We start from the raw sequence: 112,214 nt of genomic DNA on the forward strand, positions 1-112,214 counted from the left end.
GCCACGATCCGTTTCTCGCCCCGTTCCACTGCCGCTTTGCTGGCGCTGTGGGCGACGAGGCGCGAGAAGGATCGATCGTACGCATCGGCCAGCCCGATGACTGGGGCTTACTCCCCATTCTGCGCGCAGTGCTTGAGCCGCTCGATCATCCAGCGGCCGGCCGGGCCCGGCGGTTCGGCTGTCCTGTAGACCGCTGACATGGTGAGCGTCGCTCCGCCGGGCGGGACGTTCTGGATGGACAATTCCGTCAGGCGTCCGTCCTCAAGTTCCTGCTTCACTATGTGATAAGGCATGCCGCCCCAGCCGAGGCCGCGCAGCAGGAAGGCGTGCTTGGTCGCCAGATCGGCAAGCCGCCATGTCGAATCTGCCATCACCCCAAACTGCTGTCCGTCTGAAAGGTGCGAACGGTCGGTCAGGACAAGCTGGGTATGTCGCACCAGCTCCTCAGCCGGGATGACACCCCTGTATTGGCTGAGCGGGTGGTTGGCCGCCGCCACCATCAGCACCTTCACCTCCGCTACGCGTTCGGCGGTCAGTCCTGGCGGCAGCACCGGCAGCGACCCGACAATGCCGAACCCCGCCCGACCTTCCAGCACGGGCTGCACCGCCGAACCGAGCGCCTCGACATAAAGGCGCAGCGGGGTGGAGGGAAACGCGGTGCCGAATTGCTCAGCCACATCGGCGACCAAGTCGATCGGCACGAACACATCGACGACAGCGATCAGTTCCGGCTCCAACCCGCCCGAAATGCCCTTGGCTCGAGCGCGCAATTCATCGAGCGCCGTTACCACCTTGCGGGCGTCGGCGATCAGGACAGCGCCTTCTGGCGTGAGCCGGGGATAGCGATTGGTCCGGTCGAACAGCACCACCGACAATTGCGCTTCGAGATTGGCGATGGATTCGCTGACCGCCGGCTGCGTACGCCGCAGTGCCCGCGCGGCTGACGAAAAGCTGCCTTCGTCCACCACGGCGATGAACGCGCGCAATTGTCCGAGTGATACTGCGTCGATCGACAAAGCCCCTCCCATCGGGAAATGCGATGGATGCGATCGGATAATAGAGGCTTTGCCTGTCACCGCAAGCGTGGCATTTCCTCTCCACCAGGTCGGGACGGTCCCGGGGCGAAGCCCGAACAGACCGCATCATCGCCCCTAAGTGTCAGCGTGATTGCTACACACCATTGAAGGATTGCCGCCGTGCCCACCAGTTCCCGCTTTGTCGTTACCGTTCACGCCCTTGCCGCAATGGCTGTGAGCGACGGCACGCCGATGCGCTCGGCTGACCTTGCAGGGTCAGCCAGCACGAGCGCGGTCGTTATCCGCGGCTTGCTGTCCCGTTTGCACCAGGCCGGGCTGACGACATCGCAATTGGGCGCTGGCGGCGGTGCCTTGCTGGCAAAGCCTGCCGCCCGCATCCGGCTGCTCGACGTTTACAAGGCGGTCGAAGACACCAGATTGTTCACGCTGCATCGCCTGCAACCGATGGATCGGTGCGCGGTTGGCAGCAACATACAGGACGCGCTGCGGCCCGTTCTGGATCGGGCCATGGCGGCGATGGAGGCAGAGCTTGCCCAAGTAACCATCGCCGACGTGGCGGCAGAGGTCGCTCGTCTGGGCAAGTTCACGATCCCGCTCAAGTGGGCCTGATTTGCCTATAAATGTAGGCACCTCACTTACACATTCACTCTTCAGTTTCGGTCCGGTTAGCCCATGGGGCGCTGCCGACTGGCGTCTCCTTGCCCCACATTCAAAGGAAATATGACATGACTATCGGTATCATCGGATCGGGCGCTCTCGGCTCCAACGTCGCCCGCGCGCTTGCCAAGGTCGGCATGACGGCCATCATCGCCAACAAGCGCGGACCGGCCTCGCTCGCCGCGCTGGTCGAGGAACTGGGCGAGACCATCACCGCCGGCACTGTCGCCGAGGCGGCGAGCGCCGACATGGTCCTGCTGGCAATGCCCTGGGTCGCGCTCGAAGATGTGCTGGGCGATCTTCCCGCCTGGGACAACCGCATTGTGATCGACGGCACGAACCCCGTTCTGTTCCTCGAATCGGGCTCGCCGGAAGCCAGCGATCCGACCAATCCCCTCGCCGCCTATGGCATCAAGGCCGTTGATCTGGGTGGTACCCATTCCAGCGCGGTGGTTGCCGGACTCGTGCCGGGCGCCCGTGTGGTGAAGGCGTTCAACCATCTCGACGTCAACGTGCTGCCCGAGCCGAAGACCGCAGGCGGCCAACGCGTCCTGTTCTACTCGGGCGACAATACCGACGCCAAGGCGCAGGTCCGCGCGATCCTTGAAGCCATCGGCTTCGTAGCGATCGATCTCGGCACGCTCGACGTTGGCGGGCCGCTCGCATCGCTCCCCTTCGGTGCGCTCGCCATGCACAATTTCGTGCGCATCTGACGTGCCGGCCCGCCGCTCCATACGGATCGGCGGGCCAGCAACCGTCTCAAAGAGATCAATCTGGCGGCACGGATCGGAAATCCAGCGAAGGAAGCCGCCATTCAGGAAACCACCCAACATCCGCCATGTGCACAGCCCTGTCTCGCGCTCGCAAGCGGATCGGCATTTCCTACACGCGCCCGGTCGACTAAGCGGCCAATTCGCTCTTTCCCATCGTGACATCGCTCCACCGCGCAGATGGCGCACAGGCGCTGTTCTCGCGCTTGCCCCGGCAGTGTCCGCCAGCCACACCGGCGTCTATCAAATTGACGTTACATGATAAATGCCCGTCCGGCGAAGGTGACACCGTGTCACCTTTGTCACCCGGTGCCGCGTCCTGGCTGGGCCTTGCTGATCAGGAGTAGGGCGCGTCCCAGTCCTTGCTCCGCGCCCAGTCGATCAGGCTGGTCGGCTCCACCCCCAACAGATCGCGCGCGGCCTGCGGGTCGACCAACAGCGGCGAGGTGGCCTGCGCGTTGTACCAGGCGTAGAACTTCGCCATGCCGTTGTAGACGCTGCCTTCGGGCACTTCAGGCGATCCGGTCACCAGCACGCTCATCCGGCTGGCGAATTCCTCCGGCTTGAGGCTCTCGAACCGGATCGGCCGGGCAAGAGCTTCGCTCAGCCGCTCCGCAACCTCGTCGCCTACCAGCGCTTCGGGCCCGCCCAGCGGTACGTGCTGCCCGTCAGCGCGATCAGTCTGCAATGCACGGGTCATCGCCTGCGCCACGTCCTCCAGGCAGACCCAGCTGATCGTCAGCCCCGGCCCGGCCGGATAGGCGAACACCCCCTCGCGCATGATCAGCGGGCGGGTCCAGGCGCGGTACATATTGTCCATGAACACCACCGGCTCGATGAACACGCACGGGATGCCGGTTGCTTCCAGCGCCGCCTCGATGTCGCGCCGCCCGTCATGGGCAGACAGTGCGAGGTCGTGATTCGCCACGAAACAGGCGGTGTTGAACACGATCTTCTTCAGCCCCGCCCGGCTGGCACCCTCGGCGATAGCTCCGCCAAAACTGGCGGCACGGTCCCGGTCGAACTCGAACGGCAGGTGGAATGCCGCCGCATCCTGCCCGGCAAAGGCGACCGCCATGGCGTCGGCGTCGGTAATGTCGGCATGGACGGTCGGCAGGTCGGGGAACGGCGTGCCTGCCATGGCGCCCGCGCGCCGCACCCCGGCGGTGACCGAAAACCCGGCCCGCAGCAGCGCCGCGACGAGCGGTTGGCCCTGGTCGGCCGGTGCGCCCAGGACGCAGACTTTCTCTATTGTCATCGGCGTGTCCCGCTCAGGCTTCCGCGGCGATTTCCGCGCTGTCGAAATAGTGGATGCGGTGTTCCCGCAGCAGCCCGTCCTCGAACTTGCCGACTTCGCTCAGCGTCTGGGTGAAGGTCCGCCCGGTCTTCTTCGACGTCATGGTCAAGCTGAGGATCACCGCAGCGTAGGTTTCACCGCCGATGATCTCGTGGATCTCCACCTTGGCGTCAGCCCAGGTGCCGTACATAGCGGCAGACAGGCGCTGGAGCGCGTCCCGGCCCTTCCACTCGCCGGCGAACGGCAGCGATTCTGCCTCGTAGATCACGATCTCGGGATGCAGCCGCTCGGCGACCGCATCCCAGTCCCGCTGGCCGGCGAGCCGGTAGATATCGGCCAGAAGTTCGGCCGGTTTGCGTCCTAGTTGTCCTACGGTTTCACTACTTGAGGACGACATCATTCGATAACGCCGATCAGGTCACCCACCTTGTAGACATGGCCTTCCTCACCCGTCGGGCGCAGCGTGCCGCTGGCCTGGGCCTGCACCTCCACGGTCGTCTTGTCAGTTTCCACAGTGTAGAGCACCTCGCCCGCACTGACCTGTTCGCCATCGCCGAACATCCATTCGACCAGCGTCATTTCCTGCGCGCTCATGCCCAGCTTGGGGATGCGGATTTCCTCGGCCATCGCTCAGTCTTTCCCCACACTCGCCTTGATCTGGGCGACGATATCCGCCTTGTTCGGGATCCAGGCCTGCTCCAGATGGCTGGCGAAGGGCACGGCGGAAAAGGTGCCGCCGATCCGCCGGACCGGGCCCTTGAGGCTGTCCCAGCACTTTTCCTGGATATTGGCGGCGAGTTCGGCCCCGGTGCCGAACGGGCGAACCGCTTCATGCAGAGTGAGCGCACGGCCGGTCTTGCGGACCGAGGCCAGCACCGTCGCCTCGTCGTAAGGCGCGATGGTGCGCAGGTCGATCACCTCGACGCTGATACCTTCCTTCTCGAGGTCGGCGGCCACGCTGAGCGCATCGAGCACGGTGCGGCCATAGGTGATGATCGAAATGTCGCTGCCCTCGCGCGCAACCGCCGCCTTGCCCAGCGGCACGCGGTAGCCCGGGCCCGGGTCTTCGGACTTGAGGCCGTAGCACAGGATGTTCTCGATGAAGATCACCGGATCGTTGGCATCGATGCTGGCGCGCATCAACCCGCGCGCGTCCGCCGCATTGCTCGGCGTGACCACGTGGATGCCCGCGACGTGGGCGAACCACGCCTCCAGCATGTCCGAATGCTGCCCGCCGAAGCCGACCCCGACCCCGGTGGTGGTGCGGATCACGATCGGGCACGGGGTCTGCCCGCCGCTCATGAAGCGCAGCTTGGCCGCGTGGTTGACGATCTGGTCCATGCACACACCGACGAAGTTCATCAGCATGATCTCGGCAATCGGGCGCTGCCCGGCGAGCGCAGCGCCAACCGCCGCGCCAATGATCGCGGTTTCCGAAATCGGGGTCGCGCGGATGCGATTTTCGCCATATTTCTCGCTGAGGCCCGAGGTAATCTTGAACACCCCGCCGCCCTGCTTGGCGGCGACATCTTCACCGAGGCAGAACACGCCCGGATCGTCGGCCATGGCCTCGTCGATGGCGAGGTTGAGGGCCTGAGTCATGGTAATTTCGGCCATCAGTTCACCTCCTCCAGCACGTCTTTGTAGATCTCGCTCACATCCGGCAGCGGCGCGGCCAGCGCATGCTCCACCGCCGCGTCAATCTCGGCGTTGATGCCATCGACGATGCTGTCGAGCTCTTCTTCGGTGAACTGGTGCTCCAGCATGACCTTGCGCAGCTTGGGCAGCGGGTCTTCCGCCGCCATCTCGGCCAGATGCTCGGGTGGCATGTAGGAGAAGTCCGAGCCGAAGAAGTGGCCCATCATGCGGTAGCACATAGCTTCGACAAGGCTGGGCCCTTCACCCCGGCGGGCGCGGTCAACCGCTTCCTTCACCGCTGGGTAGACTTCGTGGACATTGTTCCCGTCCACCGTCACCCCCGGCATCCCGTACCCGGCGGCGCGGCTGGCGATGTTGGGGCTGTCGGTGTGATCGGCATAGGCGGTATGCTCGCCGTAGCGGTTGTTCTGGCACAGGAACACCACCGGCAGCTTGTACAGCTGGGCCATGTTCATCGCTTCGTGGAAGCCGCCGATATTGGCCGCGCCGTCGCCGAAGCTGACCAGCGTTACGCGCCCGTCACCGTTGTTCTGGCTCGCCATGGCCAGGCCGTTGGCGATTGGGAGACCGGAGCCGACCACTCCGGTCGTCACCATGATCCCGGTTTCCGGATCGGTGATGTGCATGGTCCCGCCCTTGCCCTTGCAGGTGCCGGTCGCCTTGCCGAGGCATTCGCCCCACCACTTCTCGATCGGGATGCCCTTGGCGGTCTGCTCGCCCTGCCCGCGATAGGTGCACACGACGTAGTCGTCCTTCTCAAGCGCGGCCATCGCCGCGGCGGAGACCAGTTCCTGCCCGCGTACGCAGTAATACATCACCGCGACCTTGCCCTGCATCAGCAGGGCACGGAATTTTTCGTCCGTCCGGTTCACTTTCATCGTGCGGGTGTAGATGTCGAGCAGCTTGTCGCGGTCGATCTCTTTGGCATTTGCGGCCATGGGGAGTTTCCTGCCTTGTTGGGTTGGATCAGAACTGCACGCGCTGGGTGAACCCGCCATCGACCACCACGTTGGAGCCGGTCATGTAGGGCACTGCCGGGCTGGCGACGAAGACGATCGCTTTCGCCACTTCCTCGTCATTGCCGAAGCGGCCCATCGGCATCTTGGCCAGGGTCGCGTCAAACAGCGGCTTCATGTGCTCCTCGATCACTTCCCAGTTGCCGCCCTTGTAGTAGATGGCGCCGGGGCTGACCGTGTTCACGCGGATGCCCTTGCCGGCATAGGCCTGGGAAAGCTGCGAGGCATAAGTGATCAGCGCCGCCTTCATGGCGTTGAACGGGTTGGGGCCGATAAAGGTCTCAAGCGCCGCTGTGGACGACATCATCACGATCGAGCCTGTGTCGGATTTCTCCAGATGCGGGGTCAGTGCCTCCACGCCCAGCGCCGCGCCGAGAATGTCCATGTCAAGGCAGGCCTGCCAGTCACCGGTGCCGCCTGTGCCCGAGGACGATGCGGTGTGGATGAAGATATCGCACCCGCCCAGTTCCTGCGCCGCCTTTTCCAGCCACGCCTTGTAGGCATCGCCGCCCGAAGCCATGTCGAACACTTCGGCAAACACCTTGCCCTGCCCGGCGGCATCGATCGCGGCCTTGGCCGCCTCGATCTTGTCTTCCTTGCGGCTGAAGAAGGCGACATCGGCACCCTCGGCGGCAAACAGCTTGAGCGAAGCCAGACCCAGCCCGTGCGCCCCGCCGTTCATGATGACTTTCTTGCCCTTGAGCCCCAGATCCATGGCGCAATTCTCCCTTATGCGTGAAAGGGTAGCACTATCGGAGCGGCGGCCTGCCGGTAATGGTCAAAAATGTGGGGATGGACGTTGCGTTTCGCTCACGCGGAGGGGTTTCGACCGAAATGCATCCATTGGATGGCTTTCGCGTGGCCGAAACTGGTGCTGCTGGGGAGGATTGAACTCCCGACCTCACCCTTACCAAGGGTGCGCTCTACCACTGAGCTACAGCAGCCCGCTCGCGAAGTGGCGCGCCTATCGTTGTGCAGGGGCGCAATGTCAAGCCGCGCATGCGCAGGAGAGCCTCTTTGCAGTGCTGCCGCTTCGCGACTTGAGCGCGGATGCGATTATCGGCAAGGCATTCGGGATGGGTGACCCGACCAGCAAGAAGCTCTCGCGTGAGGACCGACTCGCCGCCAAGCTGCGCGAAAACCTGCGGCGCCGAAAGGCTCAGGCCCGGGGCCTCGCGCCCGCCATCGATTCCGAATCGGGCGAAAGCGGGCTTCCCAAACCCGGCGACGCGGGCTAACCCGCCGTGCTCCCGACCCAACCGGAGCTGCCCCACGTGCCTACCCTGATCCTCGTCCGCCATGGCCAGAGCCAGTGGAACCTCGAAAACCGCTTCACCGGCTGGTGGGATGTCGACCTGACCGAGAAAGGCGTGGCCGAGGCCATCGCAGCGGGTGAGCTGCTGGCGCACAAGGGCATTCTCCCGACCCGTGCCTTCACCTCGCTCCAGACCCGCGCGATCAAGACCCTCAACCTGGCGCTGGAAGCCTGCGGGCGGCTGTGGATCCCGGTCACCAAGGACTGGCGCCTGAACGAGCGGCATTATGGCGGCCTGACCGGGCTCGACAAGCAGGAGACGCGCGAGCAGCACGGCGAGGAGCAGGTCCACGTCTGGCGCCGCAGTTTCGATGTGCCGCCCCCAGCGATGGAGCCGGGCAGCACCTTCGATCTCGCCGCCGATCCGCGCTACGCCGGCATTGACGTGCCGCAGACCGAAAGCCTGAAACTCACCATCGAGCGGGTACTGCCTTACTGGGAAGCGGACATCCTGCCGGTGCTGGCCAGCGGTGAGACCGTGATCATTTCCGCCCATGGCAACAGCCTGCGCGCACTGGTCAAGCACCTCTCCGGCATTTCCGATGAAGACATCACCGATCTGGAGATCCCGACCGGACAGCCGATTGTCTACGAGTTCGATGCCAAGATGCAGCCGGGCGAACGGCGCTACCTGAAGGACCTGTAAGATGAGCCAGGGGGGGGCAAAGGTCGCCGCGAAAGTCGCCATCGTGATGGGCAGCCAGTCCGACTGGCCGACCATGCGCTGTGCGGCCCAGGCACTTGACGAGCTGGGCGTGGCCTATGACGCACAGATCGTCTCGGCCCACCGCACGCCGGACCGGATGTTCCAGTTTGCCCGCAGCGCCGAATCAGAAGGTTTCCGGATCATCATCGCCGGGGCGGGGGGCGCAGCGCACCTGCCCGGGATGATTGCCGCGCTCACCCACCTGCCGGTGCTGGGTGTACCCGTGCAGTCAAAGGCATTGTCAGGGCAGGACAGCCTGCTGTCGATCGTGCAGATGCCCGCAGGGGTGCCCACCGCGACTTTTGCCATCGGCGAGCCGGGCGCAACCAATGCCGGCCTGTTCGCCGCCGCGATCCTCGCCCTGGAAGACGAAAGCCTGTCACAGCGGCTGCAGGCCTGGCGCAATGCCCGGCGTGATGCAGTAACCGAGCGGCCGCAGGACTGATGCGAGCGAAGAATGCTTAAGCCCGGGAGCACCATCGGCATCCTCGGCGGCGGCCAGCTCGGCCGGATGCTGGCGATGGCCGCCGCGCAGCTGGGCTACCGCTGCATTGCCTATGCGCCGGAAAAAGACCCGGTTGCGGGCGATGTCTGCGCCGACCTGTTCACCAATGACTGGCACGATGCCAAGGCGATGGCCGCCTTCGCCCAGAAGTGCGACGTCATCACCTGGGAGTTCGAGAATGTCCCGGTCGAACCGCTCGCCCCGCTGACCCAGCGCCTGGCACCGCACCCGCGCGCGCTGGAAACCGCGCAGGACCGGGTGCTGGAGAAGCGTTTCGTCGAGAACCTCGGCGGGCGGCCTGCACCGTGGAAAGCGGTCGACGATCGGGGTGACCTGATGGAAGCGATCGAGCGGATCGGCACCCCCGGCATCCTCAAGACCCGGCGCGACGGCTACGACGGCAAGGGCCAGTGGCGCATGGCCTCGGCCCGCGATGCGGAGGGCTTCAACCGCACGGGCACCCCGCTGGTCTATGAAGGGCTGGTTGCGTTCGAGGCGGAATTCTCGGTCATCCTGGTGCGCGGCAAGGACGGTGCGGTGCGATACTGGGACAGCCCGCACAATGTCCACGAGAGCGGCATCCTGGCCCGCTCCAGCTTGCCCGCTCCGGCGGTGGTGACCGAGCAGGTCGAATCCGCCCGCGCATTGGCGAAGCAGGTTGCCGATGCGCTCGACTATGTCGGGGTTCTGACGTGCGAGTTCTTCGCCACGAGACAGGGCCCGGTGTTCAACGAAATGGCCCCGCGGGTGCACAATTCGGGCCACTGGACCATTGAAGGTGCGGCCACCAGCCAGTTCGAGAACCACATCCGCGCGATCTGCGGCCTGCCGCTGGGCGACACTGCGACCACCGGCAGCGCCGTCGCGATGGAGAACATTATCGGCAAGGCGGCGGCCAAGGCGCACGCGTTCCTGGCCGACCCGGACGCGCACCTGCACCTATACGGCAAGGCCACCGCGCGCGAAGGGCGCAAGATGGGCCATGTGACGCGGGTCACCCACGGCTGATGACGGCTGCAGTCCGCCCCGGCCTGTTCCTGATCATGGCCCGCGCCGCCAACGGGGTGATTGGGGCGGGCGGCGCGATGCCCTGGCATCTGCCGGCCGACCTGAAGCGGTTCAAGGCCCTCACCATCGGCAAACCCATGATCATGGGCCGCAAGACTTTCGACAGTCTTCCGGGCCTGCTTCCGGGCCGCCGCCATATAGTGCTGACCCGGCAGCAGGGATGGCAGGCCGAGGGGGCGGAGGTTGCCCGCAGTGCCGATGACGCTCTCGCGCTCACCGGACCGGGCGAGATCGCGGTGATCGGCGGGGCGGAGGTCTATCGCCTGTTCCTGCCGCTGGCCGAACGGATCGAGCTGACCCAGCTTGACGCAGAACATGCAGGCGATGCCATGATCGACCCGCCGGGCGCCGACTGGACCGAAGCGGCGCGCGAGGAACACGAGGGCTTCGCATTCCTGACGTATCTCCGCGCGGGCGCCGCCACATGAGGTTCCTCGACCACCGCGAGCCGCTGCCCGAACCCCTGCGCGGGGCGATTGTCGCGCTCGGCAATTTTGACGGGTTCCACCTCGGCCACCAGGCGGTGGCGGGGGAGGCGATTGCCTGGGCGCGGGCCGAGGGCCGCCCGGCCATCGTCGCCACCTTCGATCCCCATCCGGTACGCTTCTTCCGCCCGGAGATCGCGCCGTTCCGCCTGACCACGCTGGAGCAGCGGCAGGAGCTTTACCTCGCCGCCGGGGCCACCGCGATGCTGGTATTCCACTTCGACGCCGCGCTCGCTGGGACCACAGCGGAACAATTCGTGCGCGGCATCCTCGGTGAGCATCTCGGCGCGGCGGGGGTCGTGACCGGCGAGGATTTCACCTTCGGCAAGGGGCGCGGCGGCAGTGTGAGCGTGCTGCGCGAAATCGGCGCGGAAATCGGCATGGCCACCCGCACGGTCGGCCCGGTCATGGACGCGGGCGTGCCGGTGTCCTCCAGCCGGGTGCGCGATGCCCTGCGCGCCGGAGATCCGCAGGAAGCGGCGCGGCTGCTCACCCGCCCTTTCGCCATTCGCGGCGTGGTGGAGCATGGCGACAAGCGCGGCCGCACTATCGGCTATCCCACCGCCAACCTCGCGATCGAGAACTACCTGCGCCCGCGTTACGGCATCTACGCGGTGACAGGCCGGGTGCTGGCGAGCGGCGAAGTGCTGCAAGGCGCGGCCAATATCGGCGTACGCCCGCAGTTCTCACCGCCCAAGGAACTGCTCGAACCGCACTTCTTCGATTTTGCGGGTGACCTCTACGGGCAGGAAATCGAGATCGCCTTCCATCACTTCCTGCGCCCTGAGGCGAAGTTCGACAGCCTCGAGGCGCTGATCGCGCAGATGGACAAGGATTGCGCGGAGGCGCGGCGGCTTCTAAGCGCGCCGGAGCCATGACCGAACAAACCAAGCGCGATTACCGCGACACCGTCTTCCTGCCGAAGACCGAGTTTCCGATGAAGGCCGGCCTTCCGCAGAAGGAGCCGGGCATGGCCGCGCGCTGGGAGGCCGAAGGGCTCTACCGCCAGCTGCGCGAGAGCCGCGCCGGGCGCGAGAGCTTCATCCTCCACGATGGCCCGCCCTACGCCAATGGCGACATGCACATCGGCCACGCGCTCAACCACGTGCTGAAGGACATGGTCTGCCGCACGCAGAACCTGCTGGGCAAGGACGCGCCTTACGTACCCGGATGGGATTGCCACGGGCTCCCCATCGAATGGAAGGTCGAGGAAGCCTACCGCAAGGCGAAGAAGGCCAAACCCGTGCTCAGCGGCGCAGGCCGCGACGAGGCGGAGGTCAAGGCGTTCCGCGACGAATGCCGCGCCTATGCGCAGGGCTGGGTCGACACCCAGCGCGAACAATTGAAGCGGCTAGGCATCATGGGCGACTGGGACAATCCCTACCTCACCATGCAGAAGGACAGCGAGGCGATCATCGTCGCCGAACTGCTCAAGCTGGCCGAAGCGGGCACGCTCTATCGCGGGGCCAAGCCGGTGATGTGGAGCCCGGTCGAAGAAACCGCGCTGGCCGAGGCGGAGGTTGAGTACGAGGACATCACCTCCACCCAGATCGACGTGGCGTTCGAGATTGTTGAGTCGCCGATCCCCGAGCTGGTCGGCGCGCACGCGGTGATCTGGACGACGACGCCGTGGACGATCCCGGTGAACCAGGCTTTGGCCTATGGGCCGGAGGTCGAGTACAGGCTGATCCAATGGCAGGGGCGCAACCTCCTAGTTGCCGACAAGCTCGTCGCAGATGTTTGGCAAAGGTTAAGGGGGTGGCGAACTTTTAGCACCGTGTCCGACGAAAATGGGCCGATCCTCGAAGTCATCGAGTATAATGATTCACCACCATTGGCCATGGGCCCAAAGATCAAAGGCGCCGACCTCGCCGGCACCCTCGCCCGCCACCCGATGCACCACCTCGGCGGGTTCTACGCCACCCCTCGTCCGCTGCTCCCCGGCGATTTCGTCACCACCGACAGCGGCACCGGCCTTGTCCACATGGCGCCCGATCACGGCGAGGACGACTTCGAGCTGTGCAAGGCACACGGCATCGAACCGGTGTTCGCGGTCCGCAACGACGGGCGTTACCGCGATGACTGGGCCTGGCTCGGCGGAGCCGACGAACGGCGCATGTCGGTCATCAACCCCAAGTTCAACGCGCCCGACGGCCCGATCTGTTCGGACCTGCGCGAGGCCGGCGCGCTGCTTGCGGCGAGCGCGGATTATCAGCACTCCTACCCGCATTCGTGGCGCTCCAAGGCCAAGGTGATCTTCCGCTGCACTCCGCAGTGGTTCGTGCCGATGGACCGCCCGCTCACCCACCTGCCTGCCAAGACCCCGGCGGAAAAGGCATGGGAAGGCGAAGGCGGCCGGGTCGACCCGGCGGATGAAACCCCGTGCGCCTCCCCCACCTTGCGCGAAGCGGCGCTGGCCGAAATCGAGCGGGTCCGCTTCTTCCCGGAAAAGGGCCGCAACCGGATCGGCTCCATGGTCGCCGGGCGGCCGGACTGGGTGCTGAGCCGCCAGCGCGCCTGGGGTGTGCCGATCACCTTGTTCGTGCGGCCTGACGGCACCTATCTCAACGATCCGGCAGTCAACGCCCGCATTGTCGCGGCGGTGCGGGACGAGGGCATGGACGCCTGGAACAGCGCCAACAAGGGCCCGTTCCTCGGACCCGACCACAACCCCGACCAGTTCGAGATGGTAACCGACATTCTCGACGTGTGGTTCGATTCGGGCACCACCCATGCCTTCGTGCTGGAAAGCGGCCGCTGGCCCGCGCTGCGCTGGCCGGCCGACCTCTACCTCGAAGGCAGCGACCAGCATCGTGGCTGGTTCCAGTCGAGCCTGCTGGAATCCTGCGCCACCCGCGGCCGCGCGCCCTATGACCAGGTGCTGACCCACGGCTTCACCATGGCCAGCGACGGGCGCAAGATGTCCAAGAGCCTCGGCAACACCATCGACCCGATCAAGGTGATGGAGAACTACGGCGCGGACATTATCCGGCTGTGGGCGCTGTCGGTCGACTTCACCGAGGATCACCGGATCGGCGATGAAATCCTCAAAGGGGTGGGCGACCAGTATCGCAAGCTGCGCAACACGTTCCGCTACCTGCTCGGCGCGCTCGACGGGTTCAGCGAAGCGGAGCGGGTGGCGGTGGAGGCCATGCCGGAGCTGGAGTGGTACGTGCTCCACATGCTAAAGATCGTCGATGGCCACCTCCGCGTCGCCGCTACTGAATACGACTTCAACACCTATGTCCGCACGCTGAGCGACTTCTGCAACGAGGACCTCTCCGCGTTCTTCTTCGATATCCGCAAGGACTGCCTCTATTGCGACGCGGCGGATGATCCCAAGCGGATGGCCTACCGCACCGTGCTCGATACGCTGTTCCACGCGCTGGTGCGCTACGCCGCGCCGGTGCTGGTGTTCACGGCGGAGGAAGTGTGGGGCACGCGCTATCCCGACGGCGGGAGCGTGCACCTGCTGGAATGGCCCGACCTGCCTGAAGTAGGTACCAATTCCAAATTGATGAAAGCATGGCAGGCCCTGCGCAACTTGCGCCAACAAGTGACCGAGGCAATCGAGCCCTATCGCCGTGACAAGACGATCCGTTCGGGCCTTGAGGCGCTTGTGACTGTGCCGGGTGACGCGGTGCCCGGAGGGATAAACGACGCCGCGCTGGCCGAACTGTTCATCACCGCGACAGTCGCGCGCGGGCAAGGATCCGTGGTGATCGTCACCCCCACCACCGACCCCAAATGCGGCCGCTGCTGGCGTCATCTTCCCGAAGTGGCGGAAGACGGAGCTTTGTGCCATCGTTGCGACACGGTGGTTTCCGGCACGGGAGAGACGGCATGAGCGTTATCTGGCGCAACCGGGTAATCGGGCTGCTGTTCGCGGTTGCGCTCTACGTGGTCGACCAGCTGCTCAAGAGCCATGTGGTCGATACGCTGGGCATGAAGCTGGGCGATAGCCGGGAAATCGTCTCGTTCTTCAATTTCACCCTGACGCACAATTACGGCATCTCACTGGGCATGTTCCAGGCGACGTCGATGGAGATGCGCTGGATCCTGGTGGCGGTGACCGGGCTGATTGCCCTGGTCGTGCTGGTGTGGATGCTGCGGGAGCAGGTGCTGGGCGATATCCTGGGCCTGTCGCTGATCCTCGGCGGGGCGCTCGGCAACATCCATGACCGCTATAATCTGGGCTATGTGGTCGACTATGCCGACCTCCACTTCGGCGACTTCCGGCCCTTCCTGATCTTCAACGTGGCGGACGCGGCAATCACCATCGGCGTGGTGATTATCCTTGCCCGTTCCTTCCTTGTGCGCGAAAAAGCGCCCAATCCTGACGAACAACCGGCCGGAAAGGCCGCGGAGAATGGTACCCATGCGTAAGATCAGTACCCTCATCCTTCTCGCCGGCGGCAGCGCCATGCTGGCTGCCTGTGGCAGCAGCGGCGGCATTCTCGGCCGTGACCGGCCCGATGAATTCGCCGTGCAGCGCCAGGCCCCGCTGGTGGTCCCGCCTGATTTCAACCTCGTTCCCCCCGCCCCCGGCGCCCCGCGCCCGGCCGAAGGCACGGCAGCCGAGCAGACGCTCGATGCCCTGTTCGGCGGCCCGGCCCCGCGCAGCGCGATCGAAACCAGCGCGCTCGACCGTGCCGGTGCCCCGGAAGCCGGCATCCGCACCACGGTGGGCGATCCCGGCACCAACACGGTTGCCAAGGGCTCGATCACCCGCGACATCGTCGCTGCACCTGAAGGCGACGGCCAGTTCGCACAGGCCGTGATCCCTGGCTGATGTGAGGCAGGCGCATCCGCGCCTGTGCCTCCCCTCTGGTCCGGCCCCGCAGTCCAGTCGCAGAAGATTTCGCGGCAGGGCGCGCAGGCCGGATCACATGCTCGGACGAAATCAGCCCGCTTCGCTGGAGACGAGCAATTTATCGATCTTGCGCCCGTCCATGTCGACCACCTCGAAACGCCAGCCCTGGTCGATGAAGTACTCGCCTTCTTCAGGCAGATTGCGCAGCACCGCCAGGACATAGCCGGCCACGGTGCCGAATTCGCGGCCTTCGCCGTAATCGAGCCCCAGCCGGTCAGCCAGCGCATCGGCGCTCATCGCACCCGAAACCAGCAGCGATCCATCCTCGCGCTCGACAATCTCCGGCTCATCACCCGGGTCCTGGTCGCTGGCAAACTGGCCGACAATCGCCGTCATCAGGTCGACCGGCGTGACCAGCCCGTCAAGGTGGCCATATTCGTCATGAACCATGGCCATGGCAATCTCGGACTGCTGCAGCACGCGCAGGGCATCCATCGCGTCAAGCTGGTCAGGGACAACTTCCGCCCTGCGCATGAGTGCGGCCAGCTCGATCGGGCGACCGGCCAGCAATTGCACCAGCACTTCGCGTACCCTGACAACGCCCAGAACCTTGTCAGGCGAACCGTCGGCGACGGGGAGCAGCGAATGGGGGCTCTGCGCAATGGCGGCACGGATCGCCGCTTCGTCAGCTCCGATGTCGAGCCAGTCAATCTCGCGCCGCGGGGTCATCAGCTCGCGCACCGGGCGCTCGGCCAGTCTGACCACGCCGGTCAGGATCTGGCTCTGCTCCTTCTCGATCACGCCGGAGCGGGTCGCATCGGCAAAGATCATCTGCAGCTCTTCCGCCGTCACGCTCGATTCGCCTGCCGCACGGATCCGCATCAGCCGCATGAGCAGGCTGGACGAGGTGTCGAGCAGCCAGACGAGCGGAGCCGCAATGCGGGCCAGCCAAGCCATCGGCAGGGCCATCACTGTCGCGATCGGCACCGCGTTGCGCAGCGCAATCTGCTTGGGAACGAGTTCGCCTACCACCAGGCTGGCGTAAGTCGTCAGGGCAATCACCAGGGCAAAGCCTGCCTCGGCCGACCATTTCAGCGGCACCCCCAGCGCAGCGAGCCGCTCGCCCACCGGACCGCCCAGGCTTGCCCCGGAATAAGCCCCCGCAATGATGCCGACGAGAGTGATCCCGATCTGGACAGTTGAAAGGAACTTGCCCGGATCATTGGCCAGGGACAGAGCGGTGGTCGCCGCTCGGCTACCGCGCGCGGCCTTGCCTTGCAGCTGGGCGGTCTTGGCGGAAACGATCGCGAGCTCGGACATGGCGAACACGCCATTGGTCACGATCAGGCCCGCGATGATCAGCAGGTCGGTCCATGGAAAGGGTGTCACCTTCTCACCCCTAGCATATATTTCGTTCCGCACCAGTGTGCTGGGAACAAGCAGCGAGCCGGAGGATTGTTTCGAACAGCTGGCGTTAATGTGGTGCGGACGATATCGCCACGGGGTTTGCCGGGTCTCACGGTAGCCACTCCGTCAAAAAAGAAAATTGAGGAAGGGACTGAATTATGAACACATCCAAGAGTTTTGTTGCCGGATTGGCAGCGATTTCACTGGTCACCGTTTCAGGCTGCGTGACCGATCCGAACACGGGCGAACAGAAGATCTCCCGCACCGCGATCGGCGGGGTCGGCGGTGCTGCCGCAGGCGCTCTTCTGGGCGGTCTGATTGGCGGGAAGACCGGCCGGATCATCGGCGCGGTGGGTGGCGGCGCAGTGGGCGGCGTCGTCGGATACCGGATGGACCAGCAGATCAGGGAACTGCGCGAACAGACCGCCGGCTCGGGCGTAGATGTGTCGGAAGTCGATGGCGCAATCCTGGTCAACCTGCCTGACGGCGTCACTTTCGCCACCGGCAGCTCGGCCATTACCCCGGGCTTCCAGCGGCTGCTCGACAATGTCGCCGCAAGCCTGGTGCAGTATCCGAACAGCCTGGTCGATGTGTACGGCCACACTGACACGGTCGGCTCGACCAGCTCGAACCAGACATTGTCGGAAAGGCGCGCACAGGCCGTGTCGAACTATCTCGTCTCGCGCGGGGTCAACTCGGCCCGGATCCGCTGGGCCGGATTCGGCGAAACACAGCTCAAGGTTCCGACTGGCGACAACGTCAATGAGCCGATGAACCGCCGGGTCGAAGTCAAGATCATCCCTCTGACTCAGGCAGAGATTGACGCGGCGCGCTGATCAGCGCCGTTCAGCAAGCTCCCAGCGAGCGGAAGAGGGGTCGGTCGCGCCAGCGGTCGGCCCCTCCTCTTTTTTTGGTACCCGGCCCGGTCAGATTGTTCGCGGTGCGAGGACCGTCGCGCGCTCTGCCAGATGCGCCACCGCATCCCCGTGGATAGCGGGCGCGCTGACCAGCAGCCCGAAAGCGCGGGGATCACGCTTGTTGTAATTGAGAGGCGCGCCAAACGCGTCGGTTACCGCCGCGCCAGCTTCGCGCGCGATCAGGGCCGCAGCGGCAATGTCCCACTCGTATCCCCAGCGCAGCGTGGCGACGAGGTCGGCCCGGTCATCGGCCACCATGGCAATCCGCAGTGCAATCGAATTGGGTTTATCGACCAGGGTCAGCACCCGGTCCACTTTGGCGAGCGAATCGGCCGGGACCCGTGCTCCTGCGAACCCGGGACGGCGTGAGGCGGACAGCGCCGAGCCATTCAGCCAGGCGCCCTGTCCGGCTATGCCGAGCCAGCTTTCGCTGCGGGCTGGCGCTTCGAGCATGCCGATCAACGGACGTCCGGCGCTGATGAGGGCAACCGAGACAGCCCAGCCGCTCTTGCCCTTCAGGAAATCGCGGGTGCCGTCGATCGGATCGACCAGCCAGATCAGGCCCCGCTCCAGCCGTTCCGGCGCGTCCACGGTCTCCTCAGAAAGCCAGCCGGCAGAGGGCAGCAGGCGGCCCAGTTCGCGTTTGAGGAAGGCGTCAACTGCCAGGTCGGCTGCGCAAACCGGGCTGCCGGGCTCTTTTTCCCAGCTCTCTACCGTATTGCCCGCACCCGGCCAGGCGTCATAGGCGATCCGGCCCGCTTCGCGGACAATCTGGCCGAGCTGCTGGTGATCAATCATGCCTTCATGCAATTGCTAGCCAAAGGCACACTTTTCAAGCGGGGCAATCCATGCTTATGCCGCGCCGCAACACTTGTCCCCACCCACGAAGCGGAAATTGCCTCTCATGAACATCCACGAATACCAGGCCAAGGAACTGCTCGCGAAATACGGCATCGCCATCCCGGCCGGCCACGCTGCGCTGAGCGTTGAGGAAGCCGTCGCAGGGGCGAAGCAACTTCCCGGACCGCTCTATGTGGTCAAGGCGCAGATTCATGCCGGCGGACGCGGCAAGGGCAAGTTCAAGGAACTGGGCGCGGATGCCAAGGGCGGTGTGCGCCTGGCCAAGAGCCTCGAGGAAGTCGAAGCCAACGCGAAAGAAATGCTCGGCAATACGCTCGTCACCATTCAGACGGGCGATGCCGGCAAACAGGTCAACCGCCTCTACGTGACCGACGGGGTCGACATCGCGAAGGAATACTACCTTTCGCTACTGGTTGATCGCGCCACCGGCCGGGTCGCTTTCGTCGTCTCGACCGAAGGCGGGATGGACATCGAAGCAGTCGCGCACGACACGCCGGAGAAGATCACCACCTTCACCGTCGATCCGGCGCAGGGCTTCCAGCCGCATCATGGCCGCGCGGTCGCATTCGCCCTCAAGCTCAAGGGCGATCTCAACAAGCAGGCTCAGGTCCTGGCGCGGCAGCTCTATGATGCATTTATCGCCACCGACTGCTCGATGCTCGAAATCAACCCGCTGGTGGAAAGCGACGACGGCAGGCTGCTGGTGCTGGACGCCAAGATGAGCTTCGATTCGAACGCCCTCTACCGCCACAAGGACATCGAAGCGCTGCGCGACGAGACCGAGGAAGACCCGGCGGAAGTCGAAGCGAGCGAATACGATCTCGCCTACATCAAGCTCGACGGAAATATCGGCTGCATGGTCAACGGCGCAGGCCTGGCCATGGCGACGATGGACATCATCAAGCTGAATGGCGCGTTCCCGGCGAACTTCCTCGACGTGGGCGGCGGTGCCACCACCGAAAAGGTGACCGCAGCGTTCAAGATCATTCTGAAAGATCCCGCGGTCGAGGGCATCCTGGTCAACATCTTCGGCGGGATCATGAAGTGCGACGTCATCGCAAACGGCATCGTGCAGGCGGCTAAGGACGTGAACCTGCAGGTTCCGCTGGTGGTCCGACTTGAGGGCACCAACGTCAACGAAGGCAAGGCCATTCTCGACAATTCGGGCCTCGCCATCGTCAGCGCCGACGATCTGGGCGATGCCGCCCGCAAGATCGTGGCCGAAGTGAAGAAGGCGGCCTGAGCCACAGGCCGCCATGGAAACCCCGGTGGATGTGTTGACGTTTACGGAAACGTCAGCTAGTCCAGCAAGATTGAATTTCTCGAGAGGAAGGACATTCCCATGAAAATCCTCGTCCCCGTCAAGCGGGTGATCGATTACAACGTCAAGCCGCGCGTCAAGGCGGATGGCACGGGTGTTGACCTGGCCAACGTCAAGATGAGCATGAACCCGTTCGACGAGATCGCCGTCGAAGAAGCGATCCGCCTGAAGGAAAAGGGCGCAGCGACCGAGATCGTGGTGGTCAGCATCGGCCCGGCCAAGGCGCAGGAAACACTCCGCACTGCGCTCGCCATGGGCGCGGACCGGGCGATCCTTGTCGAGAGCGAGGACGAGGTCGAGCCGCTCGCCGTGGCCAAGATCCTCAAGGCCATCGCCGATGAGGAAGCGCCGGGCCTCATCATCCTTGGCAAGCAGTCGATCAGCGACGATTCGAACCAGACCGGGCAGATGCTCGCCGCGCTGATGGGTCGCCCGCAGGGCACCTTTGCCAACACGGTCGAAGTCGATGGCGATCACGTGACTGTGAAGCGCGAGATCGACGGCGGCCTGGAGACGGTCAAGCTGGCCATGCCCGCGATCGTCACCACCGACCTGCGCCTGAACGAGCCGCGCTATGCCTCGCTGCCGAACATCATGAAAGCCAAGCAGAAGCCGCTCGCGAACAAGACCCCGGCTGATTACGGCGTCGACACCGCGCCGCGGCTCAAGACGCTGACCGTCACCGAACCTCCGGTCCGCAGCGCCGGGATCAAGGTCGCTGACGTCGATGAACTGGTCGCCAAGATCAAGGCGCTCGGCATCGCCTGAGCCACGCAGATACAAAGGACACAGACATGAAGACTCTCGTTCTGGTCGAACATGACAATGCGTCGGTGAAGGACGCGACCCTGGCTGCGGTTACCGCCGCGGGAAAGCTGGGCGAAGTGCACCTGCTTGTCGCTGGCTCTGGCTGCGCCGGGGTGGCCGATCAGGCCGCGAAGATCGCAGGCGTGCGCAAGGTTCATCTGGCCGATGACGCTGCCTACGAACACCAGCTGGCCGAGAACGTCGCGCCGCTCGTCGCTGAACTGATGGGCCACCACGACGCGTTCGTTGCGCCTGCCACCACCAGTGGCAAGAACATCGCTCCGCGCGTCGCCGCTCTGCTCGACGTGATGCAGGTATCGGAAATCCTGTCGGTTGAAGGCCCGAAGACCTTCACCCGCCCGATCTATGCCGGCAACGCCATTGCCACGGTCGAATCGACCGACGCGAAGGTCGTGCTGACCGTGCGCGGCACTGCGTTCGAGAAGGCCGCCACCGAAGGCGGCAGCGCCACGATCGAGGCAGTATCCGGCGCAGGCGATGCCGGGCTCTCCAGCTTCGTCGGCTCGGAAATCGCCAAGAGCGAGCGCCCCGAACTGACCAGCGCCAAGGTGATCGTCTCCGGCGGCCGCGCGCTGAAGGATGCCGCGACGTTCGAGGAAGTGATCATCCCGCTGGCCGACAAGCTCGGTGCCGGTGTCGGCGCCAGCCGCGCGGCAGTCGACGCGGGCTATGTGCCGAACGATTACCAGGTCGGCCAGACCGGGAAGATCGTCGCCCCGGAAGTCTACATCGCGGTCGGGATCTCCGGTGCGATCCAGCATCTTGCGGGCATGAAGGACTCCAAGACCATCATCGCCATCAACAAGGACGAGGATGCCCCGATCTTCCAGGTGGCCGACATCGGCCTGGTCGGTGACCTGTTCAAGATCGTCCCGGAACTGACCGGCAAGCTTTGACCAGCTGAGCCCCTTCGAATAAGGCCGCGCGCTTTTCCAAAGTGCGCGGCCTTTGGCTGTCATGGACGGCGCTCGAACAACCTTATCGGTTCGCCGCCGTACTCCGTGTTGCGCAATGGTTCGAAGCCCAGCTTGTCGGCCAGGCGGATCGATGGCGCGTTGGCCGGATCGATCATGCACACTGTGCGACAGCGGCCATGGGCGCCATCGAACCAAGCGTAGATCGCGCGCATCGCCTCCTCGGCATAGCCATGCCCTCCCGCTTCGACTGACAGGATCCAACCGGCTTCAGGCTGGTCGTCAAAATCTGCGCCCAGGCCCCGGAAGGAGTGGAAGATCCCGCAATTGCCAAGCAGGCTGTCGTCGCCGCCCCGGCGGCGCAGCATGAGAATGCCATAACCATAGAGCTGCCAGCTGCCGGCATTGCGGGCAAAGCGCATGAAATGGTCCACCATGGTCGGCGCCGGGCCGAGATAGCGGTTCGTTTGCGGGTGCGAGACGATTTCGAACATCGGCGCAAGATCGTCAGCGGTTGGCAGCCATAGCTCCAGCCGCTCGGTGACGAGGAACGGCGCAGTCGTCACAATACGCTGTCGAGCGCGTGGATCGTCAGACCCACCAGACCGCCCACCAGGGTGCCGTTGATGCGGATGAACTGCAGGTCGCGCCCCACAGCGTTTTCGATCCGGCTGGTGATGGTCACTGCATCCCACCGGCGCACGGTTTCGCTGACCAGGCGGACGATCTGATCGCCATAGCGGGTCGCCACCCCCACTGCCGTGCGGCGCGCAAAGCGGTTGATCTGGTTCTGCAGCACAGGATCATCCCGCAAGGCCTTGCCCAGCTCGGCCAGGTTGCTGCCGACCCAGCCGTCGAGCGTCTTGTCAGGATTGCGGGCCATGGCGATGAGCGACTGACGAAGACGCTCCCACACGCCCTCCCACCAGGCCGCTACCGCCGGATTGTCGAGCAACTCGCGCTTGATCCGCTCCACCCGTTCCTGCGTGTCGGGATCATGGACCAGATCGTGTGCGACTTTCTCCAGCCCTTCCTCGATCTTGTTGCGCAGAGGGTGCTCGGGATCGACCAGCACTTCGGCCAGTAACTTGTAGAGCCCGTCCAGCACCGAATTGGCGAGACGCTCGTCAAGCCCGGTGAAACGCAGCAGCGCGTTGGCCCGGTCATGGATCATGGAACGGACCATCTGCTCGTTGTCTTCCAGCGTCAGCCCGGCCCAGCGGATCATCGAATCCATCAGCGGCAGGTGTCGCTTGTCGGCAATTGCCGCCGTCAGCATCTGGCCAAGGAGCGGGGCAACCTCGAGCCGTTCCAGCTGATGCTTGAGCCCTGCCTTGACCTGCCCGCCGAGCCGATCCGGATCGAGTGATTCGAGCACGCCCGCGAGCAGCTCTGCTGCGCCCGTGCCGATCCGGCTCTGCGCGCCGCCGCCTGGCTGGAGCAGGAAATCGCCCGCCGCCCCGGCCATGTTCATGCTCTGCATCCGCCGCGCGACCACGGCGGGGGTTAGGAAGTACTCGCGCAGGAACTGCGCCATGGTGTCAGCGATCCGGTCCTTGTTTTCCGGAATGATCGCCGTGTGGGGAATCGGAATGCCGAGCGGGTGGCGGAACAGCGCGGTGACCGCGAACCAGTCTGCCAGACCGCCCACCATGGCCGCCTCGGCGAAAGCGTTGAGATAGCCCCAGGCCGGGTGGAGATTGAGGAATTGCTTCGACAGCAGGAAAAGGCCCGCCATCGCCACCAGCATCAGGGTCGCGGTTATCCGCATTCGGCGGGCGCGATCAGGCGGCAGGGGTATCCGGCGCAGCCGACCCGGCCGGCGGTCTGCCAGCGGGGAGGGGATAGTTCTGGTCGGTGCCGGTTGCGTCACTCTGCCGGCAACGCTTCGCCATCCGTCCGGTTCTCGTCACCGGGACGATAGGTGAGGAAACGATTGCGCAGCATCGGGCCCACCCGCTTCTCGAACCCATCTGCCAGGCTGAACCCGGCCGGCACGATCAGCAGGGTCAGCAGGGTGGACAGGATCAGCCCGCCAATCACCACCGTGCCCATCGGCGCACGCCATGCCCCGTCGCCCGTGAGGGAAATCGCTGTCGGCACCATACCGGCAGTCATCGCGACGGTGGTCATGACGATAGGCTGCGCACGCTTGCGCCCGGCCTCGACGATCGCCGCGAACTTCTCCGTCCCGCGCTGCATTTCCTCGATCGCGAAATCGATCAGCAGGATCGAGTTCTTCGAGACGATCCCGAACAGCATCAGCGTGCCAATCAGCACCGGCATCGAGATGGGCTGCCCAATCATCCACAAGGCGATCAGTCCGCCAAGCGGGGCCAGGAACAGCGAGGCCATGTTGACCAGCGGCGAAACGAAGCGGTGGTACAGCAGCACCAGCACCGCGAACACCAGCAGCACCCCGGCAACCAGGGCAATCTGGAAGTTTGCCGCCATTTCCTGCTGCCACTGATCCGCCCCGAACGGTGCGTTGGTCACGCCCGATGGCAGGTCCTGCATGATCGGCAGCTTCTGCACCGCCTGGTCCACGTCACCCTTGGCTGCGCCGGGGGCAAGGTCAGCCCCGACGAAGATGCGGCGGTTCTGGTTGTAGCGCTGGATCTGGGTCGGGCCGGAACCGAAGTCGATCTCCGCCACCCGTTCCAGCGGCACAGAGCCCCCGCCCCCAGTCGGAACCGGCAAGTTGCGGATGGTCGAAAGATCCTGCCTTGCCGATTCGGGCAGCCTCACCCGGATCGGGATCTGCCGGTCGGACAGGGAGAACTTGGCGGCGTTCTGGTCAATGTCGCCCAGGGTCGCGATGCGGATAGTCTGGCTGAGCGCAGCCGTGGTCACGCCGAGACTGGCAGCGAGGTCGAGCCGGGGAGTAATCACGACCTCGGGGCGGCGCTGGTCCGCCTCGACGCGGGGCGCGACCACGCCTTTGATGGACTTCATCTGCTCCGCCAGCGTGGTCGCCGTGCTGTTGAGCAGTTCCGGATCGGAACCGGACAGCATGACCGAGACCGGACGCCCCGTCCCGCCGCCGCCACCGCCCTGGAAACTGAAGAACGAAACCCGCGCATCGGCAATGTTCTGGAAGGCAGGCGTCAGTTCGCGCTCGAATTCCTGCTGGGTGATGTCACGATCGCGCTTGAGCGTGATGAACACGCGCCCGTTGCCTTCGTTGACCCGCTGCAGGGCGGCCTCGACCTCGGGACGCTGGTTGACAATCGCGGCCACCTGGTCCGCTACCGCTTCCGTTTGCCGCAGCGTGGTGCCCGGCACCATTTCGATCCGCACCTGGGTATAGTCACCGTTGATGTCGGGGAAGAACTGTGCCGGCAGCGAGGCGCCAATCATGACTGTCAGCGCCAGCGAGCCAAGCCCGATACCCATCATCCAGCTGCGGTGGTCATGCATCCGGGCGCGGAACCGACCCAGGCGGTACGCAAACCACTGCGAAAAATGGCGTCCGAGAACCGGCGCAATAAGCCGCAGCAGGAACGCGACGAGACGGGTGGCGAACCATGCTGCAACAGTGGCAACGCCAAGGGCTGCCAGCATCAGGCCGAAAGCCAGTATGAAGCCGATGATCTGGCCCAGGAACCCGGGCAGGAACGTGAGCATGCCCTTCCAGGTGGCGATATCCACGGCCGGACCGGCGACGCTGGCAAGGCCAGTCAGCACGGCGAACACTGTGCCGAAAAACACCGCGCCCAGCAGCAGGAAGAGCACTGTCCCGATCAGCACGTGCCACCAGCGACCCCGCACGGGCTCCAGTTGCGCCCGCATGGCATCGGCCGTTCCGGTGTTGAGCGTCCAGCGCAACAGCCGCTCGTAGCGGTCCATCATCGGCCCTTCGCCGTGGCTGGCATGGCCCTTGGCCTTGAGGAAATAGGCCGCGACCATGGGCGTGATCATGCGCGCGACGAGCAGGCTCATCAGCACGGAGGCAACCACCGTAAGCCCGAAATTCTTGAAGAACTGGCCGGAAACACCCGGCATCAGGCCGACCGGGAGGAACACCGCCACGATCGAGAAGGTGGTCGCGACCACCGGCAGGCCGATTTCGTCAGCTGCGTCGATCGAGGCCTGATAGGCACTCTTTCCCATTCGCATGTGTCTGACGATGTTTTCGATTTCCACGATGGCATCATCGACCAGCACCCCGGCGACCAGCCCCAGCGCGAGCAGCGAGAGCGTGTTGAGCGTGAACCCGAGCAGGTCCATGAACCAGAATGTGGGGATCGCCGAGAGAGGTATGGCGAGCGCCGCGATGATGGTCGCGCGCCAGTCCCGCAGGAAGAAAAAGACCACCACGACAGCAAGGATGGCCCCTTCCACCATGGCTGCCATCGAACTGGAATATTGCGCCTTGGTATAATCGACCGAAGTGAACAGAGGCGTGAAGGTCACACCCGGGTTCTCTTCTGCCATCGCGTCCATTTCCGCGACAGCCGAATCATAGACCGAAACGTCAGACGCGCCGCGGGCGCGGCTGATGCCGAAGGTGACGACCTGTTTGCCGTTGATCTTGCCCATCGAGCGTATTTCGCCGTAGCTGTCGCGCACGTCGGCGATATCGGCCAGTTTGATCGTCCGACCCCCGCCCAGCGAGATCCGGGTCTGCGACAGGGCAAAGGCGGTGTCGGCGTTGCCGAGCACCCGCACCGACTGGCGCGATCCGGCGATTTCGGCAACCCCGCCGGCGGCATCGACATTGACCTGGCGCAGAGCGGCGTTGATCTGGCTGGCGGTCGCCCCGAACGACTGCATCCGGGCCGGATCGAGCGTCACGAGGATCTCGCGGCTGACCCCGCCGCCGCGCGATACGTCCGCCATGCCTTCAATGGTCAGCAGGCGCTTGGCCACCGAATCGTCGATGAACCAGCTGAGCTGTTCGATGGTCATGTCCGGCGCGGTGACGGCGAAATAACCGATCGGGTCGGACGAGGTCTGCACCCGTGAGACCTGCGGCTCAAGGATCCCTTCAGGAAGCTCGCCCCGGGTCTGATCAATCGCGGCTTTCACCTCGTTGACCGCCTGCCCGATGTCGCTGCCGATTTCGAATTCAACAAAGGTACTCGACGAGCCTTCACGGGCCGTCGAATTGATGTTCTTCACCCCTTCGACCCCGCGGATCGCCGATTCGACCCGCTGGGTGATCTGGTTCTCGATTTCCGACGGCGCGGCCCCCGGCTGGGCAATATTGACCGAGACGGCGGGGAATTCGATGTCGGGGTCGTTCTGGACCTCCATGTCCGCAAAACTCAGGATCCCTGCCAGCGTCAGCGCGAGGAACAGGATGATTGGAACGATCGGGTTGCGGATCGACCAGGCTGAGATGTTACGGAAGTTCATGGGAAATCAGCTCCCCGCCTTGGCAAGTACGGGCCGGATCGTCTCGCCCGGCGAGAGGAACCCGCCGGCCCGCAGGACGACCTTCTCGGTTCCGGCGAGCCCCTTGACCACGGCAATGCCGTTGGCGCTGACCAGACCTGTTTCCACCCGGCGCCGCTCGACCTTGTTTTCCTTGCCGACGATGTAGACGAAGCTGCCTTCATCATCCGACAGGATCGCGCTTTCCGGCAGAACCGGCGCTACGACAGTACCGCTCGAAATCGTGGCCGTGGCAAATCCGCCGGGCCGCAGTTCAGGGGCATAGGGCAGCGCGATACGCGCCGTACCCTGGCGCCGCTGCGCGTCGATAACCGGAGCCAACTGCCAGACCTGGCCGGTGAAATCCTTGTCCGTGCCCACCGGCCGGATCGTTGCCGCAACTCCGGTCGAGAGCTGCGCCAGTTCGACTTCGCCGACTTCGGCCAGCAATTCCATCTCACCGCCACGGGCGATCGTAAACAGGGCCGGCGTGCCAGCACCGACAGTCTGCCCCGGCTCGACAGCGCGGGTCAGCAGGAGCCCGGCAGCCGGGGCAACGATGTTGAGGCGGGCATTGCGGGCGAGGAGTTCGCGGTATTGCGCTTCGGCCACCTTCACCCGCGCGGCAGCGGCATCGCGCGTCGCGGTCAGGCGATCAACGTCTGCCTTGGAGATGAACCCGCGCTCGACCAGCTGCAGCGCGCGGTCGAGATTGGCCTGGGCGAGCCGCGCATCCGAACGCGCGACTTCGATCTGGGCCGAGGAACTCTGCGCCTGCTGGACCTGAACCGACCGGTCAATCACGGCCAGCACCTGCCCCTGGCTGACCCACTGGCCAGCCTCGACGGGGACAGATACCACGCGCCCGCCTTCACCCACCACGCCAACCGGCATTTCACGGCGCGCAGCGAGCGTTCCGGTGGCGGTGATCATGCCGGCAATCGTGGTCTGCCCCGGTGCTATGACGGTAATCGCAGGCCGCTGGCTCGCATCGTCGCCGGCTCCAACTGCGCCGTTCTCACCGCCAGCCACCAGGAAATACATCGCAAGTGCCCCGGCGAACAGGATGGCAATCCCGATGGCAATCCACTTCTTGCGGCTTGCGGCAGGGGCATCATCGAACTGGCTGATATCGGGCCGGTATGCTTCGGCAGCTTCGGACCGGATCGTGGTTTCGTAGTTCATCGCGCAGCACAGCCCTGTGGTTACCGGAAGTGTATTATCGGTATATATCACCGCGTGCAAGGCCTAGCCTTGCCAGTGCCATAGCGCAATTGCAGGCTCGACCGATGACATTTCTGCCCGACGAAAGCCAAATGCAAAACGGCGGGGCGCTCCTGATGGAGCACCCCGCCGCATGAGGCAACATGATCTTCCGGACTTACCGGACGCGACCACGCTGAATGAGGTTGACGATCGCCAGCAGGATAATCGCGCCCAGAATGGCGATTACGAACGAGCCGAGATCGAAGGTCTGGATGCTTCCGCCGAAGCCAAGCAGCGGCGCCAGCAGGGCGTTACCGATCAGCGCGCCGACGATGCCGACGATAATATTGGCGATGATTCCCATCGAACCGTCGCGGTTCATGACCAGGCTCGCAAGCCAGCCGGCAACCCCGCCGACGATAATAGCAATAATCCAACCCATGGTAGCGTCCTCCTGTTATTCCGTGTTGTCGATTGCCCTGTGAAACGGCGGTACGACGGAACGGTTCCCCGCTACTTTGCGGACGAAGGCGGGAGGAGGCTTACTTTCTTTCTGGCTGGTCGGAGTAGGACCGGGACACTCAGTACTTGAGCTGGCGCTCGTAGAGATCGCGGTAGTGCTGGATACGGGTCACCCGGAGGCCCTGCATTCCGGAGCGGTCAACCGCGCGCTGCCACGAGGCAAACTCCTCGAGGGTCAGGTTGTAGCGCTCCAGCACTTCGTCGATGGTGAGCAGCCCGCCATTCACGGCAGCGACGACCTCGGCCTTGCGACGCACGACCCAACGGCGGGTGTTCGGCGGCGGCAGGTCAGCCACCGTCAGCGGCTCCCCGAGCGGGCCGATTACCTGGGCCGGGCGGATTTTCTGGTTCTCGATCATCGCATCTCTCGGTCGGCCGGCGCACTGCCAGCGCTTGATGCCGCAACATTGCGCCCGGCGCCTTTGCCATCGGCTAAACCGGTTGGGTTAACAGAAGGCCCGTTTGCGTTAAGGGGTTCACGCTCGACCGACACAAACCGGCCAAAGCTCCCGCCATCACATCCGCGCTCAGGCTGCAGCGTGCCGCGCAGGTCACGCGCAGCGGCGAGTCGAGCCGCAAGGTCAGACCAGGCTGGCACGCGCAGCCCGCCCTCGCGGGCGCCCTCTTCTCGGGCGAAAATCGGCGGAAGGGATTCCATCATGGAACATGCCTTAGGCCCCTGCAGGTCAAGATCGGGTAAAGCGCCGGTTTACTCCGGGTTAGGAATGCCTAACGCCATACAAGGACGGCGAGCATAGGCCTGTTGCGGTGGCGGGTGGCGGGAACCGGCCGGGCCGTGTATGGGCCGCCCCGCCATGAATGCCCCAGACCATTCCTTCGCAGCCAGCCTCGACCCTGCCGCACTGTTCGATCTGCCGCGCCCTGCATCCCAATGCCGGATTGTCGTCGCCATGTCGGGCGGGGTCGACTCGTCCGTCGTCGCGGCTCTGGCCGCCGCCAGCGGGGCGGAGGTGATCGGCGTCACTCTGCAGCTTTACGACTATGGCGCTGCGACCGGGCGCAAAGGGGCGTGCTGCGCCGGAGACGACATAGCCGACGCCCGTTCCGTGGCAGACCGGCTCGGGATCGCGCATTATGTCTTCGACCATGAAAGCGCCTTCCGCGAGGACGTGGTCGAACAGTTCGCGGATGAATATCTCGCGGGTCGCACACCAGTCCCCTGCATCCGCTGCAACATGGGGCCGAAGTTCACCGACCTGTTCCGCATGGCGCGCGAGCTGGGCGCAGATTGTCTCGCCACGGGCCACTATGTCCAGCGGGTCCGCGATCCGGCCGGAGCGGAACTTCATCGAGCACTCGATCCTGCGCGCGATCAGTCCTATTTCCTGTACGGCACGACCGAAGACCAGCTGGAATACCTCCGCTTCCCCCTGGGCGGCCTACCCAAATCCGAAGTCCGCCAGCTGGCAGAAGGCGCCGGGCTGCGCAACGCGGCCAAGCCGGATAGTCAGGACATCTGCTTTGTCCCCGATGGCGACTACGCCCGGATCGTCACCCGCCTGCGGCCCGAAGGGGCAAGGGCGGGCTCAATTGTGCATGCCGCAACCGGGGCCGTGCTGGGCGAGCACAAGGGCATTGTCCATTTCACCGTGGGCCAGCGCAAGGGGCTGGAAATCGGCGGCCAGCCGGAACCACTCTACGTGGTCGGCATCGATGCGGAGCGAGCGGAAGTACAGGTCGGCCCCAGGCGCCTGCTGGCCGTCAGCGCGGCGCGGCTGACGGAAACCAACCGCATAGGTCCGCTGCCCGATGCGGGCCTCACGGCCAAGGTCCGCAGCCTCGCCAAGCCGGTGCCGATAAAGCTTGATGGCCCACTGGGCGATGGACAAGCCACCCGGATCGTTTTCGCCGAGCCGGAATTCGGCGTATCGCCCGGGCAAGCTGCAGTGATCTATTCCGGCGAACGCGTGGTCGGGGGCGGCTGGATCGACTCGACCGATCCGTGACGGTTCTTCGCCCAACATTCAGGACGGGTGATCATGTGCCTGGCGTCTTGCACCAGGGCGGTTGGCAAGGCCGCGCGAGCCGGTTAGACCGCAACAGCATCTGACCGGATGCCGAGTGTACAAGAAAGAAGCCGAAAAAATGAAGGACTCCAGCACCAGCCGCGTGCCGGCCTGGCTCCTCCTGGCGCTGCTGGCGCTTGTCGTTCTCGGTCTCGGCGGAAGCTCGCGACCTGATGCCATCCAGAACGTTGCCCTGCGCCCGCTGGTGGCCCTGTTCCTCGTTCCGGCCATATACTACCTGCGGATCGAAGCAGTACGCGAGGCCAGGATGCTGGTCGGGCTGCTCGCGCTTCTCCTGCTGTGGATGGCGCTCCAGCTCGTCCCGTTGCCGCCATCTGTCTGGCAAGCGTTGCCCGGCCGTGCGTCGGTTGCCGAGCTTGATGGGCTGACCGGGCTTGACGGCGCGTGGCGTCCGATCTCCCTGGCGCCTGACAGGGGCTGGAATGCATGGGTGAGCCTGGTCGTGCCGATGACGGCGCTTTTGCTGGCCATTGCGCTTCGCGCAAAGACTACCCTGCTGCTCGCCATGGTGGCCGGAATGGGCGTGGTAAATGCCCTCATGGGCCTGATCCAGGTAACCGGCCTGGGCAACGAAGCTTTCTATTTCTATCGCCACACCACGATCGGAATGCCTGCCGGCCTGTTTGCCAACGAGAACCATGCCGCCGCGCTTTCTGCCATCGCTCTCCTCGCCATTGCGCGGCTGCATTCCGGACCACACGACATGCCCTTGCCCATGTGGTTCAGGGCTTTGCTGGCCCCATCCTTCATCGTTGTCGTGCTCACAGTGCTGGTCGGGGGATCGAGGGCGGGAATCGCACTGACGGGATTGGCGATCCTGCTGGCATTGGTGATCGTCTGGGTCGGCTCGAACCAGCGGAGGGCCGCATCCGGCAGAGCGCGGCGACAGCCCTGGATAGCCCGCCACCCGCGCCTTCTGCTGGCCGGCTTTGCCCTGGGGATGCTCGGCCTCGTGTTCCTCTTTCTGGGCCTAGAGCGCGCTATGGGCCTCGAAGGCCTGCTGGAGGCCAATGCATTCGAGGACCTGCGCTGGGAGCTTTCCCCCATCCTGCTGCGCATGGCCGCAGAGCACTGGTTGTTCGGAATAGGGTTCGGCGGCTTCGAGGAGGTCTATCATGTTTACGAACCCGACGCCCTTCTCATGCCGCAGTACGTCAACCAGGCGCACAACGATTGGGCCCAACTCGTAATTGAGGGCGGCCTGCCGGGCGTCGCCCTTCTGCTCGCCTTGCTCGGGTGGATGGGCCGGGTGCTGTGGCGCATCCGCACAAGCGGCAGGTTGGCCTTTAGCGAACTTGCATTCTGGTGCGGGACGATCCTGATCATGGCGGTCAGTTCAGTCGTCGACTACCCTTTGCGGACGCCGCTTTTCCAGCTGGCCGCGGTGTGGTTGCTGGTCGCCTTCACCACCGAAAGCCGACGGTCGGGAGAGGCCGATGTGCGCCCGGCTGACCGTGGTGCGGGGTGAAACCACTTGGCCTGCGACCAAAATTGTTTAAGGCGCAGGATAACAATTCGAAAGGGCACCATGGCTCGCGAACTACGCGGTATTCTGGCGCTGGCAGCAGTACTCCTGTCAGCTGGTTGCGCAACGGACCGGACGTTCGGTACCGCCAGCTCGGTTGAGGTCACCACCCTTGACGAACTGCCTGCACCGGTCGGTGAGGGCGGTTATGTCATTGGTCCTGAGCAGGTGATCGAGATCGCGGTGTCCGAAGCGCCAACCTTGACCGGCTCTTATCTCACGGACGCAAACGGCAACGTCCAGTTTCCTCTGCTCGGCACGGTTGCGGTCGGCGGCCTTTCGCCCTCCGCCGCATCGCAGCTGATCGCCGACCGGCTGCGCGGCCGCTTCGTGCTTGACCCGCAGGTCAGGGTGATACCGAAGGATTATGCCTCCCCCACGATTTCGGTCGGTGGCCAGGTGACGAAGCCGGGTTCCTATCCCGCCGTCGGCGTGACCACGCTGCTTCGTGCGGTCAACGAGGCAGGCGGGATGACGCGGTATGCGCAGCTGGACGACGTGCTGGTGATGCGGACGGTCCAGGGGCAGAAATATATCGGCGTTTACAACCTCGGCGCGATCGAGCGTGGAAACTATCCCGATCCCCGCCTCTACGCCAATGACATCGTGATGGTCGGCGATTCCCCGGGCCGTCGCCGCATCGAGATGCTGCTGCAGTTCCTTCCTCTCCTGTCTACGTCGGCCATTCTGATCGACCGCGTCGGCAACTGAATCGAGACACCCCTGTGACCCAGCACTCTACAGATCTGACCGTCGACACGACCGGAGCCGGCCTGCTCGGCAAGGAAGAGCGGGACCAGTTGAACGTCGTGCTCGAGCGTTACTGGATCGAGGCGAAGCAGCTCAAATACTGGCTGGTCGGAATCATGGGCCTGGCGCTGTTGATCGGGCTTCTCGTCACGCTGCTTTCAACCAACCTGTACCGCGCGACCGCCAAGGTGGAGATTTCACAGGTAACGGCCAACGTAACGGCGATCGATCCGCTCGAAACCGAAGGGGTGGTGTCGGAACTCCAGTACCTCAACACCCAGTATGAACTCATGGAATCCGAGTTCATGGCGAAGAGGGTCATTGAAGCGGGGAATCTTCTGCGCGACGAGCGGTTTCTGACTGCCTTCAAGCTCCACACCGAGGTTCAGCCGTCGGCCCGAGCAATCGAACGCATCCTGCTCGAAAACATCGTGATCGAACCGCTGCGTCAGTCCGCTCTGGTCGATATGCGCTTCTCCAGCCCTTCTCCGGTGGTTTCGCGCGACATAACCAACCTTTGGGCGCAGGAATTCATTGCCGCCAACTACGAGAAGCGGTTCGGCGCCAACATCGAAGCGCGCCAGTTCCTGGAGCGCCAGATCGCAGAGTTGCGGGATCGACTCGCAGTCTCCGAACGCGAACTGGTCACCTATGCCAATGCGAACGAGATTCTGGTGCTTGAGACCCGCACCAATGATTCGCCCAGCGCGGGCGCTACGGCCAGCCAGACCTTGATCGCAACCGACCTGACCAGCCTGAATTCCTCCCTGGCCCAGGCGACCGCTGAACGGATCACCGCCGAAGCGGCAGTGCAGGCACAGGCCATACCGGAGCAGGACGGGCGGGGCACATTGCGTAACCGGCTGGCCGAAGCCGAGGCCGAGCTCGCGCGCCTGCAAACCAATTTCGGGCCGGGCTATCCCCAGCTGAGGGAAAAGCAGGCCGAAGTGGCCTCGCTCCGCTCCGCGCTGGCAGACGGGCGCAGTCTTGGAGCGCGAGATCTGTCATCGGTCATGCAGGCGGCCCGCCAGAAGGAAGCGCAACTGCGCCAGGCGGTCCAGCAAGCCAAGAACCGGTTCCTTGGTCAGCAGCAGCAGAGCATCCAGTACGGCATCCTCAAGCGCGAGGTCGACACCAATCGCGAACTCTACGACGCGCTGTTGCAGCGCTACAAAGAACTCGAAGCCGCCGGCGCCGGCCAGAACAATATCAAGCTGATCGACGAGGCCAGCCTGCCGCCCAGCCCTTATGCCCCATCGCTTCCGCTCAATCTGCTGGTGGCTTTGCTTGGCGGGGCACTGGTTGCCGCCGGGATGGTGTTTATCCGCAGCACGCTCAGCCAGACGCTCCGGGATCCGCACGATGTCGAACGCAGGCTGAGCCTGCCACTGCTCGGCCTGATTCCGGACATCGGCACTGACGAGCCGGAAAAGGAACTGACCATACGCTGGTCGGAACTGAACGAAGCCTACCGCACCGCCCGAACGAACCTGTCGTTCCTGACTCCACAGGGCGCGCCGCGTTCGCTGATGATCACCTCTTCGGTACCCGCCGAAGGGAAGAGCATCACCTCTATCGCGCTGGCCACAAGTTTTGCGCAACTCGGCAAACGAACGCTGCTGATCGACGCCGACTTACGTAATTCACGGCTCGCGGCCCGCCTCGATCTGGAGCAGGGCAAGTCTGATCGGGGTACGGGTCTCTCCGCACTCCTGACTGGTAACGGCGAGCTCAGTACTTCGACCCTGCCGGTTGCCACCCTCGGGTTCGACGTACTCCTGTCTGGCCACAAACCACCCAACCCCGCCGAGTTGCTCGCAAGCGAGAGCATGCCTGCAATCATCCGTGCTGCCCTCGAAGTCTATGACCAGATTATCGTCGACGGCCCACCGATGCTTTCACTGGCTGACGCACCTGAACTTGGCAGATCTGTCGCCGGGGTTGTGTTCGTGATCGAAGCGAAGCGGGTCAAACTCCGGGCCATCGAGACAGCGATCCGCCGCCTTCAGCGGTCCGGTGCCAAGGTGTTCGGCGCCCTGGTCACGAAGCTTGACGAAAGCAGCTCGGATTACGGCTACGGTTACGGCTATGGTTATGGCTACGGTTACGGTCAGCCAGCCAAGAGCGACGGCGAGCCCTAATGCGCGTTGCTCGGCCCGGGCGACTGGGGGCTGCCGTTGTCATCAGCCTGCTTGTCTCGGCAATTGTTGGAGCGATCACAACAGGTTCAGTCGCCTCACGGTCGAACCCGGTCCTTGCCCAGGCCGTATCTCCTTTCAGCTGCGAAGCGAAGGACTTGCTGGCTTTTGCCACGTTTCAGGCCAGCATTTCCCAACCGACTGAACTGACTACGCCGACGAGACGGGCTGCGCCTTTGGCAAAAGTTGCACTGCGTTGCGCACCGCTGATGCCGCGGTCCCGCGCCATACTCGCCATGGCCGCCGCAGAGGGGCCTGCAAGGGCGCAGATCCTGCTCAAGGCGGAGCAAATGAACCGCCGGGAAATTTTGCTGCAGGGGCTGGTATTGCAGGAGCATCTCGCCAATCGTGACGTCGGAGCGACGACGGCGACGCTGGATCGGATCCTTCGTGTTCACCCGGCACACGAGGCAGATTTTTTTCCTATTCTCGTCAACGCCTTGGCCGATTTCGACGGCGTCGATGAGCTGGCCGAAGTGCTTGATGGCAGCGCGCCCTGGCATCAGCGCTTTCTCGACCATGCAGTTAATCAACCAAATGCCCTATTGGGATTAGCAGCACTCTATCCCAAAATCGAGAATACCACTGAGAGGTTCGATATTATTCTTGTTGGAAGTCTTGCGAGGGCTGGCTCATTGGATGAGGCTTGGTCTGTTTATCGTCGGGCACACAGCAGTAGGAGAGAACAACCGATAGATCATACGGCCCGCCGGTGGAACCAACAAATGCCTCCTTTCGATTGGCGCTACGCCGATTCAACTGGCATTCGTGTGCAACCGAGCATTTCCTTGATGGACCTCCAAATTTCCATCCTCCCAGGGTACGGCGGAATTTTAGCACAGCGAACATTCCACTCGAATGGTAAATCACTGTCTTTACAAGTCTCTCATAATATCGCTCCAAGTTCGCAACTACGCAACTTTCGTGTGTCCGCCGAATGCGCCCAGAACGGAGATTTGCTAATAAATGAAACACTTGAAGCAAGAACTATAAATTGGAACCTCCCATCGCGCGCGAAAGAGTGTAGGTTTATAGTACTCAAAATCACGGGGCGAGTTTTCTCATTTGAATCTCCCGTCCATGGCGAAATATCGGTTTTTGATATTAAACCTGTTTCGATTTAAAATTCGTTTCGGATCCGCAATTCGAATGGGATTTAATTGATGAATTCGATGTTCGCCCAGCTTTTGGCAAGCTTGCGCTCATCCGAGGTATTTTTTACTTTAAAACAGCCTCGCCATAAAATTCGCTTCCTTGAATGCGACTCTCGAACGACACAATGAACAAATCCGCAATTAACGTCTTTGCGCAGGAATGGAGTTAGCTCAATGATCGACCGCAGTATAAAACGAGTTTTGATAACCGGCGGCACAGGATCCTTTGGGAAGACGATGGTTCGTGAACTTCTAGCAGGCGAAATTGAGGAGGTCCGTATATTCAGCAGAGACGAAGAGAAGCAAGATACGTTGAGAAGTGAATTGAGCGACCCAAGGGCGAAATTTTTCATCGGAGATGTAAGAGACCGCGAAAGCATTGACCGTGCAACGCGCGGCGTAGATGCGATTTTTCATGCAGCGGCATTGAAGCAGGTGCCAAGCTGCGAGTTTTTCCCCTTGGAGGCAGTCCGCACCAACATCGTTGGTTCAGAAAATGTCATTCGTACAGCGATTGAAAACGGAGTTCAAAGTCTCGTATGCCTCTCGACTGATAAGGCTGTCCACCCAATTAATGCCATGGGCGTGTCGAAGGCGATGATGGAGAAGCTGGCGCAAGCTGCGGCCCGGGAAATAGGACCCGATGGGGCGACGACCATCAGCTGCGTGAGATACGGCAATGTCATGTGTTCGCGCGGGTCGGTCATTCCTCTGTTCATCAGACAAATCAAGGCAAGCCAGCCAATTACCATTACTGAACCCACTATGTCGCGGTTCTTAATGCCGCTGCGTGACAGCGTCGCACTGGTGCGTTTCGCGTTCTCGAATGCCGAGCAAGGCGATCTCTTCATCAAGAAGGCATCGGCCTCAACGGTTGCCGATCTGGCGACAGCGATGGTACAACTTTTCCGAGTACCCGATCATCCGATCAAACTGATCGGTTGGCGCCACGCTGAAAAACTCTATGAAACGCTCGCCAGCGCCCAAGAGTTGGCACAAAGCGATGATCTTGGAGATTACTTTCGCATACGCATGGACCGTCGTGATTTAAATTATGCTGCATACATTAGTGAAGGTACCGAATATACAGCCCGATTTGAGGACTATCATTCACATAATACAAATCAACTTGACGTTTCCGGTGTAAAGGATTTGCTCATGTCATTAGAGGAAGTCAGATCTGAGCTTGCCTCTTGGAAGGATTTTAATTGATGAAGGTCGTCATTACAGGTGCGAGCGGGCTTCTTGGGCACCATGCCGCTGTGCGCCTGCATGCTGCAAATTGCGCCGCACGATTTAACAAGCTACCCGAGCCATACGTATTGATCCCACTAGATCGCGCGCAGTTCCAAAACGATGCGCATCTCACGTCAGCCTTGGCGAGCGCCGATGCCGTGCTCCATTTTGCCGGAGTTAATCGTGCGAGCGAAGCTGAGGTGGCTAATGCCAATCCCGCGATGGCAACACGCCTTATAGAGACTTGCGAACAGGTCGGAGTGAGACCGCACATTGTGTATGCGAATTCCACTCACGCCGCCAACGACACCGTATATGGCAATTCAAAGCGAATTGCCGGCGCGATTCTAGCCCGCGGCGGCGGACCGTTCACGGATCTTGTGCTCCCCCATATCTTCGGAGAAGGGGCGCGGCCGGACTACAACACTGTCACAGCGACATTCATTTCTCGGGCAATCGCCGGGGACCCTCCAGCAATCAATTCGGACGGCCAGGTCGATTTGATGCACGCTGGTGCGGCGGCCCAGATGGCCATTGATGCGATCGCTGAGCAAAAGACAGGCCGGCTTGTGCCAACCGGCCGTCCAATGTCCGTATCTCAACTCTGGTCCCGCATTTTGAAATTTCACAATAGCTATTCAGGCGGGCTCTTTCCCGATCTGGACGATCCCTTCGATCTGGCTCTCTTTAACAGTTACCGTGCAGCGCTCTTTCCGAGCTGTTACCCAATGCAGCTGAAGCTGAACAGCGACACGCGGGGTACATTGTTCGAAGCAGCCAAGGGAGGGGGTGGTGGGCAAACCTTTCTAAGTTGGACCTATCCAGGCATCACGCGAGGCAATCACTTCCATCTGGACAAGGTCGAACGATTCCTTGTTGTAGAGGGTGATGCGATAATTCGCATCCGCCCCGTTCTTGGAGATTGCGTGTGGCAATGCCGGGTTAGCGGTCAACTGCCCGTAGCGATAGACATGCCAACGCTGCACACCCACAGCATCGAAAACGTCGGCGACAAAGAGCTCTTGACGCTTTTTTGGACGAATGCGGTATTTGATCCCGAATTGCCAGACACGTACGCTGACCCAGTCCTCGGAGCAATTTGATGGCTCGTCTTAAGATCATGACCATTCTAGGCACTCGGCCCGAGATTATCAGGCTTTCCCGAGTGATGGCGCGTCTGGATGTCTTTACTGACCATGTCATCGTTCATACCGGCCAGAATTGGGATTTCGAGCTGAACGAGTTGTTTTTCGATGATCTCGGCGTTCGCCAGCCTGACCATTTTTTGGGTACCGGTGGTGGTACACTAGGTGAAACGCTCGGAAAGATCCTGACCGAATGTGAAAAAGTTCTCGCTATCGAAAAGCCAGATGCGGTGCTGGTTCTTGGCGATACCAACTCAGCCATTTCGGCGATCATGGCACGTCGCATGAAAGTGCCAGTCTATCACATGGAGGCTGGGAATCGTTCATTTGATCGCAACGTCCCGGAGGAAACGAATCGGAAACTGGTCGATCACATCGCCGATTTCAATCTGGTTTATACCGAACATGCACGCCGCCACCTGTTATCAGAAGGCGTGCCGCACCGCCGCATCTACCTCACAGGATCCCCAATCCGCGAGGTACTCGATTACTATAAAGACCAAATTGCAGCTTCTGACGTCCTGCAACGTTTGGGCTTATCAGCCCGTGAATATTTTATCGTCTCGCTACATCGTGAGGAAAATGTCGATCATGAATGGCGATTGCGCGAGCTGCTCGACGCCCTCAACAGACTTGCGGCGACGCATGATATGCCCGTGATTGTGTCGACTCATCCTCGCACACGCAAGCGACTTGAGGCACTGCACGCCACCACGATTGATCCGCGAGTCCAGTACATGATCCCCTTTGGGTTTCACGACTACAACGCTCTCCAGCAGAATTGTTTTTGCGCGGTTTCGGACAGCGGGACCATAGCCGAGGAAAGCTCGATGCTTGGCTTCCCCGCGATTTCTCCGCGCGACGCCATTGAACGGCCGGAAGGACTCGATGTTGGATGCCTAATCATCACTGGAGTTGATTCGAATACAATCCTGTCAGCCGTTGACGCAGTTACCAGCATGTTCGCCGAACGTCTCGCTTACGGTAGGCCCCACCCCGTTCCGGCCGACTATACAATCACCAACACGTCCGAAAGGGTGGTAAGTTTGATACTGGGCACAGCTCGTCTTTCAAACAGTTGGGACGGGATACGGGCGAATGACATGGCGAGATCATCTTGATCGTGCGCTGTATATACGGATCCCACGAGCTATTATTTAGTTATTGAGAGCGGAATCGGGTGAGTCCACTGTAGTTGGAGAAAAGCGGGGTTGGACTGTTTGCGACGGGATTGGCACGTGAGGACAATTATCTACGTCGGTGGGTTCGAGCTGCCGGATCGCAACGCGGCTGCGCAACGCGTAGCGAACAACGCCAAAATTCTGCAGTCTCTCGGTTACCGTGTGGTCTTAATAGGAGTGAGCCGCCAGCGCCCCTATGATCGCCGGCTCTATCCAGCGCATTGCACCGTCGCCGGAGTTGATGCGTGGGAAATCGGCTATCCGCTTGCTCAGAGAGAGTGGTTTGATGCCATTTCTGCGGTCTGGCCGTTAACCCGTGCCGTGGAGCAAGGCGTCGCCGCTCCTGACAATGTGGCCGCGGTGATTTGCTACAACCATCCGGCGGTAGCGCAGGCGAGAATTGCTCGACTAGCGCGCGGTTGGGGCGCGGCCGCTTTGGCCGATTGCACGGAATGGTATGCCCGCCGACCCTGGACCAGCCCTGCCAACGCTGTGAAGAATATAGACGTCGGCTTACGGATGCACGCCGTCAACCGGCGGATGGATGGCCTGATCACCACGGCACCTTTCATCAGCCGGCACTATGCTGGCGCTGGCCAGCCGATCATCGAGATCCCCACCCTGATCGAACCGCCGCCAGATGGATCTCCTGCTCCCCTTCCGCCCGGAGGACCGCTACCACTGGCCGCAATTGCATCTGGCTTCGGTGCCGCGAAGCGTCCGTCTGATATTCATGACCGGATCGACTGGATTATTGACCTGCTTGATGCGGTAGCCGCGCGGGGTGTAGACTTTCGTTTGCGTATCATCGGGGTTGATCGTGACGCTTACCTGCTTCTCTTCCCGCACCATGTAGCGGTGCTGGACCGGTTGGGCCCGCGCGTGGAGATGATGGGCCGACTACCCCGATCAGATGTGCTGGAGCTGCTTGCCGCATCAGCATTCTCGTTCGTGCTGCGGCATGAAAGCCGCGTGACATTGGCAGGCTTTCCAACGAAGTACTCCGAATCAATTACTTATGGAACGCCGTGTATCATCAATGCTCTGCCCAGTGTCAGAGCCTATCATGTCGAGGGCCAGACAGGCTTCTCCATCGACCCGCGCAATGGAGCCGAGGCAGTCGAGGCATTGCGACGCGTGCTGACGATGGATCGGGTTGCGATCGACGCGATGAAGCAGTATTGCCGCACGAGTGCGGTGTTCCAGGCGTCCACATTCGAGCCCGCCATGCAGACCTTCCTTCAATCAATCGGGGTAGCGCCGAGAACATGACCCCGTATCGGTTAAAGAACGCCCTGCTTGCGCCGTATCGTATGCTGCACGCCAAGCTCGATCCGGTAGGGTATGCGCAGTCCATCGGTGTGCGTATGCTGGGCCACGTTACGATATACGGGAGCAGCTATGATATGTTCAGCACAGAGCCTTATCTTGTGACCCTGCACGACAACGTGTTCATCAGCATCGGTGCCCGATTTATCTGTCATGATGGCGGCGTATTGCCTTTCCGCCGGGTCGAGCCCACCCTTGACCTTGCTGCTCCGATTACCGTCGAGGCCAACTGTTTCATCGGGACAGGCGCATTGATCATGCGTGGGGTAACAATCGGTAATAACTGCATTGTGGCCGCAAACGCCGTTGTCACCAAAGACGTGCCGGAAGGCACGATTGTGGGTGGGAACCCCGCCCGCGCCATCAGATCGACCGCTGAATACCTGGCAGCAGCGAGGACTCGGTCACTGGGTATTGGTCACATGGACGGAGACCGGAAACACCGGGAGTACAAGCGCATCTTTGGCATTGGCGACGATCAGTGACGAGGCCTCCGGCTCAATTGGCGACGTTTGGCACCTACACCCCTCTCAAGATCACAATCGCATATTTAGCAGCTACCTTCGCCTTGGTTGTGTTCGGGCCGGTGGACTATCTCGACATGCCGATCGGACTGACTGCGACATTCCTGCTAGCGGTCAGTGCGGCGATCGTGATTGGATATTCGATAGGTTCCCATGGCGGGCCAGTGCCGCGCGGCGACCCCCGCCGCACATCGTCAATCGTCCGCAAGCTTTTCGATCTGTCGCTGGCCATCGCACTGATTGCGATCATAGTCTCCATCATCGAGGCGCTTCTATCAGGTGCTGCCAACCTGAGCTTTTCCGGATTGGGGGAGGCTTATACAGCTGGATATGAGGGCTATGAACGTAATACAGGAAACTACTCAGCTTATTTCATTATTTACTCGTTGACATTACCTTTCACTTTCATTTCGTCCATTTGGGGGATTTATTATTTCAGAACGCTCGGCTGGAAAAGGGCCGGGTTGGTTGTTTTGCTTATTTTCTCGAATCTATTATTTCATGTACTTTTTTCGGGAAAGCAAAAGCAAGTGGGAGATCTGCTGATATATCTCAGTGCGGTCTTGATGATAAAATACGCTATCCGGGCGCGCCGGATAGACTTCAAGATGATCTTTGCCTCGATTTTTGCGGGGCTGCTCGCAGTGATGCTATTCGTCATCGTCCTTGGGCAGCGGTACGCGGCGCTGGGGGTGGATGCCGGCAACATCAACCAGCGCATTCTATACCGTGTAGCGTTCGATCAGGATCATCTTGTCTTCAAGTTGTTCGGCCCGGATCATGGGCTGAGCCTCGCTCTGTTCAGCACCTATCTGTCGCAGGGATATTACGGGCTGGGGCTGGCGATGCAGACGGACTGGGTCTGGACCCGGTTCAGCGGTTTTTCCTATTCGCTGTCGGTCCTTGTCAGCCGATTTTTGGGCTTTGAATGGCAATGGCCCAATACGCTGCTGCACCGCACCGGGCTGGAAACCGGCTGGGACGAAACTAAGTGGCACACGGTGTTTACCCATTTCGCCACGGATTTTACGTGGCCCGGGACGGTGGTCCTATTCGGAATCTTCGCGTTTGCCTATGCCCGTTGCTGGCTGACAGCAGTGCGTTTTCAGAATCCCTTCGCGATTTTGCTCTTTGCGCTGTTAACCATGGGCATGTTCTTTATGCCAGCCAACAACCAGTTGCTGCATTCACCTGGTCAGCTATTTACATTGTTAATGGTAGTATTTCTCTATCTAGCGAACGCTGGCCGCAGTTTTTTGCCCAACCCTATCGGCCGATCCAATCGTCCCTTTCAGACCAATAGGCATGCCACGGCAACGTGATAACAGCGTCATGATCTCGATCTGGATCCTGCTGTTGACCATTGCCGCTAAGCTGACGGCCGTGATCAAGGACGTCATCTTTGCCGGAGCATTTGGCGCAGGTGTAGACTCCGACGCATATTTTATCGCTAACCAGCTGCCCGGCATCGTTTGGTTATCTATTTACGGCACGATCGTCGCAGTATTCTTGCCACAATATGTGCAGGCGATGGCTAACCCGGCCGCTGCTGCTCGATTGGCCAACCAGACGGTCCGCTTTTATGCCTATGCTGCCGTGGTTCTCGCCGCGATGTGCTGGCTGGCAGCAGAATGGCTGGTTCTGCTGATCGCGCCAGCGGCTGACCAGCCGACCCGCGATCTGGCGACCCAGCTTACCCGGATCATGGTGCTCGGATTTGTATTGACCGGGTACGTGGGCGTTCAGAGCGCCATTCAGCAGGCCCACCGCAGCTTCTTGCCACCACTCGCCGTGCCGGTCATCAACAATGCCATCGCCACTGGCGCAGTCGTGCTCGCGTGGCTGTGGAGCGACGTAACCATCGCAGTGATAGGTGCGGTGAGCGCATATCTGGTGCAAGCAGTGATCCAACGCACTCAGACGCGGCGGTTCTATCGCACCGAGTGGAGTTGGCGCGTATCAGCCGATGTTTGGAAGCGACTTTCGCTCTTGTCCGGACCGGTACTGCTAGCGGTAGTGCTCGATCAGGTTAACCTCCTGGTGGCGAACGCCCTGGCATCCGGTTTTGGAACCGGCGCTATATCGCAGCTGAATTATGCCAGTCGGCTGACATTGCTCGTGGCAGGGGTGTTCTCATTTCTGGTTTCCTATCTCTTTTTTCCGGCACTTGCCTCTCATGCTAGCAAAGGCGAAGATGCGGCAAATGCACGGCTTCTGGCACGCGCGCTGGGTATGATCCTTACGGTTACCGCGCCTGTCGCGGCAGCGGCCATGGCCATGCGCAGCGACATCATCTCCCTCATTTATGCGCGGGGGGCTTTCAGCACCGACAACGTGACAGTGACGGCCGGTTTATTCGGCCTGCTAGGTTTGGGGATAATATTTATCTCGATGCGCGAGCTTTTAAATAGACTATTCTTCTCCTATCAGAAAACCTCTTATCCATTAATAATCGGATTGTCCGCTGTTTCGGTAAATATCGGCAGCAGTATATTTCTCTCGCGTCAGTTCGGCATATTTGGGATTGCAGCCGGTTCTTCAATTTCGGCTGCCTTCTTTTTCGCAGGGCAAATCATATTGATCCTGCTCTGGAAACCTCACCTTCTTAGTCGCGATATCGCAACCTACTTTATATCGGCGTGTGGAGCCGCAGCTGGCGCCTTTATGGTCGGGTCTGCGCTGGCCGAGGCTCTGGCATATTTGGCACTGCCGATCCGGCTGATCGCCGGGAGTATGGCGATTATGGCCATTTATGCCCTGCTGTTGATCCTGTTGTTACTCATTTGCGGAATGTCACCGCCGCGGTTCGTGCAGAAAATGCGGGGCACAGCGCCGAATGCCTCGAATATGTAGCATTACAGCCCCATGTGCTCCATCAATGCCGCGTTTACTGAGTCAACCGCGAATTTCTCCCGCGCCAGCGCGAGCGAGGCCGCCCCGTAACGGCTGCGAAGGCCGCCATCACTGCCGAGCCGCTCCATCGCTGCCTCCAGCGCTTTGGCATCCCGCACAGGCACAAGCAGCCCGTTATGGTCCTGCACCACAGTCTCGCGGCAGCCCGGAGCGTTGGTGGTGATGACGGGCCGGCCCATGGCCATGGCTTCAAGCACGCTACGCGGCGTCCCTTCACGGTACGAAGGCAGGACATAGGCGCTGGCTTGCCGCATGGCCGGGCGGATATCGTCCAGCTCGCCAAGAAACTCGATGCCGCCCTCCTGACAGCGGGCCAGTTCGGCTGCCGAAACGCCATCGGGACCCTGGTCGAGAAAACCCACCAGCAGGAAGCGCCAGTTGGGGTAGCGCCGCTTCAATGACAGCGCGGCGGCGGCATATTCCCGCACCCCCTTGGCCACCAACAGGCGGGCAATCATCAGGAAGACCGGAGCATCGGGCAGCGGCGCAGAGGAATAATGGGCAAGGTCGACCCCCGATCCGTTGACCATCCGGGCCTTGCCCGGATCGGCCAAACATCCGGCTGCAACCATGTCGGCCACGTCGTCGCCGTTCTGGAAGATCACCTGCTCGTTCGCATCCGTCGCCAGCCGATAGAGCAGCCGCGATAGCCGCATCGCCTGCTTCTGCACGAAAGTGCCGCTGTCGTAGAAGGCAAAGCCGAGACCGGTCACCATCGAGACGCTGCGGATGCCGAGCGAGCGCGCGGCGAGCGAGCCGAAGACATTGGGTTTGATGGTGTAGCCGATCACCAGGTCGGGCCGGACGCGCTGCATCAGCCGCCTGAGCGCGAGGAAATAGGCCGCCTGTCCACCGAGCCCGAGCCCGGTGCGCGAGAGTGGCAACTCATGGACCGTCGCACCCCACTGCGATAGCTGCCCCGCCACGGCGGGCGGCACATCGGGTGCGGTGCAATGGACACTGTGACCGCGCGCAATCATCGCCTGGATGAATGGGCCCCGGAACCTGATCAGCGAGGGGGCATAGGAGCCATTGAGGAGGACGATCATCGTTTTAACGGACGCGCCGGATTGCCGACCCAGGTTTCGCCTGCTGGCACATCCTTCGTCACCACTGCTCCCATGCCGATGATCGCGCCTGCGCCGATGGTCAGTGGCTTGTCGGGTGCTCCCTGACGCAGAATTGCGCCGGTTCCAATGTAGGCATGGTCATGCACATACACATTGCCGTTGCAATGCACACCGGGCGCAAAGGTCACATAGTCGCCAATCACGCAATCATGGGCTACATAGGAATAGATGTTGGCGTGGAAATGCCGGCCAATGCTGGCATTAGACGTGACCTGAACGTAACCGCAGAGGATTGCCCCTTCAGCTATCTGGTTACCATCGCCGACCAGTACCGAAGGGTCGATCAGGCTCGGCGTCGGAATTCCGGACTCAGCGCAGCGACGGTCGAGCTTCTGCCGCGTATGCGAATTAGCGATAGCGATAGCTACCGACTTCTCACCGTCCAGCGTCAGGAAGTCGTCCCAACCGAACACCGCCTCGCCGTTCGCCAAGGTCCCGCGGGCCATATCGTCGATAAAGACCATGCGAGTACCCGGTGAGGCCATCCGTCGAGCAAGCGGCAGGACTTCCCGTCCAAAACCGCTGGCCCCGTAAATTCCTATGATCATCTGTTCTCTCCCTTGGTGCCCTCGAACCGGGGCATGGTGGCCTCACCGGCCGCGCTGATCCCGTCGCGCTGCAACACCTTGAGCGCGGTCATTGCGAGTATTTTCAGGTCGAGCGCCATTGAGCGCCGCTCGACATAGTCGATGTCAAAGGCAAACTTCTGTTCCCAGCTGATCGCATTGCGGCCGTTAACCTGCGCCCAGCCGGTTACCCCCGGCCGCACCTCGTGGCGGCGGGCCTGCTCCGGGGCATAGAGCGGCAGGTATTCCATCAGGAGCGGGCGCGGGCCGACGAAGCTCATCTCGCCGCGCAGGATGTTGATCAGCTCGGGCAGTTCATCGAGACTGCTGGCACGCAGGAACCGGCCGAACCGGGTCAGCCGCTCCGCATCGGGCAGCAGCGATCCGTCAGGCCCACGCGCATCCGTCATCGTGCGAAATTTGAGGATCTCGAAGGGCTTGCCGTGCATTCCCGGCCGTTGCTGGCGGAACAGCACGGGCGATCCAAGCTTGACCCGGACGAGCACCGCCGTCCCCAGCAAAACCGGAGCGAGCACCACAAGCAGTACGCCGGCCAGCACGAGATCGAAGAGGCGTTTCACAATGCTGCCCCACCCGTCGCGTACCAGGCCCGATTGAGCAAACGCCTTCGCAGCCGTGCCCAAGGCGTGGGCCGGTGGGGACTTGTTGGCGGCGTTGATGCCAAGTGGCAAACTCCCTCGCTGTAGGCGTAGCCCTCTATGGGCTCCAGCCCGCGCGGGCAAGCGCGTTACCGGGCTCGGAGAACCTGCTAACGCTTGATTTGTGCCCGGCATTCGGGCAACCGACACGCCCGGAACGCGGACCAACCGGTCAGCGAACGGACAGGACATCCCATGCTCGGCACATCGGTGGCTCCCTGGCCATCCTACAGCCAGGACGAAGCGGATCGGGTGGCGGCAATCTTGCTGTCAGGCCGGGTAAACCAATGGACCGGCGAGGAAGTGCGCGCGTTCGAACGCGAGTTCGCGCAATTTGCCGGGACCGCGCATGCGATCGCGCTCGCCAACGGGACACTGGCACTGGACCTTGCCCTGAAGGGCCTGGGGATAGGCCCAGGCGACGAAGTCATCGTTACCCCGCGCACTTTCATCGCCTCTGTTTCCTGCGTGGTCAACGCGGGCGCGACACCCGTGTTTGCCGATGTCGATCGTGACAGCGGCAATATCTCGCCCGCCACTATTGCCCCTTGCCTCACCGAGCGCACGAAGGCGATCATCCCGGTTCATCTGGCCGGCTGGCCGTGCGACATGTCCGGGATCATGGCCCTGGCCGAATCGCGCGGGCTCTATGTGATTGAGGACTGCGCCCAGGCGCATGGGGCAATGGTAGACGGGCGTCCGGTGGGCAGCATCGGCCACGCCGGAGCATGGTCGTTCTGCCAGGACAAGATCATGACGACCGGCGGCGAGGGCGGGATGGTAACCTGCAATGATGCCGACCTGTGGGCGCGCATGTGGTCATTCAAGGACCACGGAAAATCCTACGAGGCCGTGTTCCATCGCGAACATCCGCCGGGCTTCCGCTGGCTGCACGAGTCCATCGGGACGAACTGGCGCATGCTTGAAATGCAGGCGGCGATCGGCCGTATCCAGCTCGGCCGGATGCTGGAATGGAGTGCGCGACGCAAAGCCATCGCAGCCCGTTATGCCGAGATGCTCGAGCCGTTTGCCCATGGCGTTCGCGCTCCGCAGCCTGCTCCCGAACTAACCCACGCTTGGTACCGCTTCTACGCATATGTTGTGCCCGAATCGCTGGCTCCGGGCTGGAGCCGGGACCGGATCGTGTCCGAGGTCGCAGCCAGGGGCGTGCCCCTGCTGCATGGCAGCTGTTCCGAAGTCTACCTCGAGAAAGCCTTCGACGGCACCGGCTGGCGGCCTCTGCAGCGCCTCCCCAACGCCCGGGAGCTGGGGGAAACGAGCCTGATGTTCCTGACCCATCCAACCCTTACCGATACCGATGTTGACCGCATCTGCGATGCGGTTGGTTCGGTCCTCAGCCAAGCCATCGCCTGACCATTGAACCGCGCCGCTGGCGCCGTTAAAGCCGCGCGCGGTCCCGGCCTGGACCACCCCCAATCCCTGCGAGGAGAAACACAGTGACGAACAGCCTTAGCCATGTGACCGTGATCGGTCTGGGCTACGTCGGATTGCCCCTTGCCGTGGCACTGGCCAAGAAGTTCCCCACCACCGGTCTCGACGTTGACCGCAAGCGCGTGGCGGAGCTTCACACAAACCATGACCGTACCGGCGAAATCGAGCCGGACCGTCTAGCTGCCTCCTCGCTGGCGGTAACAGCCGAGCCCGCCGAGTGCCCGCCATCCGATTTCTACATCGTCACCGTGCCGACCCCGATCGACGAGGCCAACCGGCCGGATCTTTCCATTGTCCGCGCGGCATCCCGCACAGTCGGTGCGATGGTGCGCCAGGCGGTTGACGCCGGACTGACCCCGATCGTTGTCTACGAGAGCACGGTCTATCCCGGCGTGACCGAAGACATCTGCGGGCCAATCCTGGAGGAAGTGTCCGGCAAGCGTTGCGGGCAGGATTTCTTCCTCGGCTACAGCCCGGAGCGGATCAATCCGGGCGACCGCGAGCACACCATCGACCGGATCACCAAGGTCGTCTCCGGCCAGACGCCCGAGGTGCTGGACAAGGTTTCCGATCTTTATTCGGCCGTGACCACCGGCGGCACGTTCCGCGCCGCCTCGATCAAGGCAGCAGAAGCGGCCAAGGTAATCGAGAACGCGCAGCGCGATATCAACATCGCCTTCATGAACGAAATCGCCCAGATCTTCGGCAAGATGGACCTTTCCGTGTGGGACGTGCTGGCCGCGGCCAACACCAAATGGAACTTCCTGCCCTTCACGCCGGGTCTGGTGGGTGGCCACTGCATCGGGGTCGATCCCTACTACCTCTCGCACCGCGCCGAAGAGCTGGGCCATGACCCCAAGGTTATCCTGGCCGGACGGGACGTGAACGACGGTATGGCTGACTGGGTTGCCAGCCAGCTTCACGCCGCCTGCGGCGAGAAAGCCGGCAAGGCGCTGGTCTTGGGCCTGACCTTCAAGGAAAACGTCCCCGACCTGCGCAACTCCAAGGTCGCCGACCTGATCGGCAGCCTGGCCAGCCGCGGCCACACCGTGACCGTGCATGACCCGCGCGCCGATGCGGCCGAGGCAGAGCACGAGTACAGCCTGACGCTGGATAGTGATGCCCTGTCCCGCCAGTACGACCTGGTCCTGCTCGCCGTGCCGCACAGCGAGTACATCGACATGGGTGAAACCGCGCTGCGCGGCCTGCTGGCCGAAGGCGGCGTCCTGGCCGACATCAAGGGCGTGCTGGCAAACGCCGATTTCAGGCTCTGAGAGGACTTACAATGCGCAAGGTACTCGTCACCGGCAGCGCCGGGTTCATCGGCTTTCATCTGTCGCGCCTGCTGCTCGAGGAAGGCTTTGCCGTCGTCGGCTTTGACGGGATGACCGACTACTATGATGTACGGATCAAGGAGCGGCGGCACCAGATGCTGCTCCAGAACCAGCATTTCAGCGCCCACATCGGGATGCTGGAGGACTTCGACCGGCTCCACGCCCTGTGCATGGAAGAAAAGCCGGACGTCATCGTCCATCTCGCGGCACAGGCCGGGGTGCGCTACAGCCTAGAGAACCCGCGCGCCTATCTCGATGCCAACATCATCGGCACCTTCAACGTGATGGAATGCGCGCGCGAGCTGGGCGTCGATCACCTGCTGATGGCCTCGACCAGTTCGGTCTACGGTGCCAACGAAGACATGCCGTTCGACGAGCTGGAGCGGGTCGAGACGCCGATGACCTTCTATGCCGCGACCAAAAAGGCCAACGAATCGATGGGCCACAGCTATGCCCACCTGTGGAATCTGCCGACCACGATGTTCCGGTTCTTCACGGTCTATGGCCCGTGGGGCCGCCCGGACATGGCGCTGTTCAAGTTCACCAAGGGAATCCTGAACGGCGAGCCGATCGACATCTACAACCACGGTGAGATGTACCGCGATTTCACTTACGTCACCGATCTGGTGCGCGGCATCCGCCTGCTGATCGACGCAGCCCCGGTACGCCCTGACAGCCGCGCGGACATTCCCGAAGGCGACAGTCTCTCCCCGGTCGCGCCCTTCCGGGTGGTCAACATCGGCAACAGCGACAAGGTCCGCCTGCTCGACTTCATCGAAGCGATCGAACAGGAATGCGGGATCGAGGCCAAGCGCAACTACATGGACATGCAGAAAGGCGACGTCCCCGCAACCTGGGCCAACGCCGACCTGCTCAAGCGTCTGACCGGGTACAAGCCCGAGACCGGCTATCGCGAGGGCATCCGCCAGTTCGTCGCCTGGTACCGGGATTACTACGCGGTCTGATCAACTCGCCAGACGCAGGCCCGGCTTGCTCGGCTCCATTGAGGAATCGGGCCAGATTCCGCGCGTGTCATAGACCACCGCGCTGGCGCGTTCTTCCAATGGCACCACGCGGAACACGTCGTGGTCGACCAACACGATCAGCACGCCGCAGGTCTCCAGCGCAGTGTCGAGGTCGACCAGCTCTGCGCCGGTGCCGTCGAATTCCTTCGGCAGCGCGGTGGCATAGGGCTCCACCACGTTGACCCGCTCGCCAAACTCGCGCGCGAGACTGGCCGCGACATAGCGCGCCGGACTTTCGCGGAAATCGTCGATATTGGCCTTGAAGGCGAGGCCCATGCAGGCAACCGGGACGCCCGGATTGGCCTCGATCAGAGCAGTTGCGCGCGCCAGCACGTGGTGCATCTTGGCATCGTTGATCTCGCGCGCGGCGCGGATGATGCGCGATTGCTCCGGTGCGCCATGGACGATGAACCACGGATCGACCGCAATGCAGTGCCCGCCAACGCCTGGACCGGGCTGGAGAATGTTCACGCGCGGGTGCCGGTTGGCGAGGCGGATCACTTCCCACACGTCGAGGCCCATTGTGTCGGCAATCATCGACAGTTCGTTGGCGAAGGCGATGTTGACGTCGCGGAAGCTGTTTTCGACCAGCTTGGTCATCTCCGCGCTGCGGGCATCGGTGGTGACGCAGGTGCCGCGCACGAACAGCTTGTAGAAAGCCAGCGCCTTGCGCGCACAGCGGGGCGTGATGCCGCCGATCGAACGGTCGTTGTGGGTCAGTTCCTCGAGGATCCGCCCCGGCAGCACCCGCTCGGGGCAGTAGGAAATGGCGACATCGGGCGTGTCAGTCGTTTTGCCCGGTAGCTTGAGGTCGGGGCGCAGTCCGGCGATCAGGTCCCGCATCGCTTCTGTCGTGCCGACCGGCGAGGTCGATTCGAGAATCACGCAGTCACCCTTTTTGAGCACGCCGGCCACTTCGGTTGCGGCCGCCATGACATAGGAGACGTCAGGGGTGTGCTGGCCGTCCTTCGCAAACGGGGTGGGGACCGCAATCACGAACACGTCAGCGGGGACGATCTGAGTCGAAGCGCGCAAGAGCCCGCGCTGGACGACGCCGCGGACCAGGCCGTCGAGATCGACTTCCTCGATATGGATCTCGCCCCGATTGATCGTGTCGACCACATGGTCGGACACGTCGATCCCGGTCACCCGGCAATTGGCCCGCGCGATAATCGCGGCGGTCGGCAGGCCGATATAGCCGAGCCCGATGACGCAGACGGTTGGTTTGGTATCGCCCTGCATGAAATTCCTGCCTCCGGTGGTCTGGCACCGCCATAGGCAGGGGTGGTAAATATGCCGTTTACCCGGCCAGTCCTCGATCGGCGAGAAGCTCGGCGATGCGCTGGCTCGATTTGCCGTCACCGAAGGGATTGTGCGCCCGGGCCATCGCCTCGTAGGCATCGGTATCATCGAGCAGGCGGGTGGTTTCCGCGACGATCCGGTCAGCGTCTGTCCCGACCAGGCGCGCTGTTCCTGCCGCCACCCCTTCGGGCCGCTCAGTCGTCTCGCGCATCACCAGCACCGGTTTGCCTAGGGCCGGCGCTTCTTCCTGCACCCCGCCGCTGTCGGTCAGCATCAGCGTGCTGATTGCGATGAGGCGGGCAAAGTGCGGATAATCGAGCGGTTCGATCAGCGCCACATTATCGAGGCCGGCCAGTTCAGCGTTCATCACCGCACGGACGTTGGGGTTGAGATGGACCGGGAAGATCACCGCCACATCGGGCCTCGCGGCCAGCCGCTTCACGGCGTCGGCAATGCCGCGCATCCCCTCACCGAAGTTCTCGCGTCGATGGCTGGTCATGCCGATGATCCGCTTGCCGGCAAACCGCTGCTCGAGCCCGGCCAGCCCCTGTGCGAGAGAGGGTTCCTGCGCGATTCGCGCCGTGATCCAGTGCAGCGCGTCGATCACCGTGTTACCGGTGACGTGGATCGTGGCGGGATCAATATTCTCCCGCCGCAAGGCCTCTGCGGCCGTTTCGGTGGGAGCGAAGTGGAGCGCGGCGAAGCTGCCGATCACCTTGCGATTGACCTCTTCGGGCCAGGGATGGTGGATGTTCCCGCTGCGCAGGCCCGCTTCGACATGGACCACCGGAATCTTGCGGTAATAGGCCGCAAGCGCGCCGCACATGGCCGTGGCCGTATCACCCTGGACCACCACCACGTCGGGTTTCTCCAGGTCCATCACCGCACCGAGCCCGGTGAGCAAGCGGGCTGTGAGCGCATCGAGCGTCTGATCCGGCTGCATGACGTCGAGATCGTGGTGCGGCACCACTCCTGCAATTTCGAGCACCTGATCGAGCATGCCGCGGTGCTGGCCGGACACGCAGGTGCGGGACCGGAAGCGAGGATCGTCTTCCAGTGCATGGATCAACGGAAACAGTTTTATGGCTTCCGGCCGGGTGCCGAAAACGGTGAGGATGGTGCGGGGTGTGCTCATGCGCCCGCCCCTAGCGCAATTTGGTTAACGCCCCATAGGCAGCGGCAGAGCGGCCTCTACTGGCCGTCAGGTCCTGGGGCGGTTTCTTCGGAAACCGGGCGCTCGTTTGGCAGTTCAGCCGCACGTTCCCGTTCCAGGCGCTCCATATATTCGCGTTCGATCTGCTCGACCCGCGCCTGCTGCTCGGCGGCTGTCTGGTCGATTTGCGACAACCGGTCAGCCCGGGCGGACGCAATCAGCTCGCTGAAACGGATGTCGGCTCCATCGGCCCGATCGCCATAAGCGGCGCGGATCATCTGCTGGGTGCACCCGGTGAATCCGCCCACCCCGGCGGGCGAGCACGACATGGTGCCAAAGTCGCCGATCATCTCCAGCTTCTCGACCCGCTGGGTCCAGGCCGTGTTGGCGGGATCTTCGCTGAAGCGCAGGTTGGGCGGAATGCGGAACCGATCTTCCTCGGGCATGCGGGCTACAACGCAAATCTCGCCCGCCGGGCATTCCGGCGCGGCATCGTCTCCATAGACGATCGACATCCGCACGTCGTCGGTAACGGCATCCTGCGCGGCCAGTGGCAAAGCGAGTGCCATGCCTGCTAGGCTGAGGGCGGCGGTGAGGCGGTTCATGGCCAGGCTCCTTGTCGTTCCTGCGTGGGCGCACGGCTATCGGCGCCGGTTCCGGAAAAGCGCTATATAGGCGCTCCCGGCACTGAACTCCAGATGAAGCGGGTCAGATGCGCTCGGCAAGACGGATTGCAACCCGGCAGCCGAGCCGGATCGCGCCCGACAGGAGCGGGTAGGCCGGTGCCCGTTCCGCCCCAGCCGCCAGAGCCGCATCGCGGTGATCGCGTTCGTCCTCGCGGAACTCGGCAATCATCCCGGCAAGTTCCGGGTCAGCATTGGTCGATTCCAGCTCGTCCAGCTGTTCGGAATAGTGCCGGTCGATCTCCTCTTCGACCGCTGCGGTGCAGGCCATCGCTGCTTCCGGGCCGAGCAGGGCCGTGCCTGCGCCCAGGGCAAAGCCTGCGGCCGACCAGAACGGCTGCAACACCGTGGGGCGTACCCCGCGCCGCGCCATCAGGGCATCGAACTTGGCCCGGTGAACCGCTTCCTGTTCTGCCATGTGGCGGATCTCGGCAGAAAGCGGATGCCGGTCACCCATGACGGCCAGCTGCCCGGCGTAAATGCGGGTCGCACCGAATTCGCCCGCCTGATCGACCCGGATCATCCGGTCGGTCGCGGGACGGGCATCGCCGGAAGACGTGTGGGGGGCAGGCATCAGCGGTGGCGCTCCTTGGTCAGCAAAGCCAAGATGGCGATCCCGGCCCCGGTCGAAAAGAGAAAATTGAAGCCGGCCAGCGAAATGCCCAGCAGCGTCCATGGGGCCGCATCGCAGCGGACCAGCGGCGCCGCCAGAATATTGTCGAGCGCGCTGCCCCCGCCATCCGGCACTGCCGTGGCGCAACCGGTGATGCCTTCCCACCAGCCATATTCAACGCCGGCATGGAAACCGCCGATCAGCCCCGAGGCCAGCACTGCCAGCCCCGCGAGGGAAACCCACAGGCGGGCCGGAGGCAGGCGAAACGCGACAACAGCCAGCGCAACCGCCAGGAAATGGGGATAGCGCTGCCACCAGCACATTTCACAGGGGTAGAGCCCCAAGCCCAGTTCCGAAATGTAAGCCCCCGCCAGCAGCAGGGCCGGAACGCCGAGTGCCAAGCGGCGCGCCACGACCAGACGATCGGAAGTCAACTGGGCAGCCCCCCGGATCAGTTGCGACGAACGATGGTGCCGCCAGACGTACGGCGCAAGGTCTCCATCGCGTAATGAAGCTGGAAGTCTTCCACCCCCTGTTCCTTCAACTGGGCCGAGGTCAGCTGGAAGCGCGGGTCGTCGCGCTTGTCCCGTTCGAGCTCTTCGTCTTTCAGTGAGGCTTCATTGACGAGGTGGCCGCGCAGGTCCGATTCGCGCATCAGAAAACGAGCGCGTTTCTCCCGGTCCGGATCCGACAGCTGCGGCACCGCAATGTCCGGCTTGATCCCGCCTTCCTGTACCGAATTCCCGGCCGGGGTGTAGTAACGGGCCGTAGTCAGCTTAAGCGCGGCATCGTTGCCCAGCGGCAGCAGTGTCTGCACGCTGCCCTTGCCAAAGCTGCGGTCGCCCATGATCACGGCGCGGCGATGGTCCTGCAGTGCACCGGCAACAATTTCGGATGCCGAAGCGGAACCGGCGTCAATCAGCACCACCATCGGTACGTTCTTGGCAATCTCGCCGGGGAAGATCGTCTCGGCATCATAGGAGAACGATTCGCTGCGCAACCTGCCCCGCTGGGACACGATCCGCCCGCTCGACAGGAACAGGTCGCTCAGCGCCACTGCTTCGTCGAGCGAACCACCCGGATTGGACCGCATATCGAGTACCAGCCCCGACAGGCCGCCGCGCGCCTCGGCATCGAGCGCCTTCCAGGCCGCGAAGACGTCCGAGCCGACGTCGCGCGAAAATTCGTTGACGGTGATGACGCCGATCCCGCCCGCTTCCAGCTTGTGCGTGACTGGTTCAAGCTCGATCACCCCGCGGGTAACCGTCACGTCGAACGGCTCGTCCCGGCCAGGCCGGAAAAGTGTCAGCCGGATGCTGGTTCCCGCCGGGCCGCGCATCTGCCGCACCGCGTCGTCCAGATCACCGCCGTAAATCAGCTTACCATCGAGATGGGTGATGAAATCGCCCGCCTTGACCCCTGCATCCATTGCCGGGCTGCCCCGGAACGGCGAGATCACCTTGACCGCCCCGTCTTCCATCTGGACCGACAGGCCGAGGCCCGAATAGTTGCCGTCGATCATGGTTTCGAGCCGCTGCAACGATGCACCGTCAAGATAGCCGGAATGCGGATCGAGCGACGCCAGCATGCCATCGATGGCCCCGCGGATCAGCTTTTCATCCTCGACGGGCTCGACATAGCTGGTCTTGATCCGCTGGTAGACGGCAAACAGGCGCGAAAACTCCGGCCCGGCGCGCCCGTCAACCTGGGCCATTCCGGCGGTCGTGGCCGGGATGATGGCCACGGCAGTGACCAGGGCAGCAGACTTGAGGAAGGCGGCGAACTTCATGGGCATGGGACTCCTGATCGTCCTATCCTATCCCCTGCACCGGCTTAACGCCAGATGACCTTTCCGGGGCTGTACCATGCGGGGGCGGCGCTGCATTGCGTCAGCGCAGCTGATCGAGCGGATTGACCGGCTTCCCGTTGCGGCGAAGTTCCAGGTTGATCAAAGGCGTGCCTGCCCCGGCGACACCGAGCGGGGCGCCGCCCACCAGCATATCACCCACCGCGACATCGGTTCGTGCAAGGCCGGTAACCAGGCTGACCCAGCCGCCATCATGTTCGACAATCACGATTCGGCCATACCCGCGATAAGGGCCGGCAAACGCTACCCGTCCGCCGGCAGGCGTCACCACCTGCGCTCCGCTGCGGGGTGCAATGGCGATGCCCTTGCTGACGAGGCCGGTGCCCAGCACCGAGCCGAAGCCTGTCACCGTGCGGCCGCTTACAGGTAACTGGTATCCCTCGGGCGCCCCGGTCGAAAGAGCTGACGGGGCGGTTTCACCAACCTCCGCGATGCGCGGCTGGGCCGGGCGAAGGACCGGCCCGGGCAAGGCGGCGAGATCGGCGCGCAATCCGGCAGCTTCGTCCAGCTGCTCGACCAGAGCATCGAGATCACGCGCTTCTTCGGCCATGGCCAGCGCGCGCTCGCTTTCCCGGGCAGACGCGCTGTTGGCCTGACGTGAGGCAAGCCGCTGGCGGGTTTCCAGTGCCGCCAGCCGCTGGCGCCGATCGGCCAGCTCGTCTTCGTTTGTGCGCAGGGCGGCCAGAGCCTGCCGCGCTTCGCGCTCCAATCGTCGGCCACGGTCGATTTCAGCCCGCAGGGCTGACGTGCGCCGCCTCACCTCGGGCATTGTCGTCTCCAGCATGGCGCTGAGATAGACGGTTTCCCGCAGCGAGCCGGGCCTCAGGGCGGAAAGCGCCACTGGCCGCCGGGCCAGTTTCTGCAAGGCGGCCGTCAGGCGAAGGAGCGGTTCGCGCCTCTCGGCAAGGCGGCGCTCAAGCTGGCCGCGCTGCCCGTCGATCAGGCTGAGCCGCGCTTCGGCTGCGTCAATCCCCGCCTCGGCCTGCTGGATCCGGGCCGCGAGAGCGGCTGCTTCGCGCGCGGTCTTCTCGGCCGCTTCGGTCGCTGCCCGCGCTTCGCGCTCCAGCCGGACGCTGCGCCGTTCGGCCTCGGCTGCCTGGGCCTGCGCGCGAGCCAGCGCGGCGCGCGTTTCAGCGGGCTGGACAAAGGCGGCATCCCGCTGGGCCAGACCGGCCGCAGCCAGGCTGGCCAGTATCGGCACGATGATCAGAAAGGCGCGGGGTCTGGACACCGGGTCACCCTGCCCGATGATAGGGGTGCCCGGCAAGGATGGTGGTGGCGCGGTAGATCTGCTCCATCAGCATCGCCCGGGCGAGAAGATGGGGCCAGGTGGCCTTGCCGAAGGCAAGCAGGAGATCGGCCTGTTCCCGCTCTGCGCTGCTATGGCCGTCTGCCGCGCCAAGCACGAAGCGCGTCTCGCGGACACCGTCGTCCCGCCAGCGGCCAAGCTGCCGGGCCAGTTGGTCCGAATCGAGGTCGCGCCCCCGTTCGTCCAGCAGGACCAGCCTTGCAGGGCTGCCCAGGTCAGGCGCCTTGCCGCCCGAATCAGGCAGTTCGGTCAGCTTGAGCGGCCAGCTGATCCGCCTGGCGTAACGCTCGACCAGATCTGCTTCAGGCGACCGGCCGAGCTTGCCCCGGGCAACGACGTGCAGCAGCATGGACTGTCGGCTTCAGGCCGGGCCCGTTGCCGCTGTCAGGGGCGCATCGCCGAAGGCCCACATCCGTTCCAGATTGTAGAAACTGCGCACTTCGGGCCGGAACAGGTGGACGACCACATCGCCCGCATCGATCAGGACCCAGTCGGCTGCAGGCAGGCCTTCCAGCCGCACGGGGCCGAGGCCCGCCTGCTTGATCTTTTCCGCCAGTTTCTGCGCCATGGCGGCGACCTGACGGGTGGAGCGGCCCGACGCGATGACCATGTGATCGGCAATGGTGGACTTCCCCGCCAGCGGAATGGAGACGAGGTCCTGCGCCTGGTCCTCGTCGAGCTGGCCGATTACCAGCGCATGGAGCGATCCGGGTTCGGTTTCGATGTCAGTCACAGGCCGGGTTCCGGGAAAATCCGGCGGCAGATGGGTTTGCGCCTCGGTCATGGGCGAATACGGTGCTCCTGTAGGGTGAGGTAAGGGGAAGGGAGGGACGGGTGAGCGGCATGGCGACCTAGCGCCCTCCGCTAACGTCGATGAGCTGGCGGGTGATTGAATCCCGGACGGACTGGTCAGACATGCGCATCGCCCATTCAGGATCGGCCCGGCGGATGTCGGTGGCCGAGCGGCTGTCAGGATCAAAGCGGAGGATTGCCAGTGCCGGTGAACTCCATTTGCCCGGTCGGGAAAGGCTGGTCGGCGGAACACGGAACCGCCGGAGCCAGGCCATCGCTGGGCTGGCGAAAGCGGATGCATCATAACCCGGCCGGGCGATAATCGCAATCGGCATAGTCCGCGCGATCCGGCGCCAGTCGCGCCAGAGGTGGAACTGGGCCAGATTGTCCGCTCCCATCAACCAGACGAACTGCTGGCGGGGATAGCGGCGGCGCAGCGCAGCGAGAGTATCGACCGTGAAGCGCGTGCCCATTGCCTGCTCGATCGCGGTCACCCGGATCGGTGCCCGCCGGGCCGCCCGAACCGCCGCGTGCATCCGCTTGGCAAGGGGGGCCATACCAGCCCGGGGCTTGAGCGGGTTGCCCGGCGACACCAGCCACCACACCTCGTCGAGACCCAGCGCTTCGAGCGCGAACAGGCTAATCCGACGGTGGCCTCCATGGGCCGGGTTGAAGCTGCCTCCGAGCAGGCCGATCCGCTGCGCTTTCACACGCTGGCCTTCACGGGCGGGTCTGCCCGGTGCCGCGCACCTGCCACTTGTAGGTCGTCAGCCCTTCCAGTGCGACAGGTCCGCGCGCATGAAGCCGCCCGGTCGCGATGCCGATCTCCGCCCCCAGTCCGAATTCGCCCCCATCGGCATACTGGGTCGAGGCGTTGACCATGACGATTGCCGAATCGACCTCGTCGAGGAAGCGTTCGGCGGCGGCGTCATCCTGAGTCACGATCGCTTCGGTGTGGCCAGAGCTGTGCCGGGCGATGTGGTCCATCGCTGCATCCAGCCCGTCGACCACGGCGACTGACAGGATCGCGTCGAGGTATTCGGTGCCCCAGTCGGCTTCCGCCGCAGGCAGGATGCGCGGATCGAGCGCCCGCGCGCGGGGATCACCGCGCAGTTCGCAACCACCTTCGATAAGTGCTGCACAGACTTGCTGCGCGCCAGCGAACCGCGCATCGATCAGCAGGGTTTCCATGGCCCCGCAGATGCCGGTCCGGCGCAGCTTGGCATTGACCGCGATCGCCTGCGCCATTGCCGGATCGGCGTCGTGATGGAGGTAAGTGTGGCAGATCCCGTCGAGGTGGGCGAGCACCGGCACCCGGGCATCGGCCTGGACCCGGGCCACCAGGCCCTTGCCGCCGCGCGGAACGATCATGTCGATCAGGCCCGCTGCCGCGAGCATGGCGCCGACCACTGCCCGATCCTGATCAGGGACAAGCTGGACCGCAGCAGACGGAACGCCGCCTTCGGTCAGGCCGCGAACCATGGCTGCATGGATGGCGCGGTTGGAATGGACCGCTTCGCTTCCCCCGCGCAGCAGCACGGCGTTGCCCGAGCGGACGCACAATGCCGCAGCATCGGCCGTCACGTTGGGGCGGCTCTCGTAGATGATCCCGATCAGGCCGATCGGGATGCGGACCCTGCTCAGGCGCAATCCGCTGGGTTGCTCGCTCTGGTCGATGATCTCGCCCACCGGATCAGGCAGAGCCGCAACCTGCTCCACCGCATCGGCGATCCCCGCCAGCCTGGCGGAGTCGAGTCGCAACCGGTCAAGCATGGCTGGGGCCAGACCAGCTGCAGCACCGGCCGCCAGATCGACTTCATTGGCTGCAAGAATCCCGTCTTCAGCCAGCCGAAGGGCTGCCGCAGCAGCGCGCAGGGCGTGAGCCTTTGCAGCGTCGCTCATCTGCGCCAGCTGGCGCTGGGCCTGACGCCCCTCCCGCGCCAGACTGGCGACGATTTCAGCGGGTGTCGATAGGGTGGTTTGGACAGTCATCAGCGCTCCCTAGCAAGCCGAATCGGACCTGTCAGGCAGCGAGTATCGATTCCCTCAGCGGATGACGGTAATGAGCCGCGCAAGCGCCCATCTCCGATTGGTTCCCGCCGCAATCCTCGTTTCATCGCGCGACTCCGTCGGCTCGCCCCTCTGTCAGGTTAACCGATTCGACCTGTCAGAATTGGTCTGTTACGGGCCCGCCAACGAAAACGCAGGGACGTGGGGTCGCCGCATTGAAAACATCTCTTGCCGCAGGCAGATGGCAAAGCCGCCTGCGTGACTGGTTTCCGGACCGCGAGTTCTTCATGCGGTCCAATGGCCAGGTTCGCTTCATCAGGATTTCGTCGAAGGTCCAGCTCGTCGCTGCCGGCATCGCGCTTGTTGCGTTGCTGGCCTGGGCCATCTCGCTCGCGGTCATGGGCTGGGCGCAATATCGCGCGCAAGCTGACCGCTGGTCGCTGCTGGAACGCGAAGCTCAGGTCGCCCAATCGGAAGAGCGGGTCAACGCCTATCGCGACAACCTGAGCGACGTGACCGAAGACCTCGCCAAGCGCCAGCAGTTCCTCGAACAGATGGTCGAAGCTCTGCCCGAAGATGTCACGCCCGACGACACGGTGACCGATTCGTCGAGCGAGTCGGCGGCCACGATCGACAAAGTCAGCAGCGCGATACCCGAAGCAGGCGAACTGGCCCGGATCGAAGCGCGGCAACTGGCACTGGTGGAGCGGTTGACCCGCTTCGCCGACGGCCGTGCCAGCCGCGCGGCCATTGCGATCCGCAAGCTCGGGCTCGATCCTGCCGTGATGCTCCGGGCGGCTGACCAGGATGCCGTGGGCGGTCCGCTCGAACTCCTGGCTACCGGCCGCGATGGCACGATCGATCCGCGGTTCGAGCGGCTCGGCCTCAGCCTCGCACGGATGTCAGCTCTGGAACGCGGGCTCGATGGCATTCCCCAGGTGCGGCCTGCTGCCATCGCCGAGATTTCTTCCAGCTTCGGCTATCGCCGCGATCCTTTTACCCGCGGAGCAGCGATGCATTCGGGGATCGATTTCCGGGGGCCGATCGGTGCGCCGATCTATGCCGCTGCCGATGGCGTGGTCACCTTCGTCGGTGTGAAGTCGGGTTATGGCAACACGGTGGAGATCAGCCACGGCAACGGCATGATGACCCGCTACGCGCACATGTCACGCTTCGCCGCCCGGACGGGGCAGAAAGTTGCCGCCGGGGACCAGATCGGCGGAATCGGCAACACCGGCCGTTCAACCGGCCCGCACCTGCACTTCGAGGTCCGTATAAACGATCGCGCGGTCAACCCACGCCCCTTCCTGGAGATGGCACCCAATGTTCTCGAAGAAGCCCGCCGAGACCCGGCAAGCGCCCGGGCACTCGCCCGCAACAAGACAGGGCAGGCACGTGGCCAGCAGTAGTTCCACTTTCTCCGTGATCGGCGCGGACGTGACGATACGCGGCGATGTCATCGCTTCGACCGAACTCCATGTCGATGGATCGATCGAAGGCGACATCCAGTGCGCCTCGCTGGTTCAGGGCGAAAGCAGCACGATTACCGGCGCAGTGACGGCGGAAAGCGCCCGGCTGGCTGGCCGCGTAGTCGGCAGCATCACGGCGCGCGAGCTGGTCGTGCTGCGCTCGGCGCGGATCGAGGGCGATGTGCACTACGATGCGCTGACCATCGAACAGGGGGCACAGGTCGACGGCCGCTTTGCCCACCGCGTCCCTGGCAAGACGGACAGTGGTAAAGTTGCCGAGCCGGTCCTGACCCTCGCCAACTGAGCGTTTACAGCACTTCCGCGCGCAGGGCCTTGCGGTCTAGCTTGCCGATGATGGTGCGCGGCAAGGCATCTCGGACGACGACCTGATCGACCCGCTCGTGCTTGCCGACGCGGGTGTTGAGCCATTGCTTGAGCGAATCGGCATCTGCCGCCCCGGGTTCCACCAGAGTTATGTAAACGCGGGGGACTTCGCCCAGATATTCGTCGGGCACTCCGATCACCAGCGCTTCCTTGACCGCCGGGTTCTGCAGGATCACGTCCTCGACCTGGCTGGGGAAGACCTTGAACCCGCCCACCGCGATCATGTCCTTGATCCGGTCGACAATCTCGAGGAAGCCGTCCGCATCGATGGTAGCGACATCGCCTGTCCGCAGCCACCGCTTGCCCTGGTGTTCGACAAACACCTCGGCATCGGTTTCCGGACGGTTCCAGTAACCGCGCATCACCTGGGGCCCGTGGATGGCCAGTTCTCCCGGCTCGCCCTCCGGCGCCAGCCGTGTCGGGTCACCCTTGTCCAGCAGCAGCACCTCGGTGCCGGCCACGACCTGCCCGATGGTGCCTTTCTTGCGCGTTCCTTCGTAGGGGTTGGCCGACACCACACCCGCGCTTTCCGTCAGGCCATATCCCTCGACCAGCCGCACCCCCGTCACCGCCTCGAAGCGGTCGTGCACCGGCGCGGGCATGGGGGCTCCGCCAGAGATGCAGACCTTGAGCGAGGACAGGTCGGTCTTTGCAAGGTCCGGATGGTCCAGCATCGCCTGGAACATCGTCGGCACGCCGGGAAAGCCGGTGGTGCGATACTTCTGGATAGTGCGCAGGACCTGCTTCGTCTCGAACCGGGGGACCATGGCGATCGACGCGCCCGTCGCTACGGCGTGGTTGAGTAGCGCGGTATTGGCGAAGACATGGAAAAAGGGCAGCGCGCCCATGAACACTTCCTTGTCGACCTGGCCAAACGGGTTGATGGCCGCGACCTGCTGGGCGTTCATCACCAGCTGGCTGTGGCCGAGCATCGCGCCCTTCGGCCGCCCCGTCGTACCACCGGTATATTGCAGCAAGGCGAGGTCGGTGGCGGGATCCAGTGGAACCGGGACCGGTTCGGCCAAGGGCGTGCAGTCCTGCCAGGGCAGTACATTGCCGCTCCATTCGACCCTGGCGATCTTGCTCCGGCCGAGTGTCCTGAGCAGCAGGCCCTTGGCCCACGGCAGCATCTGCGCCAGCGATCCGACCACCAGCGTATCGAGCGAAGACCCTGCCAGCACCGCCTGCGCGGTCGCATGAAGCTCAGGCACATCAAGTGTGACCAGCAGCCGGGTGCCACTGTCCTCAACCTGCCAGGCCAGTTCTTCGACCGTATAGAGCGGTGAAAAGTTGACGACGATCGCCCCCGCCATCATCGCTCCGTAATAGGCCGAGGCATAGATCGGCACGTTGGGCAGGAACAGGCCGACCCGGTCGCCTTTGGTCACGCCAAGCGCCTGCAGACCCGCCGCGAACTGCTGCGCCTCGGCAAAGATTTCGCCGTAACTGTAGGTCCGGCCAAGGAAATGCAGGAAGGGCGCCTGCGGGTTGGCGCTGGTTGACCGCTCCAGCAACTGGGGCAGCGTCATCAGCGCAAAGCGCGTGTCCCACGGGGTCGGGTGATGGTAGGGGAGCTTGCTTACATCCATGTCAGCATGGATGACGCATCCCCTTCACCCGTTCAAGCGCAAACGGCGCAGCAGGTTTGCCCGGACCGGAACCAGACCCCGGACCAACGGCTTGCGAGAGCGCCGCTTACTCGCCGCTGGCTTCACCGGCCCGCTTGGCTTCGAGCCAGGCTGCGGCTTCCGCTTCCTGCGCTGCCTCGGCAGCGGCCTTGCCGGCCTCTTCGCGTTCAGCGCGCAGTTCCGCAATCAGCTTGTCGCGATCGGAGGTGTCTTCTGCCGCAATCTCGGCCAGCTCGGGCGCCTCGGCGGTGCCGGCCTTCTTGGCAGCCTTGGCCACCATCGCGTCAAGTTCGCGCTGCGAACACAGGCCGAGTGTAACGGGATCCTTCGGCTGAATGTTGGCGATGTTCCAGTGGCTGCGATCACGGATCGCCGCAATCGTGTTGCGCGTGGTCCCGATCAGCTTGCCGATCTGCGCGTCAGTGATTTCCGGATGGTTGCGCAGGATCCAGGCGATGCCGTCGGGCTTGTCCTGCCGCTTGGACACCGGAGTGTAGCGCGGACCCTTGGTGCGGGTCGCCTCGACCGGAGCCTTCTGCATCTTGAGGCGATAGGCGGGATCGGCCTGACCGCGCTCGATTTCGGCCAGCGTCAGTTCGCCCGAATGCAACGGATCACGCCCGGTGTACTTGCTGCCGGCCAGATCGTCAGCCATGGCCTGCACTTCGAGGATGTGGATGCCGCAGAAATCAGCGATCTGTTCAAAGCTGAGCGCGGTGTTGTCAACTAGCCAGGTGGCAGTGGCATGCGGCATCAGCGGGGTGGGTTGGGCCATTGTCGTTTTCCTGAGAATAAAGGGCCTGAAAATAGAAGGGCCGCCCCTTTCCGGAGCGGCCACGCTGGCGCGATCTAGGCCATGCGCGGCCTGAGGGCAAGCGCTTAGGCGGTCAGGGCCGCTTCGTCCAAGGCCACCAGCCCGGCAACGAACTGGTCGGTCGCCGCTTCCCAGCTGAACTGGGTAGCATAAGCAATGCAGGCGCGGCGGTCGCAATACAGCGCGGCGTCGATCGCCCGTTCGAGCTGTTCGGACAGCGCGCCGACAGCCTCGGTGACCACGTCTACCGGGCCCGGCACGGGATAGGCCGCGACTGGCGTGCCGCAGGCAAGCGCCTCGATCATGACCAGACCGAACGTGTCGGTCCGGCTGGGAAAGACGAACACGTCGGCCCCGGCAAAGCAGCCGGCCAGCTCGGCCCCGCTGCGGCGGCCAAGAAAGTGCGCCTGGGGAAAGCGGGCCTGCAACGAAGCAAGCTCCGGCCCGTCACCGACCACCACTTTGCTGCCAAGGTAAGGGCAGGCAAGAAATGCCTCGATGTTCTTCTCCACGGCCACCCGCCCGACATAGAGCTGGATCGGGCGGGGCAGGTCTGCAAACAAGCCGGGCGGCTTGGCATCAGGCGTGAAACAGGCCAGATCGACACCCCGGCTCCAGTGGTGCAGCCGGTCCAGGCCGTTGGCGCGCAGTTCCTGGCGGATCGAGCCGGTTGCGACCATGATCCGCTGCGCCGGGCGGTGAAACCAGCGAATATAGTGCCAGAACAGAGAGGGCGAGAGGCCGGTCCGCCGAGCCACATAATCCGGGAACTGGGTGTGGTAGGCAGTCGTGAACGGAATGCCTCCGGCAACGCAATAGCGCCGCGCGGCGATGCCGAGCGGCCCCTCGGTCGCTATGTGAACCGCATCGGGGTTGTGGGCAGCAAGCTGTGCGGCAACCGCACCTGGGCGCGGCAGAGCGAGGCGGATTTCCGGATAGGTCGGGCAGGGCAGGGACCGAAACTGGTCCGGTGCCACCACCATGATGTCATGGCCACGCGCGCGCAGCAGATCGCAGGTGGCCGTCAATGTACGGACGACGCCGTTCATCTGGGGCAACCATGCATCCGTGACGATGGCGATCCGCTGGGGGAACGGTGCGCATGCAGCGTCTCCGAAGGGAAAGCCGGTCATCCGGTTCACGCCGCGCGCCTTTCGACCTCGATGTCAGCCTCGACCCGTTCCAGCTCGCGGCGGGCGATTTCCTCGGGCCAGTGGAGCAGTTCCATCCGGCCATCGAAATGCTCCACCAGCGCGGTGCACCCTTCGACCCAGTCGCCATCATTGTAGTATTCGATCCCGTCAAAATCCCGGATTTCCGCGGTATGGATGTGGCCGCATACCACTCCATCCACACCGCGTTCCCCAGCCGCACGCGCGACCACTTCCTCATAGCGGGAAATGAACTCGACCGCGTTCTTGACCTTGTGCTTGGCGACCTTCGACAGTGACCAATAGGGCAGGTTGAAGGCCCGGCGGACCACATTGACCCAGTGGTTCAGCCCCATGAGCAGGTGGTAGAGCGCGTCGCCCACGAAGGCGAGCCAGCGATGTGCCAACATGACCGTGTCGAACTCGTCGCCATGCAACACCATCAGGCGCCGCCCATCCGCAGTGCTGTGAAAGGCCGCGCGGCGGATTTCGACACCGCCGAAGTTCATCCCGGTGAACTGGCGGAACATCTCGTCATGGTTGCCGGGGATATAGACGATGCGCGTGCCGCGCCGGGCGCGCTTGAGGATGCGGCGGACAATATCGTTGTGGGCGGCGGGCCAGTAGAACTTCTTCTTCAGCCGCCAGCCGTCGATGATGTCGCCGACGAGGTACATCGTCTCGCTGTCGGTATGGTCGAGGAAATCGATCAGCAGCTCGGCATTGCAGCCTTTGGTGCCCAGGTGAATATCGCTGATCCAGATGGTGCGATAGCGCCGCCGCCCGGTGGCGGGCACCATCGCCCGGCGCGCCGACGGGCTGATTTGCGGAACAGGCAAGCGGTCGATAGCCATGGGGGCCTCCGGGGCTGGCGGTCTCGCCCGGAGCATATGACGCGGCATTGTGACACCCTCACCGCAATCGCGTGACGGTTGCGAGTCAGCCGCGGCGTGGCTGTCAGTCCATTGTCACAAAGCCGGGCAGCGCCGCCACCCGTTGCAGCCACGCCCCGATCGCCGGATAATCAGCCAGACCGAAGCCGCCTTCCTCTGCCTTGTGGGTATAGGCATAGAGGGCCACGTCGGCCAGCGTGGCGCCTGCCCCCACGAACCAGTGCTGCCTGGCCAGGTGTTCGTCCATCACCTTCAGTGCGTCGCATCCGGCAATCCGCTTGGGCATCATCTGGGCTCGCTGCGCATCGGTCAGCTTCGCTTCTCCGACAAAACGCAGCCAGAAGCGCAAGGTCGCGATGTTCGGTTCGTGGTTGTACTGTTCGAAGAACATCCAGCGCAGCATGTCGGCACGCCCGAACCGGTCAGCAGGGATGAGCGGCGATCCTTCGGCCAGATACCAGCAGGCCGCATTGCTTTCCGGCAGAAAGCGCGCGGTTGCGCCTTCGCCGATCTGCAGCACTGGAATGCGGCCATTGGCATTGACTGTACCGAGAAATTCGGCCGTGCGTGTCTGCCCTTGCATGATGTCGTACTGGCGCAGATCAAGCGGCACGCCGAGCAGTGCGGCGGTGAGCCTGATCTTGTAGCAATTGCCGCTGCGCGGGTCCTCGTGAAGGGTAAACCTGTCAGCCATCCCCGCTCACCTCCAGCACGATCTTGCCGACATGTTCGCCCGCTTCCATCCGCGCGTGGGCACCGGCTGCGTCCGCCAAGCGATAGGTCCGGTCCATCACCGGGCGAAGCGTGCCATCGGCGAACAGCGGCCAGGCGTTGCGCTCTATTTCACCTGCCAGCAGCGTCTTGAACACATCCGAGCGCGGGCGCAGGGTTGATCCGGTCAGGGTGAGGCGGCGGCTCATGATCACCGCCATGTTGAGTTCGGCTGTCATCCCTCCCAGCACCGCGATGGTCACGTGGCGGCCGTCCTCGGCCAGGCATTTCAGATTACGCGGCACATAGGTGCCCGACACCATGTCGAGCACGACTTCGACCCCCCTGCCGCCGGTGAATGTCTTCACCGACTCGACGAAATCGGCTTCGCGGTAATTGATGGAAAGATCTGCACCGCAGGCCCGCGAGGCAGCGCACTTGGCCTCGTCCCCGCAGGTGGTGATGACACTGAGCCCGAATGCCTTGCCCAGCATGGTCGCCATGGTGCCGATGCCGCTGGTGCCGCCATGCACCAGCAGGGTCTCGCCTTCCCTCGCCCAGCCCCGCTCGAACACGTTGTGCCACACGGTAAACAGCGTTTCGGGAATGGCCGCCGCCTCGGCCAGGGGCATGGTGCCGGGTACGGTGAGGCAATGGCCGATATGGGCGAGGCAGTATTCAGCATATCCGCCGCCGGAGACGAGCGCGCAGACCCGCTCGCCCAGATAATCTTCCGGCACGCCGCTGCCGACCGCGACAATCTCGCCCGCCACTTCCAGCCCCGGAACGGGTGAGGCACCGGGAGGCGGGGGATAAAGGCCCTGGCGCTGGATCGCGTCCGGCCGGTTGACCCCGGCATAGGCAACCCGGATCAGCACCTGCCCTTCGCCCGGCGATGGCACTGCCAGCTGTTCAGTCCGCAGCACCTCTGGCCCGCCGGGTTTGTCGAAGCCGACAGCCGTCATTCTTTCGGGCAACTGGCTAACCATGTGAACCCCCGGTTGTGGCATAGGGGCGACAGGCCCCGACCGCGAACAGCACCTAGCCCTGCGGTCCGTTGACAGCAAGCCGCCTGTCTTGCGATGATGCACCCCGATGGACCTCGACGAACTCCCCCGCCCCAAGGGCGATGCCGCGAGCCGCCTCGCCGCCGAGGATCTCTCACCCTATTCGCACGAGGAACTGGGTGAACGGATCGCGTTGCTCGAGGCCGAGATTGCCAGGGTCCGGGCGCATCGCGAAAAGGCCGCAGCACACCGCTCTGCGGCAGACGCTTTGTTCGGAAAGCCAGGCAATTGACCGGTGGGACTCGCAACCTTTGCGACGTGTCCCATATAAGTCCGGAACCCGTTCGTCGCCCCTGCTCCCCGTGTACGGGGAAGCCGCCTTCAGCCAGGAAAGGCACCTGAATGCCCAGCTTTGCCCAGAACCTCGAGAAGACGCTCCATGCCGCGCTCGGCAATGCATCGGAACGGCGCCATGAATATGCCACGCTGGAGCACCTGCTTCTGGCGCTGGTCGACGACGAAGACGCCGCCCAGGTAATGCATGCCTGCGGGGTCGACGTGTCGGAACTGGGCGAGGTGGTGAAACAATACCTCGATCAGGAATACCAGTCCCTGAAGACGGATGACGATGCCGATCCGCAACCGACCGCGGGCTTCCAGCGGGTCATCCAGCGCGCCATCCTGCATGTCCAGTCCAGCGGCAAAGATACGGTAACCGGTGCCAACGTGCTGGTTGCGCTGTTCTCCGAACGCGATTCCTACGCGGTCTATTTCCTCCAGCAGCAGGATATGAGCCGTCTCGACGCGGTCAGCTTCATCAGCCACGGGATCGGCAAGGGCGGCAAACAGATCGAGAGCCGTTCGCCCAAAGGTGCCGAGGCCAAGGAAGAGCAGGAAGCCAAGAGCGACGGCAACAAGAAGGAAACCGCGCTCGACCAGTTCACCGTCAACCTCAATCTCAAGGCAGAAAACGGCAAGATCGATCCGCTGATCGGGCGCGGCCCGGAAGTGGACCGGACGATCCAGATCCTGTGCCGCCGCAGCAAGAACAACCCGCTCTATGTTGGCGATCCCGGGGTGGGAAAGACCGCGATTGCGGAAGGCCTGGCGCGCAAGATCGTGGAAGGCGAAGTGCCCGAGGTTCTGCGCGATGCCGTGATCTACTCGCTCGACATGGGCGCGCTGCTGGCTGGCACCCGCTATCGCGGCGATTTCGAGGAGCGCCTGAAGCAGGTCGTCAATGAACTCGAACAGATGCCGGAAGCGGTGCTGTTCATCGACGAAATCCACACCGTGATCGGGGCAGGTGCGACCAGCGGCGGGGCGATGGATGCCTCCAACCTGCTGAAGCCCGCGCTCTCCAGCGGGGCGATCCGCTGCATCGGCTCGACCACCTACAAGGAGTTCCGCAACCACTTCGAGAAAGACCGCGCACTGCTGCGCCGGTTCCAGAAAATCGATGTGAACGAGCCGACCGTCGAGGATACGATCAAGATCCTCAGGGGCCTGAAAAGTGCCTTCGAATCGCACCATAAGGTCACTTACACCCCGGATGCGATCAAGACCGCGGTGGAGCTTTCGGCCCGCTACATCAACGACCGCAAGCTGCCCGACAAAGCAATTGATGTGATTGACGAGGTCGGGGCGATGCAGATGCTGGTGCCGCCGAACCGGCGCAAGAAGAAGATCACCGCGCGCGAGATCGAAGCGGTGATTGCCACCATGGCACGCATCCCGCCCAAGACCGTTTCCAGCGATGACAAGAAGGCGCTGGAGAACCTTGAGCGTGATCTCAAGCATGTCGTGTTCGGGCAGGACGAGGCGATCCACCGCCTCTCCACCGCGATGAAGCTCAGCCGGGCGGGCCTGCGCGATCCGGACAAGCCGATCGGCAGCTTCCTGTTCAGCGGCCCGACCGGTGTCGGCAAGACCGAGGTTGCGCGCCAGCTGGCCAGCATCATGGGCATTGAACTCAAGCGGTTCGACATGTCGGAATACATGGAGCGGCACTCGGTCAGCCGGCTGATCGGCGCACCTCCGGGTTATGTCGGCTATGACCAGGGCGGCCTGCTGACCGATGCGATAGACCAGAACCCGCATTGCGTGCTGCTGCTCGACGAAATCGAGAAGGCCCACCCTGACCTGTTCAACATCCTGCTTCAGGTCATGGATAACGGCCGGCTGACCGATCACCACGGCAAGACGGTCGATTTCCGCAACGTGGTGCTGATCATGACCACCAATGCCGGTGCCGCGCAGATGGCAAGCCAGGGCATCGGCTTCGGCGATGTGTCGAAGGAAGATGCTGGCGAGGAAGCGGTCAAAAAGATGTTCACGCCGGAATTCCGCAACCGGCTGGATGCGATCGTGCCCTTTGCCTATCTCGGCAAGGAAACCGTCGGCCGGGTGGTTGACAAGTTCATCCTTCAGCTGGAGCTGCAGCTGGCGGAGCAGAACGTCCACATCCAGTTTGACCAGGATGCAAGGAAGTGGCTCGGCGACAAGGGGTACGACAAACTGTACGGTGCCCGCCCGATGTCCCGCCTGATCCAGGAAAAGATCAAGCAGCCGCTGGCTGAGGAACTGCTGTTCGGCAAGCTTACCGATGGCGGAGAGGTGCATGTCAGCATCAAGGACGGCAAGCCGAGTTTTGAACTGACCCCCGCTCCGCCGAAGGTCAAAGCGGTGAAGAAGAAGCCGGCAGGAACGAAGAAGCCTGCCTCCAAGGCTCCGGAAGGTGAAAGCGGGGCCTGAGCGACCGCATACGCTTGTGGCCTGGCTTGGGGTCAGCGGAACGCTAGGGCTGACCAGGCTTTGAGCATCTGATGATGGCCCCCTTTTCCTGGATCCGGCCCGAGCCGTGGGGGATCCATGTTGTCCCTGCCGATTGCTGGGTCGATCCCGCCAGGGCGGTTGACCGGGCGCTGGTGACGCACGGCCATGCCGACCACGCACGCGGCGGGCATGGCACGACCATGGCCACGCCCGAGACGCTGGCGATCATGGAGCTACGCTATGCCACGCGTGAGGGCGCGGTGCCGGTCGGCTATGGCGAGACGGTGCGACTGCCCGGCGGCGTCGACGCAACCTTCATCCCGGCCGGACATGTGCTTGGCAGCGCCCAGATCCTGCTTGAGCATGCGGGTGAAAAGGTCATCATTACAGGTGATTACAAGCGACGTCATGACCCGACCTGTTTGCCGTTCAGGATTACGCCATGTGACGTATTCATTACCGAAGCGACCTTCGGCCTGCCGCTGTTCACCCATCCGCCCATCGGCGAGGAGATCGCCAGGCTGCTCGGCCAGCTGGGCGCCGAACCGGATCGCTGCGTGCTGGTCGGTGCTTACGCCTTGGGCAAAGCGCAACGGGTGATTGCGGAGCTGCGCGCGGCAGGGCACGGCCAGACCATCTGGATCCATGGCGCAATGGAGAAGATGTGCAGGCTCTACGAAGAGCATGGCGTGCCGCTGGGTGATCTGCGCCTCGTCAGCGACGCAAAGAAGGATGAACTTCGCGGCCAGATCGTGGTCTGCCCGCCCGCCGCACTGAACGACCGCTGGAGCCGTCGCCTGCCTGACCCGGTCACCGCGATGGCGAGCGGCTGGATGCGCGTGCGACAGCGTGCCCGCCAGCGTGGTGTGGAGCTGCCGCTGGTGATCTCCGACCACGCCGACTGGCATGAGCTCACCACCACGGTCGAACAGGTCAACCCGCAGGAAACCTGGATCACCCATGGGCGCGAGGATGCGCTGCTGCGCTGGTGCGAGCTTCACCAGCGCAAGGCACGCGCGCTGGCGCTGGTAGGCTATGAGGACGAGGACGATTAGCCGGTGGAACGCTTCGCCGCCCTGCTCGATGCACTCGTCTACACCACCAGCCGCAACCGCAAGCTGGCGCTGATCGCTGCTTACTTGCGCAAAACCCCGGACCCTGACCGGGGCTGGGCGCTCGCCGCTCTGACTGGCGGGCTCGACTTCCCGGCAGTCAAAAGCTCAACCATCCGTGCGCTGATGATGGAGCGGGTTGACCCGGTGCTGTGGACGCTCAGCCGCGACTTTGTCGGCGATACAGCCGAGACCGCCAGCCTGCTCTGGCCGGCGCCGGGTCGCGCCCCCTCTCCCCCGACGGTGAGCGAGGCCGTTGAGCTGCTGTCGAGCATGACCCGCAAGACCGTGGGCACAGACCTCGCCGCGCTTTTGGACCGGCTTGATGCCCCGGGCCGCTTCGCCCTGCTCAAGCTCGCCACCGGCGGGATGCGGATCGGCGTATCCAGCCGCCTGGCCAAAACCGCCTTCGCAAAGGCATTCGCGGTCGAGGTCGAACAGGTCGAGGAATACTGGCACGGCCTTGCCCCGCCCTACCCGGAGCTGTTTGCCTGGGCGGCAGAGGGAGCGCCGCCGCCCGACATCGACAACCTGCCGACCTTTCGCCCGTTCATGCTCGCCCATCCGCTCGAGGGCGGCACGGTCGCTCTGGCCGATTATGCGGCGGAATGGAAATGGGATGGAATCCGGGTCCAGCTGGTCCGGGCAGGTGACCAGACGCGGTTGTTCTCCCGCTCCGGCGATGACATCTCCGCCACGTTCCCCGAATTGCTTGACGGCCTTCCGTTCCCGGTGGTGCTTGACGGCGAATTGCTCGTGCGCGGCGTGCACCAGGGCGGCGAAGCGGGGGGCGCTGCCAGTTTCAACGCGCTGCAGCAGCGGCTCGGCCGCAAGGTTGTGAGCAAGGCGATGCTGCGCGACTATCCCGCGTTCGTGCGGCTCTACGACGTGCTGATAGCCGACGGGCGCGACTGGCGCGCGCAGCCGTGGCACGAACGGCGCGCGGCACTCGAGGCGCTGATACCGCGCCTGCCAGCGGCGCATTTCGACCTCAGCGACATAGTGACGGCGCGCGATTTCGACCATCTGGCGCAAATCCGGGCCGGCGCGCGGGACGAGGCCATCGAGGGGCTGATGCTCAAGCGGCGCGACAGCCCCTATGTCGCCGGGCGCAAGGTCGGCCTGTGGTACAAGTGGAAACGCGATCCGCTGCTGGTCGATTGCGTGCTGATGTATGCCCAGCGCGGCAGCGGCAAGCGCTCCAGCTTCTATTCCGACTACACCTTCGGATGCTGGGATGGCGATCCGGACAAGGGTGCGGAGCTCCTCCCGGTCGGCAAGGCCTATTCCGGTTTTACCGACGAGGAACTGAATCGGCTGGATCGTCACGTGCGGCAAAACACCGTGAACCGCTTCGGCCCGGTGCGCGAGACCAACCGCAGCCTGGTGTTCGAGGTGGCCTTCGACAGCGTCCATGCCAGCAAGCGGCACAAGAGCGGCCTCGCCATGCGTTTCCCCCGCATCCACCGCATTCGCTGGGACAAGCCGGTTCACGAGGCAGATCGCATCGAGACCTTGCGCGCCTTGATCTGCGACTGAGTTTGCGCTCGATCAAGGCTTTGATTCGAAATCCGGGCGACAGGCACACTGTCCCTCCGTGCCCAAGGAAAGCACGCCATGAACGCCGAGTCCGCCCCTCCGAGCACACCCTACGTCGCCCTCGGCGGAAGCGAGGTGATCGGCCGGATCGTTGATCGGTTCTACGATCTGATGGACACAGAGCCGCAATATCGCCCGCTGCGGGCGATGCACGCGGAAGATTTGACGCCGATGCGGGTCTCGCTCGCTGGTTGGCTCTGTGCCTGGGCCGGAGGCCCGCGCGACTGGTTCGAGCAGAACCCAGGCAAATGCATGATGAGCGCCCACCGGGGACTGCGCGTAAACCACGAGACGGCAACACAGTGGGCCGATGCGATAGCGCGTGCGGTTGCGGAGTGCGGACCGGCGGACCAGGCACTGGGCAAAGCCATGGCCGAACGGCTGGAACTGATGGCCCAGGCAATGGCCCGCCCCTAGTCTCGCCTGTGCAGGCATTTCGCGCTAGACTGGGACGATGCATCGCTTCGACCGCCCGCGCCGCGCTCTGGCCATCGCCGCCGCCGGGCTGGCGGGCATGGTCGATGCGGCCGGCTTCCTCGCGGCTGACCGGTACTTCGTTTCGTTCATGTCCGGCAACACCACCCGTTTCGGGGTCGACCTGGTCGAAGCGCCCCAGCGTGCCTGGGTGCCCGCCGCGCTGATCGCAGGCTTCGTGCTCGGGGTGTGTGGCGGAGCCCTGGTCGCTCATGCTGCCGGCGCACGACGCAAGCCGGCGGTTCTGGGCAGCGTGGCGGTGCTGCTCGCACTCGCCGCCCTTGCCCAGGCAGGCGGCAGCGTGGGCGCGATGATGGCGCTGCTGGTTCTGGCCATGGGCGCGCTCAACAACACGTTCCAGCGGGATGGCGAAGTCGCCGTCGGGTTGACCTACATGACCGGAGCGCTGGTCAAGCTGGGGCAGGGGCTGGCCGCGCGACTGACCGGCAAAGCGGCAACGGGATGGAGCGACTGGGGGTTGCTGTGGTTCGGCCTTGCAGCCGGTGCCGCTCTGGGCGCGGCGGGATGGCTTTACCTGCCCGCCCTGGTGCTGTGGGGGGCGGCGCTCTACGCCGCCTTTCTCACCTTCACTGCGATGCAGCTGCGCTAGGGCCCGACCACCTGCACCAGCTTGGTTCGCCCGGTTGCGCCGCGCAACATGCGGAGGCGTGACGTCGGCAGGCCGAGCGCGTCAGCGAGCAGGGCGAGCACCGCCTCGTTCGCTTCACCGTCCTGGGGTTGGGCCCGCACCCTGACCAGAATCACACCCGCGCCAAGCGCAATACCTTCGGTCCGGGCACCGGGCGTAACCCTGAGTGCGAGCCGCCCTTCGCCATCGGCCAGCGCGAGGATGGATTCTCGGGAAGGAAGATCAGGTCTGGGTCGCGCCATCAAAGCGCGGCAGCAACCGCCACCGCATGGTGCTTGGCGTTCTCGGCATAGTGCGCGACGCCAATTCGCATTCCGGCAATGGCCGCGTCATCGAGTTCGCGCAGCGGCTTCGCGGGGCGTCCCGCCCACAACATCCGCGGTTCCATCACCTTGCCTTCGGTCAGCATCGCGCCAGCGGCCAGCATGGCATCCGAGCCAACCACTGCCTTGTTCATCACGATTGCGCCCAGGCCGACAAAGCCCCGATCGTGGATCGTGCAGCCATGGACCATCGCCATGTGGCCGATCAGCACATCATCGCCGATCACCAGCGGCGAACCGACCGGATCGCCCGGGCGGGGCGGATCGCAGTGGAGCACGCTGCCGTCCTGCACATTGGTCCGCTCGCCAATCCTGATCGTAAACACATCGGCCCGCAGGACACAGTTGTACCAGATCGAACTCCCTGCGCCGATGACGACATCGCCGATAATGGTCGAGCCGGGGGCCACGAACGCGGTTTCGTGTATTTGCGGCGTCTTGCCGTGGATCGGGATGATATTCACGCCGGGGCGGTGAGGGGTCATGGTCGGCTCTCCCAGGTTGGCCGGTCAACAGAGTACACGATAGTGTCCCGCCACGGCGGATCGTACCGGTGGTCGGCATAGTCGAGGTCTGCGCGTCGGCCCATCCAGAGTCGTTTCATCAGGCCCCAGCTGGCGCTGTTGCCCTCCACCGTCAACGCGACCACCTCCTCTGCGCCGAACCGCTCGAACGCCAGCGCGAGGGCCGCCTGCGCGGCCTCTTTCGCATAGCCATGGCCCCAGGCATCTTCGCGCAGGCGCCAGCCGATCTCGATCGCACCTGTGACGGTCGAGCCGGGTGCGTCAGCGCGCTTCAAACCACAGAAACCCAGCAACGCGCCGTCAGCCTTGCGCTCGACCGGCCAGAAGCAGAAACCGTTGCGGGCGGCGCATTGCTCGACCCGGCCACGCTGCATCGCCATGCCATCCACGCCGAGCACCCCGCCCAGCCATTCCATGACGGCGGGCGTATTGGTTACGCGGAAAAACTCCGCCCAGTCGGCGTCGCCGCGCCAGTCGCGCAGCACCAGCCGGTCTGTTTCGCAGCGGAAAGCTTCAGCCATGGAGCAGGCGCGCGGCATGGGCGGCATGGTAGGTGAGCACGCCCGAACAACCCGCACGCTTGAACGCTGTCAGCGTTTCCAGCACCAAGGCATCGCGATCACCGGCCCCCGCTGCCGCAGCCGCTTCGATCATCGCGTATTCGCCGCTGACCTGGTAGGCAAACACCGGAACTTCGAACCGCTCCTTCACCCGGCGGACAATATCGAGGTAGGGCAAGCCGGGTTTGACCATGACGCTGTCTGCCCCTTCGGCAAGATCGAGCGCGACTTCGCGCAGCGCCTCCTCGCCGTTGGCGGGATCCATCTGGTAGCTCTTCTTGTCGCCCTTGAGCAGCCCGCCCGAACCGACCGCGTCGCGAAACGGGCCGTAGAAGGCGCTGGCGTACTTGGCGGCGTAGCTCATGATCTGGACGTTGTGATGCCCGGCCATTTCCAGCGCCATGCGGATTGCCCTGACCCGCCCGTCCATCATGTCGGAGGGGGCGATCACGTCTGCCCCGGCATTGGCCTGGTTTACGGCCTGGTCGACCAGTACGGCCACGGTGTCATCATTGATCACATAACCACGCTCGCCAAGCAGGCCATCCTGGCCGTGGCTGGTATAGGGGTCGAGCGCTACATCCGTGAGCACGCCAATATCGTGTCCGCAGGCATCCTTGATGGCCTTGATCGCCCGGCACATCAGGTTGTCGTGATTGAGCGCTTCGGCTCCGTCGTCACTGCGCCGGTCAGCCGGGGTGTTGGGGAACAGCGCCACACAGGGAATGCCGAGTGCGGCCGCTTCCTTGGCCCGCGCAGCAATGCCATCGACCGACCAGCGCGATACGCCCGGCAGGCTGGCGATCGGCTCCTCCACGCCGGAACCACTGGTCACGAACAGGGGCCAGATCAGATCGGCCGGAGCCAGAACCGTTTCACGATGGAGAGCGCGGCTCCAGCCATGGGCGCGAGGCCGGCGGAGGCGGAGATTGGGATAGGCTGGTGTCATGGCCGACTACCTGCCGCAATCCCGCAGCCGGCGCAATCCGCACCGAACAACGGGGCGATGATGTCAGGGCAGGGCCGTCACGGCAGGCGGCGCGCCTGGTCGAGCCGGTCAATTTCGCGCGCCGGTTCCTCGTTGGCGTTCTCCACCGCAGTGGGCGCCAGATCGACCAGCGCCGCACCCGGAGCAACCGTCTTGAGGCTGGCAAGCGTGGCGCGGAACCGGCGCAGTTCCTCGCCGCCGAGCTGAGCCCGGGTAACGAACGACACGGAAGCCGGGTTCACGGCCCGCCCGCCGCGATACATTTCGTAATGCAGGTGCGCGCCGGTGGAGAGACCGGTCGATCCGACATAGCCGATCACCTGGCCCCGGCGGACGCTTTGCCCTGCGCGCACCGCCATGCGGCTCATGTGGCAATAGCGGGTCGACAGTCCCCCGCCGTGCTCAAGACGGACTGCAATCCCGCAACCGCCCATCCGGCCGGCACCTGAAACGCGCCCGTCGGTCACCGCAACGATCGGCGTGCCGTGCCCGGCAGCAAAATCCATCCCGCTGTGCATCCGGCGATAGCCAAGGATGGGATGCCGCCGCATCCCGAAATTCGAACTGATCCGCCCTGGAACGGGGGCGAGCAGGCCGGCGCGCTGTTCGCCCACCCCCGATGCCTCGTAGAACCGGCCGTCCTTGCCCCAGCGCATCAGCTGGACCTGCGGTTTGTCGCCCCGGTCCACCCCGGCATAGACCAGCCGCCCGGCCTCACGCTCCCCGGTGGCAGCCCGGCGGTACTGGACGATCAGGTCGAAGGTATCGCTCGCCCGCACGCTCCGCTCCATGTCGACTTGGTCGTTGATCGCGGCGAGATACTGCTGCACCGCGCTGGGCGGGGCGCCGGCAGCGCGGAGCGACCGGTACAGGCTGCGCCCGACGTTTCCGCGAATACGCAAAGGGGTGTCATCCACCCGGATCGGCTTGCGTGTCAGCACCAGGCCGTTTTCGCCGCGCGAGACTTCCAGCGCCAGATCGAACCGGGCGCGAAAGGCGAGGGAATCGAGCGGGCGTGGCTGGCCGGGACTGGTCCTGCGGCCGAGGGTGATGTCGACCTGGGTGCCGGGGGTGACATCGGTCAGGTCAATGGCGTTCGACACCAGCCCCAGCACCCGGCTGGCGTCCGCCCCGCCGACCCCGGCACGCTCCAGCATCCGGGCAAAACTGTCCCCGCGAGAAAGGGTGGCCAGCAGCTGCTGGGTTGGCCGCTCCGGCGCCGACCGGAGCGGCTTGACGTCGAGCGTCGCGCCCATATGCCGGCCGCTGTCCCCACCCAGGGCAAGCGGCATGATCATGTGGCTGCGAAATTCATCCCGCGCAGGCTCGTCAATCAGCATGGCGGGCGCCGCCTCGAGCGGGCCGAAACTGGGCCAGAACCCTATCGCCAGGGCACTCAGCCCGATCAGGGTGCCAAGCCCGCGAAACCAGGTGCGGCTGCCGATCCCGCTCGCCAGATCCGGGGTCAGGTTCAGCCGTTCGAGCCGGTCAGAGACATCGTGTCGCCACGAATCGTAGCGCTCCAGCATGGTACCGGTCCGCTGGAGGATGCGGGGGCGCGGATCAGGCGCCAGCTGGGTGTGGGCCAGAGCAACCGCGCGCCAGCCACCCTGGTCGGCCAGCGCCGCCTCGATCCCGGCAACATCGCGCTCGCTGTACACGCGCTTATTCTCCCAGAGGTACTGGCGGCACGCCTGCACCCGACCCAAGCGGCCCCTATGGCCGGGTTTCCTGCACGATTAAAGTTAAGTCCGCTTTAAGACGCGACCAGCCGAGTCTCCTGCCGGACAGACTGTGGGGCGAACCGCTAGCACGCTTGTTTGGGCTGCAATGCGCTGCCACATTGCCCCCGTGACCGACAGCACGATCAAGGCGGTTCTCGGGCCCACCAACACCGGGAAGACGCATCTCGCGATCGAGCGGATGTGCGCCCATTCGAGCGGCGCGATCGGCTTTCCCCTGCGCTTGCTGGCCCGCGAGGTCTATGACCGGGTGGTTGCGCAGAAGGGCGCCGGCCAGGTGGCCCTGATCACCGGCGAAGAACGGATTGAGCCGGCAAACGCCCGCTATTTCTGCTGCACAGTCGAAGCCATGCCCCGCTCCGCCGGAGACCATGCCTTTCTCGCTCTCGACGAAGCCCAGCTGGCGGCCGACCCCGAGCGCGGCCATGTGTTCACGGACCGCCTGCTCCATGCCCGCGGACGTGAGGAAACCATGCTGCTCGGCGCAGCCACGCTCGAACCCCTGGTGCGCAGCCTCCTGCCTAGGGCCGAGATCGTCTCCCGCCCGCGCTTTTCTACCTTGACCCATATCGGCCCGCGCAAATTGTCGCGCCTGCCGCCGCGCAGTGCGATCGTCGCGTTTTCGGCGGACCAGGTCTATGCCGTGGCCGAAATGCTGCGCCGGTTTCGCGGGGGCGCGGCGGTCGTGATGGGCGCGCTCAGCCCCGAAACCCGCAACCGGCAGGTTGCCTTGTTCCAGTCAGGCGAGGTGGACTACATCGTGGCCACCGATGCCATCGGGATGGGCCTCAACCTTGACGTCACCCATGTTGCCTTTGCCGGCCTTACCAAGTTCGACGGGCGCAAGCAGCGCCGCCTGTTCCCGGCGGAAATGGCGCAGATCGCGGGGCGGGCGGGGCGGCATCACAAGGATGGCACCTTCGGAACCCTGGCAGGGCAGCAGGGCGGCTCCCCGGAGTTCACCGAAGAAGAAATCTACGCCATCGAGGAGCACCGTTTCGCGCCGCTGACCCGGTTGTTCTGGCGTGAATCCGAACTGGTGTTCGATTCGCTGAGCACACTGATCGACGATCTGGAACGGCCGCCCGACGAACCCGAACTCGCCGCTGCGCCCGAGGCGATTGATCTCGCCGTCCTGAAACGGCTGGCGGCCGAGCCGCTGGCCCATGACGTGCGCGGAACAGCACTGGTCCGGCATTTCTGGGAGGCTTGCTCGTTGCCGGATTTCCGCCAGTCAGGCGCAGATACGCATGCCCGCTTCGTTGCGCGCCTGTGGCAGGATCTGCGGCACGGGCATCTCGGCGCCGACTATGTGGCGGCGCGCATTGCCGAACTCGACAGCGTGACCGGCGATATCCATGCCCTGCAGGGGCGGATCGCCGCCATCCGCAGCTGGGCCTATATCTGCCAGCGCCCGGACTGGGTGCTGGCGCGTGATGAAATGGCTGCCCGTGCGCGGGGAGTGGAAGCGCGGTTGTCCGATGCGCTACACGCCCGCCTGACCGAACGATTCGTCAACCGGAGGACCGCTATCCTGATGAAGACGCTGGGACAGGATGCCGCCTTGCTGCTGGTGGCATGCGCACAGGATGGCACGGTGACCGTCGAAGGTGAAGCCATCGGCCGGATGGAGGGCTTTGCCTTCTCGGTCGACCACCGCGCCACTCACGAGGATCGCCGGATGCTGCTGGCAGCCGGGGAGAAATCCCTACCGCGCCTGCTGGCGGAGCGAGCCGACGCGCTGGTCGCGAGCGAATTCGCGGGCGTGGAACTGGCGCAAGGTACGCTTCGCTGGGATGGACGGGTACTGGCAACCCTGGAGGCAGCCACGGACATCCTGCACCCGCGCCTGGTGCCGGCGCGGGATCTGACCCCACTGCCGGAGCCGGCCCGCCAGCGCCTGCTGTCAGGACTAGAGGCCTGGCTGGCCGGCCAGCTCAGACCGCTCGCGCCTCTCGCAGCACTGCAGGTGGCGGCCCGGGATCCGGCTGCCGGATCGCAGGCCCGCGCCCTGTTGCTGACACTGGTGGCGGGGCACGGCTATGTCTCCCGCGAACAGGCCGGGCTGGAGCATCTGCCCAAGGATCTGCGCCCGTTCCTGCGGCGGCTCGGCGTCACCTTTGGCGCACTCGACGTCTTTGCGCGCGAACTGCTCAAACCTGCCCCCCGCCGCCTGCTCCAGGCGCTGGGGCTGGACCGCAGGCCGATCAACCCCGACATGGTGCCAGTTCTCAAGGGGGCGGCCCCCCTGCCGTCCGGCTATCGCCCGGCAGGAGACCAGCGCGTGCGGCTCGACATTGCGGAAAAACTGCTGCGGGCCGCCCATGACGCACGCAGCGCAGCCGCCGCAGGCCGTGATCCCCGCCGGGCCCGGTTCCGGATCGATCCTGCACTCGCCATTTCGACCGGGCTGGAGCTGGCCAGCTTTCACCGGTTGCTCGGCGCGGCAGGGTTTCGCCGCCTGCCTGCGCGCACGCTTGCGGCCGGAGTTGCCGGTCCCCCGGCGCCCGACAAATGGGAATGGCGTCCTGTGCGCAGGGATATCCGCAAGACAGAAGGCCCGGCGAAGCCCGCGGCGGGCAATGCCTTTGCGGCCCTGGCAGACCTGGTGCGCTGATGCGGGTCGACCTGTTGCTTTGCCGGTTGCGGTTCGTGAAGACCCGCTCCCGCGCTCAGCAACTGGCCGAAAGCGGGCAGATCCGCTGCAACGGACTGCGGATCCTTCGCCCCAGCCATCCGGTTGCCATTGGCGACGTACTGACGATTCCCGGCCCTGCGGGCGTAATCGTGGCCGCGATTATCGCCCTGCCCGCGCGGCGCGGCCCGCCCCTGGAAGCGCGCTCCCATTATCGCGAGCTTGACCGGCATGGCGAAACCGCGATAGCGGGCGGTGAAGGGCCAATTCTCAAGGGGAACGTTTCGCCATGACCTACGTCGTCACCGACGCCTGCATCAAGTGCAAGTACACCGACTGCGTCGAGGTCTGTCCGGTCGATTGCTTCTATGAAGGCGAGAACATGCTCGTCATCAATCCCAGCGAATGCATCGATTGCGGCGTGTGCGAGCCGGAATGCCCGGCCGAGGCGATCCTGCCCGACACCGAGAGCGGACTGGAGCAATGGCTGGAGCTGAACGCCAAGTATTCAGCGGAGTGGCCTAACATCACCAGCCAGAAAGAACCTCTCGCCGAGGCCGACGAGCACAAGGGCGAGGATGGCAAGTTCGAGAAGTATTTCTCGACCGAGCCGGGCGAGGGCGACTGAGCCGGACCAGGCGATAGCGCGGGCAAACAGCCCCGGGGCGCAGCTTTGGCCACCCCTCGGCAGCGGTTGACGCAAGGGACTCGCAATTTTGTTGCGAATGCGCTATATAATGCGTCAACCCCGCCGGTATTCTTCCGGCGACAGGTGAAAACCTACGGAAAGGCAGGGTCTCTCGCGACCGTTCAGGCAAGTGTCGACCGTACCGCACCCGGTCCGGACGCCAGCTTTCCTGACCCGCCGCCGACAGCCTGCCCGCGAGGAAAGGAACACGCATGGAAGCCAAGGCACTTGCCTTCGACGTTGGCGATTACGTTGTCTATCCCAAGCACGGCGTCGGCCGTGTGATCGAACTGCAGCAGGAAGAAATCGCCGGCATGCAGCTTGAACTCTATGTACTGCGTTTCGAGAAAGAGCGCATGACCCTGCGGGTCCCGACCAACAAGGTCGAAGCGATCGGAATGCGCAAGCTTTCCAGCGACAAGACCCTGAAGGAGGCGATGGAAACGCTCAAGGGCAAGCCCCGGGTCAAGCGGACCATGTGGAGCCGCCGTGCCCAGGAATACGAAGCGAAGATCAATTCGGGCGATCTCGTCTCTATCGCCGAAGTGACCCGCGACCTGTTCCGCCCGGAAGACCAGCCCGAGCAGAGCTATTCGGAACGGCAGATCTTCGAAGCGGCCTCCAGCCGCCTCGCGCGCGAACTGGCGGCGATGGAAAAGACCGACGAGCCCGCAGCACTCGAGAAAATCCTCAACGTGCTGCGCGAACATGCCCCGCAATATTACGAGAACACCGAAGAAGCCTGACCGGCTTCACGGCTGGCACATCACCAGGAGGGGCTGCCTGCAAGGGCGGCCCCTTTTTTCTGCGGCCGACCGGGTTTGCTTGAACTTGCTCCTTTGGTGTATTATATCACCAACACGGCAAGAGGAGAGCATCCCATGAAGTTCGACAAGTTCATCCGCGCCATCGCCCCTGTGGCAGCCATCGCGCTGGCTGCGGGTCTGGCGGGCTGCAAGGACATGAACATCTCCATCAACGACGAAGATGGCGTGCCGCTGTCCGAACTCGACATGAGCGGCGATGCGCCCAGCGAACTGGTCCTGGCGGGGCCCGACAGCGTGGTCGTCACCACTGGAAATGCCCTCGCCATCGACCTCGAAGGGGATGAGCGGGCGGTAGAAGCCCTGCGCTTCACGTTGAAGGATGGCACGCTCGGAATCCTGCGTCAGCGAGGCACCGGCAACATCGACGGCAAGCTTGCCACCGTCCGGGTGACCATGCCGCTGCCGGAAAAGATCGTTATCGCCGGATCAGGCGGCGTTGCCGCGCAGGGCCTTGCCCGGACGGCGGAGGTGACAATCGCCGGGTCTGGCAGGCTGGATGTGGCTTATGCGGACAGCGATACGCTCGACGTCAACGTGGTCGGCTCCGGCACCTTCGGGGCGGCAGGCGTGGTCAAGACGCTCGATCTCACCGTGGCCGGGTCCGGAAGCATGGATGCGCCGGGCCTGAAGGCGGACGATGCCAAGGTGACGATCCTGGGTTCGGGGGATGCCGATTTCGCTTCGGACGGCACGGTTACAGCCAAGGTCATGGGTTCGGGCGATGTCACCGTCAGCGGCAGCGCCACCTGCACGGTAGAGGCGATGGGCGCAGGCAAGGTCACGTGCCGGCCTGCTGGAACCACGGCGGAGTAAAGACCGCTCCTGCACAGGGCGCGTTCATGATAGGGGGCTCAGGTTGGTTCCGGAGCCCCTTGTCATGCAGTACGTTCGCCTGATCATCGCTTGCGCCCCCCTGGCCTTGGGGGGTTGCGTTGCAAAAACTGCCTTCGATGTCGTGACAGCGCCGGTGCGCGTGGCCGGCAAGGCCGTTGATCTCGCCACCACCAGCCAGTCCGAAGCGGACGAGAAACGCGGGCGAGCCTTGCGCCAGCGCGAGGAAGAGATCGGCCGGCTCCAGCGGCGTTATGAAGACCAGCTTGACGATTGCAATGACGGCAAGCAGCGCGCCTGCAGCGAAGCGCAGACAACATACGGGGAACTCCAGACTCTGCTGCGCGACGCGCCAGACCGCTAGGCCGCAGCGCGGCGCAGGCGGTCGTTGATTGCCTTGCCTACGCCGATTTCGGGCACCGGTGCCACCGCGATGCGCGGATGGGCAGCAAGGGCGGCCTCGTGAAGGCAAGCATAGAGACGGCGTGCAGCTTCATCGAGGTCAGCGGACTGCGACAGGTTGCAATCACAGGCTATTGGTCCGAATCCGATCATGAACTCGCCTGGACCAGCCCGTTCCGCCTTGAGCCGAACCGGCTTGCCCGGCGCGTAGTGACTGGCCAGCTGCCCCGGCGCTTCGATCGCCTCTGTGGGAGGCGCCACTGAACCCAGGTCAATCGGACCGGGTCGGAGCACATCCACTTCACCATCCCGCCGAACCGCCGCAATGGTCGATTCGAGTCCGGCCGCGCATGAGCCCCCGTCAAGGACGAGGTCGATCCGCCCGTCGAGCGAGGCAAGCACGTGCGCGGCGCAGGTCGGGCTGATGAACCCGCTGCGGTTGGCCGAGGGCGCCGCGAGCGGAAATTCGACCGCTTGCAGCACCGCCCGCATCACCGGGTGAGCCGGGGCGCGCACTGCCAGGGTCGGCAGCCCCGCACTCACGGCCGGCGCAAGCCCGGCATCAGCGCGCAGTGGCAGCACCAGCGTGAGCGGCCCGGGCCAGTGTTGCTGGGCCAGGCCTTTCGACACCATGTCGAATTCGACATAGGCAGCAGCCTGCCGAATATCGGCAACATGGACAATCAGGGGATTGAAGTCTGGCCGCCCCTTGGCTGCATAGATCCGCGCAACCGCATCCGGATCATCCGCGCGGGCAGCGAGGCCATAGACCGTCTCGGTCGGCAGCGCGACCAGTCCGCCTGCGCGCAGGACAGCGGCCGCACGCGCGATTCCCGCAGCATCGGCGGCCAGCACTTCCGTAGCGTTCTTGCCCGTCATGGGTGCGCGCTATAGGTGATGCTGCGCCCACTCAAGAGCTTTACCCAAGAGGATATCCCAGCTGTGACTCCTTTCGTGCCTCCGACTCAGGACCAATTGCTCGCCATCCGGACCAATGCCGGGATCGGCGAACTGGCGCAGAGCGAGCGTTTTGCTGCAGCTGAGCCCGATCTGGTCGATGCCATCGTCGAAGGCGTCGGCGCGCTGGCGGCGGGCGAATGGGCGCCGCTCAACCGGATCGGCGATCTGGAAGGCGCGGTGCTGGAGAATGGCGTGGTCCGCCTCCCTGCCGGGTTTGCCGAAGCCTATAATCTCTACGTCGAGCAGGGCTGGAACGCGATTGCCAGCCCGCCGGAGTTTGGCGGACAGGGCATGCCCTTTACGCTGGCCTGCAACGTGCTGGAAAACCTCGGCACGGCCAACATGGCATTCAATCTCCTGCCGATGCTGTCGGTCGGCGCGATCGACGCGCTGGAGAACCATGGCAGCGCCGCGCAGAAGGAAAAATACCTGCCCCGCCTGGTCAGCGGCGAATGGTCCGGCACGATGAACCTGACCGAGCCCCAGGCCGGAAGCGATGTCGGCGCCCTGCGCGCCACCGCCACGCCCATCATTGGTGGTCCCCACGCCGGCAAATACCTGATCCAGGGCCAGAAGATCTACATCACCTGGGGCGAGCACGAACTGGCGAGCAACATCATCCATCTGGTTCTGGCCCGCCTCCCCGGTGCGCCTGAAGGAACCCGGGGCATCTCGCTGTTCATCGTGCCCAAGTACCACGTCAATGACGACGGATCGCTCGGCGGGCGCAACGACCTCAAGTGCGTCAGCCTTGAACACAAGCTGGGCATCAATGCCTCCCCGACCTGCGTGATGAGCTATGGCGACAGCGGCGAATGCGTGGGCGAGCTGGTCGGTGCGGAGAACCGGGGTCTCGCTGCCATGTTCACCATGATGAACAACGCCCGGATCAACGTCGGCAACCAGGGCGTGCAGATTGCCGAGCGCGCCACCCAGCAGGCGCTCGCCTATGCGCGGGACCGGGTGCAGTCCGCCCGGGCCGGTTCGCCGGACAAGAGCCCTGTGGCAATTATCGAGCACCCGGACGTGCGCCGCACCCTGATCCGGATGAAGGCCCTGACCGAAGCCGCCCGCGCCCTGCTCTATTACACGGCCGGGCTGGTCGATCGCGGGGCGCTGGGAGATGCCGCTGCAGGAAACCGGGCTGACCTGCTGGTGCCGATGCTCAAGGCCTGGGGAACCGACATCGGGGTGGAGGTTGCCAGCCTTGGCGTGCAGGTCCACGGCGGGATGGGTTTCGTCGAGGAAACCGGCGCAGCCCAGCACTATCGCGATGCCCGCATCGCCCCGATCTACGAAGGAACCAACGGCATCCAGGCGGCAGATCTGGTTACCCGCAAGCTGGGCCTGGAAAATGGCGGGGTCATGGCCGCCCTGATGGACGAGATCGCACGCGACGCTGCTGCCGAACCCGCGCTGGCCGGGCTGGCCCGCGATTGTGCCGCCATCGCCCAGTGGATGCAGGGCGAAGCCAGCCTCGATGACCGCCTGGCCGGAAGCGTACCGTTCTGCACCATGTGTGCGGTCGCCGTGGCCGGTTGGCAGCTGCTGCGCCAGCTCAGCGCGGTGGAAGCGGGCGCGATGCCTTCACTCGCCGCAACCAAGCGCGTGACGGCCCGCTTCTTCCTTGACCGGATCGTGCCGGAAGCAGCGGGCCTCAAAGGCTCGGCAACCGCCGGGGCCGATGCGCTCTACAGCCTGACCGCCGAACAGCTGGCAGGCTGACCCGGTGGCCGTTGATCCAGCCGACCCGCTTGCCCGGATAGCCGCCGCGCTCGAGCGGATGGCACCGCTCAGCGGGCAGGCAGGCACTGACTGGACGGCGGCTCCGGCCTATATCTGGAGCGCACAGGGCGTGCGCCCGGTCCCCCTGATCGAGGCCCCGCCGCTCGACGTTCTCATGGGCATCGACCGGCAGAAAGACATTGTTCTCACCAATCTCCAGCGCCATGCTGCCGGATCGGCGGCGCATGATATGTTCCTGTGGGGCGCGCGCGGAATGGGCAAGTCAGCGCTGCTGAGAGCGACCGCACTGGCCGTCCAGCGGGAATGCGGCAGTGCGCTGGCGCTGGTCCAGGTGGCGGGCGATGCGCTCGACAGCCTGCCCGCGCTCTTCAACCAGCTTGCCCGCGTGTCGCGGCAGTTCCTCGTGTACATCGACGATCTCGGCTTTGCCGACGGCGACCTGCAGGGGCCGCGCCGTCTGCGCAGCTGGCTGGATGGCGGAGTCGAGGCTCGGCCCGGCAACGTGCGGATCGCCGTGACCTCCAACCGCCGGGCGATCGTTCCACGCGAGGCAGGCGAACAGGATGACCCGATCAATCCGCGCGACGCGGTCGATGACCGGCTGGCGCTGGCCGACCGGTTCGGAATTGCGTTGGGTTTCCACGCCTGCGACCAGGCGACTTATCTCGCGATTGTTGCTGCCTATGCAGGGCACCTCGATCTCGCCTGGGACGAGGCCGATGCGCTGGAATGGGCCAAGCGGCGGGGCGCCCGGTCAGGCCGGGTTGCCTGGCACTACATCACCGAGCTTGCCGGGCGCGCCGGTCAGGCGCTCAGGCTCTAGCGCGGATCGTCGCGAAACGAGGCAGCGGTGCCGCCCAGCTCGCGCTGCGGCGGCAAGGAACGGGTACGGATCCGCTCGATCGCAGGGCGGGGCTCAGCCCCGGTTGCGACCACCCGCCAGATGATTCCGGCGGTATCGTCACTGATCAGCAGCGCGCCATCACCGGCCCATTCCACCCAGGTCGGGCGCCCGCGCGTCGTGCCATCGCCGGTGAGGAAGCCGGTCAGCACCGGCACGGGCTTGCCCTGCGGATTGCCACGCGCATCGAACGGGACGAAGACCACGTCGTAACCCGAAGGGGGTTTGCGGTTCCACGAGCCGTGGCGGGCAATGAACGCGCCGCGGCCGAAGGTCTGGCCCATGCGATCCCCCTCGGCCGAAAACACCAGCCCCAGCGCAGCCACGTGCGGCCCGAGCGCATATTCGGGCTTGCGGGTATATTCCATCAGGTACTGCGGCATGGGCACCTCGACCCGTTCGTCGATGTTCTCGCGCCAGTAGACCCAGGGCCAGCCGTACTGTGCGCCGATCGGGACATTGGTGAGATAGTCAGGCACCAGGTCGGACCCCAGCATGTCGCGCTCGTTGACCGTGGTCCACAGCTCGCCGTTCCAGGGGTTCCAGTCGAGGCCGTTCGGATTGCGCAGCCCGGCCGCGAAGGGCCGGTTGCTGCCGGTGGCAAGGTCAAGCTCATGAATCATGGCCCGGCCTTCCTCGACCTCCATCCCCTGTTCGCCGATGTTGGAGACAGAGCCGACCGCGATGTAGAGCTTCGTGCCGTCCGGGCTCAGCTCGATATTGCGCATCCAGTGGCCGCCGCCGCCGGGCAGATCCATCAGCTTGCGGCCTGCGCCGCTCAGCGTGGCCGCGCCGAGCTGGTAATCGAAGGCCAGCACGGCATTGTGGTTGGCCACATACAGCGTGCCCTCGTTCCAGGCGATGCCTGACGGCGAATCAAGCGCGTCAGTCAGAACCTGCCGGACCTCGGCCGTGCCATCACCGTCCGCATCGCGCAGGAGCACCAGCTGGTTGGGCGAATCTCCCTTGGCCCCGGCGCGGCTCATCAGCAGGTCGGCAATCCAGCCGGTGATCCCGCCGCCGCCCTCGCTCTTCGGAGCGCGGGTCAGGGTGACCAGCACGTCGCCGTTGGGCAGGGTGTGGATCACCCGGGGATGTTCCAGCCCCTCGGCAAACCGCATGACCGCAAGACCCTCGGCCGCTTCGGGCAGTTCACCGTCCTGCCAGCCGATCGGCCTGGCGATCCGCACGGTCGGGAACATCTCGGATTTCGCTTCCTGCAGGGTCGGGTCAGTACCGGTGACCGCCTCGACCGGGAGGTCGGCCTTGTCGCCCCGGTAAACCCAGAAGGCGAAACCGCCGAGGATGAGAAGGAAGACCAGCAGGCCGATGAGGAGTTTGCGCGCTATGCTCATGGGCGGCAGGCATAAGGCGCAGGCGGGCTTGCGGCAATCCTGCAAGTGGCTAGGACTGGCCCGATGTACGATTTCGCGCCCGATCCCTCGCTCGCCAAGCCCGAACGCTATCGCCAGCTGGTGGCAGCGGCCGACGCGCTCACCGCAGGCGAGCCTGACAGTGTCGCCAATATGGCCAATGTCGCGGCGCTGCTGTGGGAGTTCCTGCCCGATCTCAACTGGGCAGGATTCTATCGCATGGTAGAGGGCGAACTGGTGCTGGGACCCTTCGTGGGCCGGCCCGCCTGCATCCGCATTCCGCTCGGCAAAGGCGTGTGCGGGACGGCAGCATCCCAGGGTGAGACCCAGCTGGTGAAGGATGTCCACGCTTTTCCCGGCCACATTGCCTGCGATGCGGCCAGCCAGTCGGAACTGGTCGTGCCGGTGCTGCGGGCTGGCACCGTGACGGCAGTGATCGACCTCGACAGCCCCCTGACGGCACGGTTCGACCACGACGATGCCGCAGGCATCGAGGCCCTTGCAAGGCTCCTCGCTGACCGGATCTGAGCCTTCCGCAAAAGACCGCCCCGAATCGGGACAGGTCACTGGAAAGCGTGTGTTTCTGCCCGATGCGATGGTAGATTTTCCCTTAACGCGCCCGAGAATCAGTCTCGCGGCGCCTGCCAACCGGGGATTTCGCATGACCGCACGCCGCCTGTTTTCACTGGGCCTGCTTGGCTGCACCGCTGCAGTCGCCGCACCTGCCCTGGCACAACCGGAAATGACCCAGGACGAGCCGGGTGTGTACGAATATGCCCGCCCCGCCCCGCCCCAGGCGCCGGTGATCTATGAGCACCAGCCGGTGATCCAGCCCCTGCCCGCGCCGGTCGTGACCCGGCCCGTCGTCCAGGCAGTGCCCCAGGCATACCAGGACGAACAGGCCTACGAGGTCGAGGAAGTCTGCGTTTGCGACCCGGCCGAACAGTCTCGCCAGACCGTCGTCTACCCGCCCCAGGCTCTGCCCTATCCCCATCAGGCCGTGGCCAGCCCGGGCTACCCGATGCCCCCTGCCATGCCAGTGCAGCCGCAACCTTCGTACGACCGCGAAGCCTGGTTGGATCAGTGCCGTGCGCAATACCGCGACAACCGTGGGCGGCGCGATGGCGCCATCGGCGGCGGGCTGCTCGGCGCAGCAGTCGGCGGGCTTATCGGCAACCGTGTTGCTGACGGCAACCGGCTGACCGGCACCCTGCTCGGCGCAGGCGTTGGCGGAATCGCTGGTGCCGTCGCAGGATCAGCAATCGGCAATTCGAGCGACCAGCGCCGCGCTGCGGATGAATGCGAAATCTACCTCGACCGCTATCTTGCCGCCGCTCAGAGCCAGCAAGGCTACTACGGTTACCCCGCCTACGCCTATGGCTATGGCTACCCTGCCAATGGCTATGGCTATGGCTACCCCGCCTACGGTTACGGGCAGACGATGCAGATGAGCTACGTCCCCGTGCTGATCCAGGTGCCCCAGCGGGCCGTAGTTCGCGAGACGGTGACCGAGGAATGGGTGGAAGTGCCGCTCCAGTATGCTCCGGCGGCTACGCGTAAGGTCCAGCGTCGTCCTGCCCCGGCGCCCAAGCCGGTCAAGGTGAAGACCCGGTACGTCAAGAGCCGCTAGGGGCCGGACACCGCCGGCGCCGCCCCGGCACGGGCTATGGTCAACGGGCCCGGCTCCAGCCGGATAACGCCCAGCCGGGCAATATCGGTCAGCCGGTCGAGCGTGATCGAAACGGGGATTGTCTCACGCACCTCCAGCTTGCGGGCCACGGCCGGGGTCAGGCGAAGGCGGTACTGACCATAGGGCACGCGGTCGAACAGGAAGAACCCGTCGTATTCGCTCAGGGTTGAGGCCACCACCGCTCCCTTGCGATCAACCAGCTCCAGCTCCGCGCCGGCCTGTGGCGTTCCGTTCGGGGTAAGGAGCGTACCTTCTACTTCGCCCGAAGGCGAGATCGGCAGGAGCACTTCCGTGGCCACACCCGGTCGCGGCACGACCACGACCCCCTTGCTGGCGGGAACAAGAAACGGGTCGTCCAGCGAGGACAGATCAACACCCACCAGCACCGGCTGGAACGGGGCAAGGCCATCGACCACCGCCTTGCCGTTTTCGCCCGTCACCGCGTCGCGGAAACGCAGGCCGGCCTCCACCATTACGCCCTCGATCGGCTCTTCACCCGGCGAAAGGCGGCCGTCCCCGTCATCATCGCGGAATACCGTGACCGAGGCCTGGCCATTGCGGGCAAGGCGCTGGCTGGTCATCCGCACGCCCCCCCTGGCCGGGTCCGGGCCGAGACTGAAGGCGAGCGAAACATTGGCACCGATCCCGCCATTGGTGGCATAGCTTGCATCGGCTCTGAGAGCGAACCGCCTGAAATCGCGAGTGTACCCAAGCGTGAAGTCGGTCGTCCCGGTGGCGGTTTCAAACTCGGCCTCGAAGTTGAGATCCGATTTGTCATCGAGCCGCTTGCCGGTCGACAGGCGGGCCCGCTCAAGCCCCTTGTCCGGGCCATCGAGGACGAAATCCGCCCCGGCCCGCAACGGCAGCCCGAACAGGCGGCGGCTGGCGAGAAGGCGCAGCCGGGTTCCCGGATCGTTGCCCGCGCTGCCCGATTCGCGGCGCAGCTCCGCCCTCAGGCTGGTGCCCAGCACGCGCGCGCTGGTGCCCAGAAACCATTCGTTAACCTTTGACCCGTCGCGGCGCTCGATCCGGCTGACCCCGGCTTGGATTGGCAGGACAAATTTTCCCATTTTCAACGAGGTATCAGCCCGCAGCCCCGCCCGGTAGTTCAGCGTATCGCTGCCGAAATCGCTCTGGAAGGCACCTGTGACCCAGGCGGCGTTGGCCGCAAGGTTGACCGGCCCCACCTTGCCAAGGGCGGTTGCCTCGACGAAGAAACCAGCGCCGAGTTCGTGCGCGCCAGCCAGTTGCACCTGCATTGCGCCGAAGGTGCGTTGCAGATTGGCCTCCAGGTATTGTCGTCTTTTGCCGGAGAGCACGAAGCTCTGGTAGCCGAGGGCAACGCTGGTGCGCTCGTCCAGCCCGCGCTCGACCCCCACGCCCCAGCGCCAGTGGCCGGAATCGGGCAGGACGAATCGCTTGCGCAGCTCGATCAGGTCGCGGTCCTGCTGGACAATGCCGCCCCAATAGAAAGTCTTGCCAGGCTGGACCATCTCCCGGCCCACCGGAACGTCTTCCCGCACCCGGCGGACCTGGCCTTGCGGGCCATAGAGCACGATCTCGAACTCGTTGCGGCCGAACTGCAGGTCAATCTCATCGAACAGGTAGCGTCCGCTACCATCTTCCTGCTGGAAGGCGATCAGCTGGCCATTGCGATAGAGTTCGGCATCCCACCCGGCGGGCAGGGCACCGCGCAGGGTGGTGGTGGCAAAGCGCGCCGAGGCGCCAAGCGGCCGGTTGCCGATAAATGCGCCCCGGCCGACCACGCTGCGGCCGGTCAACTGCCCGGGCAGCAGTTCGACATCGCCGGCGGCGACACGGGTCGCACTGAGCGGTCCGAGCAGCCCGCCTTCAGGCTGGTTGCGATAGGCGGTGACGCGCAGGGACTGGGGCTGGAGCCGGTCATCCGATGCCAGGCGGGCAGTGTAGCTAGCCTTGCCCAGCTCCCCTGCAGCCGTCATTTCGTAGCGGACCGAGCGGGTGGTCGTGCCCGATACGCTGCTGGCGCGGGCCTGAAGGTTCACATCGACTGAAGGGGTCCGCCAGAGCCGGTATTCGGCGTCGGCCCTCGGGAAAGCTGCCAGATCGAAAGTCTGCGAAGGCTTGCGAAGTCGCGCGGCGCGACTTCTGCGCTCGATTGCCTCGATAAACGGCAGTTTCGCGGCGTTATCGATCCGGATTGCCGAATTGTAGAGGTCGGCAGTCATGCCCACCCCGAACCAGCGCGAGAGCGCCTCCAGCCGGACACACCAGCCCTCGGGAGTATCGAGGATCTCATCTTGGATCGGCGCTGCGCCTGTGTTCTTGTTTTGTACCGTATTTGAGTCGCGGTCGATCACGAAGGTCTGGTCTTCCGAGAACAGCCAGCCGGTTGCGCGGCGCGACTTCTTGTCGAGGCGCACCGGCAGATCGAACGACTGGATGACGTCACCCAGATCGAGGCACACACCGCGGTCGGTCTGGTAGCCGCGGACTTCGTTGAGGAATTCATGCTTGCCGACGGTGAACTTCATCAACAGCGCATCATCGTCGCTCGCCTGCCAGCGCGATTGTGCCAGGGCCGGCGCAGACGCGCCAAGCGCCACCGCAGCGAGTGCGATGGCGCCAAGCGCAGGTTGGCCAAATGCCCTGGGTGCGAAGCGCGACATGGATATGACCCGGCGGGGTGCTGGTCCGTGTTCTGCTAGAGGACCGTGTCGATGGCAGCGATCAGGCCGCCTCCGGCAGCGGCGGCTTCACGGTATTCGATCCGCACCGGGCCGTTGAGGCGGGCAGCCTCGTCATTGGCGACGGGCAGGTTGAATTCGCGGGAAGGAACCTCGGCATAGACCGCCAGCCCGCGCGCGGCATAGAGCAGCTCGCCGCTTCCCTGACGCAGGATCTGGAGATCACCATAGGTCGAGGCCTGACCGGCGCGGTTGACCGTCACCCGGATTTCACTGCGCTCCCCTGCACGCTCGATGCGCGGCTGTTCCAGCGCCGCCTTGGCTTCAAGCTGGCCATGACGCACGATGATGGGGATAGTCACCCCATATACCGGCACCAACTTCAGTTTGAGGCCCGGCTCGCTTGCTTCCTCGTCGGTCACCTTGACCGGGCGCGGGATGGCACGGAACGCCATGTGGACGCGATACTCGCCATCCGGCAGCTCTGCCCCTGGACGAGCCGAAAGGCGGACGGCCTGAGGCTGGCCTGGCGGCAGGGTGATGCGACGCGGAGCGTAGCGGATCATTTCCAGCGCAGCGAGTTCGATGGCATTGGCCTGGTCCGGCTCGACATCGATCAATCCGCCCTCGGGCGTCATCCGGCGCAGTTCCAGTTCCACCCGGTAGGTGGCCTCCTCACTGCCGATGTTGCTCAGGATCACTTCCGTGCCGCGCCTGCCATCCAGGATGACCCGGGTCGGGGCGACCAGCAGGTCACCCTGGGCCTTTGCGGGTAGTGCTGGCAGGGTACCAGCGAGGGCAATGGCGACAATTGCGGCATAGCGGGCCAGCTTGCCCGGCAGGCGATGATTCGAGCCTGTGGTCTTCATGTGTTCGGCGTCCCTTTCCTCACCCCTAAGGGGAATCCCTGATGGTCGCCGAAAGGATTAGGACAGCGTGGTTAAGATGCTCCTAACCATAGGAAGCGCGGCGCAATGCCTTGGCCTGAACACCAACAGGGGCGCATCCGTTGCCGGATACGCCCCTGCCGAAGGCTCGCGCTCGGGGCCAAAGCCCCGACCATGCGGCTTATTCGTAGTCGACGGTCACGTCGAAGTTCACGCTGTAGGTGCCTTCGACTTCCGATCCGTCAAACGTGGCGGTGCCGCCGACTGCAAAGGCAGCCTCGCCCACACCCGTGGCCGTACCGCCACCGGCGAGGCCGGCATCCGCGATATCAACGTAGTGCTTGCCGCTGAGCGCATCGAAGGCGGCATCCGTGGTGAAGCTGTCGAGCTCGATTTCGACCGATGCGGCAACCGCGCCGCCCGAAACGAGAGCAGCAGAATCGCTGTGCAGCATCACCAGTGCACCGCCCGACGTATCCGGCAGGTCGATGAAGAGGCGCTTGCCGATGGTGCCACCGTCGATCGAGAACGCCGCAGCCGAATTCGTGCCGTGGCAGACGAAGCCCGCGCCGCAGGACAGAACGCCCGCAGCCGAGACGGTCACATCACCGCCGGCCGGATCCACGACGATCGCACCGAAATCGAGGTCGGCGTCCTTGGTGACGGTGAAGGCCTGCACCACGTCGGCGGTGGCAGTGGCGGTGGCGGTTTCAGCGGCGTTGGCGGCCGAAGCGAGTGCCATAGCGGCGATGGCAGCGCCGGCAGCGCCCATACGAAGTGTCTTGATCATTGAACCTGGTCCCTTTGCAAGCATGGTCTTGTCCCGTCCGGGGCAGGCCGATTCGGCACCCCCCGTGGGACAGGTTTGCGACCCGTCCCTTCCATGCTTGTACAAACCCTTAGTTCAGCCTTTACTGTCGGGTATGGTTAACAGAGCGGGGCCGCGCGTTAACGAAGTCCACTGAGACTTTGGCGTTTTATATCGGTAATTCAGGCAGTTATTGCGATGAAAACGAGCCTAGATGTCCCCGCCGGTGAGACGCTGGCAGATGAGATCAAGCTGATCAAGCGACCGGTAGCGAATTGTCACCGTTCCGGATCTGGGGTCCGTATCCGTCTTGATCCGGACCGGAAGTCCCAGAAATTCCTCCAGATGACCCTGAACCGCGGCGATGTCTGCGTCCTTGGCCGGATCGCGCGAGGTGCGCGAACGGCGTGAATCGCGCGCGGGCGCGTTGGCCGCCTTGACCAGTGCCTCCGTGTCCCGGACTGACATTTTCCCGGCAACGACCTGCCGGGCGAGCTCCACCGCCCGGTCGTGGCCAATCAGGGCCCGTGCGTGGCCCATCGACAGCGCCCCCTGCTCGACCAGATCGAGCACTTCAGCCGGCAGAGCGAGCAGTCGCTGGAGATTGGCAACGTGGCTGCGGGATTTGTCCACCAGCCGCGCAATCTCGGCCTGGGTGAGTGCCTCGACTTCCGACAGGCGGTGATAGGCGCGCGCCTCCTCGACCGGGTTGAGGTCTTCGCGCTGGATATTCTCGATCAGGGCGAGCGCCATGGCGTCGTGATCGTCGAGCTCGCGCACCAGGGCGGGGATTTCGTGCAGCCGCGCCCGCTGCGCCGCACGCCACCGCCGCTCCCCCGCCACCAGTTGGTAGCGGCCGTTGGCCAGCGGGCGCACAATGACCGGCTGGATTACCCCGCGCGCGGAAATCGAGGCGGCAAGCTCGTCGAGCGCCGCTTCGTCGAAATGCCGCCGTGGCTGGCCGGGCAAGGGTTCGATTGCGGCGACCGCCAGCGAAGCAAGACCGGAAACTTGCGGCGTCTCGGCAATCAGGCCCGCCTCTTCCGGCCGGGAGGAAGACGTGGTACTGATGAGGGGTTCCTCACGGCGGGTTTCCCCCAGCAAGGCGCCAAGCCCTTTGCCCAGGCGCTTGCCGCGCTCAGCCGCCGGGCGCGCAGGCACGGAATAGCGGATCGGATCAGATGGGTCGCTCATGCTGCTTTCCTTTGCGCGGGAAGGCGCCCGATAAGCTCGCGCGCGAGGGCGATATAAGCCCTGCTTCCCGGGCAGGAATGGTCGTAGACGAGTGCGGGCAGACCATGGCTCGGGGCTTCTGACAGGCGGACGTTGCGCGGGATGACGGCTTCGAACACGAGCCCGCCGAGGCAATCGCGCACATCGTCTGCCACCTGGTCCGTCAGACGGTTGCGCCGGTCGAACATGGTCAGGACAACCCCGATGATGCCGAGGTCAGGGTTAAAGCGTTGCTGCACCCGCTCGACCGTCTGGAGCAGCTGGCTGAGGCCCTCAAGAGCGAAGAACTCGCACTGAAGGGGCACGAGCAAGGTATTGGCGGCGTTAAGCGCGTTAAGCGTGAGCAAACCGAGCGAAGGCGGGCAATCGATAAAGCAGATGTCATGCCCACTGTGACCGGAAAGCACCGTGCGCAGACGCTCGGTGCGATCCTGCACCGAAACCAGCTCTACCTCCGCCCCGGACAGATCTACCGTCGCTGGCACGATATCGAGGCCGGGAATCGCCGTCGGCACGACACATTCGGCCAGCGGGGCCTGCTCTACCAGCAGATCATAACTGGACGATTCGCGGGCTGAACCGGGAATGCCGAGCCCGGTCGAGGCGTTGCCCTGCGGATCAAGGTCAATCAGCAGCGTCTTCCACCCGGTGGCAGCCATGGCAGTGGCAATGTTAATTGCCGTAGTGGTCTTGCCCACTCCACCCTTCTGATTGGCGATCGCAATTGTGATCATAGCTTGCCCCGTCTGATCATGGCCTGTGCCTCTTTGTTCAATCGGCCAACGACGATTCCCGCGTCAGGGTCGGTCAGCGATTGTTCCACGTGAAACGTCTGGCGAATCCAGTCTGGCATGTCATGCAATTCCTGCGCCGCAGATCGCCCCTTCGGCAACAGGTACATGGTACGCTCTGTGGAAAAGCGGGTCGACAACCGGTATGTTGCGGCAAGCGGCGCGAAAGCTCGCGCGGAAATGACCGCCACGGGTGCGGTTTCGACCTGCTCAAGACGCCGCCCTTCGATTCGGCAGGCAGCAAGACCAAGCTCGCCCACGATCCGTTCCAGCCAATCGATTCGCTTGCGCCGACTTTCGACCAGAGTGATTTCCTGGCCGGACTGAAGGATGGCGATAATAAGACCCGGAAAACCTGCACCACTGCCGAGGTCGAGCCACGGGCCCGCTGTTTCACGTGGAACATGGGCAAGCAGTTGGGCGCTGTCGGCAATATGTCTGCACCAAACGTGGGGTAGAGAGGCCGCAGCAACCAGATTCTGCCGCCCGTTCTCCTCACCCAGCCGGGCAGTGAACAGATCCAGCTGGTCCATGATCACCGGATCATTGACCAGGCCCGCCACATAGGCCCGGGCCTCAGTCTCATTGCGGATCATGCCGCCTCTCTCGCGATCTTGCGCGCATGCACCAGGACAGCCGATAACGCGGCGGGCGTAATGCCCTGAACGCGACCTGCAGCGGCGAGCGTGGCAGGGCATGCCGCGCTCAGTCGTTCGATCATCTCGTTCGAGAGTCCCGGTACCGCCGAATAGGGGAAATCCGCCGCTAGGGAGACCGCTTCACTGGACCTCAAGTCCCTCAGTTCGGAATCCTGTCGAGCGAGATAGGGCGCATAGGCAGCATCCTCGATTGCCTCGTTAGCTGCATCATCTTCAGAGGCGGCTTCCGGCGGTAGCCAGTAGGAGAGCATAGACCTCGGCAGCCCCCCCTGCGAAATCCATTCGCCCACCGAGCGGCTCCCGGCATCACGCCGCACCGGAACACCGGCGTCTGCCAGGGTACTTCCGGTGACGGTGCGCGCCAGTGCGCTTTGCCAGTGCTGCAGGCGATCCTGGTAACCGGCGAACCATCGCAACCGATCAGAGCCAACGCAGCCCGCCTTGATGGCGAGGGGTGTCAGTCTGGACGAAGCGTTGTTGGCCCGCAGACGCAAACGGTATTCGGCCCGGGCCGTCAGCATTCGATAAGGCTCGGTCACCCCGTGAAGGGTGAGATCGTCCACCATGACAGCCATGTAGGAATTCGCCCGGTCAAGCGCGGCGGGTTCGGTGCCTCTCACCAAAGCAGCGGCGTGCATTCCCGCAACCAGCCCTTGGGCCGCCGCCTCCTCATATCCGGTCGTGCCGTTGATCTGCCCTGCGCAGAAGAGGCCGGGGATGGCACGGCATTCCAGACCGGTCGTCAGCGCCCGGGGATCGATATGGTCGTATTCGACGGCATAACCGGGAACGACCATTTCAACGGCCCCCAGCCCCGCCATGGACCGCAGCATCTCCAACTGCACATCGGTGGGCAGCGAGGTACTGATGCCGTTGGGATAAACCAGATGACTGTCCAGCCCTTCCGGCTCCAGAAAGACCTGATGGCCATCGCGATCGCCGAAGCGGTGGATTTTGTCTTCGATGGAGGGGCAGTATCGCGGGCCAGCCGCCCCGATCGCACCGCTGAACAAGGGCGACCGGTGCAGATTGGCCCGGATGATATCGTGGCTGCGGGCATTGGTCCGGGTGATGGCGCAGAAAACCTGGGGCAAAGCCCTTTTCCCGCTCATCGGCGACATGGTCCAGCAGCCATCGTCAGACGGTTGCTCTTCAAGAGCAGCCCAGTCGATGGTCCGGCCATCGAGCCGGGGGGGCGTGCCGGTCTTCAGCCGGGCCATCGGCAAATCGGCGGCCCGCAACTGCTCTGCCAGCCGCCGTGCAGCATTCTCCCCGATCCGCCCGCCCTCAAGCCGCTCTTCGCCCCGGAACAAAGTGCCGCCAAGGAAGGTGCCCGTGCACAGGACAACCGCCCCTGACACAAGCTCGGTGCCATCAGCGAGGTCCAGACCAGCGATACGGCCACCCTCCAACCTGAGCGCGGCCGCCTCCCCCTCGATCAGGGTCAATCCTGCGTGCGACCGGACCATGTGCTGGATCGCAGCCTTGAAGCGTTTCCGATCGGCTTGTACCCGGGGGCCCCAGACGGCGCTGCCCTTGGACATGTTGAGCATCCGATAGTGGATGGCCCCAGCATCCGCCGCTCGCCCGATTATCCCGTCAAAGGCGTCCACTTCGCGAACCAGATGCCCCTTCCCCAGACCGCCAATGGCCGGGTTGCAGCTCATGGCTCCGATCGCCTTCAGATCAAACGAGACGAGGCCGACCCGCGCGCCCATGCGCGCTGCAACACAGGCTGCTTCGACGCCGGCATGTCCGCCGCCGACCACAAGGATATCGTAATGGTGCATGGAAGCTCGTTAGCGCACCACAGGCGGATTTTCCAGAACCGCTTACTGGTGTTTCACGTGAAACATCATTTCCCGATGCAGAAGCGCCCGAACAAAGCATCAAGCATATCTTCGGTCGAAGCGCGTCCGGTAAGGCGATCAAGCGATACCCGCGCCAGCCGGAGTTTCTCAGCGGTCAGGAGCAAATCCTCGCCTTCAGCAATTGCCCCCAGACCTGATGCCGCTTCGCCAAGCAAGCCATGCTGCCGCGCATTGAGAGCAACATCGCCCGGCTTCGGCATTGCGGCAAGTGCATGGTTCACCAGCGAGCGGCGCAAGGCATCGACACCCGCCCCCGTCATTGCTGATACCCTGTGGTGCGCATGGTGTTTGGCAGGCGCGGCAAGATCGGTCTTGGTTTCGATCTCCCAGGCGGCAGCCGGCCCCTGCCCTTCTGGGCCGAGCCAAAGCACGCAATCGGCCCGCAGAAGTTCTGCTTCTGCTTTCGCTATCCCGACCTGTTCGATCGGATCAGCCGTCTGGCTGCGCAGGCCCGCGGTGTCCACGAAAGTGAACGGCACACCCGCGAGTGCCACATTGCGCTCGATCACATCGCGCGTGGTGCCCGCTGTCGGCGCTGTTATGGCCGCCTCTGTCTCGATCAGAGCATTGAAAAGACTGGATTTCCCTGCATTTGGCGGGCCGGCGAGCACGATCCGGAAGCCTTCCCGCAGCATTTCCGCGCGTGGCCGCGCCAGCCAGTCCGCCAGCTGAGCAGCCAGTTCCCGGACATCACGCAAAAAGGCCGCACTGAGCCCCGAGACATCATCTTCGTCGGAGAAATCCAGCACGGCCTCGATCGCAGCAGACAACCGCAGGACCTCTTCCCGCCAGCTCTCCACTTGCCGTGACAGGGCGCCCCCGGCGGCTGCCAGTGCCGACCGGCGCTGCAGTTCGGTCTCGGCCACCAACAGGTCAGCCAACCCTTCTGCCTCGGCCAGATCGATACGGCCATTGGCGAAGGCACGCCGGGTGAACTCGCCTGGTTCCGCTTTCCGGTGCCCGGGCAAACCCGCCAGGGCCTGTTCAACCGCCGCCACCACGGCACGGCCGCCGTGCAGATGCAGCTCAGTCAGATCCTCACCCGTCGCCGTGCCCGGGCCGGGCAGCCACAGCACCAGCGCCTGGTCAAGCAGGTCGCCACTGGCATCGCGCAGGGTTCGGGCTACGGCGCGGCGCGGCGGCGGCAGTGACCCGGCGAGCGCCGCCAGCGCCTCACCAGCCTTTGGCCCGCTGATCCGGACGACCGCGATCGCAGCGGGCGGTGCGCCGCTCGACAAGGCGAAGATGGTATCCACTGGCAGGGCGGCGCAGGTCAGTCGCCCTTGGCGGGCTTGCCTCCGGACGAGGAATTGGCGGCGCCCTCCACAAAGCTCTGGAACATCTTCAGGCCCAGTTGCCCCATCGGTGCCAGCTGCTTGGCATATTGCTGCAACTGATCGGGGTTGCTCACGCCCTTCATCGCCTTGGTCAGGGCATCGACATAGACATCGTTCGCTTTGCCGACATCCGGCAAGCCCATGAAGGTGCGCGCTTCTTCCGGTGTGCAGTCGATCTCGATCTGGACCTTCATGGCAATTTTCTCCCTTGTTCGCCTCAAGCTGGGTTTGGCAAAGCCACGCCGCAAGGGCTAGACTGCTCCGCAGCACACCATTCCTGCCGCAAGCGAAAAGGATATACGAGCATGAGCGAGACCGTCACCATCAAAACGCTGGATGAGACCGCCAGCTTTGCCGCTTATGTCTCGCGCCCTGCGGGCACACCCAAGGCGGCGATCATCGTGATCCAGGAGATCTTCGGGGTCAACGAGGGTATCCGCCGCAAGTGCGATCACTGGGCTGGCCTGGGCTATCTTGCCGTCGCGCCGGACCTGTTCTGGATGCTTGAGCCCGGCCTCGAACTCGACGCCGATGTCGAGGATGAATTCAACAAGGCCCTGGGTCTGTTCGGGCAGTACAATCCGGATGACGGGGTGAAGGACATCGAAGCCACGATTCACTGGATCCGCCGCGAAGCCGGCGTCGCCAAGGTGGGCTGCGTCGGTTACTGTCTCGGCGGCAAGCTCGCCTACATGGCGGCCGCCCGCACCGATGTCGACGCATCGGTCGGCTACTACGGGGTGATGATCGACCAGATGCTGGCCGAGAAGCACGCCATTGCCAAACCCCTCATGCTCCATGTTCCGACCGCCGATCACTTCGTCAGCCCCGAAGCACAAAAGGCCATGCATGAAGGCCTGGACGACCATCCCCGGGTAACGCTGCACGATTACGAAGGGCTCGATCATGGCTTCGCCGCAGAAACCGGCAAACGGCGGAACGAACAGGGTGCCCGGCTCGCCGACAGCCGCACCGAAGCGTTCTTTGCCGAGCACCTTGCGTGAGCGGGTCAGACAACCTCGCCCGCTGGCACGCCTATATGGACGGTGGATCCGATCCCGCCGTCCTCGCCGGCATGCTGGCCAATGACGCCGTGTTCCATTCACCCGTGGTCCACACGCCCCAGGCAGGCAAGGCCAAGGTCATGGCCTATCTCGGCGCCGCCAGCCATGTGTTCGGGACCGGCACCTTCCGCTACGTGCGCGAACTGGTCGACGGCAGGGAGATGATGCTCGAATTCGTGGCGGAGATAGACGGAATTACAATCAATGGCGTCGACATCATCCGGTTCGACGCGGACGGTCAGATCACAGACTTCAAGGTCATGGTCAGGCCGCTCAAGGCGATGAACAAGATCTGGGAAATGATGGCCGCGCAACTTGCCCGAGCAACACCCTGACAGCGATCAGTTCAACATCGCAAAATTGAGGATGAGCCGGCGGACGTGCGGATCGAGGGCTTGCGGCAGTTCCCCGTCAAGCCGCTCATGCCGCGCCTCCCCTGGTTCGCCCAGGGCAATCCGCTTCATCCACCAGGCATCACAGGCCCGGGCCTCGATCCCTTCGTCATAGAGCCGCGAAATGCCCTGGTGGCGCGAATCGTGCTCTACCCGGCGCATGATCCGCTCGAGCTCATCCTGCTCGCCCTCCAGCAGCTGGAGAAAATTGCGGCCGTTGTAGAGGAGCAGCCCGGTCACGCCCGCTGCCGGGTTGTTCCGCTCGCAAGAGCCCAGGATCGCCGCCAGATCTTCAGCGGGAACCTGCACCGCCGTGCTGATGTAAAGATACTGCCGCATGCCTCAAGCCCCCTCTAAGCCCCCGCCAAGCATCGCCGCTGTTAATCGGCGATGCCACTGGCTATCGACCGACTCAAGCATTTCATGACAATAATTGACGATTGCGGCAGCGGCCTACTGGTTCATCGATGCGAAGAAATCTTCGTTCGATTTGGAATCCTTCATCTTGTCGAGCAGGAATTCCATCGCATCGATCGTGCCCATCTGCATCAGAATGCGGCGCAGGACCCACATTTTCGACATGATGTCCTTCGAAACCAGCAGTTCTTCCTTGCGGGTGCCGGACTTGCCGACATCGAGCGCAGGGAAAATCCGCTTGTCGGCTACCTTGCGGTCGAGCACGATTTCGCTGTTGCCGGTGCCCTTGAACTCTTCGAAGATAACCTCGTCCATGCGGCTGCCGGTATCGATCAGGGCCGTGGCGATGATCGAAAGCGAACCGCCCTCCTCGATATTGCGGGCTGCCCCGAAGAAGCGCTTGGGGCGCTGCAGCGCATTGGCATCGACACCGCCGGTCAGCACCTTGCCTGACGACGGCACCACGGTGTTGTAGGCGCGGCCGAGGCGAGTGATCGAATCGAGCAGGATCACCACGTCCTTCTTGTGCTCGACCAGGCGCTTGGCCTTCTCGATCACCATTTCAGCAACCTGCACGTGGCGGGTGGCAGGCTCGTCGAAGGTCGAGGAAATCACTTCGCCCTTCACGCTGCGCTGCATGTCGGTCACTTCCTCGGGCCGTTCGTCGACCAGCAGGACGATCAGGAACACCTCGGGGTGATTGTCGGTAATCGCCTTGGCGATGTTCTGCAGCAGCACCGTCTTGCCGGTTCGCGGCGGCGCAACGATCAAGGCGCGCTGGCCCTTGCCCTGGGGCGAGATGAGATCGATCACCCGCGCCGACTTGTCCTTGACCGTCGGATCACTCGAATCGAGGATCAGACGTTCATCCGGATAGAGCGGGGTCAGGTTGTCGAAATTGGTACGGAGCCGCACTGCATCAGGATCGTCGAAGTTGACGCTGGTCAGGCTGGTCAGGGCGAAATACCGCTCGCCATCACGGGGTGCGCGAATTTCACCTTCCACCGTGTCACCCGTGCGCAGGCCCCATTTGCGGACCTGGTTGGGAGAGACGTAAATATCGTCCGGACCGGCCAGGTAATTTGCTTCCGGGCTGCGCAGGAAACCGAAACCGTCCTGCATGACCTCGATGGTCCCGATCCCCATGATCGGTTCCTCGTACTCCTCGTCTTCGGCCAACTCGCGCAGAATGCAGAACATCAGGTCCTGCCGGCGCATGGTGCTCGCCCCTTCGACGCCGAGTTCTTCGGCCATTCCGACCAGCTCGGCCGGTGCTTTCGCTTTGAGATCTTTCAGGTGCATGTGTCTTTGTCCAACAGGGGAATGGCCGGCGGGATACTGTGGCTCGGGTCAAGGGGCTTGGAGAAAGCAGACCCGGGTCCGCTTCAGGAGCGGGCCACTACCGGATGGTGGGCACGAAATATGCCAGCACGGCGCGCGCGTCAATGCGCTTGGCACGGCAGGCTGATGGACTGCCTCAGAAAGGCTTGACGACCACCAGCACCACAACGATCGCCAGGACGATTGCGGGAAACTCACCCCACAGGCGCAGCTGCTTCTCGCTGAGCGGCCGCGCGCCGGCCACCATGCGCCGGGCCTGCATGACCAGCCAACCGTGATAGCCCGACAGAGCCAGCACCAGCAGCAGCTTGGCATGGAACCAGCCCTGGCTGAAAGCACCGATCGAGCCCGCCAGGGCAAACCCCAACAGCCAGGTGACGATCAGGCTCGGCGTCAGGATGATCTTGCGCAGCAGGCCCATCCGCCGGTCCCACTCCGCCGCTTCAGGCGATCCGGCAGCCGCGGAGTGCAGGTAGAGCATCTGGCGCGGGAGCATGAACAGCCCAGCCATCCAGAAGACCATGAAGATGATATGGCCGGCCTTGAGCCAGTAGTAGGTCATCGAGAGGACGTCCTGCATAGGGGGAATGTAGGCGCTTGGAGCGGGTTCGTCACCCCTGCCATGCGCGGACCGTGGCGACAAGCTGCTCGACATGATCAATCGGCGTAAACTGGCTGATGCCATGCCCCAGGTTGAACACATGCGGCCGGTCGGCAAAAGCGGCCAGGACTGTCCGGGTGCGGACCGTCAGAGCGTCCCCACCGGCCAGCAGCAGGAGAGGATCGAGATTGCCTTGCACCGGCATTCCCTCCGGCAGGTTGGCCGTGACCCTGCGCGGGTCCAGCGTTTCGTCGATCCCGACCGCATCAACGCCGGTTTCCCGGGCATAGGCAGCCAGCTTTTCGCCGGAACCCTTGGGAAAGCCGATCACCGGCACGCCGGGGCGCGCGGCATGGATGGCTGCGGCAAGCCGGGCATTGGGGGCAATGACCCAGCGTTCGTACTGATCCGGGGCGAGGCTCCCGGCCCAGCTGTCAAACAGTTGCACCGCTTCGACGCCTGCATCGATCTGGCCGATCAGGTAATCGACTGTGGCGGTCTCGATCGCTTCGAGCAGTGCCCCGAACGCTGCCGGATCGCGATAGGCCAGCGCCCGGGCTTCACCCTGGTCCTTCGATCCCTGCCCGGCCACCATGTAGGTCGCTACTGTCCAGGGAGACCCTGCAAAGCCGAGCATGGTCGTTTCCGGACCGAGCAGTGCACGGCACCGCTCGACCGTTCCGTACACGGGCGCCAGGCGCTCAGGCATGGCTTCCAGCGCCTGCCATGCCCCGTCGACCAGTTGGGGCGCCAGACGCGGGCCTTCGCCAGCCTCGAACCACAGATCCTGCCCCATGGCGTGGGGAATCACCAGAATGTCGGAAAACAGGATCGCCCCGTCGAAACCGAAACGGCGGATCGGCTGGAGAGTAATCTCCGCGGCCGCTTCGCTGTCATAGGCCAGTTCCAGGAAACCGCCCTTTTCTGCCCGCAAAGCCCGATACTCTGGCAGATACCGCCCGGCCTGCCGCATGAGCCACAGGGGAACCTTCCCGGTGCGCTTGCCGTTCAGGGTATCGAGCAGGATTCCGGGCATAGAGTCAGGTCCAATCCAATAAAATAAAGAGTCTTTAAGAAGGTTGCTGGAGTCTGTTGGCCCTGTGGATATCGGGGACAGAGGTTCCTTGCCGGATTTCTCCCGCTTTGAACAGGCTACACGCCAGCCCGAATCGCGGCAATGCTTGAGTCAAACGGAGTTTATGCCCGCTATCCCTAGCCGGTGGGAAACCGGGTCGGCCTGTCGACAACAGGGCTGTCTGCGGACTCGCACTGGGCATGGAATCGCGCACCGAACTTGTCGCCAGCTTCATCCCGTGGTTTATCCGCCCCCTTACCCACAGCGCCCAACACGCGGATTGCCCCTGTCCAGATGAGCCGTCTCCACCTTCACCTCGTATCCGATTCCACCGGGGAAACGCTGGAGATGGTCGCCAAGGCGGCGCTTGCCCAGTTCGAGGATACCGAGATCGTTCGCCATTTCTGGCCGATGGTGCGGTCGCGCCAGCATCTTGACCGGATCGTGCCCGATCTGGCTGCAAGCCCGGGGCTGGTGCTTTACACGCTGGTCAATCCCGACACCCGCGCCCGGCTGGAAGAGCATTGCCGCCAACTCGGCCTGCCTTCCGTTGCCGCGCTCGATGCAGTCACCGCCGCGCTCGAAGCGCAGCTCGGGCAGGAGGCGGTCGGCCGCCCGGGGCGCCAGCATCTGATGGATGAGGCCTATTTCCGCCGGGTCGAGGCCATCCATTACACCATCGCGCACGACGATGGGGTCGGCTGGGAAAACTGGGAGCAGGCCGATATCGTCCTCGCCGGCGTCAGCCGCACCTCCAAGACCCCGACCAGCATCTACCTCGCCAACCGGGGGTTCAAGACCGCCAACATACCGCTGGTCGTGGAGAGCCCGCCGCCTGCGGCCCTGTTTGCGCTGCGCAAACCGCTGGTGGTGGGTCTGACAACCGCGCCCGAGCGCCTGGTGCAGGTGCGGCGCAACCGCCTGCTAAGCCTCAACGAGAACGCCGAGACGGCCTATGTCGACAACGAGCGGGTCCGGGCCGAGGTCCAGTTTGCCCGGCGCATGTTTGCCGATAACGGATGGCCGGTGATCGATGTCACCCGCCGCTCGATCGAGGAAACCGCGGCAGCGGTGATCCGTCTGCACGGCGAGCGTGACCGCAAGGGCGACCTGCCCGAGCCGGGGCAGGGGCCGGTATGATTGTCCTTGCCTCGAAAAGCGCCTCGCGCCGGGCTATGCTCGATGCGGCAGGGGTGCCCTTCACGTCCATCCCGGCACAGGTTGACGAGCGCGCCCTGGAGGCGTCGCTCACCGGCGCTGCTCCCGCCGAGATTGCTCTGGCCCTGGCCCGGGCCAAGGCCCTGGCTCTTTCCCCACCCGGACAGATCGTATTGGGAAGCGATTCGCTGGTCAGCGTGGCCGGGCGCCGTTTCGACAAACCGGCCAGCCGGGAACAAGCGGCCGAACACCTGCGGTTTTTCTCGGGGAAGGTGATGGAACTCCATTCGGCAGCGGCGCTGCAGCGCGATGGTGTGCTGCTATGGTCCCGAGCCGACCTGGCCCTGCTGCAGGTGCGGGAACTGTCGGATGCGTTCATCGAGGATTACCTCGGGCATGAATGGCCGGCGGTGGCGGGCTGCGTCGGGGTGTTTCGGATCGAGGCGCGCGGGGTCCAGTTGTTCGAGCGGATCGAAGGCGATCACTTCACTGTGCTGGGGATGCCGCTGCTGCTGGTGCTGGGTGCCCTGCGCGCGCACGGGGGCCTCCCGGCATGAGTATCCCTTATGCCGAAGTGATCGGTGACCCCATTGCCCAGTCGAAGTCTCCGGCGATCCACAATTTCTGGCTCGGTAGGCTGGGCCTCGAAGCCGAATATCGCGCCTGCCACGTCCGGCCGGATGAACTGGCGGACTATCTCGCCGCCCGCCGCGCCGAACCTGCCTGGCGCGGATGCAATGTCACCATGCCGCACAAGCAGGCGGTGATGCCGCTGCTTGACAGAGTCGAGCCGCCTGCCGACGCTATCGGCGCGGTCAACACGATCTATCGCGCGTCTGACCGGTCGCTGACGGGGACCAACACCGATGCGGCAGGGTTTCTCGAACCGCTCGCTGCCGATCTGGCGCAGACCCACTACTTTCGCATGGCGCGCATCCTAGGCACCGGCGGGGCGGCGCGGGCGATCATCTCCGCTCTGGCAGGCCGCGGTTTCACGCTGGTGGTGGCCGGGCGCGATCCGGCCAAGGCGCGGGCCCTGCTCGAAGAACTTGCACCGACGGGGGAGCATCACGCGATCAACCTGACCCATTTCGCCGACCCGACCGATTTCGCCTTCGGTGACCGCAAGCAGTGCCTCGATCTGGTCATCAACGCGTCGTCGCTCGGGATGCAAGGGCAGCCGCAGTTGGCCTTCGACTGGAGCCATGCGCCCCCTGGCAGTATCGCCTATGATATCGTCACCGCCCCGCTCGATACGGCCTTCCTGCAAGGCGCGCGGGCGGCGGGGCACCGAACCATCGACGGGCTTTCCATGCTGATCGGGCAGGCGGCGGCAGCGTTCGGGCGATTCTTTGGCCAGGCTGCCCCGCGCGAGCACGACGGCGACCTGCGGGAGCTGCTGACCCGATGACACGGCCGCTTATCATTGGCCTGACCGGCTCGATCGGGATGGGCAAATCGACTGTTGCCGCCATGTTCGAGGAACTGGGCGTGCCGGTGTTCGATGCCGATGCCGAAGTGCACCGGTTGCAAGGCCCGGGCGGGCGGCTGCTGCCTGCAATCGAGGCTGCTTTTCCCGGTACGACCGGCCCCGGCGGGGTCGATCGGGCGCAGCTCGGGGCGCAGGTGTTCGGCAACAACGAGGCGCTCGCCCGGCTGGAACAGATCGTCCACCCCGCCGTCGCTGCGGCTCGTCAGACTTTCCTGATCGAACACGCCGCCCAGCCGATGGTGGTGTTCGACATCCCGCTGTTGTTCGAGAAAGGCGGCGCCGCCCAGGTCGACCGGGTGGTGGTGGTATCGGCTCCGGCCGAAGTCCAGCGCGCGCGGGTTCTGGCCCGTCAGGGCATGACACCGGAGAAATTTGCCCAGATCCTCGCCCGCCAGGTGCCCGACGCGGAAAAGCGCGCGTCCGCCCACCATGTCATCGACACCGGCACCTCGCTTGCGGAAACCCGTGCCACAGTCCGGGCGCTGGTAAACGAACTGCAACAATCCGGCTGCTGAAACCCTTGCGCTGGGCCGCAAGGCGTCCGATACAGTAAGGAATGCGGGAAATCGTTTTCGACACCGAAACCACCGGGCTTGATCCCCACAGCGGGGACCGGATGGTGGAAATCGGATGTGTCGAACTGGTCAACCGGGTGGAAACCGGTGCCACCTTCCATGCCTACTTCAACCCGCAGCGCGATATGCCCGCCCAGGCGGAAGCCGTCCACGGCCTTTCCAGTGCATTCCTGGCTGATAAACCCCTGTTCGGTGCGCGGGCGGCGGAACTTCTCGGCTTTCTGGGCGATGCGCCGCTGATTGCTCACAATGCGTCATTCGATTTCGGCTTCCTCAACGCTGAACTGGCAGCTTGCGGCATGGCCGCGGTGAGCCTTGACCGGATGGTCGATACCGTGGCGATCGCCCGCCGCAAGCATCCCGGGGCGAAGCTGTCGCTCGATGCGCTGTGCAGCCGCTACGGGGTCGACCGCAGCCACCGGGTCAAGCACGGGGCCCTGCTTGATGCCGAACTGCTGGCGCAAGTCTATGTCGAGCTGACCGGAGGCCGCCAGATCGGCCTTGAACTCGCGGCTGACAGTCCACGCCAGGACAATGTCGTCAGCATTGCGGCTTCCGTGCTGGTCGAGCGCGTTTATCGCGCACCTCGGCCGCATGCGGCCAGTGCTGCGGAACATGAACGGCACCAGGCGTTTATCCGGCAGATGCGATCGCCCATCTGGGGCACACCCGGGCCGTAAGGCCCTTCAAACAGGAGATGAGACAAATGGACATCAGGGTTTCGGGCCATCAGATGGACACCGGTGCGGCTCTACAGGATCATGTCTCCGACCGGCTCAGCGCCATTGTCGAGAAGTACTTCGGACGGGCGATTTCCTCGCAGGTGACGTTCGGCAAGGCGCCGGCCGGGATGTACAGCTGCGATATCGTCACCCACGTGATGCAGGGCCTGATCCTCAAGGCCAACGCGGTGGCGCAGGATGCCCATGTCGCGCTCGACCAGGCGGCAGAGAAGATCGACAAGCAGTTGCGCCGCTACAAGCGCCGCCTCAACGACCGGCACGAGCAGACCGCCCACGCCCTGCGCGAGGAAGAAGCCAGCTACCGGATCTTTGCGGCACCCGACGCCGATGTCGAAATCGACCATGACGAGCAGGACGACGATGCGGGCGCTCCGGCAATCATCGCCGAGACGACCGCCGATATCCCGGAGGCCAGCGTGGCCGACGCCGTCATGATGCTTGACCTGCGCCATACCAACGCCCTGCTGTTCAAAAACGCTGGCACCGGCCGTCATAATATGGTCTATCGGCGCAACGATGGCTCGATCGGCTGGGTCGAGCCTCGGTAAGCCGAGGGATGGCGCAGCGTCGCCATCCGGCATTCATCAGCGGGGGAGCACATTTCAGCAGGGGCTAGCCAGCCTCTTTCCTCAAATCGTGCCTCATGAAGTCTGGTCCATGGATATCAATTTCACTCTGTCCCCCCAGGCCGTTGCCATTGGTACCGCCAATGGCAAACCGGCCATCCTTGTTGCGATCGCTGCGCAGTTCGCGCGCGCTTACGGGCTTGATCTGGCAATGGTGCTTGAAGCGCTGGAGGAGCGGGAGAAGCTCGGCAGCACTGGTTTCGGGCGCGGGGTGGCTCTCCCTCACGCCCGGATCGAGGGAATCCATCGCCCGGTTGCGGCCGTGCTGAAGCTGAGCGCCCCCGTGGGGTTCGAGGCCGCTGATGACATGCCGGTCGAGCTGGTGTTCGGTCTGCTCTCGCCGGTTAATGCCGGGGCGACACACCTTCACGCCCTGGCGGAAATTTCGCGCCTGATGCGCGATGATGCGCTCCGCGAGTCCCTGTTCGAGGCCAACAACGCGGAAGCGATCTTTGCCTTGCTGACCAATGTTTCGGATCGTGACGCGGCCTGAGCCAGCCAAGGGAGCCGCGCTGCATTTCCGGGCGCTGGAATCACTTTATGCCCATGCGCCGATCAATGACCTGTTCGCATCCACCCTGGAGATCGCGGGCGAAGGGCTCGCGCGCATCCGCTTCGACGTGACCGAGAATGTCTTCCACGCAGCCGGTGCGGCGCATGGCACGATCTATTTCAAGATGCTCGACGATGCCGCCTTCTATGCCGCGAACAGCCTGGTCACCGACCGGTTTCTGCTGACCACCGCCTTCAATCTCCATTTTACCAAGCCGGTCCGCGCCGGCCCGGTGGTGGCGGAAGGCTGCTGGGTCAGTGGCCGCCGGCGGGTGCTGGTGGCCGAGGCGCGGCTGATCGACCAGTCCGGCGACGAGATCGGACGCGGCACCGGCACTTTCATGCGCTCGCGCATTCCGCTGGCGGGTTTGCCCGGATACCGCGCCGATGGATGAGCGCCTGCCTGCCCATCTGGAAGTCAATGGCCTGATCCGTGCGGTCGAGGCAGCGGGCGGCTTTGCCACGGTGCTTGCCAAAGGTGAGCGGGAC

Annotated in this window: 114 protein-coding genes and 1 tRNA gene (1 of these 115 running past the window's edge); 59 read left to right on the forward strand and 56 right to left on the reverse strand. The window is 64.1% G+C overall.

Translation table 11 applies throughout. From position 1 onward, the window contains the following. Positions 1-107 precede the first annotated feature (107 nt). Positions 108-1,016, reverse strand: a complete 909-nt coding sequence (locus U4960_RS01090; RefSeq protein WP_324261772.1) for a LysR family transcriptional regulator — start codon at positions 1,014-1,016, stop codon at positions 108-110. A 180-nt stretch (positions 1,017-1,196) separates the two neighbouring features. Between U4960_RS01090 and U4960_RS01095 the strand changes: the two genes are divergently transcribed. Next, positions 1,197-1,646: an Rrf2 family transcriptional regulator gene (locus tag U4960_RS01095; RefSeq protein WP_324261773.1), complete on the forward strand. Its 450-nt coding sequence runs from the start codon at positions 1,197-1,199 to the stop codon at positions 1,644-1,646. Positions 1,647-1,735: 89 nt separating this feature from the next. Next, entirely contained in the window at positions 1,736-2,407 is a 672-nt protein-coding gene (locus tag U4960_RS01100) for an NADPH-dependent F420 reductase (protein ID WP_324261774.1), read from the forward strand. Between the two features lie 394 nt (positions 2,408-2,801). Here the strand turns inward: U4960_RS01100 and U4960_RS01105 are convergent, their stop codons facing one another. From U4960_RS01105 to U4960_RS01135, 7 genes are all read right to left on the reverse strand, one after another. After that, entirely contained in the window at positions 2,802-3,722 is a 921-nt protein-coding gene (locus tag U4960_RS01105; protein ID WP_324261775.1) for an SDR family oxidoreductase, read from the reverse strand. Positions 3,723-3,735: 13 nt separating this feature from the next. Beyond that, positions 3,736-4,161: a nuclear transport factor 2 family protein gene (locus U4960_RS01110; protein WP_324261776.1), complete on the reverse strand. Its 426-nt coding sequence runs from the start codon at positions 4,159-4,161 to the stop codon at positions 3,736-3,738. Then, the gene (locus U4960_RS01115; protein WP_324261777.1) at positions 4,158-4,388 is read right to left on the reverse strand and encodes a lipoyl domain-containing protein; all 231 of its coding nucleotides are present in this window, start codon (positions 4,386-4,388) and stop codon (positions 4,158-4,160) included. Before U4960_RS01115 ends, U4960_RS01110 begins: the two co-directional genes overlap by 4 nt. A gap of 3 nt (positions 4,389-4,391) precedes the next feature. Further along, entirely contained in the window at positions 4,392-5,378 is a 987-nt protein-coding gene (locus U4960_RS01120) for an alpha-ketoacid dehydrogenase subunit beta (protein ID WP_324261778.1), read from the reverse strand. Continuing rightward, positions 5,378-6,358: a thiamine pyrophosphate-dependent dehydrogenase E1 component subunit alpha gene (locus U4960_RS01125; RefSeq protein ID WP_324261779.1), complete on the reverse strand. Its 981-nt coding sequence runs from the start codon at positions 6,356-6,358 to the stop codon at positions 5,378-5,380. Before U4960_RS01125 ends, U4960_RS01120 begins: the two co-directional genes overlap by 1 nt. A gap of 28 nt (positions 6,359-6,386) precedes the next feature. After that, complete coding sequence (locus tag U4960_RS01130; protein WP_324261780.1) at positions 6,387-7,151, reverse strand: SDR family NAD(P)-dependent oxidoreductase; 765 nt, start codon at positions 7,149-7,151, stop codon at positions 6,387-6,389. Between the two features lie 154 nt (positions 7,152-7,305). Continuing rightward, positions 7,306-7,380, reverse strand: a tRNA-Thr gene (locus U4960_RS01135). 78 nt (positions 7,381-7,458) lie between these two features. Here U4960_RS01135 and U4960_RS01140 point away from each other — a divergent pair. From U4960_RS01140 to U4960_RS01180, 9 genes are read left to right on the forward strand one after another with little or no spacing between them, the layout of a single operon-like run. Next, positions 7,459-7,674 carry a hypothetical protein gene (locus U4960_RS01140; protein WP_324261781.1) on the forward strand — a complete coding sequence of 72 codons (216 nt, stop codon included), beginning with the start codon at positions 7,459-7,461 and terminating at the stop codon, positions 7,672-7,674. A gap of 36 nt (positions 7,675-7,710) precedes the next feature. Continuing rightward, complete coding sequence (gene gpmA, locus U4960_RS01145) at positions 7,711-8,397, forward strand: 2,3-diphosphoglycerate-dependent phosphoglycerate mutase (RefSeq protein ID WP_324261782.1); 687 nt, start codon at positions 7,711-7,713, stop codon at positions 8,395-8,397. Between the two features lies 1 nt (position 8,398). Next, positions 8,399-8,902 carry a 5-(carboxyamino)imidazole ribonucleotide mutase gene (purE, locus tag U4960_RS01150; RefSeq protein ID WP_324261783.1) on the forward strand — a complete coding sequence of 168 codons (504 nt, stop codon included), beginning with the start codon at positions 8,399-8,401 and terminating at the stop codon, positions 8,900-8,902. Positions 8,903-8,914: 12 nt separating this feature from the next. Next, the gene (locus U4960_RS01155; RefSeq protein ID WP_324261784.1) at positions 8,915-9,970 is read left to right on the forward strand and encodes a 5-(carboxyamino)imidazole ribonucleotide synthase; all 1,056 of its coding nucleotides are present in this window, start codon (positions 8,915-8,917) and stop codon (positions 9,968-9,970) included. Beyond that, positions 9,970-10,458 (forward strand): dihydrofolate reductase, encoded by a 489-nt coding sequence (locus tag U4960_RS01160; protein ID WP_324261785.1) that lies wholly within the window; start codon positions 9,970-9,972, stop codon positions 10,456-10,458. The genes U4960_RS01155 and U4960_RS01160 overlap by 1 nt, the downstream gene beginning before the upstream one ends. Further along, positions 10,455-11,393, forward strand: coding sequence for a bifunctional riboflavin kinase/FAD synthetase (locus U4960_RS01165; RefSeq protein WP_324261786.1), 939 nt, complete (start codon positions 10,455-10,457; stop codon positions 11,391-11,393). Before U4960_RS01160 ends, U4960_RS01165 begins: the two co-directional genes overlap by 4 nt. Then, positions 11,390-14,362: an isoleucine--tRNA ligase gene (gene ileS / locus U4960_RS01170; RefSeq protein WP_324261787.1), complete on the forward strand. Its 2,973-nt coding sequence runs from the start codon at positions 11,390-11,392 to the stop codon at positions 14,360-14,362. Before U4960_RS01165 ends, ileS begins: the two co-directional genes overlap by 4 nt. Further along, the gene (gene lspA / locus U4960_RS01175; protein WP_324261788.1) at positions 14,359-14,901 is read left to right on the forward strand and encodes a signal peptidase II; all 543 of its coding nucleotides are present in this window, start codon (positions 14,359-14,361) and stop codon (positions 14,899-14,901) included. Before ileS ends, lspA begins: the two co-directional genes overlap by 4 nt. Continuing rightward, entirely contained in the window at positions 14,894-15,307 is a 414-nt protein-coding gene (locus U4960_RS01180; RefSeq protein WP_324261789.1) for a DUF3035 domain-containing protein, read from the forward strand. Before lspA ends, U4960_RS01180 begins: the two co-directional genes overlap by 8 nt. A gap of 111 nt (positions 15,308-15,418) precedes the next feature. On the opposite strand, the gene U4960_RS01185 is transcribed toward U4960_RS01180, so the two are convergent. After that, on the reverse strand, positions 15,419-16,717 hold the full coding sequence (locus tag U4960_RS01185; protein WP_324261790.1) for a hemolysin family protein: 1,299 nt from the start codon (positions 16,715-16,717) through the stop codon (positions 15,419-15,421). A 176-nt stretch (positions 16,718-16,893) separates the two neighbouring features. Between U4960_RS01185 and U4960_RS01190 the strand changes: the two genes are divergently transcribed. After that, positions 16,894-17,571, forward strand: a complete 678-nt coding sequence (locus U4960_RS01190) for an OmpA family protein (RefSeq protein WP_324261791.1) — start codon at positions 16,894-16,896, stop codon at positions 17,569-17,571. 90 nt (positions 17,572-17,661) lie between these two features. On the opposite strand, the gene U4960_RS01195 is transcribed toward U4960_RS01190, so the two are convergent. Continuing rightward, the gene (locus U4960_RS01195) at positions 17,662-18,450 is read right to left on the reverse strand and encodes a 3'(2'),5'-bisphosphate nucleotidase CysQ (RefSeq protein WP_324261792.1); all 789 of its coding nucleotides are present in this window, start codon (positions 18,448-18,450) and stop codon (positions 17,662-17,664) included. Between the two features lie 106 nt (positions 18,451-18,556). Here U4960_RS01195 and sucC point away from each other — a divergent pair, with 106 nt between their 5' ends. The 3 genes from sucC to U4960_RS01210 all read left to right on the forward strand — a co-directional run bounded on the left by sucC (position 18,557) and on the right by U4960_RS01210 (position 21,558). Next, positions 18,557-19,756: an ADP-forming succinate--CoA ligase subunit beta gene (gene sucC / locus U4960_RS01200; protein ID WP_324261793.1), complete on the forward strand. Its 1,200-nt coding sequence runs from the start codon at positions 18,557-18,559 to the stop codon at positions 19,754-19,756. 99 nt (positions 19,757-19,855) lie between these two features. Beyond that, a complete protein-coding gene (locus tag U4960_RS01205; protein WP_324261794.1) occupies positions 19,856-20,602 on the forward strand; it encodes an electron transfer flavoprotein subunit beta/FixA family protein in 747 nt (248 codons plus the stop codon). A 26-nt stretch (positions 20,603-20,628) separates the two neighbouring features. Then, positions 20,629-21,558: an electron transfer flavoprotein subunit alpha/FixB family protein gene (locus tag U4960_RS01210; protein ID WP_324261795.1), complete on the forward strand. Its 930-nt coding sequence runs from the start codon at positions 20,629-20,631 to the stop codon at positions 21,556-21,558. A gap of 59 nt (positions 21,559-21,617) precedes the next feature. On the opposite strand, the gene U4960_RS01215 is transcribed toward U4960_RS01210, so the two are convergent. From U4960_RS01215 to U4960_RS01240, 6 genes are all read right to left on the reverse strand, one after another. After that, positions 21,618-22,142 (reverse strand): GNAT family N-acetyltransferase, encoded by a 525-nt coding sequence (locus tag U4960_RS01215; protein WP_324261796.1) that lies wholly within the window; start codon positions 22,140-22,142, stop codon positions 21,618-21,620. Next, positions 22,139-23,347 (reverse strand): DUF445 domain-containing protein, encoded by a 1,209-nt coding sequence (locus U4960_RS01220; protein ID WP_324261797.1) that lies wholly within the window; start codon positions 23,345-23,347, stop codon positions 22,139-22,141. The genes U4960_RS01215 and U4960_RS01220 overlap by 4 nt, the downstream gene beginning before the upstream one ends. Before the next feature lie 98 nt (positions 23,348-23,445). Further along, positions 23,446-26,937 (reverse strand): efflux RND transporter permease subunit, encoded by a 3,492-nt coding sequence (locus U4960_RS01225; RefSeq protein ID WP_324261798.1) that lies wholly within the window; start codon positions 26,935-26,937, stop codon positions 23,446-23,448. Positions 26,938-26,943: 6 nt separating this feature from the next. Continuing rightward, complete coding sequence (locus tag U4960_RS01230; protein WP_324261799.1) at positions 26,944-28,140, reverse strand: efflux RND transporter periplasmic adaptor subunit; 1,197 nt, start codon at positions 28,138-28,140, stop codon at positions 26,944-26,946. A 196-nt stretch (positions 28,141-28,336) separates the two neighbouring features. Further along, positions 28,337-28,603: a GlsB/YeaQ/YmgE family stress response membrane protein gene (locus U4960_RS01235; protein ID WP_324261800.1), complete on the reverse strand. Its 267-nt coding sequence runs from the start codon at positions 28,601-28,603 to the stop codon at positions 28,337-28,339. Positions 28,604-28,742: 139 nt separating this feature from the next. Next, positions 28,743-29,042, reverse strand: a complete 300-nt coding sequence (locus tag U4960_RS01240; protein WP_324261801.1) for a DUF1153 domain-containing protein — start codon at positions 29,040-29,042, stop codon at positions 28,743-28,745. A gap of 441 nt (positions 29,043-29,483) precedes the next feature. Here U4960_RS01240 and mnmA point away from each other — a divergent pair, with 441 nt between their 5' ends. The 12 genes from mnmA to U4960_RS01300 all read left to right on the forward strand — a co-directional run bounded on the left by mnmA (position 29,484) and on the right by U4960_RS01300 (position 44,626). Next, positions 29,484-30,650: a tRNA 2-thiouridine(34) synthase MnmA gene (gene mnmA / locus U4960_RS01245; RefSeq protein WP_416379087.1), complete on the forward strand. Its 1,167-nt coding sequence runs from the start codon at positions 29,484-29,486 to the stop codon at positions 30,648-30,650. Positions 30,651-30,789: 139 nt separating this feature from the next. Next, positions 30,790-32,199, forward strand: coding sequence for an O-antigen ligase family protein (locus U4960_RS01250; RefSeq protein ID WP_324261802.1), 1,410 nt, complete (start codon positions 30,790-30,792; stop codon positions 32,197-32,199). A 60-nt stretch (positions 32,200-32,259) separates the two neighbouring features. Then, a complete protein-coding gene (locus U4960_RS01255; protein ID WP_324261803.1) occupies positions 32,260-32,967 on the forward strand; it encodes a polysaccharide biosynthesis/export family protein in 708 nt (235 codons plus the stop codon). Positions 32,968-32,981: 14 nt separating this feature from the next. Continuing rightward, positions 32,982-35,147 carry a GumC family protein gene (locus tag U4960_RS01260; protein ID WP_324261804.1) on the forward strand — a complete coding sequence of 722 codons (2,166 nt, stop codon included), beginning with the start codon at positions 32,982-32,984 and terminating at the stop codon, positions 35,145-35,147. A 155-nt stretch (positions 35,148-35,302) separates the two neighbouring features. Next, positions 35,303-36,328, forward strand: a complete 1,026-nt coding sequence (locus tag U4960_RS01265; protein ID WP_324261805.1) for a hypothetical protein — start codon at positions 35,303-35,305, stop codon at positions 36,326-36,328. A gap of 204 nt (positions 36,329-36,532) precedes the next feature. Next, positions 36,533-37,570: an SDR family NAD(P)-dependent oxidoreductase gene (locus U4960_RS01270; protein ID WP_324261806.1), complete on the forward strand. Its 1,038-nt coding sequence runs from the start codon at positions 36,533-36,535 to the stop codon at positions 37,568-37,570. Further along, the gene (locus tag U4960_RS01275; RefSeq protein ID WP_324261807.1) at positions 37,570-38,697 is read left to right on the forward strand and encodes an NAD-dependent epimerase/dehydratase family protein; all 1,128 of its coding nucleotides are present in this window, start codon (positions 37,570-37,572) and stop codon (positions 38,695-38,697) included. The genes U4960_RS01270 and U4960_RS01275 overlap by 1 nt, the downstream gene beginning before the upstream one ends. Continuing rightward, positions 38,697-39,860 carry a non-hydrolyzing UDP-N-acetylglucosamine 2-epimerase gene (wecB, locus tag U4960_RS01280; protein ID WP_324261808.1) on the forward strand — a complete coding sequence of 388 codons (1,164 nt, stop codon included), beginning with the start codon at positions 38,697-38,699 and terminating at the stop codon, positions 39,858-39,860. The genes U4960_RS01275 and wecB (U4960_RS01280) overlap by 1 nt, the downstream gene beginning before the upstream one ends. A 117-nt stretch (positions 39,861-39,977) precedes the next feature. After that, positions 39,978-41,192: a glycosyltransferase gene (locus tag U4960_RS01285; protein ID WP_324261809.1), complete on the forward strand. Its 1,215-nt coding sequence runs from the start codon at positions 39,978-39,980 to the stop codon at positions 41,190-41,192. A 41-nt stretch (positions 41,193-41,233) separates the two neighbouring features. After that, positions 41,234-41,734 carry an acyltransferase gene (locus U4960_RS01290; RefSeq protein ID WP_324261810.1) on the forward strand — a complete coding sequence of 167 codons (501 nt, stop codon included), beginning with the start codon at positions 41,234-41,236 and terminating at the stop codon, positions 41,732-41,734. A 101-nt stretch (positions 41,735-41,835) separates the two neighbouring features. Continuing rightward, the gene (locus U4960_RS01295; protein WP_324261811.1) at positions 41,836-43,095 is read left to right on the forward strand and encodes a hypothetical protein; all 1,260 of its coding nucleotides are present in this window, start codon (positions 41,836-41,838) and stop codon (positions 43,093-43,095) included. A 10-nt stretch (positions 43,096-43,105) separates the two neighbouring features. After that, a complete protein-coding gene (locus U4960_RS01300; protein ID WP_324261812.1) occupies positions 43,106-44,626 on the forward strand; it encodes a lipid II flippase MurJ in 1,521 nt (506 codons plus the stop codon). A gap of 2 nt (positions 44,627-44,628) precedes the next feature. Here U4960_RS01300 and U4960_RS01305 read toward each other — a convergent pair whose 3' ends face one another. From U4960_RS01305 to U4960_RS01315, 3 genes are read right to left on the reverse strand one after another with little or no spacing between them, the layout of a single operon-like run. Beyond that, the gene (locus U4960_RS01305) at positions 44,629-45,735 is read right to left on the reverse strand and encodes a glycosyltransferase family 4 protein (RefSeq protein WP_324261813.1); all 1,107 of its coding nucleotides are present in this window, start codon (positions 45,733-45,735) and stop codon (positions 44,629-44,631) included. Next, a complete protein-coding gene (locus U4960_RS01310) occupies positions 45,732-46,364 on the reverse strand; it encodes an acetyltransferase (RefSeq protein ID WP_324261814.1) in 633 nt (210 codons plus the stop codon). Before U4960_RS01310 ends, U4960_RS01305 begins: the two co-directional genes overlap by 4 nt. Then, positions 46,361-46,963: a sugar transferase gene (locus U4960_RS01315; protein ID WP_324261815.1), complete on the reverse strand. Its 603-nt coding sequence runs from the start codon at positions 46,961-46,963 to the stop codon at positions 46,361-46,363. The genes U4960_RS01310 and U4960_RS01315 overlap by 4 nt, the downstream gene beginning before the upstream one ends. Positions 46,964-47,236: 273 nt before the next feature. On the opposite strand from U4960_RS01315, the gene U4960_RS01320 reads away from it, so the two are divergent. The 3 genes from U4960_RS01320 (at position 47,237) to U4960_RS01330 (ending at position 50,792) form a co-directional block, all read left to right on the forward strand. Then, positions 47,237-48,415 (forward strand): DegT/DnrJ/EryC1/StrS family aminotransferase, encoded by a 1,179-nt coding sequence (locus U4960_RS01320; protein WP_324261816.1) that lies wholly within the window; start codon positions 47,237-47,239, stop codon positions 48,413-48,415. Positions 48,416-48,498: 83 nt separating this feature from the next. Further along, positions 48,499-49,767 (forward strand): nucleotide sugar dehydrogenase, encoded by a 1,269-nt coding sequence (locus tag U4960_RS01325; protein WP_324261817.1) that lies wholly within the window; start codon positions 48,499-48,501, stop codon positions 49,765-49,767. Positions 49,768-49,778: 11 nt separating this feature from the next. Further along, positions 49,779-50,792, forward strand: coding sequence for an NAD-dependent epimerase/dehydratase family protein (locus U4960_RS01330; protein ID WP_324261818.1), 1,014 nt, complete (start codon positions 49,779-49,781; stop codon positions 50,790-50,792). Here U4960_RS01330 and wecC read toward each other — a convergent pair whose 3' ends face one another. The 11 genes from wecC to U4960_RS01385 all read right to left on the reverse strand — a co-directional run bounded on the left by wecC (position 50,793) and on the right by U4960_RS01385 (position 60,563). Further along, positions 50,793-52,094, reverse strand: coding sequence for a UDP-N-acetyl-D-mannosamine dehydrogenase (wecC, locus tag U4960_RS01335; protein WP_324261819.1), 1,302 nt, complete (start codon positions 52,092-52,094; stop codon positions 50,793-50,795). A gap of 58 nt (positions 52,095-52,152) precedes the next feature. Then, positions 52,153-53,289, reverse strand: coding sequence for a non-hydrolyzing UDP-N-acetylglucosamine 2-epimerase (gene wecB / locus U4960_RS01340; protein ID WP_324261820.1), 1,137 nt, complete (start codon positions 53,287-53,289; stop codon positions 52,153-52,155). Between the two features lie 56 nt (positions 53,290-53,345). Continuing rightward, positions 53,346-53,912 carry a hypothetical protein gene (locus U4960_RS01345; RefSeq protein WP_324261821.1) on the reverse strand — a complete coding sequence of 189 codons (567 nt, stop codon included), beginning with the start codon at positions 53,910-53,912 and terminating at the stop codon, positions 53,346-53,348. Positions 53,913-54,015: 103 nt separating this feature from the next. Continuing rightward, positions 54,016-54,564, reverse strand: coding sequence for a demethoxyubiquinone hydroxylase family protein (locus tag U4960_RS01350; protein WP_324261822.1), 549 nt, complete (start codon positions 54,562-54,564; stop codon positions 54,016-54,018). Further along, positions 54,564-55,037, reverse strand: a complete 474-nt coding sequence (locus U4960_RS01355; protein ID WP_324261823.1) for a disulfide bond formation protein B — start codon at positions 55,035-55,037, stop codon at positions 54,564-54,566. Before U4960_RS01355 ends, U4960_RS01350 begins: the two co-directional genes overlap by 1 nt. Before the next feature lie 17 nt (positions 55,038-55,054). Continuing rightward, positions 55,055-56,392, reverse strand: coding sequence for a S41 family peptidase (locus U4960_RS01360; RefSeq protein ID WP_324261824.1), 1,338 nt, complete (start codon positions 56,390-56,392; stop codon positions 55,055-55,057). 100 nt (positions 56,393-56,492) lie between these two features. After that, on the reverse strand, positions 56,493-57,701 hold the full coding sequence (locus U4960_RS01365; protein WP_324261825.1) for a murein hydrolase activator EnvC family protein: 1,209 nt from the start codon (positions 57,699-57,701) through the stop codon (positions 56,493-56,495). A 4-nt stretch (positions 57,702-57,705) separates the two neighbouring features. Then, a complete protein-coding gene (locus tag U4960_RS01370; protein WP_324261826.1) occupies positions 57,706-58,128 on the reverse strand; it encodes a 23S rRNA (pseudouridine(1915)-N(3))-methyltransferase RlmH in 423 nt (140 codons plus the stop codon). A 12-nt stretch (positions 58,129-58,140) separates the two neighbouring features. Beyond that, positions 58,141-58,563, reverse strand: coding sequence for a ribosome silencing factor (gene rsfS / locus U4960_RS01375; protein ID WP_324261827.1), 423 nt, complete (start codon positions 58,561-58,563; stop codon positions 58,141-58,143). A gap of 67 nt (positions 58,564-58,630) precedes the next feature. Next, complete coding sequence (locus U4960_RS01380) at positions 58,631-59,281, reverse strand: nicotinate-nucleotide adenylyltransferase (protein WP_324261828.1); 651 nt, start codon at positions 59,279-59,281, stop codon at positions 58,631-58,633. A gap of 10 nt (positions 59,282-59,291) precedes the next feature. Then, positions 59,292-60,563, reverse strand: a complete 1,272-nt coding sequence (locus U4960_RS01385; RefSeq protein WP_324261829.1) for a glutamate-5-semialdehyde dehydrogenase — start codon at positions 60,561-60,563, stop codon at positions 59,292-59,294. Between the two features lie 305 nt (positions 60,564-60,868). Here U4960_RS01385 and U4960_RS01390 point away from each other — a divergent pair, with 305 nt between their 5' ends. Together U4960_RS01390 and U4960_RS01395 are read left to right on the forward strand one after the other, a co-directional pair. Further along, positions 60,869-61,990 (forward strand): M23 family metallopeptidase, encoded by a 1,122-nt coding sequence (locus tag U4960_RS01390; RefSeq protein WP_416379130.1) that lies wholly within the window; start codon positions 60,869-60,871, stop codon positions 61,988-61,990. Then, positions 61,977-62,354, forward strand: a complete 378-nt coding sequence (locus U4960_RS01395) for a bactofilin family protein (RefSeq protein ID WP_324261831.1) — start codon at positions 61,977-61,979, stop codon at positions 62,352-62,354. The genes U4960_RS01390 and U4960_RS01395 overlap by 14 nt, the downstream gene beginning before the upstream one ends. Before the next feature lie 4 nt (positions 62,355-62,358). On the opposite strand, the gene U4960_RS01400 is transcribed toward U4960_RS01395, so the two are convergent. The 6 genes from U4960_RS01400 to U4960_RS01425 form a co-directional block, all read right to left on the reverse strand. Further along, positions 62,359-64,023, reverse strand: coding sequence for a long-chain-fatty-acid--CoA ligase (locus tag U4960_RS01400; RefSeq protein WP_324261832.1), 1,665 nt, complete (start codon positions 64,021-64,023; stop codon positions 62,359-62,361). A gap of 106 nt (positions 64,024-64,129) precedes the next feature. Beyond that, entirely contained in the window at positions 64,130-64,837 is a 708-nt protein-coding gene (locus U4960_RS01405) for a DUF1013 domain-containing protein (protein WP_324261833.1), read from the reverse strand. Positions 64,838-64,941: 104 nt separating this feature from the next. After that, positions 64,942-66,009 carry a glycosyltransferase family 4 protein gene (locus U4960_RS01410; protein ID WP_324263150.1) on the reverse strand — a complete coding sequence of 356 codons (1,068 nt, stop codon included), beginning with the start codon at positions 66,007-66,009 and terminating at the stop codon, positions 64,942-64,944. 5 nt (positions 66,010-66,014) lie between these two features. Further along, positions 66,015-66,827, reverse strand: coding sequence for a UDP-2,3-diacylglucosamine diphosphatase (locus tag U4960_RS01415; protein ID WP_324263151.1), 813 nt, complete (start codon positions 66,825-66,827; stop codon positions 66,015-66,017). Positions 66,828-66,984: 157 nt separating this feature from the next. Next, the gene (locus U4960_RS01420; RefSeq protein WP_324261834.1) at positions 66,985-67,614 is read right to left on the reverse strand and encodes a glutathione S-transferase family protein; all 630 of its coding nucleotides are present in this window, start codon (positions 67,612-67,614) and stop codon (positions 66,985-66,987) included. After that, positions 67,607-68,620 carry an NAD(P)H-quinone oxidoreductase gene (locus tag U4960_RS01425; protein ID WP_324261835.1) on the reverse strand — a complete coding sequence of 338 codons (1,014 nt, stop codon included), beginning with the start codon at positions 68,618-68,620 and terminating at the stop codon, positions 67,607-67,609. The genes U4960_RS01420 and U4960_RS01425 overlap by 8 nt, the downstream gene beginning before the upstream one ends. Before the next feature lie 106 nt (positions 68,621-68,726). On the opposite strand from U4960_RS01425, the gene U4960_RS01430 reads away from it, so the two are divergent. From U4960_RS01430 to U4960_RS01455, 6 genes are all read left to right on the forward strand, one after another. After that, complete coding sequence (locus U4960_RS01430) at positions 68,727-68,930, forward strand: DUF1192 domain-containing protein (RefSeq protein ID WP_324261836.1); 204 nt, start codon at positions 68,727-68,729, stop codon at positions 68,928-68,930. 110 nt (positions 68,931-69,040) lie between these two features. Beyond that, on the forward strand, positions 69,041-71,392 hold the full coding sequence (clpA, locus tag U4960_RS01435) for an ATP-dependent Clp protease ATP-binding subunit ClpA (protein ID WP_324261837.1): 2,352 nt from the start codon (positions 69,041-69,043) through the stop codon (positions 71,390-71,392). A 71-nt stretch (positions 71,393-71,463) separates the two neighbouring features. Continuing rightward, positions 71,464-72,468: a ligase-associated DNA damage response exonuclease gene (locus U4960_RS01440; protein WP_324261838.1), complete on the forward strand. Its 1,005-nt coding sequence runs from the start codon at positions 71,464-71,466 to the stop codon at positions 72,466-72,468. Between the two features lie 3 nt (positions 72,469-72,471). Beyond that, positions 72,472-74,064, forward strand: a complete 1,593-nt coding sequence (locus U4960_RS01445) for a cisplatin damage response ATP-dependent DNA ligase (protein ID WP_324261839.1) — start codon at positions 72,472-72,474, stop codon at positions 74,062-74,064. A gap of 78 nt (positions 74,065-74,142) precedes the next feature. Further along, a complete protein-coding gene (locus U4960_RS01450; protein WP_324261840.1) occupies positions 74,143-74,541 on the forward strand; it encodes a group II truncated hemoglobin in 399 nt (132 codons plus the stop codon). Positions 74,542-74,578: 37 nt separating this feature from the next. Next, a complete protein-coding gene (locus U4960_RS01455) occupies positions 74,579-75,208 on the forward strand; it encodes a YoaK family protein (RefSeq protein WP_324261841.1) in 630 nt (209 codons plus the stop codon). Here the strand turns inward: U4960_RS01455 and U4960_RS01460 are convergent. The 5 genes from U4960_RS01460 to U4960_RS01480 form a co-directional block, all read right to left on the reverse strand. After that, positions 75,205-75,489 (reverse strand): DUF167 domain-containing protein, encoded by a 285-nt coding sequence (locus tag U4960_RS01460; protein WP_324261842.1) that lies wholly within the window; start codon positions 75,487-75,489, stop codon positions 75,205-75,207. The genes U4960_RS01455 and U4960_RS01460 overlap by 4 nt on opposite strands. Beyond that, positions 75,489-76,055 (reverse strand): gamma carbonic anhydrase family protein, encoded by a 567-nt coding sequence (locus U4960_RS01465; protein WP_324261843.1) that lies wholly within the window; start codon positions 76,053-76,055, stop codon positions 75,489-75,491. Before U4960_RS01465 ends, U4960_RS01460 begins: the two co-directional genes overlap by 1 nt. Beyond that, positions 76,052-76,615 carry a GNAT family N-acetyltransferase gene (locus U4960_RS01470; RefSeq protein ID WP_324261844.1) on the reverse strand — a complete coding sequence of 188 codons (564 nt, stop codon included), beginning with the start codon at positions 76,613-76,615 and terminating at the stop codon, positions 76,052-76,054. The genes U4960_RS01465 and U4960_RS01470 overlap by 4 nt, the downstream gene beginning before the upstream one ends. Continuing rightward, positions 76,608-77,603 (reverse strand): porphobilinogen synthase, encoded by a 996-nt coding sequence (gene hemB / locus U4960_RS01475; protein WP_324261845.1) that lies wholly within the window; start codon positions 77,601-77,603, stop codon positions 76,608-76,610. The genes U4960_RS01470 and hemB overlap by 8 nt, the downstream gene beginning before the upstream one ends. 77 nt (positions 77,604-77,680) lie before the next feature. Beyond that, the gene (locus tag U4960_RS01480; protein ID WP_324261846.1) at positions 77,681-79,303 is read right to left on the reverse strand and encodes a M23 family metallopeptidase; all 1,623 of its coding nucleotides are present in this window, start codon (positions 79,301-79,303) and stop codon (positions 77,681-77,683) included. 169 nt (positions 79,304-79,472) lie between these two features. On the opposite strand from U4960_RS01480, the gene U4960_RS01485 reads away from it, so the two are divergent. From U4960_RS01485 to U4960_RS01510, 6 genes are all read left to right on the forward strand, one after another. Then, on the forward strand, positions 79,473-82,001 hold the full coding sequence (locus U4960_RS01485; protein WP_324261847.1) for a helicase-related protein: 2,529 nt from the start codon (positions 79,473-79,475) through the stop codon (positions 81,999-82,001). Next, positions 82,001-82,312 carry a S4 domain-containing protein gene (locus U4960_RS01490; protein WP_324261848.1) on the forward strand — a complete coding sequence of 104 codons (312 nt, stop codon included), beginning with the start codon at positions 82,001-82,003 and terminating at the stop codon, positions 82,310-82,312. Before U4960_RS01485 ends, U4960_RS01490 begins: the two co-directional genes overlap by 1 nt. Continuing rightward, positions 82,309-82,647, forward strand: coding sequence for a ferredoxin FdxA (gene fdxA / locus U4960_RS01495; protein ID WP_324261849.1), 339 nt, complete (start codon positions 82,309-82,311; stop codon positions 82,645-82,647). Before U4960_RS01490 ends, fdxA begins: the two co-directional genes overlap by 4 nt. 272 nt (positions 82,648-82,919) lie before the next feature. Next, positions 82,920-83,453, forward strand: a complete 534-nt coding sequence (locus U4960_RS01500; RefSeq protein WP_324261850.1) for a CarD family transcriptional regulator — start codon at positions 82,920-82,922, stop codon at positions 83,451-83,453. Between the two features lie 135 nt (positions 83,454-83,588). After that, the gene (locus tag U4960_RS01505; protein WP_324261851.1) at positions 83,589-84,347 is read left to right on the forward strand and encodes a head GIN domain-containing protein; all 759 of its coding nucleotides are present in this window, start codon (positions 83,589-83,591) and stop codon (positions 84,345-84,347) included. A gap of 142 nt (positions 84,348-84,489) precedes the next feature. Next, positions 84,490-84,729: a hypothetical protein gene (locus U4960_RS01510; RefSeq protein WP_324261852.1), complete on the forward strand. Its 240-nt coding sequence runs from the start codon at positions 84,490-84,492 to the stop codon at positions 84,727-84,729. Here U4960_RS01510 and U4960_RS01515 read toward each other — a convergent pair. Next, positions 84,726-85,646 (reverse strand): L-threonylcarbamoyladenylate synthase, encoded by a 921-nt coding sequence (locus tag U4960_RS01515; RefSeq protein ID WP_324261853.1) that lies wholly within the window; start codon positions 85,644-85,646, stop codon positions 84,726-84,728. The genes U4960_RS01510 and U4960_RS01515 overlap by 4 nt on opposite strands. A gap of 18 nt (positions 85,647-85,664) precedes the next feature. On the opposite strand from U4960_RS01515, the gene U4960_RS01520 reads away from it, so the two are divergent. Together U4960_RS01520 and U4960_RS01525 are read left to right on the forward strand one after the other, a co-directional pair. After that, the gene (locus tag U4960_RS01520) at positions 85,665-87,452 is read left to right on the forward strand and encodes an acyl-CoA dehydrogenase (protein WP_324261854.1); all 1,788 of its coding nucleotides are present in this window, start codon (positions 85,665-85,667) and stop codon (positions 87,450-87,452) included. 58 nt (positions 87,453-87,510) lie between these two features. Further along, the gene (locus U4960_RS01525; RefSeq protein ID WP_324263152.1) at positions 87,511-88,296 is read left to right on the forward strand and encodes an ATP-binding protein; all 786 of its coding nucleotides are present in this window, start codon (positions 87,511-87,513) and stop codon (positions 88,294-88,296) included. Here the strand turns inward: U4960_RS01525 and U4960_RS01530 are convergent. After that, complete coding sequence (locus tag U4960_RS01530; RefSeq protein WP_324261855.1) at positions 88,293-89,729, reverse strand: PQQ-dependent sugar dehydrogenase; 1,437 nt, start codon at positions 89,727-89,729, stop codon at positions 88,293-88,295. The two genes, U4960_RS01525 and U4960_RS01530, sit on opposite strands and share 4 nt — an antisense overlap. Before the next feature lie 63 nt (positions 89,730-89,792). On the opposite strand from U4960_RS01530, the gene U4960_RS01535 reads away from it, so the two are divergent. Both U4960_RS01535 and U4960_RS01540 read left to right on the forward strand, forming a co-directional pair. Continuing rightward, positions 89,793-90,275, forward strand: coding sequence for a GAF domain-containing protein (locus U4960_RS01535; RefSeq protein WP_324261856.1), 483 nt, complete (start codon positions 89,793-89,795; stop codon positions 90,273-90,275). A gap of 133 nt (positions 90,276-90,408) precedes the next feature. Beyond that, the gene (locus U4960_RS01540; protein WP_324261857.1) at positions 90,409-91,377 is read left to right on the forward strand and encodes a glycine zipper 2TM domain-containing protein; all 969 of its coding nucleotides are present in this window, start codon (positions 90,409-90,411) and stop codon (positions 91,375-91,377) included. Here U4960_RS01540 and U4960_RS01545 read toward each other — a convergent pair. The 9 genes from U4960_RS01545 to U4960_RS01585 all read right to left on the reverse strand — a co-directional run bounded on the left by U4960_RS01545 (position 91,374) and on the right by U4960_RS01585 (position 101,883). Next, positions 91,374-94,085, reverse strand: coding sequence for an MSCRAMM family protein (locus U4960_RS01545; RefSeq protein ID WP_324261858.1), 2,712 nt, complete (start codon positions 94,083-94,085; stop codon positions 91,374-91,376). The two genes, U4960_RS01540 and U4960_RS01545, sit on opposite strands and share 4 nt — an antisense overlap. A gap of 35 nt (positions 94,086-94,120) precedes the next feature. Further along, positions 94,121-94,972 carry a molecular chaperone gene (locus U4960_RS01550; RefSeq protein ID WP_324261859.1) on the reverse strand — a complete coding sequence of 284 codons (852 nt, stop codon included), beginning with the start codon at positions 94,970-94,972 and terminating at the stop codon, positions 94,121-94,123. 199 nt (positions 94,973-95,171) lie between these two features. Beyond that, positions 95,172-95,780, reverse strand: coding sequence for a DUF4402 domain-containing protein (locus U4960_RS01555; RefSeq protein ID WP_324261860.1), 609 nt, complete (start codon positions 95,778-95,780; stop codon positions 95,172-95,174). Positions 95,781-96,008: 228 nt separating this feature from the next. Further along, entirely contained in the window at positions 96,009-96,992 is a 984-nt protein-coding gene (locus U4960_RS01560; protein ID WP_324261861.1) for a ParB/RepB/Spo0J family partition protein, read from the reverse strand. Continuing rightward, positions 96,989-97,765 carry a ParA family protein gene (locus tag U4960_RS01565; RefSeq protein WP_324261862.1) on the reverse strand — a complete coding sequence of 259 codons (777 nt, stop codon included), beginning with the start codon at positions 97,763-97,765 and terminating at the stop codon, positions 96,989-96,991. Before U4960_RS01565 ends, U4960_RS01560 begins: the two co-directional genes overlap by 4 nt. Then, entirely contained in the window at positions 97,762-98,418 is a 657-nt protein-coding gene (rsmG, locus tag U4960_RS01570; protein ID WP_324261863.1) for a 16S rRNA (guanine(527)-N(7))-methyltransferase RsmG, read from the reverse strand. The genes U4960_RS01565 and rsmG overlap by 4 nt, the downstream gene beginning before the upstream one ends. Next, a complete protein-coding gene (gene mnmG, locus U4960_RS01575; RefSeq protein WP_324261864.1) occupies positions 98,415-100,271 on the reverse strand; it encodes a tRNA uridine-5-carboxymethylaminomethyl(34) synthesis enzyme MnmG in 1,857 nt (618 codons plus the stop codon). Before mnmG ends, rsmG begins: the two co-directional genes overlap by 4 nt. A 65-nt stretch (positions 100,272-100,336) precedes the next feature. After that, positions 100,337-101,608: a tRNA uridine-5-carboxymethylaminomethyl(34) synthesis GTPase MnmE gene (gene mnmE / locus U4960_RS01580; protein WP_324261865.1), complete on the reverse strand. Its 1,272-nt coding sequence runs from the start codon at positions 101,606-101,608 to the stop codon at positions 100,337-100,339. Positions 101,609-101,625: 17 nt separating this feature from the next. Further along, entirely contained in the window at positions 101,626-101,883 is a 258-nt protein-coding gene (locus U4960_RS01585; RefSeq protein ID WP_324261866.1) for a DUF6489 family protein, read from the reverse strand. A 111-nt stretch (positions 101,884-101,994) separates the two neighbouring features. Between U4960_RS01585 and U4960_RS01590 the strand changes: the two genes are divergently transcribed. Continuing rightward, positions 101,995-102,693 (forward strand): dienelactone hydrolase family protein, encoded by a 699-nt coding sequence (locus tag U4960_RS01590; protein WP_324261867.1) that lies wholly within the window; start codon positions 101,995-101,997, stop codon positions 102,691-102,693. 35 nt (positions 102,694-102,728) lie between these two features. Further along, positions 102,729-103,088: a nuclear transport factor 2 family protein gene (locus tag U4960_RS01595; RefSeq protein WP_324263153.1), complete on the forward strand. Its 360-nt coding sequence runs from the start codon at positions 102,729-102,731 to the stop codon at positions 103,086-103,088. Positions 103,089-103,094: 6 nt separating this feature from the next. On the opposite strand, the gene U4960_RS01600 is transcribed toward U4960_RS01595, so the two are convergent. The 4 genes from U4960_RS01600 to hemE all read right to left on the reverse strand — a co-directional run bounded on the left by U4960_RS01600 (position 103,095) and on the right by hemE (position 106,540). Then, a complete protein-coding gene (locus U4960_RS01600; protein ID WP_324261868.1) occupies positions 103,095-103,484 on the reverse strand; it encodes a BLUF domain-containing protein in 390 nt (129 codons plus the stop codon). A gap of 114 nt (positions 103,485-103,598) precedes the next feature. Next, entirely contained in the window at positions 103,599-104,864 is a 1,266-nt protein-coding gene (gene rho, locus U4960_RS01605; RefSeq protein WP_324261869.1) for a transcription termination factor Rho, read from the reverse strand. A 175-nt stretch (positions 104,865-105,039) separates the two neighbouring features. Beyond that, the gene (locus U4960_RS01610; protein ID WP_324261870.1) at positions 105,040-105,483 is read right to left on the reverse strand and encodes a CopD family protein; all 444 of its coding nucleotides are present in this window, start codon (positions 105,481-105,483) and stop codon (positions 105,040-105,042) included. 31 nt (positions 105,484-105,514) lie between these two features. After that, entirely contained in the window at positions 105,515-106,540 is a 1,026-nt protein-coding gene (hemE, locus tag U4960_RS01615) for a uroporphyrinogen decarboxylase (protein ID WP_324261871.1), read from the reverse strand. A gap of 333 nt (positions 106,541-106,873) precedes the next feature. On the opposite strand from hemE, the gene U4960_RS01620 reads away from it, so the two are divergent. The 9 genes from U4960_RS01620 to U4960_RS01660 all read left to right on the forward strand — a co-directional run. Continuing rightward, positions 106,874-107,719 carry a pyruvate, water dikinase regulatory protein gene (locus tag U4960_RS01620; protein WP_324261872.1) on the forward strand — a complete coding sequence of 282 codons (846 nt, stop codon included), beginning with the start codon at positions 106,874-106,876 and terminating at the stop codon, positions 107,717-107,719. Next, on the forward strand, positions 107,716-108,294 hold the full coding sequence (locus U4960_RS01625; protein ID WP_324261873.1) for a Maf family protein: 579 nt from the start codon (positions 107,716-107,718) through the stop codon (positions 108,292-108,294). Before U4960_RS01620 ends, U4960_RS01625 begins: the two co-directional genes overlap by 4 nt. Beyond that, positions 108,291-109,148, forward strand: a complete 858-nt coding sequence (aroE, locus tag U4960_RS01630; protein WP_324261874.1) for a shikimate dehydrogenase — start codon at positions 108,291-108,293, stop codon at positions 109,146-109,148. The genes U4960_RS01625 and aroE overlap by 4 nt, the downstream gene beginning before the upstream one ends. Further along, complete coding sequence (coaE, locus tag U4960_RS01635) at positions 109,145-109,744, forward strand: dephospho-CoA kinase (protein ID WP_324261875.1); 600 nt, start codon at positions 109,145-109,147, stop codon at positions 109,742-109,744. Before aroE ends, coaE begins: the two co-directional genes overlap by 4 nt. A 41-nt stretch (positions 109,745-109,785) precedes the next feature. Further along, positions 109,786-110,484 (forward strand): DNA polymerase III subunit epsilon, encoded by a 699-nt coding sequence (dnaQ, locus tag U4960_RS01640; RefSeq protein ID WP_324261876.1) that lies wholly within the window; start codon positions 109,786-109,788, stop codon positions 110,482-110,484. 26 nt (positions 110,485-110,510) lie between these two features. After that, positions 110,511-111,095, forward strand: a complete 585-nt coding sequence (hpf, locus tag U4960_RS01645; RefSeq protein WP_324261877.1) for a ribosome hibernation-promoting factor, HPF/YfiA family — start codon at positions 110,511-110,513, stop codon at positions 111,093-111,095. Between the two features lie 109 nt (positions 111,096-111,204). Next, positions 111,205-111,666, forward strand: a complete 462-nt coding sequence (locus tag U4960_RS01650) for a PTS sugar transporter subunit IIA (RefSeq protein WP_324261878.1) — start codon at positions 111,205-111,207, stop codon at positions 111,664-111,666. Further along, a complete protein-coding gene (locus tag U4960_RS01655) occupies positions 111,653-112,120 on the forward strand; it encodes a PaaI family thioesterase (RefSeq protein WP_416379088.1) in 468 nt (155 codons plus the stop codon). The genes U4960_RS01650 and U4960_RS01655 overlap by 14 nt, the downstream gene beginning before the upstream one ends. Further along, on the forward strand, positions 112,113-112,214 hold the 5' portion of the coding sequence (locus U4960_RS01660; RefSeq protein ID WP_324261880.1) for a DUF1491 family protein. It continues 234 nt past the right edge of the window; the window shows 102 of its 336 coding nt (coding positions 1-102); its start codon is at positions 112,113-112,115; its stop codon lies beyond the right edge, outside the window. The genes U4960_RS01655 and U4960_RS01660 overlap by 8 nt, the downstream gene beginning before the upstream one ends.

This window comes from Altererythrobacter sp. H2, assembly GCF_035319885.1.
In the GTDB taxonomy this organism is placed as follows: Bacteria; Pseudomonadota; Alphaproteobacteria; order Sphingomonadales; family Sphingomonadaceae; genus 34-65-8.

Excerpts from the sequence above, each read along its gene's own strand:
- U4960_RS01505 (WP_324261851.1), top strand. The coding sequence starts at position 83,589 with ATGAAGTTCGACAAGTTCATCCGCGCCATCGCCCCTGTGGCAGCCATC.
- U4960_RS01305 (WP_324261813.1), bottom strand. The coding sequence starts at position 45,735 with ATGATCGTCCTCCTCAATGGCTCCTATGCCCCCTCGCTGATCAGGTTC.
- U4960_RS01600 (WP_324261868.1), bottom strand. The coding sequence starts at position 103,484 with ATGCGGCAGTATCTTTACATCAGCACGGCGGTGCAGGTTCCCGCTGAA.
- U4960_RS01425 (WP_324261835.1), bottom strand. The coding sequence starts at position 68,620 with ATGGTTAGCCAGTTGCCCGAAAGAATGACGGCTGTCGGCTTCGACAAA.
- U4960_RS01490 (WP_324261848.1), top strand. The coding sequence starts at position 82,001 with ATGCGGGTCGACCTGTTGCTTTGCCGGTTGCGGTTCGTGAAGACCCGC.
- U4960_RS01520 (WP_324261854.1), top strand. The coding sequence starts at position 85,665 with ATGCTGCGCCCACTCAAGAGCTTTACCCAAGAGGATATCCCAGCTGTG.
- U4960_RS01205 (WP_324261794.1), top strand. The coding sequence starts at position 19,856 with ATGAAAATCCTCGTCCCCGTCAAGCGGGTGATCGATTACAACGTCAAG.
- U4960_RS01155 (WP_324261784.1), top strand. The coding sequence starts at position 8,915 with ATGCTTAAGCCCGGGAGCACCATCGGCATCCTCGGCGGCGGCCAGCTC.
- U4960_RS01250 (WP_324261802.1), top strand. The coding sequence starts at position 30,790 with ATGAAGGACTCCAGCACCAGCCGCGTGCCGGCCTGGCTCCTCCTGGCG.
- U4960_RS01410 (WP_324263150.1), bottom strand. The coding sequence starts at position 66,009 with ATGACCGGCTTTCCCTTCGGAGACGCTGCATGCGCACCGTTCCCCCAG.
- U4960_RS01555 (WP_324261860.1), bottom strand. The coding sequence starts at position 95,780 with ATGATCAAGACACTTCGTATGGGCGCTGCCGGCGCTGCCATCGCCGCT.
- dnaQ (WP_324261876.1), top strand. The coding sequence starts at position 109,786 with ATGCGGGAAATCGTTTTCGACACCGAAACCACCGGGCTTGATCCCCAC.
- U4960_RS01485 (WP_324261847.1), top strand. The coding sequence starts at position 79,473 with ATGCGCTGCCACATTGCCCCCGTGACCGACAGCACGATCAAGGCGGTT.
- U4960_RS01160 (WP_324261785.1), top strand. The coding sequence starts at position 9,970 with ATGACGGCTGCAGTCCGCCCCGGCCTGTTCCTGATCATGGCCCGCGCC.
- mnmG (WP_324261864.1), bottom strand. The coding sequence starts at position 100,271 with ATGCACCATTACGATATCCTTGTGGTCGGCGGCGGACATGCCGGCGTC.
- U4960_RS01345 (WP_324261821.1), bottom strand. The coding sequence starts at position 53,912 with ATGAACCGCCTCACCGCCGCCCTCAGCCTAGCAGGCATGGCACTCGCT.
- wecC (WP_324261819.1), bottom strand. The coding sequence starts at position 52,094 with ATGCAGGGCGATACCAAACCAACCGTCTGCGTCATCGGGCTCGGCTAT.
- U4960_RS01180 (WP_324261789.1), top strand. The coding sequence starts at position 14,894 with ATGCGTAAGATCAGTACCCTCATCCTTCTCGCCGGCGGCAGCGCCATG.
- U4960_RS01415 (WP_324263151.1), bottom strand. The coding sequence starts at position 66,827 with ATGGTGCCCGCCACCGGGCGGCGGCGCTATCGCACCATCTGGATCAGC.
- U4960_RS01210 (WP_324261795.1), top strand. The coding sequence starts at position 20,629 with ATGAAGACTCTCGTTCTGGTCGAACATGACAATGCGTCGGTGAAGGAC.
- sucC (WP_324261793.1), top strand. The coding sequence starts at position 18,557 with ATGAACATCCACGAATACCAGGCCAAGGAACTGCTCGCGAAATACGGC.
- U4960_RS01650 (WP_324261878.1), top strand. The coding sequence starts at position 111,205 with ATGGATATCAATTTCACTCTGTCCCCCCAGGCCGTTGCCATTGGTACC.
- U4960_RS01405 (WP_324261833.1), bottom strand. The coding sequence starts at position 64,837 with ATGGCCCAACCCACCCCGCTGATGCCGCATGCCACTGCCACCTGGCTA.
- U4960_RS01420 (WP_324261834.1), bottom strand. The coding sequence starts at position 67,614 with ATGGCTGACAGGTTTACCCTTCACGAGGACCCGCGCAGCGGCAATTGC.
- U4960_RS01130 (WP_324261780.1), bottom strand. The coding sequence starts at position 7,151 with ATGGATCTGGGGCTCAAGGGCAAGAAAGTCATCATGAACGGCGGGGCG.
- U4960_RS01310 (WP_324261814.1), bottom strand. The coding sequence starts at position 46,364 with ATGATCATAGGAATTTACGGGGCCAGCGGTTTTGGACGGGAAGTCCTG.
- U4960_RS01450 (WP_324261840.1), top strand. The coding sequence starts at position 74,143 with ATGAACGCCGAGTCCGCCCCTCCGAGCACACCCTACGTCGCCCTCGGC.
- ileS (WP_324261787.1), top strand. The coding sequence starts at position 11,390 with ATGACCGAACAAACCAAGCGCGATTACCGCGACACCGTCTTCCTGCCG.
- U4960_RS01220 (WP_324261797.1), bottom strand. The coding sequence starts at position 23,347 with ATGCGGATAACCGCGACCCTGATGCTGGTGGCGATGGCGGGCCTTTTC.
- U4960_RS01430 (WP_324261836.1), top strand. The coding sequence starts at position 68,727 with ATGGACCTCGACGAACTCCCCCGCCCCAAGGGCGATGCCGCGAGCCGC.
- mnmA (WP_416379087.1), top strand. The coding sequence starts at position 29,484 with ATGGGCCGCCCCGCCATGAATGCCCCAGACCATTCCTTCGCAGCCAGC.
- U4960_RS01465 (WP_324261843.1), bottom strand. The coding sequence starts at position 76,055 with ATGACCCCTCACCGCCCCGGCGTGAATATCATCCCGATCCACGGCAAG.
- U4960_RS01385 (WP_324261829.1), bottom strand. The coding sequence starts at position 60,563 with ATGACTGTCCAAACCACCCTATCGACACCCGCTGAAATCGTCGCCAGT.
- U4960_RS01470 (WP_324261844.1), bottom strand. The coding sequence starts at position 76,615 with ATGGCTGAAGCTTTCCGCTGCGAAACAGACCGGCTGGTGCTGCGCGAC.
- U4960_RS01525 (WP_324263152.1), top strand. The coding sequence starts at position 87,511 with ATGGCACCGCTCAGCGGGCAGGCAGGCACTGACTGGACGGCGGCTCCG.
- U4960_RS01535 (WP_324261856.1), top strand. The coding sequence starts at position 89,793 with ATGTACGATTTCGCGCCCGATCCCTCGCTCGCCAAGCCCGAACGCTAT.
- U4960_RS01550 (WP_324261859.1), bottom strand. The coding sequence starts at position 94,972 with ATGAAGACCACAGGCTCGAATCATCGCCTGCCGGGCAAGCTGGCCCGC.
- coaE (WP_324261875.1), top strand. The coding sequence starts at position 109,145 with ATGACACGGCCGCTTATCATTGGCCTGACCGGCTCGATCGGGATGGGC.
- U4960_RS01540 (WP_324261857.1), top strand. The coding sequence starts at position 90,409 with ATGACCGCACGCCGCCTGTTTTCACTGGGCCTGCTTGGCTGCACCGCT.
- U4960_RS01455 (WP_324261841.1), top strand. The coding sequence starts at position 74,579 with ATGCATCGCTTCGACCGCCCGCGCCGCGCTCTGGCCATCGCCGCCGCC.
- U4960_RS01390 (WP_416379130.1), top strand. The coding sequence starts at position 60,869 with ATGCGGTCCAATGGCCAGGTTCGCTTCATCAGGATTTCGTCGAAGGTC.
- U4960_RS01515 (WP_324261853.1), bottom strand. The coding sequence starts at position 85,646 with ATGACGGGCAAGAACGCTACGGAAGTGCTGGCCGCCGATGCTGCGGGA.
- U4960_RS01195 (WP_324261792.1), bottom strand. The coding sequence starts at position 18,450 with ATGATTGATCACCAGCAGCTCGGCCAGATTGTCCGCGAAGCGGGCCGG.
- U4960_RS01595 (WP_324263153.1), top strand. The coding sequence starts at position 102,729 with ATGGACGGTGGATCCGATCCCGCCGTCCTCGCCGGCATGCTGGCCAAT.
- U4960_RS01440 (WP_324261838.1), top strand. The coding sequence starts at position 71,464 with ATGATGGCCCCCTTTTCCTGGATCCGGCCCGAGCCGTGGGGGATCCAT.
- U4960_RS01545 (WP_324261858.1), bottom strand. The coding sequence starts at position 94,085 with ATGTCGCGCTTCGCACCCAGGGCATTTGGCCAACCTGCGCTTGGCGCC.
- U4960_RS01625 (WP_324261873.1), top strand. The coding sequence starts at position 107,716 with ATGATTGTCCTTGCCTCGAAAAGCGCCTCGCGCCGGGCTATGCTCGAT.
- U4960_RS01270 (WP_324261806.1), top strand. The coding sequence starts at position 36,533 with ATGATCGACCGCAGTATAAAACGAGTTTTGATAACCGGCGGCACAGGA.
- lspA (WP_324261788.1), top strand. The coding sequence starts at position 14,359 with ATGAGCGTTATCTGGCGCAACCGGGTAATCGGGCTGCTGTTCGCGGTT.
- rsmG (WP_324261863.1), bottom strand. The coding sequence starts at position 98,418 with ATGATCCGCAATGAGACTGAGGCCCGGGCCTATGTGGCGGGCCTGGTC.
- wecB (WP_324261808.1), top strand. The coding sequence starts at position 38,697 with ATGGCTCGTCTTAAGATCATGACCATTCTAGGCACTCGGCCCGAGATT.
- U4960_RS01125 (WP_324261779.1), bottom strand. The coding sequence starts at position 6,358 with ATGGCCGCAAATGCCAAAGAGATCGACCGCGACAAGCTGCTCGACATC.
- U4960_RS01400 (WP_324261832.1), bottom strand. The coding sequence starts at position 64,023 with ATGGATGTAAGCAAGCTCCCCTACCATCACCCGACCCCGTGGGACACG.
- U4960_RS01500 (WP_324261850.1), top strand. The coding sequence starts at position 82,920 with ATGGAAGCCAAGGCACTTGCCTTCGACGTTGGCGATTACGTTGTCTAT.
- U4960_RS01620 (WP_324261872.1), top strand. The coding sequence starts at position 106,874 with ATGAGCCGTCTCCACCTTCACCTCGTATCCGATTCCACCGGGGAAACG.
- rho (WP_324261869.1), bottom strand. The coding sequence starts at position 104,864 with ATGCACCTGAAAGATCTCAAAGCGAAAGCACCGGCCGAGCTGGTCGGA.
- rsfS (WP_324261827.1), bottom strand. The coding sequence starts at position 58,563 with ATGACCGAGGCGCAAACCCATCTGCCGCCGGATTTTCCCGGAACCCGG.
- hemE (WP_324261871.1), bottom strand. The coding sequence starts at position 106,540 with ATGCCCGGAATCCTGCTCGATACCCTGAACGGCAAGCGCACCGGGAAG.
- U4960_RS01590 (WP_324261867.1), top strand. The coding sequence starts at position 101,995 with ATGAGCGAGACCGTCACCATCAAAACGCTGGATGAGACCGCCAGCTTT.
- U4960_RS01320 (WP_324261816.1), top strand. The coding sequence starts at position 47,237 with ATGCTCGGCACATCGGTGGCTCCCTGGCCATCCTACAGCCAGGACGAA.
- U4960_RS01585 (WP_324261866.1), bottom strand. The coding sequence starts at position 101,883 with ATGAAGGTCCAGATCGAGATCGACTGCACACCGGAAGAAGCGCGCACC.
- U4960_RS01460 (WP_324261842.1), bottom strand. The coding sequence starts at position 75,489 with ATGGCGCGACCCAGACCTGATCTTCCTTCCCGAGAATCCATCCTCGCG.
- U4960_RS01225 (WP_324261798.1), bottom strand. The coding sequence starts at position 26,937 with ATGAACTTCCGTAACATCTCAGCCTGGTCGATCCGCAACCCGATCGTT.
- U4960_RS01530 (WP_324261855.1), bottom strand. The coding sequence starts at position 89,729 with ATGAGCATAGCGCGCAAACTCCTCATCGGCCTGCTGGTCTTCCTTCTC.
- U4960_RS01300 (WP_324261812.1), top strand. The coding sequence starts at position 43,106 with ATGATCTCGATCTGGATCCTGCTGTTGACCATTGCCGCTAAGCTGACG.
- U4960_RS01370 (WP_324261826.1), bottom strand. The coding sequence starts at position 58,128 with ATGCTGCTGCACGTCGTTGCCCGGGGCAAGCTCGGCCGGTCGCCTGAA.
- U4960_RS01290 (WP_324261810.1), top strand. The coding sequence starts at position 41,234 with ATGCTGCACGCCAAGCTCGATCCGGTAGGGTATGCGCAGTCCATCGGT.
- U4960_RS01115 (WP_324261777.1), bottom strand. The coding sequence starts at position 4,388 with ATGGCCGAGGAAATCCGCATCCCCAAGCTGGGCATGAGCGCGCAGGAA.
- U4960_RS01190 (WP_324261791.1), top strand. The coding sequence starts at position 16,894 with ATGAACACATCCAAGAGTTTTGTTGCCGGATTGGCAGCGATTTCACTG.
- U4960_RS01240 (WP_324261801.1), bottom strand. The coding sequence starts at position 29,042 with ATGATCGAGAACCAGAAAATCCGCCCGGCCCAGGTAATCGGCCCGCTC.
- U4960_RS01275 (WP_324261807.1), top strand. The coding sequence starts at position 37,570 with ATGAAGGTCGTCATTACAGGTGCGAGCGGGCTTCTTGGGCACCATGCC.
- U4960_RS01565 (WP_324261862.1), bottom strand. The coding sequence starts at position 97,765 with ATGATCACAATTGCGATCGCCAATCAGAAGGGTGGAGTGGGCAAGACC.
- fdxA (WP_324261849.1), top strand. The coding sequence starts at position 82,309 with ATGACCTACGTCGTCACCGACGCCTGCATCAAGTGCAAGTACACCGAC.
- U4960_RS01120 (WP_324261778.1), bottom strand. The coding sequence starts at position 5,378 with ATGGCCGAAATTACCATGACTCAGGCCCTCAACCTCGCCATCGACGAG.
- U4960_RS01165 (WP_324261786.1), top strand. The coding sequence starts at position 10,455 with ATGAGGTTCCTCGACCACCGCGAGCCGCTGCCCGAACCCCTGCGCGGG.
- clpA (WP_324261837.1), top strand. The coding sequence starts at position 69,041 with ATGCCCAGCTTTGCCCAGAACCTCGAGAAGACGCTCCATGCCGCGCTC.
- wecB (WP_324261820.1), bottom strand. The coding sequence starts at position 53,289 with ATGAGCACACCCCGCACCATCCTCACCGTTTTCGGCACCCGGCCGGAA.
- hemB (WP_324261845.1), bottom strand. The coding sequence starts at position 77,603 with ATGACACCAGCCTATCCCAATCTCCGCCTCCGCCGGCCTCGCGCCCAT.
- U4960_RS01235 (WP_324261800.1), bottom strand. The coding sequence starts at position 28,603 with ATGGGTTGGATTATTGCTATTATCGTCGGCGGGGTTGCCGGCTGGCTT.
- U4960_RS01255 (WP_324261803.1), top strand. The coding sequence starts at position 32,260 with ATGGCTCGCGAACTACGCGGTATTCTGGCGCTGGCAGCAGTACTCCTG.
- U4960_RS01105 (WP_324261775.1), bottom strand. The coding sequence starts at position 3,722 with ATGACAATAGAGAAAGTCTGCGTCCTGGGCGCACCGGCCGACCAGGGC.
- aroE (WP_324261874.1), top strand. The coding sequence starts at position 108,291 with ATGAGTATCCCTTATGCCGAAGTGATCGGTGACCCCATTGCCCAGTCG.
- U4960_RS01560 (WP_324261861.1), bottom strand. The coding sequence starts at position 96,992 with ATGAGCGACCCATCTGATCCGATCCGCTATTCCGTGCCTGCGCGCCCG.
- purE (WP_324261783.1), top strand. The coding sequence starts at position 8,399 with ATGAGCCAGGGGGGGGCAAAGGTCGCCGCGAAAGTCGCCATCGTGATG.
- U4960_RS01330 (WP_324261818.1), top strand. The coding sequence starts at position 49,779 with ATGCGCAAGGTACTCGTCACCGGCAGCGCCGGGTTCATCGGCTTTCAT.
- hpf (WP_324261877.1), top strand. The coding sequence starts at position 110,511 with ATGGACATCAGGGTTTCGGGCCATCAGATGGACACCGGTGCGGCTCTA.
- U4960_RS01610 (WP_324261870.1), bottom strand. The coding sequence starts at position 105,483 with ATGCAGGACGTCCTCTCGATGACCTACTACTGGCTCAAGGCCGGCCAT.
- U4960_RS01110 (WP_324261776.1), bottom strand. The coding sequence starts at position 4,161 with ATGATGTCGTCCTCAAGTAGTGAAACCGTAGGACAACTAGGACGCAAA.
- U4960_RS01350 (WP_324261822.1), bottom strand. The coding sequence starts at position 54,564 with ATGCCTGCCCCCCACACGTCTTCCGGCGATGCCCGTCCCGCGACCGAC.
- U4960_RS01360 (WP_324261824.1), bottom strand. The coding sequence starts at position 56,392 with ATGAAGTTCGCCGCCTTCCTCAAGTCTGCTGCCCTGGTCACTGCCGTG.
- U4960_RS01230 (WP_324261799.1), bottom strand. The coding sequence starts at position 28,140 with ATGAACTACGAAACCACGATCCGGTCCGAAGCTGCCGAAGCATACCGG.